At 29.5% G+C, this 96,246-nt stretch carries 95 protein-coding genes and 2 pseudogenes; 70 read left to right on the top strand and 27 right to left on the bottom strand.

The window, feature by feature from the left end:
- The 4 genes from ABI549_RS02055 to ABI549_RS02040 form a co-directional block, all read left to right on the top strand.
- Window positions 1–907, top strand: a 907-nt coding sequence (locus tag ABI549_RS02055; RefSeq protein ID WP_348074782.1) for a T9SS type B sorting domain-containing protein, incomplete at its 5' end; no start/stop codon positions are given.
- 111 nt (window positions 908–1,018) lie between these two features.
- The gene (locus ABI549_RS02050) at window positions 1,019–5,164 is read left to right on the top strand and encodes a T9SS type A sorting domain-containing protein (RefSeq protein WP_348074781.1); all 4,146 of its coding nucleotides are present in this window, start codon (window positions 1,019–1,021) and stop codon (window positions 5,162–5,164) included.
- Window positions 5,165–5,348: 184 nt separating this feature from the next.
- Window positions 5,349–6,419 carry a transporter gene (locus ABI549_RS02045; RefSeq protein WP_348074780.1) on the top strand — a complete coding sequence of 357 codons (1,071 nt, stop codon included), beginning with the start codon at window positions 5,349–5,351 and terminating at the stop codon, window positions 6,417–6,419.
- A complete protein-coding gene (locus ABI549_RS02040; protein WP_348074779.1) occupies window positions 6,419–7,537 on the top strand; it encodes a GTP cyclohydrolase in 1,119 nt (372 codons plus the stop codon). The genes ABI549_RS02045 and ABI549_RS02040 overlap by 1 nt, the downstream gene beginning before the upstream one ends.
- Window positions 7,538–7,870: 333 nt before the next feature.
- On the opposite strand, the gene ABI549_RS02035 is transcribed toward ABI549_RS02040, so the two are convergent.
- The gene (locus tag ABI549_RS02035; protein WP_348074778.1) at window positions 7,871–9,049 is read right to left on the bottom strand and encodes a cation:proton antiporter; all 1,179 of its coding nucleotides are present in this window, start codon (window positions 9,047–9,049) and stop codon (window positions 7,871–7,873) included.
- A 225-nt stretch (window positions 9,050–9,274) separates the two neighbouring features.
- Window positions 9,275–10,213, bottom strand: coding sequence for a universal stress protein (locus ABI549_RS02030; protein ID WP_348074777.1), 939 nt, complete (start codon window positions 10,211–10,213; stop codon window positions 9,275–9,277).
- Window positions 10,214–10,325: 112 nt separating this feature from the next.
- On the opposite strand from ABI549_RS02030, the gene ABI549_RS02025 reads away from it, so the two are divergent.
- The gene (locus ABI549_RS02025) at window positions 10,326–11,012 is read left to right on the top strand and encodes a Crp/Fnr family transcriptional regulator (protein ID WP_348074776.1); all 687 of its coding nucleotides are present in this window, start codon (window positions 10,326–10,328) and stop codon (window positions 11,010–11,012) included.
- A 22-nt stretch (window positions 11,013–11,034) separates the two neighbouring features.
- On the opposite strand, the gene ABI549_RS02020 is transcribed toward ABI549_RS02025, so the two are convergent.
- Window positions 11,035–11,472 (bottom strand): hypothetical protein, encoded by a 438-nt coding sequence (locus tag ABI549_RS02020; RefSeq protein ID WP_348074775.1) that lies wholly within the window; start codon window positions 11,470–11,472, stop codon window positions 11,035–11,037.
- A gap of 615 nt (window positions 11,473–12,087) precedes the next feature.
- On the opposite strand from ABI549_RS02020, the gene ABI549_RS02015 reads away from it, so the two are divergent.
- From ABI549_RS02015 to ABI549_RS01830, 38 genes are all read left to right on the top strand, one after another.
- Entirely contained in the window at window positions 12,088–12,429 is a 342-nt protein-coding gene (locus tag ABI549_RS02015; RefSeq protein WP_348074774.1) for a cupin domain-containing protein, read from the top strand.
- A 65-nt stretch (window positions 12,430–12,494) separates the two neighbouring features.
- Complete coding sequence (locus ABI549_RS02010) at window positions 12,495–13,034, top strand: AraC family transcriptional regulator (protein ID WP_348074773.1); 540 nt, start codon at window positions 12,495–12,497, stop codon at window positions 13,032–13,034.
- Between the two features lie 104 nt (window positions 13,035–13,138).
- Window positions 13,139–13,684, top strand: coding sequence for an AraC family transcriptional regulator (locus tag ABI549_RS02005; RefSeq protein WP_348074785.1), 546 nt, complete (start codon window positions 13,139–13,141; stop codon window positions 13,682–13,684).
- Between the two features lie 14 nt (window positions 13,685–13,698).
- The gene (locus ABI549_RS02000; RefSeq protein WP_348074772.1) at window positions 13,699–16,377 is read left to right on the top strand and encodes a PAS domain S-box protein; all 2,679 of its coding nucleotides are present in this window, start codon (window positions 13,699–13,701) and stop codon (window positions 16,375–16,377) included.
- The gene (locus ABI549_RS01995; protein WP_348074771.1) at window positions 16,364–16,798 is read left to right on the top strand and encodes a response regulator; all 435 of its coding nucleotides are present in this window, start codon (window positions 16,364–16,366) and stop codon (window positions 16,796–16,798) included. The genes ABI549_RS02000 and ABI549_RS01995 overlap by 14 nt, the downstream gene beginning before the upstream one ends.
- A 104-nt stretch (window positions 16,799–16,902) precedes the next feature.
- Window positions 16,903–19,407, top strand: a complete 2,505-nt coding sequence (locus tag ABI549_RS01990) for a cation-translocating P-type ATPase (protein WP_348074770.1) — start codon at window positions 16,903–16,905, stop codon at window positions 19,405–19,407.
- Between the two features lie 3 nt (window positions 19,408–19,410).
- Window positions 19,411–20,466: an AI-2E family transporter gene (locus ABI549_RS01985; protein WP_348074769.1), complete on the top strand. Its 1,056-nt coding sequence runs from the start codon at window positions 19,411–19,413 to the stop codon at window positions 20,464–20,466.
- A gap of 337 nt (window positions 20,467–20,803) precedes the next feature.
- On the top strand, window positions 20,804–22,309 hold the full coding sequence (locus tag ABI549_RS01980; RefSeq protein ID WP_348074768.1) for a thrombospondin type 3 repeat-containing protein: 1,506 nt from the start codon (window positions 20,804–20,806) through the stop codon (window positions 22,307–22,309).
- Between the two features lie 184 nt (window positions 22,310–22,493).
- The gene (locus ABI549_RS01975; RefSeq protein WP_348074767.1) at window positions 22,494–23,168 is read left to right on the top strand and encodes a hypothetical protein; all 675 of its coding nucleotides are present in this window, start codon (window positions 22,494–22,496) and stop codon (window positions 23,166–23,168) included.
- A 189-nt stretch (window positions 23,169–23,357) separates the two neighbouring features.
- The gene (locus ABI549_RS01970; RefSeq protein ID WP_348074766.1) at window positions 23,358–24,392 is read left to right on the top strand and encodes a pesticidal protein Cry7Aa; all 1,035 of its coding nucleotides are present in this window, start codon (window positions 23,358–23,360) and stop codon (window positions 24,390–24,392) included.
- A 1-nt stretch (window position 24,393) separates the two neighbouring features.
- On the top strand, window positions 24,394–26,775 hold the full coding sequence (locus ABI549_RS01965) for a glycosyltransferase (protein WP_348074765.1): 2,382 nt from the start codon (window positions 24,394–24,396) through the stop codon (window positions 26,773–26,775).
- Between the two features lie 3 nt (window positions 26,776–26,778).
- Entirely contained in the window at window positions 26,779–26,928 is a 150-nt protein-coding gene (locus ABI549_RS01960; protein ID WP_348074764.1) for a hypothetical protein, read from the top strand.
- A gap of 13 nt (window positions 26,929–26,941) precedes the next feature.
- The gene (locus ABI549_RS01955) at window positions 26,942–27,430 is read left to right on the top strand and encodes a response regulator (protein ID WP_348074763.1); all 489 of its coding nucleotides are present in this window, start codon (window positions 26,942–26,944) and stop codon (window positions 27,428–27,430) included.
- Window positions 27,431–27,589: 159 nt separating this feature from the next.
- Window positions 27,590–27,844, top strand: coding sequence for a DUF892 family protein (locus tag ABI549_RS01950; RefSeq protein WP_348074762.1), 255 nt, complete (start codon window positions 27,590–27,592; stop codon window positions 27,842–27,844).
- A 4-nt stretch (window positions 27,845–27,848) separates the two neighbouring features.
- Window positions 27,849–28,322: a DNA starvation/stationary phase protection protein gene (locus ABI549_RS01945; RefSeq protein WP_348074761.1), complete on the top strand. Its 474-nt coding sequence runs from the start codon at window positions 27,849–27,851 to the stop codon at window positions 28,320–28,322.
- Window positions 28,323–28,333: 11 nt separating this feature from the next.
- Window positions 28,334–28,558, top strand: a complete 225-nt coding sequence (locus ABI549_RS01940; RefSeq protein ID WP_348074760.1) for an SHOCT domain-containing protein — start codon at window positions 28,334–28,336, stop codon at window positions 28,556–28,558.
- Window positions 28,559–28,570: 12 nt separating this feature from the next.
- On the top strand, window positions 28,571–28,915 hold the full coding sequence (locus ABI549_RS01935; protein ID WP_348074759.1) for a hypothetical protein: 345 nt from the start codon (window positions 28,571–28,573) through the stop codon (window positions 28,913–28,915).
- A 14-nt stretch (window positions 28,916–28,929) separates the two neighbouring features.
- Window positions 28,930–29,346: an OsmC family protein gene (locus ABI549_RS01930; protein ID WP_348074758.1), complete on the top strand. Its 417-nt coding sequence runs from the start codon at window positions 28,930–28,932 to the stop codon at window positions 29,344–29,346.
- A gap of 11 nt (window positions 29,347–29,357) precedes the next feature.
- Window positions 29,358–29,909 (top strand): NAD(P)H-dependent oxidoreductase, encoded by a 552-nt coding sequence (locus ABI549_RS01925; RefSeq protein WP_348074757.1) that lies wholly within the window; start codon window positions 29,358–29,360, stop codon window positions 29,907–29,909.
- Between the two features lie 5 nt (window positions 29,910–29,914).
- Entirely contained in the window at window positions 29,915–31,534 is a 1,620-nt protein-coding gene (locus ABI549_RS01920) for a L,D-transpeptidase family protein (protein ID WP_348074756.1), read from the top strand.
- Between the two features lie 37 nt (window positions 31,535–31,571).
- On the top strand, window positions 31,572–32,411 hold the full coding sequence (locus tag ABI549_RS01915; protein ID WP_348074755.1) for a universal stress protein: 840 nt from the start codon (window positions 31,572–31,574) through the stop codon (window positions 32,409–32,411).
- Window positions 32,412–32,516: 105 nt separating this feature from the next.
- Window positions 32,517–32,990 carry a PA2169 family four-helix-bundle protein gene (locus tag ABI549_RS01910; RefSeq protein WP_348074754.1) on the top strand — a complete coding sequence of 158 codons (474 nt, stop codon included), beginning with the start codon at window positions 32,517–32,519 and terminating at the stop codon, window positions 32,988–32,990.
- 128 nt (window positions 32,991–33,118) lie between these two features.
- The gene (locus ABI549_RS01905) at window positions 33,119–33,610 is read left to right on the top strand and encodes a TspO/MBR family protein (RefSeq protein ID WP_348074753.1); all 492 of its coding nucleotides are present in this window, start codon (window positions 33,119–33,121) and stop codon (window positions 33,608–33,610) included.
- 3 nt (window positions 33,611–33,613) lie between these two features.
- Complete coding sequence (locus ABI549_RS01900; protein ID WP_348074752.1) at window positions 33,614–34,372, top strand: ABC transporter permease; 759 nt, start codon at window positions 33,614–33,616, stop codon at window positions 34,370–34,372.
- Between the two features lie 91 nt (window positions 34,373–34,463).
- A complete protein-coding gene (locus tag ABI549_RS01895; RefSeq protein ID WP_348074751.1) occupies window positions 34,464–35,198 on the top strand; it encodes an ATP-binding cassette domain-containing protein in 735 nt (244 codons plus the stop codon).
- Between the two features lie 16 nt (window positions 35,199–35,214).
- Window positions 35,215–36,174, top strand: a complete 960-nt coding sequence (locus ABI549_RS01890; protein ID WP_348074750.1) for an MlaD family protein — start codon at window positions 35,215–35,217, stop codon at window positions 36,172–36,174.
- Between the two features lie 121 nt (window positions 36,175–36,295).
- Complete coding sequence (locus ABI549_RS01885) at window positions 36,296–36,733, top strand: hypothetical protein (protein WP_348074749.1); 438 nt, start codon at window positions 36,296–36,298, stop codon at window positions 36,731–36,733.
- A 125-nt stretch (window positions 36,734–36,858) separates the two neighbouring features.
- A complete protein-coding gene (locus tag ABI549_RS01880; protein ID WP_348074748.1) occupies window positions 36,859–37,110 on the top strand; it encodes a hypothetical protein in 252 nt (83 codons plus the stop codon).
- A gap of 85 nt (window positions 37,111–37,195) precedes the next feature.
- Window positions 37,196–37,420 carry a hypothetical protein gene (locus tag ABI549_RS01875; protein ID WP_348074747.1) on the top strand — a complete coding sequence of 75 codons (225 nt, stop codon included), beginning with the start codon at window positions 37,196–37,198 and terminating at the stop codon, window positions 37,418–37,420.
- A 10-nt stretch (window positions 37,421–37,430) separates the two neighbouring features.
- On the top strand, window positions 37,431–37,814 hold the full coding sequence (locus ABI549_RS01870) for a hypothetical protein (protein WP_348074746.1): 384 nt from the start codon (window positions 37,431–37,433) through the stop codon (window positions 37,812–37,814).
- Window position 37,815: 1 nt separating this feature from the next.
- Entirely contained in the window at window positions 37,816–38,238 is a 423-nt protein-coding gene (locus ABI549_RS01865) for a low affinity iron permease family protein (RefSeq protein WP_348074745.1), read from the top strand.
- Window positions 38,239–38,348: 110 nt separating this feature from the next.
- On the top strand, window positions 38,349–38,534 hold the full coding sequence (locus tag ABI549_RS01860) for a CsbD family protein (protein ID WP_348074744.1): 186 nt from the start codon (window positions 38,349–38,351) through the stop codon (window positions 38,532–38,534).
- 32 nt (window positions 38,535–38,566) lie between these two features.
- A complete protein-coding gene (locus ABI549_RS01855; RefSeq protein WP_348074743.1) occupies window positions 38,567–39,079 on the top strand; it encodes a hypothetical protein in 513 nt (170 codons plus the stop codon).
- Window positions 39,080–39,228: 149 nt separating this feature from the next.
- Window positions 39,229–39,870, top strand: a complete 642-nt coding sequence (locus ABI549_RS01850; RefSeq protein ID WP_348074742.1) for a porin family protein — start codon at window positions 39,229–39,231, stop codon at window positions 39,868–39,870.
- Window positions 39,871–39,887: 17 nt separating this feature from the next.
- Window positions 39,888–40,040, top strand: coding sequence for a lmo0937 family membrane protein (locus tag ABI549_RS01845; protein ID WP_348074741.1), 153 nt, complete (start codon window positions 39,888–39,890; stop codon window positions 40,038–40,040).
- A 24-nt stretch (window positions 40,041–40,064) separates the two neighbouring features.
- Window positions 40,065–40,295, top strand: a complete 231-nt coding sequence (locus ABI549_RS01840; RefSeq protein ID WP_348074740.1) for a YtxH domain-containing protein — start codon at window positions 40,065–40,067, stop codon at window positions 40,293–40,295.
- Window positions 40,296–40,312: 17 nt separating this feature from the next.
- Window positions 40,313–40,654: a hypothetical protein gene (locus ABI549_RS01835; RefSeq protein ID WP_348074739.1), complete on the top strand. Its 342-nt coding sequence runs from the start codon at window positions 40,313–40,315 to the stop codon at window positions 40,652–40,654.
- 1 nt (window position 40,655) lies between these two features.
- Window positions 40,656–41,000, top strand: coding sequence for a hypothetical protein (locus tag ABI549_RS01830; RefSeq protein ID WP_348074738.1), 345 nt, complete (start codon window positions 40,656–40,658; stop codon window positions 40,998–41,000).
- 67 nt (window positions 41,001–41,067) lie between these two features.
- On the opposite strand, the gene ABI549_RS01825 is transcribed toward ABI549_RS01830, so the two are convergent.
- Window positions 41,068–42,795, bottom strand: coding sequence for a hypothetical protein (locus ABI549_RS01825; RefSeq protein WP_348074737.1), 1,728 nt, complete (start codon window positions 42,793–42,795; stop codon window positions 41,068–41,070).
- Window positions 42,796–43,042: 247 nt separating this feature from the next.
- On the opposite strand from ABI549_RS01825, the gene ABI549_RS01820 reads away from it, so the two are divergent.
- The 3 genes from ABI549_RS01820 to ABI549_RS01810 all read left to right on the top strand — a co-directional run bounded on the left by ABI549_RS01820 (window position 43,043) and on the right by ABI549_RS01810 (window position 45,091).
- Window positions 43,043–43,615 (top strand): hypothetical protein, encoded by a 573-nt coding sequence (locus ABI549_RS01820; protein WP_348074736.1) that lies wholly within the window; start codon window positions 43,043–43,045, stop codon window positions 43,613–43,615.
- Between the two features lie 447 nt (window positions 43,616–44,062).
- Window positions 44,063–44,644: a dual specificity protein phosphatase family protein gene (locus ABI549_RS01815; RefSeq protein ID WP_348074735.1), complete on the top strand. Its 582-nt coding sequence runs from the start codon at window positions 44,063–44,065 to the stop codon at window positions 44,642–44,644.
- Between the two features lie 36 nt (window positions 44,645–44,680).
- Window positions 44,681–45,091, top strand: coding sequence for a hypothetical protein (locus tag ABI549_RS01810; RefSeq protein WP_348074734.1), 411 nt, complete (start codon window positions 44,681–44,683; stop codon window positions 45,089–45,091).
- A 172-nt stretch (window positions 45,092–45,263) separates the two neighbouring features.
- Here ABI549_RS01810 and ABI549_RS01805 read toward each other — a convergent pair whose 3' ends face one another.
- Together ABI549_RS01805 and ABI549_RS01800 are read right to left on the bottom strand one after the other, a co-directional pair.
- Window positions 45,264–46,559, bottom strand: coding sequence for an inorganic phosphate transporter (locus ABI549_RS01805; protein ID WP_348074733.1), 1,296 nt, complete (start codon window positions 46,557–46,559; stop codon window positions 45,264–45,266).
- A gap of 26 nt (window positions 46,560–46,585) precedes the next feature.
- Window positions 46,586–47,239, bottom strand: coding sequence for a DUF47 family protein (locus ABI549_RS01800; RefSeq protein ID WP_348074732.1), 654 nt, complete (start codon window positions 47,237–47,239; stop codon window positions 46,586–46,588).
- Window positions 47,240–47,408: 169 nt separating this feature from the next.
- Between ABI549_RS01800 and ABI549_RS01795 the strand changes: the two genes are divergently transcribed.
- The 4 genes from ABI549_RS01795 (at window position 47,409) to ABI549_RS01780 (ending at window position 52,768) form a co-directional block, all read left to right on the top strand.
- Entirely contained in the window at window positions 47,409–49,037 is a 1,629-nt protein-coding gene (locus tag ABI549_RS01795) for a carboxyl transferase domain-containing protein (RefSeq protein WP_348074731.1), read from the top strand.
- A gap of 58 nt (window positions 49,038–49,095) precedes the next feature.
- A complete protein-coding gene (locus ABI549_RS01790) occupies window positions 49,096–50,658 on the top strand; it encodes a S41 family peptidase (protein WP_348074730.1) in 1,563 nt (520 codons plus the stop codon).
- A 6-nt stretch (window positions 50,659–50,664) separates the two neighbouring features.
- The gene (locus ABI549_RS01785; RefSeq protein WP_348074729.1) at window positions 50,665–52,278 is read left to right on the top strand and encodes a M1 family metallopeptidase; all 1,614 of its coding nucleotides are present in this window, start codon (window positions 50,665–50,667) and stop codon (window positions 52,276–52,278) included.
- A 67-nt stretch (window positions 52,279–52,345) separates the two neighbouring features.
- Window positions 52,346–52,768, top strand: coding sequence for a DoxX family protein (locus ABI549_RS01780; RefSeq protein ID WP_348074728.1), 423 nt, complete (start codon window positions 52,346–52,348; stop codon window positions 52,766–52,768).
- Window positions 52,769–52,813: 45 nt separating this feature from the next.
- On the opposite strand, the gene ABI549_RS01775 is transcribed toward ABI549_RS01780, so the two are convergent.
- Together ABI549_RS01775 and prfB are read right to left on the bottom strand one after the other, a co-directional pair.
- Window positions 52,814–53,617 carry an HNH endonuclease gene (locus ABI549_RS01775; RefSeq protein ID WP_348074727.1) on the bottom strand — a complete coding sequence of 268 codons (804 nt, stop codon included), beginning with the start codon at window positions 53,615–53,617 and terminating at the stop codon, window positions 52,814–52,816.
- Window positions 53,618–53,629: 12 nt separating this feature from the next.
- Window positions 53,630–54,728 (bottom strand): peptide chain release factor 2 gene (gene prfB, locus ABI549_RS01770; protein ID WP_348074726.1). Its coding sequence is split into 2 segments (ribosomal slippage): window positions 53,630–54,664 and window positions 54,666–54,728, totalling 1,098 coding nucleotides; the frame shifts between segments, so codons are not numbered across the junction.
- A 165-nt stretch (window positions 54,729–54,893) separates the two neighbouring features.
- On the opposite strand from prfB, the pseudogene ABI549_RS01765 reads away from it, so the two are divergent.
- Window positions 54,894–55,836, top strand: a pseudogene (locus ABI549_RS01765) (GntG family PLP-dependent aldolase).
- 44 nt (window positions 55,837–55,880) lie between these two features.
- On the opposite strand, the gene ABI549_RS01760 reads toward ABI549_RS01765, so the two are convergent.
- Window positions 55,881–58,349 (bottom strand): outer membrane beta-barrel family protein, encoded by a 2,469-nt coding sequence (locus ABI549_RS01760; RefSeq protein ID WP_348074725.1) that lies wholly within the window; start codon window positions 58,347–58,349, stop codon window positions 55,881–55,883.
- 132 nt (window positions 58,350–58,481) lie between these two features.
- A pseudogene (gene arsC, locus ABI549_RS01755) lies at window positions 58,482–58,822 on the bottom strand (arsenate reductase (glutaredoxin)).
- 76 nt (window positions 58,823–58,898) lie between these two features.
- On the opposite strand from arsC, the gene ABI549_RS01750 reads away from it, so the two are divergent.
- The 3 genes from ABI549_RS01750 to ABI549_RS01740 all read left to right on the top strand — a co-directional run bounded on the left by ABI549_RS01750 (window position 58,899) and on the right by ABI549_RS01740 (window position 62,133).
- On the top strand, window positions 58,899–59,813 hold the full coding sequence (locus ABI549_RS01750; protein ID WP_348074724.1) for a CPBP family intramembrane glutamic endopeptidase: 915 nt from the start codon (window positions 58,899–58,901) through the stop codon (window positions 59,811–59,813).
- Between the two features lie 47 nt (window positions 59,814–59,860).
- The gene (locus ABI549_RS01745) at window positions 59,861–60,946 is read left to right on the top strand and encodes a S41 family peptidase (RefSeq protein WP_348074723.1); all 1,086 of its coding nucleotides are present in this window, start codon (window positions 59,861–59,863) and stop codon (window positions 60,944–60,946) included.
- Window positions 60,947–61,086: 140 nt separating this feature from the next.
- Entirely contained in the window at window positions 61,087–62,133 is a 1,047-nt protein-coding gene (locus tag ABI549_RS01740) for an AMP-binding protein (RefSeq protein WP_348074722.1), read from the top strand.
- Between the two features lie 16 nt (window positions 62,134–62,149).
- On the opposite strand, the gene ABI549_RS01735 is transcribed toward ABI549_RS01740, so the two are convergent.
- The 3 genes from ABI549_RS01735 to ABI549_RS01725 are packed head-to-tail and all read right to left on the bottom strand — an operon-like array spanning window position 62,150 to window position 63,566.
- Window positions 62,150–62,602 carry a sensor of ECF-type sigma factor gene (locus tag ABI549_RS01735; RefSeq protein ID WP_348074721.1) on the bottom strand — a complete coding sequence of 151 codons (453 nt, stop codon included), beginning with the start codon at window positions 62,600–62,602 and terminating at the stop codon, window positions 62,150–62,152.
- A gap of 10 nt (window positions 62,603–62,612) precedes the next feature.
- Window positions 62,613–62,993: a hypothetical protein gene (locus ABI549_RS01730; protein WP_348074720.1), complete on the bottom strand. Its 381-nt coding sequence runs from the start codon at window positions 62,991–62,993 to the stop codon at window positions 62,613–62,615.
- A gap of 30 nt (window positions 62,994–63,023) precedes the next feature.
- Entirely contained in the window at window positions 63,024–63,566 is a 543-nt protein-coding gene (locus tag ABI549_RS01725) for an RNA polymerase sigma factor (protein WP_348074784.1), read from the bottom strand.
- A 306-nt stretch (window positions 63,567–63,872) separates the two neighbouring features.
- Between ABI549_RS01725 and ABI549_RS01720 the strand changes: the two genes are divergently transcribed.
- The gene (locus ABI549_RS01720) at window positions 63,873–64,520 is read left to right on the top strand and encodes an HAD family hydrolase (protein ID WP_348074719.1); all 648 of its coding nucleotides are present in this window, start codon (window positions 63,873–63,875) and stop codon (window positions 64,518–64,520) included.
- On the opposite strand, the gene ABI549_RS01715 is transcribed toward ABI549_RS01720, so the two are convergent.
- From ABI549_RS01715 to ABI549_RS01705, 3 genes are all read right to left on the bottom strand, one after another.
- A complete protein-coding gene (locus ABI549_RS01715; protein ID WP_348074718.1) occupies window positions 64,517–65,803 on the bottom strand; it encodes a deoxyribodipyrimidine photo-lyase in 1,287 nt (428 codons plus the stop codon). The two genes, ABI549_RS01720 and ABI549_RS01715, sit on opposite strands and share 4 nt — an antisense overlap.
- A 154-nt stretch (window positions 65,804–65,957) precedes the next feature.
- Window positions 65,958–66,656 carry an SDR family oxidoreductase gene (locus ABI549_RS01710; RefSeq protein WP_348074717.1) on the bottom strand — a complete coding sequence of 233 codons (699 nt, stop codon included), beginning with the start codon at window positions 66,654–66,656 and terminating at the stop codon, window positions 65,958–65,960.
- Window positions 66,657–66,658: 2 nt separating this feature from the next.
- Window positions 66,659–67,129: an SRPBCC family protein gene (locus tag ABI549_RS01705; protein WP_348074716.1), complete on the bottom strand. Its 471-nt coding sequence runs from the start codon at window positions 67,127–67,129 to the stop codon at window positions 66,659–66,661.
- A gap of 137 nt (window positions 67,130–67,266) precedes the next feature.
- Here ABI549_RS01705 and ABI549_RS01700 point away from each other — a divergent pair, with 137 nt between their 5' ends.
- Window positions 67,267–68,112 carry a DUF2911 domain-containing protein gene (locus tag ABI549_RS01700; protein ID WP_348074715.1) on the top strand — a complete coding sequence of 282 codons (846 nt, stop codon included), beginning with the start codon at window positions 67,267–67,269 and terminating at the stop codon, window positions 68,110–68,112.
- Window positions 68,113–68,164: 52 nt separating this feature from the next.
- Here ABI549_RS01700 and recG read toward each other — a convergent pair whose 3' ends face one another.
- Window positions 68,165–70,273, bottom strand: coding sequence for an ATP-dependent DNA helicase RecG (recG, locus tag ABI549_RS01695; protein ID WP_348074714.1), 2,109 nt, complete (start codon window positions 70,271–70,273; stop codon window positions 68,165–68,167).
- A 122-nt stretch (window positions 70,274–70,395) separates the two neighbouring features.
- Here recG and ABI549_RS01690 point away from each other — a divergent pair, with 122 nt between their 5' ends.
- Entirely contained in the window at window positions 70,396–72,096 is a 1,701-nt protein-coding gene (locus ABI549_RS01690) for a carbamoyltransferase C-terminal domain-containing protein (RefSeq protein ID WP_348074713.1), read from the top strand.
- Between the two features lie 9 nt (window positions 72,097–72,105).
- Here the strand turns inward: ABI549_RS01690 and ABI549_RS01685 are convergent, their stop codons facing one another.
- Genes ABI549_RS01685 through ABI549_RS01675 form a run of 3 tightly spaced genes read right to left on the bottom strand, consistent with a single transcriptional unit; the run spans window position 72,106 to window position 74,081 of the window.
- A complete protein-coding gene (locus ABI549_RS01685) occupies window positions 72,106–72,804 on the bottom strand; it encodes an aspartyl/asparaginyl beta-hydroxylase domain-containing protein (RefSeq protein ID WP_348074712.1) in 699 nt (232 codons plus the stop codon).
- A gap of 3 nt (window positions 72,805–72,807) precedes the next feature.
- Window positions 72,808–73,317, bottom strand: coding sequence for a hypothetical protein (locus ABI549_RS01680; RefSeq protein ID WP_348074711.1), 510 nt, complete (start codon window positions 73,315–73,317; stop codon window positions 72,808–72,810).
- A 23-nt stretch (window positions 73,318–73,340) separates the two neighbouring features.
- Window positions 73,341–74,081, bottom strand: a complete 741-nt coding sequence (locus ABI549_RS01675) for a diphthine--ammonia ligase (protein WP_348074710.1) — start codon at window positions 74,079–74,081, stop codon at window positions 73,341–73,343.
- Window positions 74,082–74,156: 75 nt separating this feature from the next.
- Here ABI549_RS01675 and ABI549_RS01670 point away from each other — a divergent pair, with 75 nt between their 5' ends.
- Window positions 74,157–76,217: a M1 family metallopeptidase gene (locus tag ABI549_RS01670; RefSeq protein WP_348074709.1), complete on the top strand. Its 2,061-nt coding sequence runs from the start codon at window positions 74,157–74,159 to the stop codon at window positions 76,215–76,217.
- Between the two features lie 54 nt (window positions 76,218–76,271).
- Here ABI549_RS01670 and ABI549_RS01665 read toward each other — a convergent pair whose 3' ends face one another.
- Together ABI549_RS01665 and ABI549_RS01660 are read right to left on the bottom strand one after the other, a co-directional pair.
- The gene (locus ABI549_RS01665; RefSeq protein ID WP_348074708.1) at window positions 76,272–76,862 is read right to left on the bottom strand and encodes a hypothetical protein; all 591 of its coding nucleotides are present in this window, start codon (window positions 76,860–76,862) and stop codon (window positions 76,272–76,274) included.
- Window positions 76,863–76,909: 47 nt separating this feature from the next.
- On the bottom strand, window positions 76,910–77,431 hold the full coding sequence (locus tag ABI549_RS01660; RefSeq protein ID WP_348074707.1) for a hypothetical protein: 522 nt from the start codon (window positions 77,429–77,431) through the stop codon (window positions 76,910–76,912).
- A 121-nt stretch (window positions 77,432–77,552) separates the two neighbouring features.
- Between ABI549_RS01660 and ABI549_RS01655 the strand changes: the two genes are divergently transcribed.
- From ABI549_RS01655 to ABI549_RS01645, 3 genes are all read left to right on the top strand, one after another.
- Window positions 77,553–78,749, top strand: a complete 1,197-nt coding sequence (locus tag ABI549_RS01655; RefSeq protein ID WP_348074706.1) for a carboxypeptidase-like regulatory domain-containing protein — start codon at window positions 77,553–77,555, stop codon at window positions 78,747–78,749.
- Window positions 78,750–78,831: 82 nt separating this feature from the next.
- On the top strand, window positions 78,832–81,165 hold the full coding sequence (locus ABI549_RS01650; RefSeq protein WP_348074705.1) for a UvrD-helicase domain-containing protein: 2,334 nt from the start codon (window positions 78,832–78,834) through the stop codon (window positions 81,163–81,165).
- A 65-nt stretch (window positions 81,166–81,230) separates the two neighbouring features.
- Window positions 81,231–81,851 (top strand): L-threonylcarbamoyladenylate synthase, encoded by a 621-nt coding sequence (locus ABI549_RS01645; RefSeq protein WP_348074704.1) that lies wholly within the window; start codon window positions 81,231–81,233, stop codon window positions 81,849–81,851.
- A 79-nt stretch (window positions 81,852–81,930) separates the two neighbouring features.
- On the opposite strand, the gene ABI549_RS01640 is transcribed toward ABI549_RS01645, so the two are convergent.
- Genes ABI549_RS01640 through ABI549_RS01630 form a run of 3 tightly spaced genes read right to left on the bottom strand, consistent with a single transcriptional unit; the run spans window position 81,931 to window position 84,253 of the window.
- Entirely contained in the window at window positions 81,931–82,794 is an 864-nt protein-coding gene (locus ABI549_RS01640) for an OmpA family protein (RefSeq protein ID WP_348074703.1), read from the bottom strand.
- A gap of 13 nt (window positions 82,795–82,807) precedes the next feature.
- Window positions 82,808–83,806, bottom strand: coding sequence for a glycosyltransferase family 2 protein (locus ABI549_RS01635; protein WP_348074702.1), 999 nt, complete (start codon window positions 83,804–83,806; stop codon window positions 82,808–82,810).
- 3 nt (window positions 83,807–83,809) lie between these two features.
- Window positions 83,810–84,253: a type I restriction enzyme HsdR N-terminal domain-containing protein gene (locus ABI549_RS01630; RefSeq protein WP_348074701.1), complete on the bottom strand. Its 444-nt coding sequence runs from the start codon at window positions 84,251–84,253 to the stop codon at window positions 83,810–83,812.
- 54 nt (window positions 84,254–84,307) lie between these two features.
- Here ABI549_RS01630 and holA point away from each other — a divergent pair, with 54 nt between their 5' ends.
- The 8 genes from holA to ABI549_RS01590 all read left to right on the top strand — a co-directional run bounded on the left by holA (window position 84,308) and on the right by ABI549_RS01590 (window position 93,349).
- Complete coding sequence (gene holA, locus ABI549_RS01625; RefSeq protein ID WP_348074700.1) at window positions 84,308–85,312, top strand: DNA polymerase III subunit delta; 1,005 nt, start codon at window positions 84,308–84,310, stop codon at window positions 85,310–85,312.
- A 64-nt stretch (window positions 85,313–85,376) separates the two neighbouring features.
- Window positions 85,377–85,559, top strand: coding sequence for a CAL67264 family membrane protein (locus tag ABI549_RS01620; RefSeq protein WP_348074699.1), 183 nt, complete (start codon window positions 85,377–85,379; stop codon window positions 85,557–85,559).
- 90 nt (window positions 85,560–85,649) lie between these two features.
- Window positions 85,650–87,341 carry an energy-dependent translational throttle protein EttA gene (gene ettA, locus ABI549_RS01615; protein WP_348074698.1) on the top strand — a complete coding sequence of 564 codons (1,692 nt, stop codon included), beginning with the start codon at window positions 85,650–85,652 and terminating at the stop codon, window positions 87,339–87,341.
- A gap of 64 nt (window positions 87,342–87,405) precedes the next feature.
- On the top strand, window positions 87,406–89,592 hold the full coding sequence (locus tag ABI549_RS01610; protein ID WP_348074697.1) for a response regulator: 2,187 nt from the start codon (window positions 87,406–87,408) through the stop codon (window positions 89,590–89,592).
- A gap of 37 nt (window positions 89,593–89,629) precedes the next feature.
- Window positions 89,630–90,112 carry a histidine phosphatase family protein gene (locus tag ABI549_RS01605; protein WP_348074696.1) on the top strand — a complete coding sequence of 161 codons (483 nt, stop codon included), beginning with the start codon at window positions 89,630–89,632 and terminating at the stop codon, window positions 90,110–90,112.
- 2 nt (window positions 90,113–90,114) lie between these two features.
- Window positions 90,115–92,229: a polyphosphate kinase 1 gene (ppk1, locus tag ABI549_RS01600; RefSeq protein WP_348074783.1), complete on the top strand. Its 2,115-nt coding sequence runs from the start codon at window positions 90,115–90,117 to the stop codon at window positions 92,227–92,229.
- A gap of 30 nt (window positions 92,230–92,259) precedes the next feature.
- Window positions 92,260–93,150, top strand: coding sequence for an exopolyphosphatase (locus ABI549_RS01595; RefSeq protein ID WP_348074695.1), 891 nt, complete (start codon window positions 92,260–92,262; stop codon window positions 93,148–93,150).
- On the top strand, window positions 93,137–93,349 hold the full coding sequence (locus ABI549_RS01590) for a hypothetical protein (RefSeq protein ID WP_348074694.1): 213 nt from the start codon (window positions 93,137–93,139) through the stop codon (window positions 93,347–93,349). The genes ABI549_RS01595 and ABI549_RS01590 overlap by 14 nt, the downstream gene beginning before the upstream one ends.
- An 11-nt stretch (window positions 93,350–93,360) precedes the next feature.
- Here the strand turns inward: ABI549_RS01590 and ABI549_RS01585 are convergent, their stop codons facing one another.
- Window positions 93,361–93,831 (bottom strand): DNA polymerase III subunit gamma/tau, encoded by a 471-nt coding sequence (locus ABI549_RS01585; protein WP_348074693.1) that lies wholly within the window; start codon window positions 93,829–93,831, stop codon window positions 93,361–93,363.
- Window positions 93,832–94,025: 194 nt separating this feature from the next.
- A complete protein-coding gene (gene dnaX, locus ABI549_RS01580; RefSeq protein ID WP_348074692.1) occupies window positions 94,026–95,111 on the bottom strand; it encodes a DNA polymerase III subunit gamma/tau in 1,086 nt (361 codons plus the stop codon).
- A gap of 165 nt (window positions 95,112–95,276) precedes the next feature.
- Between dnaX and dcm the strand changes: the two genes are divergently transcribed.
- The coding region (gene dcm, locus ABI549_RS01575; RefSeq protein ID WP_348074691.1) for a DNA (cytosine-5-)-methyltransferase at window positions 95,277–96,246 on the top strand (970 nt) is incomplete at its 3' end.

Here is a 96,246-nt window from a genome sequence, read left to right as displayed (position 1 = left end):
TGCAATCGAATATTTTGCGAGTTTAGCAGATTTTAATTCAAACAATCCAATTGTTAATCCGTCAAATTTCACAAATACACTAACCACACAAACTATTTATGCGAAAGTAACAAATCTAGCTACCGTAAATAAATGTGCTGCAGATACTCATTTTAGTTTGGTAATAAATCTTCTTCCTGAACCAACTCCAAATGGAGGAACGTCATGTTATGATCAAACAACAGGAAATCTAATTAGTAGTCATATAATTAATTCTGGATTAAGTGACACAACTTACATTTTCGAGTGGTATAATAATACAACACTAATCCCAAATCAAAATGGAAGCACATTAGAAGTTACAGAAGCAGGAACCTATTTTGTGATTGCAACTAATATTCAGACAAGATGCGAATCTGAACCTAAAGAAGCAATTGTTATTCGTTCTGAGCCAGCGATAGTATCTGCCTTAGTCGAATATTCATTCCAAGACAATATAAAAATAATTGTGACATCAGTTGGAAAAGGAAATTACATATATCAATTAGATGATGAAACAATACAAACTTCAAATGTTTTTGAAAATGTTGAACCTGGAACTCATGTAATAACTGTTTACGACACCTTCGGATGTAACCCAGCAAAAACTGAAGTTGTTGTGTTGGATTATGATAAGTTTTTTACTCCAAACGGAGATGGCTATAATGATACTTGGCACATTGCAGGTATAAAAGGACAGCCTAACGCAAAAGTTTATGTTTTTGATAGATTTGGTAAACTTCTAAAAGAGTTATCACCAGAACAAGACGGATGGAATGGTACATACAACGGAGAAAAACTACCTGCAACTGATTACTGGTTTACAGTAAACTATATTGAAAACGGACAAGATAAAATATTTAAAACGCATTTTGCACTAAAAAGATAACCTTCAAATTTATAAAAAATGAAATAAAAAAATATTAAACAAACTCTTTCCTAGAAGTCTTATGATAGTAGGAAATTAAACAAACTTAGATTAATTATTAAAACCTCATTTATGAAAAAAAATATATTTTTCAGCAAAATTGGCATAATAGGATTATTTATATTCTTATTATCTTCAGCAGTTGCTACTGCTCAAGTACCAACGCCAGAACCACGCTTTAGGACTTATCACACAGGTCAAGCATTTACAGCTATAACAGTTGATTTAAACAAAAATGTTTGGGCAGGAACAAACAGACAAGGGATTTATTTTTTGAGTCAAGCTGTTTCTACGCCACAACCTACATTTAGTGCGCAAACAATAGGAACAGCTCCTGTTGTGGGTACTTTAAAAATTAATTCATTGGCTACTGACAAAACAGGTAGCATTTGGGTAGCACATTCAGGAAGTAGTGGCACATTTAATGGCGGTGGTATTGAGAAAATAAATGTTGGTTCATTAGCATCACAACATTTTATTACAGCCAGAGACGCTAGAGGATTCTCTGCTCAAGGACTTCCTTATTTAGAAAGAGATGGTATTGCCACTCTAAACCCACAGCAAGTTATAGTTGATAAAAATAATACGGTTTGGATTGCACAAAGATATCATGACTTGTTATCTTCTCCTGATTATTTTGTAACTCCTGGAACTTTTTCTTTTAGAAATGCAGAAGCTACAACACCTTTTAACTCGGTAAGTACATGGAAAGATCATCAAGATGGAACCATGGATTCTAATATTCCATACCCTGCCTACACTTATAATCCAACGCCAAGTCAAACAGCGCAAACCAGAATCTTCTCTATTATTTCAGCAGATAAAGAGTTTATGTGGACAGCTCATTATGGCTACGAAGTACATCAAGAAACTCCACAAGTTCCTGCAGTTGCTGGAGTATATATACCAGCTAGATTAATGAAATGCACATTAGCAGGACAATCTACTAATGAGTTTTATACTACAAAAGAAGCAAAATTGGGAGTAGGAGGAGTTTTTAATGGAGTTTATGCCAATAATAAAAAAGGAGTTTGGGCAACTAAATCTATAGCAGGAGTTGGTTTCTCAGTACTTAAAGATAGTAGATGGTACAACGTAAACGATCCACAAATTGTACCTGTGGGAACAAAATTTAATGATAGAGCTATTTGGGGAGATGTTTTTGGAAAAGTATACTTAGGAACTGATAAAGGACTTATTGTTTATGATGGTGTAGGACCTGTAAATCTAGCAGATTCTTATACACTATATACAAATATACCTTATATTTCTAATAGATGTGTAACTGATCCAGATATGCTATCCAATAATATTACTGCGGGAGCAATAGAAGGAGATTTAAGCCCATATTTTTCTTGGATTGCTACACCCTCAGGAATTATGAGATTGTTTCTTCCTCCAGGAGATGTTAAAGTGATGCATGTTGAATATAAAAATTTTCCATTTAATCAAATTGAACCATTAAATGGAAAAGAAAATTATATTCCTTTTGCAGATTTAAAAAGAGAGACTGCAACCTATGTTCCATCAGAAAATGAAGCTCCAACTTTTGCAGCTGACGGAACTCAGTCGAGTGTTTTTAGAATAAAAACATCTGATGCTGTAGGTTATTATGCAAATTCAAATAATTACAAATACGAAGTTGTATATGATAATTTTTTCACTGTTCCTGGAACACCTGGTACTGAAATTTATAAAGCTAAATACGGAGAATTTACATTAAAACCTATATCAGATTATGGCAACGGAGCAACTCCTGAAACACTAACAGAGGTAGATGTAATTTTTAGACATCCTGAGTTTATTGATGCAAATGAATTTGTGGCAAATAAAAATTATGCAAAATTTAGATTAATAATTTGGGACAAAAGAGATCCCTTAAATCCTGTAATAATTTTTCATCATCCTATCAAGTTCTCGTTACCTCCAGTATTATTAGTTCATGGTGTATGGACTGAAATGAGTTCTTTAAAAGGAATAGAAGAATCATTAAAGGAGAAAGGTTATACAGATAGTGAAATATTAAAAGCATGGAGAACAGATGTTACAGAGGCAGAAAGTCCGTTTGAAGGTTCTGCATTAGTTATTCCTAATGCAATAAATACATTACGAGCTAATGCTCTTGGATCAAAAATTTCTGCGGGTAAAGTAAATTTAGTTGTGCATAGTAGAGGGGGCTTATATGCCAGAGCATATATTGAAGATATTTCATATCAGACCTATTATAAAGACGATATTAATTCGTTAATTACTCTTAATACTCCCCACTTTGGTTCTCAAGCAGCAAATGCAGTATTAGATAAAAGAATTGCAGTTAATGGATTCAGAATAATTAGTGGTATTGCTACATATGTTCCTCTTACTTTTACATATTCACAGATTATTCCACAAATGACTGTAGGTGGTTTAGTTAAAAAAACAGGAATAGTACCAGAAAAAGATCAAATTCTAGATTGGGGTGCAAAGGTTCTAACTGTAGAAAATGATAACTTATCTCATAAAGATGAAGCTGAAACCAAGTTTATTGCAAATTTAAATAGTCCTAGTAATGTACAAAAACTTCGTGGAGTTCCTATACATGCAGTAGCAACTAATTTTTCAATATGCGAAATTCATCCTATTCTTTGTAACCCATTAGGAACAATACCATTGCTTTCAATATCTTCACCTTGGATTAAATCTATGTATTTACTTTGGGACTCATTAGTAAATCAATTGCCCTCAAGTTTAGATCAATTTATAACACATTTATATAATGGAGAAACAAGTGATGCAGTAGTGCCTAACAGTAGTATGGAAGCTGGGTTAAGTTCACAATTTATAGATAAATTTCCTGGAGAAAATATACTACATATATCTGGAATAGATGGCGTAGGTACAGCTTCAGGAGTAACAACAACTCCTAGTGTTCATAATAGAATTTTTGAATTACTAAAACAAGATTTTAAATCTACTAGCAGTAATTTTACTAGAGATGGTATAAATCCTAGGGCTTTAACATATAATTTTCTACCAAGTTTAAATAACGGATACTCAAACAAATCGGCAGCAACATTTAATGGAGGATTTGCTATAGATCCCAATTCTTTTACTGGCGATATGTTATCTGGAAGTACAATTAGTTATAATGTACTGCAAGTAAATGTAAACAAGCTTAATGTAGTTTATGATTGTCTTGGAACAAACATGACATTTTTAGCCAATAGAATTGGACCATTACCAGAATCTAATAATTTTGTATTTACAATTCCTCAAAATTTTGTAGGAAGCTTAAAAATAACAGTTTACGGGTATGATATTTCTGGAGCAATTATAGGAGAAAACACATATACAGCTACCATATTATCTCCAGCAGGTGCAACTTTACAAAGTATTCGTTATGAGAATCCAGATATAACAATTCCTGAACAAACAGTATCTGAGTTTAAACTTTTGGGTATGTATAGTGATGGAATTGAAAGAAGAATAAATGATATCTCAGGTATTACTTATGTAATAGATAATCCAGCTATTATTCAGAGAACAGATAGTAAAACAGTAAAAGGTTTGGCTTTAGGAGAAACAACATTAGTTGCAACTGTTGCTGGCCTTAATGCTACATTAACTGTTTTTGTACAAGCAAATCCTGCTTTACTCCAATCACTAATAACCAGCTATTATTCTGAATATACGGGTCTTGGTCCAGTTAGTGTAAAATGGGACGTATATCAGCAATATAGAACACAAAAATTTACATTAGAAAGAAGTTCAGATAATGTAACATTTGTACCTCTAGATGAGCAATTAGCTGCGGGTACAAATTATACTCCTATGAATTATTCTTATGTAGATAATACTACTGATGAGCTTATTTATTATAGGCTAAAACTAATTGATTTGGACAATGTTGTTACATATAGTAACGTAATCGAGGTAAGAAGAGGAACACTTTCTAATACTAATTTTGCAATTAATGATAACAAAATTGTCTTAACACCAAATCCTTTGTTAGATGGCATGGGAGGATTATTAATTAATTCTTCAATTCTAGATTCTAATGCAGATTTAAACATCTATAATATTAATGGAAGATTAATATTTAGTAAAAAATGTGAACTAAAAGGAGGTATACAAACAATTTCTTTTAATATGCCTGTTGGTTCAAGTAAAGGATTATATTTAGTACAACTTAAAACTAAAGAATTTACTAAAACTTTAAAGCTTTTATATCAAAAATAGTTAAATAAGGAAACACTATATAAGTGTATTAATAAATTTGGGTTTGGCTTTAATATATGCCAAACCCTTTTTTATTAAATATTTTGAGGTTATTCAATTTTAAAAGAGATTAGATGAAATTTATATTTTAGTCTGTGCATAATTATAAAATTACTACATTTGGTTTGTTGAAAATAAAATTTTTATGAAATTATTCAAATCGATACTTATAACTGGAGTTTTATTAACTTCAATTGCAAATTATGGTCAGTTTACCGATCAGATAAACTCTAATAGACCTGGGAAATCTATGGGAGCATTTGCCGTTGGAAAAAATATATATCAGGTAGAAAGCGGATTGTATTATATTAATGAATCTCATGATTTACTAGATTATAAAGCAAGAGGATTTGGTTTAGATTTTGCGGCTCGTGGCGGATTTATAAAAGAGCAATTGGAGTTTATTTTAGAAGCTCAATTTCAATTAGATAAATATTCGGTAGCAGATTCTATAAATACAAGTAGAAGTGGTTTAAAACAAACAACTTTTGGAGCAAAATATTTGTTTTATGATCCATTCAAGAAAGGACCTGCAAAGCCAAACATATACAGTTGGAAAGCAAATCACAAAATGAGTTGGAAACAATTTATTCCTGCAATATCAGGTTATGTAGGCGTAAATTATGTGATGAAAAATGATTACAGTATTCCTGATGAATCAGTAATTAGTCCTAAAATTATGCTTATAACGCAACATCATTTTGGTGTAAAATGGGTTTTAGTGAGTAATATTATAGCAGATAAAATAACCTCTAATAATTCAAATTTCGGTTCGGTTTTTACTTTAACTAGAGCCATTAATGAAAAATGGGCTGCTTTTGTAGAAAATAAAGCAATAAAAGGAAATTATTATTCTGATGGAATTTTTACAATAGGTGCCACTCATTTATTAAAAAACAACATTCAAGTTGATGCTTCCATTAGTAAAAATATAAAATCAACACCATCTTTATTGTATGGAGGGATTGGTTTTTCTTGGCGTTTTGATAAAAAACACAAAGACATTCAGATTAAAGACGGAAAAGAAGTAAAAGAAAATAAAGAGGATAAGGATAAAAATTCGAAAGGCTCTAAATCTCAAGAAGAATTAGATAAAGCAAAAGCAAAAGCAGAGAAAAAAGCTAGAAAAAATAATCCTGATGGAAACCAGCAACCCGTTCCAGAAACAAAGAAAAAACGTTTAGACGATATCGAAGAAGAAAAGCCAACTCCGTAATGATTACTATAAAAGAAGCCAAAACTAAAAGTGAACTTACCGATTATATTAAGTTTCCTTTTTCACTATATAAAGATAATAAATACTGGGTTCCGCCAATTATTGCTGATGAACTTGAAACTTTCGATAAAACAAAAAATCCTGCTTTCGAAAACGCAGAAGCTTATTTTTATCTAGCTTATCGCGATAATAAAATTGTAGGTAGAATTGCTGCGATTATTAATTGGAGCGAAGTAAATGACCAACAAAAAAGGAAAGTACGTTTTGGCTGGTTTGATGTTATAGATGATATTGAAGTTACAAAAGCATTACTTGAAAAAGTAAAAGAATTAGGCAAAAAAAACAATCTTGATCATATAGAAGGACCAATGGGATTTTCTAATCTTGACAAAGTTGGAGTGCTTACTGAAGGATTTGAAGAAATTGGAACCATGATTACTTGGTACAATTTTCCTTATTATGCGACTCATTTTGAACAATTGGGTTTTATTGTAGAAAAAGAATATTTAGAAAATAAATTCCCTTTTGAGAATGTTAAATTAGAGTTTTTCGACAAAGCCCAAGAGTTAATAAAGAGACGTTACAACCTAAAAGCTTTAAATTTTAAAAAGACAAAAGATGTTTTGCCTTACGTAGATAAAATGTTCGATTTGTTTAATGCTTCTTATGCAAATTTATCTTCTTTTGTAGCTATTTCGGACGTTCAAAAAGAGTATTTTAAGAAAAAATATATTTCGTTTATCAATCCAGAATATATCAAATTTGTAGAAGATAAAAACAAAAATTTGGTAGCTTTTGCTATTGTTATGCCAAGTTTTTCGAGAGCTCTACAAAAAGCCAAAGGGAAACTTTTTCCTTTTGGATTATTCCATTTATTAAATGCTAGAAAAAATAGCAAAGACGTTACCTTTTATCTAATTGGTGTTCATCCAGAATATCAAAACAAAGGTGTTCATGCTATTATTTTCAAGGAAATGCACACTACATTTACCGAAAAAGGAATACAAAATTGTATTAGAACACCTGAATTAGCAGACAATCACGCCATACATTTACTTTGGAAAAATTTTGATCCTAAAATTATTTGTAGAAGAAAAACGTTTAGAAGGGATTTATAATTTGTTTAGTATCCCATTTCAATAATGGTAGAAAATTCTTGACTTTTTATGTCATCTGGTATATAATTAATAATTACTTTTTTTACTTGAAAATCATTACTTACTTGAAAACTTAAAACTGGGTCAAAATTTCCCTTTTCCTTTACTTTCAGGATGTATTCTTTAGGTGAATATTTAACCGAATATTTATGAAAATTAGAGATTCTAACGCCAAATATGATTGCTTTTAATTTAATTATTCTATGTTCTATTCACTCCACAAGTTACCTTGCCAATTTTATGGTAGGCTTTTTTCATTGTAGACAATAGCAGTTTATAATTTTGATTCCTATATTATAATTCATCTTCGGAGATACTTTTATTAAACATTAAACCTAACATCATTACTATTGCACTTAAGATAATGACTTGAATGATTAGAGAATTATTTATAAAGTTTGTTTTTTTTGATAATGGTATTGATAAAAACAGCATAATTGTTATTAGTCCTCTGGGAGCAATAAAAAGCAAAGGAGAAAGTTTTGTTTTTGCTATCTTTAGTTGTATAAATCTAATAAAGATTATTAAGGCTATTATGGCAATGGCAAAAGGCATTGTTTCTCTATTTAGAAGTGTTTCTGTAGTTATTGTATAACCAAATAGAACAAAAAATATTGTTCGAATTAAAAAGGCAGCTTCTGCTACTAACTTACTAAATCGTTGTACTTCTAAATTTAATCTTTTAGGCTGTAGTTTATTTATAAATGAAAAGTGTTTCAATTCATCTAAATTATTTAGAAATAAGCCAAAAATTATAATAAAAATTAATGCTGGTAAATGGTATATTTTTGAAATATAATAAATCAAAATTATCATTACCATTATCGGAATAAATTTCACATGATGGTCTATTTTTTTTATTAAAAAGGCTAATCCAATACTTGCAACTAAAGAAATTGTCAGCATTAGTATTATTTCTGCAATGAATGTAATAATTGAACTAAATCCTATGGTATCATTAGATAGAAAAAAATTAAACAAAATTACTCCTATGACATCGGACATACTACTCTCATAAACCACAAATTCTTTTTTCTCTGCTGATAAGTTTTGTACACTTGGAATAGCAATAGCACTACTAATTATACAAAAAGGTATTGCATTAAGTAAACTACTCATTGCGTTTTGATTTGTGAAATAATTAATGCAAAAACCGAATACTAATAATAAAAAAAGTAATGGAAAAAAGGCTGACAAAAAGGAATTAGTTATAATATGCTTTTTATCTTTATTTAATTCTAAATCCAGCCCTGCTTCTAAGACAATTAAAATTAAACCTATCGTACCTAAAATAGGTAATAACGGATTTAGATCGGGGATCTCAAATGCAAAAAAATTAAGAGCATACTGAATACTATACCCCATAATTAATAAAATAATAACGGTTGGTATTTTTGTGTGTTTGGAGCTTAAATCGAATGCGTATGCAATTAGTACAAGAATACAGAGGGATATTATTAATGTGATTGTCATAAAGTATTTGTTTATACAAATTTACAACATTAAAATCACTCTATTTTTTTAAAATAAACTTTAATTTCTGGAGCTTTAACCAAATGAAAAGTTGCCTATGTAAATTTTACTTCAGACCTCTTAACTAATTTCAGATATTTTAATTTCAATGGTTTACGCATTAGAGTTTATAAAAATAAATTTCTATACAATGTTTAAAATTTTTGTAAACGTTTTCATAATTTGTTAATTTGTATTCGGTAAATTCAAAGGTTGATAATGTTGTGCTCTTGAATACACAACTTTTAATGCGTTGTCTATCGTTTCTTGAGTTATTCCAGGTTTAATGCTTAAAACTGGTGTTTTTGAATGGGTTACGATATTATGGGTAAAACTATTTCCAGAAAATAAATGATACCATTTTTTATCCAATGTTGCATTGATAATTATTAAATCAAAATTCTTATTATTTGCCGTTTCTAAAATTGTTTTTTCTATATCAGTACTACTCAAGACTTGATATGAAACTACATAACCACTGGAGTCAATTTTTCTTTTAATGTTTTGAAGTTCTTCTGTTATAGGATAAATTTCTTCATTATTTTCAGGTTCAAAAACGCCAAGTAAATGAATACTTGCCTCGTTTTTTTTGATAATAGGTTTTACATAATCATATTTTTCTTCTATACCTTCTACAAAGCGAACGGGAAAAAGTATCGATTTGAAACTTGTTTTACCAAAAAATGGGGGAATGCTCAAAACAGGACAACTCGATTTTTTAATAATGGTCATCGCTGTCGAGCCCAAAATAGCTTCGTCGTAACCCGTAATTCCGTGTGTGCCAATTATTGTAATGTCAATGTTATTCTTTTTCTCATAGTCCTCAATAATACTATCCACTAATCCCACTTCCACATTCGAAACTACTTTAAGAATTGTATTATTAGTTATAGATGTTTCGTGCATTATCATATTGCTTACTGATAATTTCAACATCTCTTTTTGAATATTAATAACTGCTCCACCAACGTGAACAAATTTTCCAAAAACCATTGGCTCAACAATATTTAATAAATGTATTGTTGCACTATGTCGTTTAGCCATTTCTATAGCTACATTAAGGGCAATGTTAGCGCTTGCCGAATAATCTGTGGGTACTAATATGTTGTTTATTTTAAAATCCATAATTATTTTTTTGAAATTATTATTTAATCAACGGTTGATTATTATTTTATAAAGTTAAAGTATCTTTATCAACTAAATATTGATAGTGGTCAACCTATTAAAATAACACATTATGAGTTTAGAACTTTCAAAATATTTATTCAAAAGCAGTATTCTCTTAGAAAAAGTAAAAGATATTTATATTAATGATTTAGAAAATATTAAAACCATAATATCATTTAAAAAAGGAGAAGTTTTATATGAAGAAGGTTCGGTTCCTAAAGCAGTTTTTAGATTGCAAACCGGTAAAGTAAAAATTGAACAATTAAATCCTGATGGAAAAACTAGAATTGTCTATGTTTATACAGTTGGAGAGTTTTTTGGTTTTAGACCATTATTATGTAATGAAAATCATCCTGTAACTGCTATTTTTCTTGAAGATAGTCAAATTGAATTGTACGAAGGAACGAGATTTATTGAAATAACAAAAAAATCGCCCAACTTATCATTCAATTTATTAGAAATTCTGAGTTATGAATTTAATGTTTGGATAAACCTAATTTCGTCATTATCACACAAATCGGCCAAAGAAAAAATAGCATTAATTTTACTTATTTTAAACGAAAAGTACAAAGACAAAGACAACATTTCTGAAATAACTATGACTAAAGCCGACATCGCAAAATACAGTGAAACATCCGAAGAAACAGTTGTAAGAGTTATTGGTTTTTTTGAAAACGAAAATATATTAATTAATAATGGTCGCTCTATTGAGATTACAAACCATAAATTATTATCTATTTTATCAGAGGGTTTTTAATTTTAACTCTAATTTTATTTCATCATTCCCTAATCATTCTCAATTCTTTAAGTATAGTTTCATAAAATAAAATAGCATCAATAATATCTGATTTATCAGCAAATGGGGTAAGATTTTTTTCAAAATCTTCGGTATCTGTTAGGAATGTTTTTATAGTTTGCTTTTGTTTATCTAGTAGTTTGCTGTTCTCAATAGTATCAGGAATTCCAATATCATTTATTGTAACTCCTCTTCGGGTTGTTAATGCAATATATGGTAGCTTTTCAACGATTACTTGAATTCTTTCTAAATACAAATCGATTAATTCCCCTTTTTGAAGCGATTCTAGTTCGCTTTTTTCATAAAACTTTTTAACGGCTGCTGAACTGCTAATTATACTTTTTGATATTGTTTTAGACTGTGAATATGTTTCGGTTGTGACTGTTAAAAGTAAAACTGAAAGGAAAATAATATTTTTCATAATGATATATTTATATATAATAGTCGCAATATTATTATATTAAAAATCAAAAAAAGTTGACCATTGTCAATTAATAAAAGTTTTTTTATTCAAAAAAAAATGAATCTATAGTAAAGATTAGTATAAGTTCAATTATCAGAAATGAATCCCGCACCAAATTAAAGAGCGATATTTATTTTATTTCTAATAAACTGGTTTGATAAATATTTTGTGGCTACTAAACAAAAAAAAGAAGCTTGTCATTTCCTTTTAGTTTTTTAACGTATCTACTCACTAAATATTTATAAAAATTGTTTTAGTTATGGTTTTTCGTTGGTAAAATATGGCAACCATTTTTTCAGATTTATTAATACATTATAAACTTCAATTACTGGAAAACAACAAACGGTTATTACATTTAGCTAACAATACCAAAAACTTAATAATCTATTTTATATGGTTTTATCTAATAATTTATTTTTTAGATTTTTTTTTTAACCTATGAATTATATAACTTTTTTTAACATTATCTAAATGCTTAACCAATATTTATCATCATCTTTGTAAATACTCAGTTCTTTTTCAATGCAATCGCTTATTGTGAAATTTGAAGTTTAAGAAAGAGGCTAAAACAAAATGGAAATTTCAGAAGTTGAAAAAGAAAAATCACATATCATCGTTGAAATCATTCAGTATATACCGAATGCAGTTTTAAGTAAAACTATTTTAAAAAAACTAACGGGCAATATAACCGTTTCTTCCTTTGATGCTGGCGAAGAACTTGCCGAAAAAACTTCTCCATTTGATAATTATATTCAAATTATAGACGGCACTGCCGAAATTATAATTAACGAAATAACCCATAAACTTACTCTAGGTCAAGGAATAATTATTCCCGCACACGCCAAACATTGCTTTAACGCAAATGTTCAGTTCAAAATGTTGTCTACCATTATTAAAAGTGGTTACGAAGATTAAAAGTTCAATAATTAATACTTATTAATCAAAAATAGCTGAAGATAATGAAACTTTATATCAAATATATGGTAAGTATCCGTTGCAAAATGGTAGTGAAAGAAGCTTTAGATAAATTAGGGTTGCATTATGTTATTTTAGAATTAGGAACTGTAGAAATCATGAAAGACTTAACAGTTGTGCAACGCGAAAAATTGCATAAAATGCTTCTGATGTCTGGATTAGAACTCATGGACGATAAAAAAGCCATGCTCATTGAAAAAATTAAAAACGTTGTAATTGAAATGGTTCACTATACAGATGAACTTCCTAAAGTAAATTACTCAGATTATATAAGCGAAAAATTAGGTTTAGATTATACACATATTTCTAAAATATTTTCCGAAGTAAAAGGTATTAACATTGAGCAATTTATTATCGCTCATAAAATTGAACGTGTTAAAGAATTATTACTCTATAACGAACTAAATCTTACCCAAATATCCTACATAATGAATTATAGTAGTGTCTCCCACTTATCTAAGCAATTTAAAAAAGTGACAGGTTTAACTCCTAGCTTCTTTAAACAATTGAAAGATAAAAAAAGAATTGCCCTTGAAAATGTCTGAATTGTACAACTTTTTTTGACTGAAGTATAACCGTATTCAGTATAAATGGTTCACCTTTGAATCAATCGCTAAATTGATTTCATTTGAAACTATATATTAAATACATGGTTAGTAACCGCTGCAAAATGGTGGTAAGAGACGAATTAAAAAAATTGGGTCTGCATTTTATTGTTGTCGATTTAGGTGTTGTCGAAATCATGGAAAATATTTCTATGGAAAAACGATTGCTGCTAAGACAAGGTTTGTTTGCTTCAGGTTTGGAATTAATGGATGATAAAAAAGCCATTCTAATCGAAAAAATTAAAAATATAATTGTCGAAATGATTCATCATTCAGAAGAAGTTATCAAAATAAATTTTTCCGATTATTTAGCTGAAAAATTAGATCACAATTATACTTATTTAGCCAATTTATTTTCAGAAGTTCAAGGTACAACTATTGAACAATTTATTATTTCTCATAAAATTGAACGAATTAAAGAATTGATGATTTATGGAGAACTAAATATTACTGAAATAGCATGGAAAATGGGTTATAGTAGTGTAGCACATTTATCTAGTCAGTTTAAAAAAGTTACCGGACTTTCGCCTTCTCATTTTAAACAAATGAAAGACAAAAGAAGAAATCCAATTGAAGAAATAGGTGAATAATTTATAGATATAAAATGGAAAATATAAAAAAATCAAAAAATAATTTGCACAAATCAGACGACTTGTTTTTTGATGTGTTTGAAAATAGTGCAATAGGAATGGTTGTTTTAGAAGTTGAAACCGAAAAATTTCAATTTGTAAACCAATCTTTTCTTAAATTTTTCGGATATACCAAGCAAGAAATTATAGGTAAAACCTCTTCACAAATAAGTATTATTACAACCGAATTTCGTGAAAAAATACTTTTGCAAATAGGTAAAAAAGAAGGTGTTAATAATATAGAAATTATTTTAAAGAATAAAAATGGAGAACAATTTTGGTTTTTAGTTTCCGTTCAAATGATTCAATATCAAGGAAAAAATTGTTCTTTATCTTCGTTTATTAATATTTCTAAATCTAAAAAAAGTGAGACAGAATTAGTAATTGCAAATAAAAAATTGGCGTTTCAAAATGAAGAAAAAGAGAAAAGAGCTAATGAATTATTAATTGCGAATAAAGAATTAAAACTTAATAATAAAAATAAAGAAAAACGCGCTGCCGAATTAATCATAGCGAATAAAGAATTAAAATTTCAAACCAGCGAAAAGCAAAATCGTGCAAATGAATTAGTCATTGCAGATAAAGAATTAGCATTTCAAAACGATGAAAAAGAAAAAAGAGTTATTGAAAATAAAGAGCTAGAAGATTATAGCAATTCTTTAAAATTGGCTTCACAATATTCTTTGAGCTTGATCGAAGCAAGTCGTGATCCATTATTCACAATAAGTCCTAAAGGCAAAATTACCGATACTAATGAAGCAACTGTTAATGTAACTGGAGTGTCTAAGAAAAATTTAATTGGGTCTAATTTTATCGATTATTTTACGAATCCTTGTAAAGCAAAAGATGGTTATGTAGAAATTTTTTCTAAGGGATTTGTAGCAGATTTTCCGCTTACAATCAAAGACCATAAATTAACAGAGGTATTATTTAACGGATCTGTTTACAAATCTGAAAAAGGAAAAGTAATTGGTGCGGTCGCAGTAGCAAGAGATATTACAGAACAAAAATTACTTGAAACACAATTAACAGAAGCTAAAATATTTGCCGAACTTGCCACAAGTATAGCAGAAGAAGCAAAAATTAGAGCTGAAAAAGCAACTTTTAATGCTGAAGAAGCTGTGAAATCGAAACAGCAGTTTTTGTCAAATATGAGTCATGAAATTCGTACACCAATGAATGCCATTATTGGTTTTACAAAAGTGGTACTAAAGACAGAACTTACAGCTAAACAAAAAGAATATTTAACCGCTATAAAAATGAGTGGTGATGCTTTAATTGTATTGATTAATGATATTTTAGATTTGGCTAAAGTTGATGCAGGAAAAATGACTTTCGAAAAAATACCTTTTAAACTGAATTTATCAATTAAAGCCATGTTGCATCTTTTTGAAACCAAAATTCAAGAGAAAAACTTAAAATTAGTTACACATTATGATAAAAATATTCCCGAAGTTTTAGTTGGAGATCCAGTTCGATTACATCAAATCATTTTAAATTTATTAAGTAATGCTATCAAATTTACCAATAATGGAAAAATTACGGTTAACGTTAGTTTAGTTTCTGAAAATGAAGATAATGTATCCATTAAGTTTTCGGTAGCCGATACTGGAATAGGAATTAAAAACACAAAAATCGAAAAAGTTTTTGAAAATTTTCAACAAGCAACTAGCGGTACATCAAGAATTTTTGGAGGAACAGGTTTAGGTTTAGCAATCGTAAAACAATTAGTAGAAGGGCAAAAAGGGAAAATATATGTTGAAAGTACAATTGATGTTGGTTCCACTTTTAGTTTCATTTTAGACTTTAAAAAAACTAATGCAGAAGCAGTTATAGAACCAGAAATTATAGATTTAAATACAGATGTAAAAGATATAAAAATTTTGGTAGTGGAAGATATGGAACTGAATCAGTTGCTTATGAAAACCTTATTAGATGATTTTGGATTTGAATGTGAAATTGCCTCAAATGGAAAAATTGCCATCGAAAAATTAAAAGAAAAATCATTTGATATTATTCTGATGGATTTACAAATGCCAGAAATGAATGGTTTTGAAGCTACAGAATATATCAGAAAAAAAATGAAATTAACTCTTCCAATAATTGCACTTACTGCCGATGTAACAACTATTGATGTAGCAAAATGTAAAGAAGTAGGAATGGATGATTATGTTTCTAAACCTGTTGATGAACGATTATTATATAGTAAATTGATTAGTATTATAAAAAAACCAGTGCTTATCATTGAGCATGAAGTAGGTAAAGATGCTAAAATGGATAAATTGAAGTATGTCGATATGAGTTATTTAATCAAATTAACGAAATCTAATCCTAAATTAATGGCAGAAATTATTACGGTATATTTAAAACAAACTCCACCACTTATATCAGCTATGAAAAATAGTTTTTCAGATAGAAATTGGGATGTTTTAGAGGCTACAATTCATAAAATGATTCCTTCTTTTGCTATTATGGGAATAAATCCTGAAATTACTGAAATAGCTTTGAAAATTCAAGAATATGCACGTAGATTAGAACTTTCAGCAGATTTAGACAAACTAATTCTAAACGTCGAAAACGTTTGCACCCAAGCTTGCATAGAACTTGAATTAGAATTGATTAACCTTAATAACCCCAATGATGAAAAACGATAACAAAATAAAACTTTTTCTTGTAGATGATGATGCCGTTTTCTTGAAATCATTAGAAATTCAATTTCTAGAACACGCCGATTTTGAAATAGAAACTTTTGCAACAGGTGAACTTTGTTTGGCCGATTTATCGAAAAAACCAGATGTTGTTATTTTAGATTTTCATTTAGATGGAATTGAGAAAACAGCAATTAATGGTTTACAAACTTTAGATGAAATTAAAAAATTGGATGCTGAAATTCCTGTAATTATGCTTTCTAGTCAAGATAAAATCGAAGTAGCTGTCGAATGTATTCATCACAACGCATTTGATTATGTAGTGAAAAGTGAAACCGCATTTTTCCGTTTGCAAAAAATTATTTCTTCCATTTTTGAATTTAAAAAAATGAAAAAAGAATTGAACTGGTATATGGATAGAATGTAACTAACCTCATGAAATAAATTCAAATAATTTTACAACTTTAAATCAGAATTGTGTAATAAATTTTGTGTAATTTTAGTAAAATTTGTTTAAAAAATATTTCAATTATGTTGGTTAAAAATTTCAATATTAAAGGATTATCAACAGCTGAAGTTATTGCCTCTAGAAGTAAATATGGTAGTAACGTAGTTGAAATCAAAAGCGAAAACTCGTTTCTTAAAGCTATTTGGAACTTTATAAAAGATCCAATGGTTATTTTACTTTTGGTAGCTTCGGCTATTTATTTTATCAGTGGAAAAATATCTGATGGTATTTTTTTAGCATCGGCAATAATCCTTATTTCTCTAATTTCTTCTTATCAAAATTCTAGAAGTCGTAATGCTTTAGAGAAACTTAAAAACTTCACAAAACCCACTTCTAAAGTGATAAGAGAAGGAAAAACAATCGATATTAAAACCGAAGAATTAGTTCTAGGCGATAGTTTACTTATTGAAGAAGGTACTTTAATTTCAGCAGATGGAATAATAATACATTCAAATGATTTTTCTGTAAATGAAGCCATACTTACTGGTGAATCACTCTCGGTTTCTAAAGATAAAACCACAAAAGACAACCTCATTTTTCAGGGAACAACTGTTGCCAGTGGACTAGCAGTTGCAACTATTACTGCTATTGGTAGTGAAACAAAATTAAGTAAAATTGGTAAAAGTCTTGAGGAAATCACCGAAGAAAAAACGCCCTTAGAAGTTCAGATTGGTAATTTTGTTAAGAAAATGGCAATTGTGGGCGCTATAGTTTTTGTTATAGTTTGGATTTTAAATTATTTTCATTCATATAATATTTTCGACAGTTTACTTAAAGCATTAACATTAGCAATGAGTATTTTGCCTGAAGAAATTCCTATTGCATTTACCACATTTATGGCTCTTGGCGCCTGGAGAATGATGCAGGAAGGTATTGTTGTAAAACAAATGAAAACTGTCGAAACCCTAGGAAGTGCAACAGTTATTTGTATAGATAAAACAGGTACAATTACAGAAAACACAATGAGTTTAGCAAAAGTTTTTACGCTAAAATTGAATAAGATTACCAGTTTAGATCAGGATTTATCTGAGGATGAAGCAGAATTAATTGCAGTGGGAATGTGGGCAAGCGAACCTGTTCCGTTCGATCCAATGGAAGTAGCTTTACATGAAATATATTCAAAAAAAACAACAAAAGACGAACGTTCTCAATACAAAATGGTTCATGAATATCCGTTGTCGGGTAAGCCACCAATGATGACTCATATTTTCGAAAATAAATCGGGTAAACAAATTATTGCTTCAAAAGGTGGAGCAGAAGCTATTCTAGCAATTGCTAAACTTTCAGAATCGGATAAAAAACAAATTATAGTAGCCATAAAAGATTTATCTAAAGAAGGTTACCGTATTCTGGCGGTTGGAAAAGCTATTTTTGAAGGTAAAAATTATCCTAAAACACAACAAGAATTTCAATTTGATTTCAAGGGATTATTAGCATTTTATGATCCACCAAAAAAGAACATCCATCTCGTTTTACAACATTTTTATAAAGCCGGAATCATAGTAAAAATAATTACAGGAGATAATGCTGAGACTACTTCATCTATTGCCAAGCAAATAGGATTTATAGGATACGATAAGAGTATTTCTGGAGATGAACTGATGAAATTATCAGAAGAGGAATTAAAAAAACGAGTCTTACAGATAAACCTGTTTACTAGAATGTTTCCTGAAGCCAAGCTCAAAATAATTAATGCACTTAAAGATAATAAAGAAATTGTAGCAATGACTGGAGATGGAGTAAATGATGGACCAGCACTCAAATCTGCACATATAGGTATTGCAATGGGTAAAAAAGGCACTGAAATTGCTAAAGAAGCTGCGTCATTAATTTTAATAAATGATGATTTAGCTAATATGGTTAGTGCAATAGCGATGGGTCGTAAAATATATTCTAACCTCAAAAAGGCAATTCAGTTTATTATATCTATTCATATCCCTATAATTCTTACAGTGTTTATTCCGCTAGCTTTGGGCTGGATATATCCTAATATTTTCTCCCCAATACACATCATCTTTTTAGAATTAGTTATGGGACCTACTTGTTCCATTGTTTATGAGAATGAGCCCATGGAAAAGAATACAATGTCTCAAAAACCTAGACCGTTTACAACAACTTTTTTCAATTGGAGAGAATTGTCAACTAGTATTTTTCAGGGATTAATGATTACTATTGGATCTCTATTTATTTATCAGTATGCTGTAATCAATCAGTTTAATGAGGAAACTACTAGAACTATGGTTTTTGTTGTTTTGGTAACGGCTAATATCTTTTTAACCTTGGTTAACAGGTCTTTTTACTATTCAGTTTTTACTACTTTAGGATATAAAAATAATTTGGTTTCTACAATTATAGGAATTACAATTGTTATTACTGGATTACTACTTTATGTAAAACCTTTAAGGGAATTTTTCAATTTCGAATATTTAGATAATAATCAATTATTCATAGCAATTGGAGCAGGAAGTATTTCAGTTTTATGGTATGAATTGGTGAAATTATGGAAACGAAATTTAAAAAATAAATAAATTATGACAATATCATTAACATCAGTTATAAAAAAATTATTAGTTCTTTTTTTAATATTTTCAGGATTATATTTTACTAAAGATTTCTTGATTCCATTATGTATAGGAGGAATTTTAGCTACTTTATTTTTGCCTTTTTGCAATTGGTTAGAAAAAAAGAAATTATCAAAAGGAATAGCTGTCTTTATTTGCTTTTTAGGATTATTGCTTTTAATTTTTGTGTTGATTTCACTTTTAGGATATAAAATTTCGGAGCTTATAAACGACGTTGCTGTTTTAAAACAAAAAAGTATTGAAACTGTAAATCAAATTCAGAAATATATTTTTAATAACCTTAACATATCTATTGATCAACAATATAAAATTTTAAAAAACGAACAACCATCATATGCTAATATGGTACAAATTATGATTGGATCTATAACTAACTTCTTATCTAGTTTTATTTTATTACTAGTATATTTTGTTTTTTTATTATACTATCGAAATCATATTAAGTCTTTTTTAATAAAACTGACCGAGAAATCACAACAAGAAGAAATGCAAAAAATTATTCAAAAAGTAACTTCGGTTTCTCAACAATATCTCTTGGGACTTTCTAAAATGATTTTTCTTTTATGGGTTATGTATGGTATAGGTTTTAGTATTCTAGGAGTACAAAATGCCATTTTTTTTGCTATTCTTTGCGGATTATTAGAAATTGTTCCGTTTATAGGTAATATTACAGGTACAACATTAACGGTTTTAGTAGCGGCTATTCATGGAGCTAATTTTGAATTATTAGGAGGAATTGTAATAGTTTATGGTATTGTACAGCTTATTCAAGGTTGGATTCTTGAACCGTTAATACTAGGGCCTCAAGTTAAAATTAACTCATTATTTACAATCATTGCATTAGTACTTGGGGAATTAATTTGGGGAATTCCGGGGATTATTCTTGCCATACCACTTACGGCAATGTTCAAAATTGTTTGTGATCATATTGAGCCAATGAAGCCTTATGGTTTTTTAATAGGTGAAATTGAAAACAAAAAAACAAAAAAATATTTTAAGAAATAAACCCCTCCACAGGTGTGAAAAGAGGATTGATTGCTAAAGTTATTTAAAAACAAAAGGTAAAAATATTCACTCATTAACTTTTTAAGATTACTATTCCTCATAAAGTCAATCTTCAAAAAAAAGCTTATAATTAAAATTTCCCCTAGAAAGTATATTGATTATTCTCTAAAATTAATATGTATTTTACTGTAAACAGAATTTGTTATATTAAAATTATTTGTTTTATAAAGTACGAATACTATTTGTGTGAATATTACAACTTTTATCAATATTTCTATAACATAAAGTGTTGATGTCTAGTTGAACTTTGTACCGAACAATTATAAATAACAAGATTATGAAATCAACGATTTACGAACATCAAAAAAACAAGACTCATAGTATGAGTAAGAAATTACTATTTCTATGTTTATGTATAGGATTTACATTAGCATCAAGTGCACAAACAGAAGAAAAAAAATGGAATATTGGACTTCATGGAGGAGTAATGCAATACCATGGAGATTTAGGACATGATTATTACAAAACAAATAGTACGATGTATGCACTTGGAGGGTTGTCTATTTCAAGATATTTAGGAAGATATTTAGATGCGAATATATTATTAACACGAGGAACTTTAGGATATCAAAGTGGTACTCCAACAGGTTTCAAAAGCGATTTTAGTTCAGCATCTTTTAATTTAAGGTTTAACTTTACAGCACCTGAATATATTGTAAGACCTTATGTTTTTGGAGGAGTTGGAGCTATACTTTTTGATAATCAACTTAACTTTCACAAAGAAAAAATTGATTATGCTTTACCAACAGCAGGTGGTGGTATCAATTTTAGATTATCTCCGGTAATCATGCTTAACCTTCAAGAAACTTTTATGTTTACAAACAATGATACTCGAGATGGTGTTGTTGCTGGAAAAAATGATGATTTCCTTATGCACACCGTTGGATTAACTTTCAACCTTGGAAGCTCAAAAGATTCTGATAACGATGGTGTTTCTGACAAAAAAGACAATTGTCCAGAAACTCCAGCTGGAGTAGTAGTAGACAAAAAAGGTTGTCCTTTAGATAAAGATAATGATGGCGTTTATGATTATTTAGACAATTGTCCAGACCAAGCAGGATCACAAGCCTTAAACGGTTGCCCAGATGCTGACGGAGATGGTGTTGCAGATGCCAATGATAGATGTCCTAATCAAGCAGGAAAAATTTCTCTAAAAGGTTGTCCAGATGCTGATAATGATGGCGTTGCAGATATTGATGACAAATGTGCCAATACAAAACCTGGAACTAGAGTTGATATAAACGGTTGTGCAATAGATAGCGATAATGATGGTGTTATGGATGATATGGATCGATGTCCAAATGTAGCAGGTGTTATTGCTCTAAAAGGTTGTCCAGATACTGACGGAGATGGAATTGCAGATATGGATGACCGTTGTCCTAATACAAAAGGAACTTCAGAAAACAAAGGTTGTCCCGAAATTGCAAAAGCTGACATTGTTAGAATTACTTATATAGGAAGTAAAATTTTCTTCGAGAATAATTCTGATAAACTAAAAGTTGCTTCATTATCACAATTAGATGAATTAGCAAAAATATTATACAAATATGAGGGAGCTAGTTTAACCATTGAAGGACATACTGATAGTGTTGGTGCAGATGATTTTAATATGACTTTATCTCAAAAACGTTCTGATTCGGTAAAACAATATTTAATTGGAAAAGGAATTGAAGATGCAAGATTAAAAGCTATTGGTTTTGGGGAGACTAAACCTGTTGCTAGTAATAAAACTACATTAGGTAAAGCTAAAAATCGTAGAGTAGAGTTAAAAACAAATTATTAAAAATAAAAGTTAGAATTAGTTTTGTTTTTGGTTAAGATGGCTGTCAATTTTTTGGCAGCCATCTTTGTATTCCATCATAATTATATAACTAAAATAACAAATTATATAACATTTTAAGAGCCCTGACGGGCTAGATTTACATTAAATATTTAAACTTAATTAAATATATTTAAACTTAATTATTATGAAAAAAAATGTATTAAAGCTCGGATTATTTTCAATGATTCTATTAGGAATGGTTTCTTGTAAAAATAAAGAAAAAGAAATGGCTGACAAACGAATTAGCGAATTAGAAAGTTTTGTAGATTCTTTAAAAGTTGTATCTGCAGAAGATAGAGAAGCTAATTGGGGTAAAATTTCTGAAGATTTTGAAACTAAAAATACAAACGCGAAAGATGCCTTGGAAGGGCTTGATCAAGATTCAAAAACAAAATCTCAAGAAAAACTAGATGCTTCTAATGCAAGATATGATGAGTATAAAGTTGCTGCATTAGCTAAACCAGTTGTTGAACCAGTAAAACCAAATTCATCACAAATATTAAGAGATAGATTATTTGGAGCAGGAAAAATAGGTAATGATATGAGTTTTGCTTGGGTAAATAAAGACAATATTCTTAAAGTTTATGATAATTTTTTCCAATCTTATAAAGACAATAAAGCTAACTTTACTAGAGAAGATTACGACGAAATAAAATTAATGTATGAAGCATTAGACAGTAGAAAAAATACTGTTGAAAAAGAAGGTCTATCTTCCGAAGACAACAGAAAAATTGCTGTTATTAAAGTAAAATTAGCACCAATGTTTAAGTTAAACAGAATAGGAGCAAAAAGTAGAGAAAACCAAGAAGCTAAAGAATAAATAGTAATTATTAGTTCAAAGGAAAATGGCAATTAGAAATGATTGCCATTTTTTTGTTTTTAATTCAGTAAAATTTTCAGCAAAATCTAGCAATATTATAAACTATTGAAATAGTTCTATAACTTTTTTAACCTTATTAAATGGATCTTTATAATTATTTACAAGTAATTAATTTTTAAATGATTAGCGATGTTAAATGTTAAAAAAGAAGGAATTATTTTAGAAAAAACAGAATTAAATTTTGAAAATGAAGGTGTTTTAAATCCTGCGGCTATTAGAGAAGGTGATTTTGTTCATCTATTTTATCGAGCGGTACATAAAGGAAATCATTCTAGTATAGGTTATTGTAAATTAAAAGGACCATTACAAATAGATAATCGATACTATAAACCAATTTTAGTCCCCGAATTTGATTATGAATCTCAAGGTATTGAAGATCCAAGATTAGTAAAAATTGATAATTTATACTATTTAACATATACAGCTTATGATGGTGTAAATGCACTAGGATGTTTAGCAACTTCGATTGATTTAATTCATTTTCAAAAAAAAGGAATTTTGGTTCCGCAGATAACATATGAAGAATTTAATAAATTATCTCAAACAAACACAGCTATTAATTCTAAATATTTTCGTTACAACCAGCATGAAGGAATTGTTGAAAAAGATGGTATAAAAATGCTCGTTTGGGATAAGAATATAATTTTATTTCCAAGGAAGATAAATGATAAATTCTTTTTTATGCATCGCATACGTCCAGAAATTCAGATTGTTGTTGGTATAGATTCTTTAGAAGATTTAACAATCTCTTTTTGGAAAAACTACTTTCTTCATTTTGATGAGTTTGTATTGCTTTCGCCAAAATATGACCATGAGATAAGTTACTTAGGTGGAGGTTGTCCCCCAATTGAAACAGAGTTAGGATGGTTGTTAATATATCACGGCGTAAAAGATAGCTTAAACGGTTATGTTTATTCTGCTTGTGCAGCACTTTTAGATTTAGAAAACCCTCAAAAAGAAATTGCACGATTGCCGTATCCATTGTTCAAACCAGAATATGTATGGGAACTAAAAGGGGAAGTAAATAACGTGTGTTTTCCAACAGGTGCAGTAGTCTTTGATGATAAATTATATATTTATTACGGTGCTGCAGACGAAAGAATTGCTTGTGCATCTGTCTCCTTATCAGAATTATTATCAGAGTTAATGCTTAATCTAAAATAAAATGAGAACTAAAGTAAAAAATCCCAATCGAAATGAATTTTCAACAAAGAAACAGTTTAAAAACAGTTCTCATTTTAAATCTAATATTCAGAAAAATGAAAATAGTTTGTCTGAAGTTTTATTTATTACATCATATCCGCCTCGCGAATGTGGCATTGCTACTTATTCCGAAGATTTAATTAAGGCATTAAACAACAAATTTCAACAATCTTTCAAGATCAAAGTTTGTGCTTTAGAATCTGAATTCGAAAAGCATAATTATTCAAACGAAGTAAATTATGTTTTAGAAACCGATAATCAAAATTCATATCTAGAATTAGCAGAAGATATCAACGAAAATGAAAATATTTCGATGGTTCTAATTCAACATGAATTTGGGTTATTTAGAACAAATGAAGAGGATTTTATTCAATTCTTAAAATCATTAAACAAACCTATTGTTGTTGTTTTTCATACAGTTTTGCCTAATCCTAGTTTAACAGAACAAAAGATGTTGCAAGAGATAGACAATTGCACCAATTCATTTATTGTAATGACAAATGCTTCATCAAAACTATTAGTTGAAGATTATCAGATTAATCAGGATAAAATTTCAGTAATTCCTCATGGAACACATTTAGTAGAACATTCAAATAAAGATGTTTTAAAAGAAAAATATGGTGTTGCTGGAAGAAAAATAATTTCAACTTTTGGATTATTAAGTTCTGGAAAATGTATCGAAACTTCTATAAATGCTTTACGAACAATTGTAAAGAAACATCCAGAGGTATTGTTTTTAGTAATTGGAAAAACACATCCTACTGTCGTAAAAAAGGAAGGAGAAAAATATCGTGAAAACCTTGAAGCAAGAATCACGGCTTTACAACTGAATAGAAATGTAAAGTTTATCAATAATTATTTGCCATTAAACGAATTACTTGAATACTTGCAACTAACAGATATTTATTTATTCACTTCAAAAGATAGAAACCAAGCGGTTTCCGGAACCTTTTCGTATGCAATTAGTTGCGGTTGCCCAATTATTTCGACACCCATTCCACATGCTGTCGAAGTTTTAGAAAACGGAACAGGTATAATTATCGATTTCGAAAATCCAATACAATTAGCAGAACAAGTCAATCATTTGTTAGATGATGAGCAACTTCGAAAAAATATTTCTGCTAATGGGATTCATAAACTAGCGCCAACTGCTTGGGAAAATTCAGCAATTGCTCATGCGCTTTTATTTAAAAAAGTAAGTAATGAAGAAATTAAATTGCATTATAAAGTTCCAGAAATAAATCTAAATCATTTTAAAGATTTAACAACAAAATTTGGAATGATTCAGTTTTCTGTAATCAATCAGCCTGATATTAATTCTGGCTATACACTAGATGATAATGCCCGTGCGTTAGTCGCTATGTGTCAACATTTTGAACTAGAAAAAAGTGAAAATGATTTAGTCTATATTGATAAGTTTTTCAATTTTATTAAATTTTGCTTACAAGCAGAAGGCTATTTTTTGAATTATGTAGATGAAAACAAAAAATTCACAAAACAAAACTCCGAAAATCTTGCCGATTCTAACGGGAGAGCCATTTGGGCATTAGGATATTTGGTTTCAATAAGTGATTTATTACCAGATGAATTAGCTGAGAATGCTAAAAAAACATTGCAGTTATCATTGGGTAATGTTTGCAAAATTCATTCGCCACGAGCCATGGCATTTATAATAAAAGGAATTTATTACAATAATACTAAAAATTATTCTGAAGATAATGTAAATATTTTGAAGCATTTATCAGATAAACTAGTGCAAATGTATAAGCACGAAAATGATGAAAATTGGCATTGGTTTGAAAGTTATTTGACCTATGGAAACAGCATTTTACCAGAAGCGATGTTGTGTGCTTTTCTAGCTACTGGTAATCAGGTTTATAAAGAAATTGCTAGAGCTTCATTCGATTTTTTATTGTCTAAAATATTCAAAAATAATGTTATAAAGGTGGTTTCTAATAAAGGGTGGTTACACAATAATAACGAACTACATCAGGAAAAAATAGGAGGAGAACAACCCATAGATGTGTCTTATTCGATAATAGCATTAAGTAAATTTTATGATGCTTTTCATGAAGAAGATTATCTGCAAAAAATGGAAATAGCTTTCAACTGGTTTTTAGGTCAAAATCATTTAAACCAAATTATATATAATCCTTGTACGGGTGGTTGTTATGATGGTTTAGAAGACACCTACATCAATTTAAATCAAGGAGCAGAATCGACAGTAAGTTACCTCATGGCAAGATTAACTATTGAAAAATATCTTAAAGATAAAATAAAAATAAAAACTCACAATTATTCGAAATCAAATCTTTTAAATCCACTAATAACCTCAAAAATATAAGTTATGGCAATTAAAAAACAACATATAATAGCGCCTAAAAAAAGTGATATTAAGAAAAAAATAGAGGCTTCAAATTCTAAAACAAAATCTGATAATTCTAAACAAACAATTAAAAAAAAATTGAATGAATTTGGAGATAACGATTCATTTTAAATAATTATATATTATGATAAATCAAACAAAAAACCTATTTATCGTCGAAGATAACCTAGAAAATTCATTGAAATTACATCAATTTCTTGAAAAAAGATTCGGAACTATTTTTAATATTTCCACTTTCACAGATTCTGTTAAAGCATTATCAAAAGTAGATGAAAACACTAGTATAGTCGTATTAGATTATGATTATTTTGGAGATGAGGGTACTAAAATTGTCAATTTTATAAAGAATATCAATCAAAAAACAAAAGTAATAATCCTTTCTAATAATGAGGATATTGGCAATGCGATTGATCTACATAAAAAAGAAGGTGATGGGTACTTGTTGAAAGAGAAAGGAATAAAAAAGAAATTAAGTGCTACAATTTTTGAAGTAATTACTTATCCAGTAAAATATTTAGAACTGAGATATGGTGTAAGTCAGTTTTTTATTTACTTAATTTTCTTGTTTGTGGTTGTAGGAGTTTTGGTTTTTTTAGGAATGCAAACAATCTAATAAAAATCTACGAATATTATAACATTATCAAATAGTTGTATAACAAATTAACTCTTTGATTGTAACAACTTTGTATTAATGTAAATGTTGCTGTAAAAATAAATACCAACAAAATTTAGAAAATAAATAGTCTAATTCTTTAATGAAAAATAAAAAACAATGACAATAAACAATCATATTTTATCGAAAACTAACAATGATGTTTCAAGCGATAATTGCAATGTTTTTGTTGATGAATTAATGACAATTTATAACTCAGAAAAGAGGTTAAATCTATCATTACCTAAAATGATCTTAGATGCGAAGTCACCCGAAATTGTTAAAGCATTAACTATTCATTTAAAATTTACGCAAGAACATTTGTTACGATTAGAAGAACTTTTCACCAGTATAAATCAACCTTTAGAACCTTAAAAATATGATACCAAAAATTGGAATATCCGAAGTGCATTTGCACAAAAACATCAATTTACTATCCGTAATTCTCTCTGATGAGATGACTTTGTATATTAAAACAAGAAAGTTTCATTGGAATGTTGCTGGAGAAAGTTTTATGGAATTACACAAACTATTCGAAAAACAGTATTCAGAATTAGAACAAGTAATAGATGAAGTTGCCGAAAGAATAAACAAATTGGGAGGTAAAACTATTGGGACAATGAATGAGTTTACTTTGCTTTCTCGAATTGTAGAACATCCAAACAAATATCCTGTTCAAGAAGCCATGATTTCGGAGCTTTTATCAGATCATGAAATACTAATTGCCGAATTACGTAAAGACATTGACATTTGTACAGATGAAAGTCACGATGCAGGAACTGCCGATTTACTTACAGGGATTTTGCAACAGCATGAAACTATCGCTTGGATATTAAGACGTTATTTAAATTAAAAAATATAATTATGAATTACGAAAATTATTATTGGGGAATGAATATCATTTGGTGGGTTTTATGGGTAATCTTATTATTTTGGATTTTCGCAATTCCTTACGATATTCCTGGTCAAAGACGTAAAAAAGATACTGCTTTTGATGTTTTGCAAAAAAGATATGCAAATGGACAAATAACAGAATCTGAATATTATGATAAGAAAAAAATTCTAGAAGAAGAATTGAAAAAAACTTAAATTTTTATAAAAATGAAAAAGAAAGAAAAATTTCCGAAAGCAGCAAATGAACAGTTAGAAAATAAAGATGGTTATCCTAAGTATCCTGAAAGTGAAGATATTTATAACAAATTTGATAAAGAATTTGATATAGATCCAGAAAATATTTCTAAAAAGAAAGAAATAATTAAAATTGATAAAATTCCTACTTGGAATGAGAAAAATTTTAATCAAGATAAATCTGGTAGTGATTTAGATATTCCAGGGTCTGAACTCGATGATGATCAAGAAAATATAGGAAGTGAGGACGAAGAAAATAACTCTTATAGTATTGGAGGAGATAATCATAATAACCTAGAAGAAGATAAAGGACAATAAATTAAGAAAAAATCATGATAAGAACTGCAAAAGCACATTGGGAGGGAAACCTCAAAGAAGGAAAGGGAACATTATCTACTCAAAGTGGTGTTCTAGAAAACACGAATTATAGTTTCAAAACACGTTTTGAAGAAGGAGAAAAAGGTACAAATCCTGAAGAATTATTAGCAGCAGCACATGCAGGTTGCTTTACAATGGCAGTTTCCTCAATGCTTAATGCAAAAGGAATTACTGCAAATAAATTAGATACTCAAGCAACTCTAACAATGGAAGGGTTAAGTATTACTGGAATTCATTTAAATATTTCTGGTGTTGTTCTTGGTATTAATGCAGAAGAATTTGCAACAATCACTAAAGATGCCGAGAAGAATTGTTTAATTTCTAAAGTATTGAATATTCCTATAACTTCTGAAGTTCATCTTGAAATTTAAAAAATCCAAAAATGTATCATATTTCAATCATATCATCTAGCGTGAGAATAGGAAGGAAAAGTCATAATGTAGCACTTTTTTTTCAGAAATACCTTGAAAAAAAGGGATTAGCAACTGTTGAGATTTTAGATTTAAAACAATATAATTTTCCAATTTTTGAAGAAAGATTAAAGAATCAAAAATCACCAAGTTTAGAAGCACTTGAATTCAAAAATAAAATAATTGCATCTGATGCAATTATTATTGTTTCCCCAGAATATAATGGAAGTATTCCTGCTAGTTTAAAAAATGTTGTCGATTTATTATATGAGGAATGGCAGAAAAAAACTGTTGCTTTTGCTACAGCTTCATCTGGAGATTTTGGTGGTTTGCAAGCATTAACACACTTAGAATTTATTTTTTGGAAAATAGGAGCAATTTGTATTTCTAAAAACTTTCCAGTATCTAAAGTTCAAGAAAAATTTGATGATTTTGGAAATCCAACAAACAAAAAAGAAATGGATGTATTTGCTAAAATTTTTATAGATGAGATTTTTAAATATATTGATTCAGATAAAAAATAATCTACATGAAATGTATATTAAAAATAATACTTATTTCAGTTCTTCTTTTTAGTTGTAAAAAAGAAACAAAAATTAATATATCAAGACACAATCAAAATTATACCGATTTATTTCTTAAACAATCAACTATCAATTCATTTTTTAAATCCAATCCTGAAAATGAAAATATTGAAAATGAAGTCAATTTATTCTATAAAAATAGAAACTTTCAATATGCTTGGTTCAGTAAAACTGGAATGATACAAGCAGTTTCAAATTTTCAAAATCAATTGCAAAATTACAGCAACGATTTTAATGATAAAACTTTAAATAATACCCAATTAGATTCTTTAATAAAGAACAATAAAGATAAAGTAGAAGTCGACGAAAATGAACGAGAAAAGTTAGAATTAATGCTAACAACTACTTTTTTTAAATATTCTGAAAAAGCTTTTTTAGGTATAAATAAAAACGCACATCAGCTCGACTGGTTTATTCCTAGAAGCAAGAAAAATTTACAAATATTACTGGATTCATTGATTTTAAAGAATGAAAATGACAAAACTTACGAGCCTGTAAATTTATACTATTCTAAATTAAAAGAAAAACTTAGGTTGTATAGAGAAATTCAAAAAAAAGGAGGTTTTCCAATTATTAAAACCGATATAAAAACATTAACATTAACAGTAACCGAATCAGATTCTTGTTTGTTACAAGTAAAACAACGTTTGTTTTTGTCAGGAGATTTAAAAATAAATGATAAAACAATCCTTTTTTCGAGTAGTTTAGAAACAGCAATTTCTAATTTTCAGCAGCGATTAGGTTTAACCGAAAACGGAAAATTAGATACTAAAACTTTAGAAGAATTAAACAAAACTGTCGATTTTCGCATTAAACAAATGCTGGTAAATCTAGAACGGTTGCGATGGATTCCTGTCGAAATTGAAAATGATTATTTATTAGTTAACATCCCTGAATATAAATTACATGTTTTTGAAAACAAAAAACTATTATGGGAAACCAATGTTGTTGTAGGAAAAGATGCAAAGCAAACTAGCATTTTTAAAGGAAATATTTCTAGAATTATACTTAATCCTTATTGGAATATTCCAAATAGTATTATTAACAAAGAAATTTTACCAAAATTAAAACGGAATTCTAATTACTTATCTAGAAATAATATGGAAGTTGTTTCTTATTCTGGTAAAGAAATTAGTGCTTCAACTATTAATTGGAATAAATATTCGAAAAATGTTCCTTTTATTATCAGACAAAAACCAGGTGATGATAATTCTTTGGGGAAAATGAAATTCCTTTTTCCAAATAGTTTTAGTATTTATTTGCATGATACTCCATCAAAAGAATTATTTAATCAAAATAAAAGAGATTTTAGTCACGGTTGTATACGTGTAGAAAATCCTAAAAAATTAGCGTTGTATTTACTAAAAAACAACAAAAGTTGGAATCAAGACAAAGTAAATAAAGTATTAAAAACAAATACAGAAACGGGAATCGCAATAAAACCTAATATGCCTGTTTACATAGCTTATTTTACAGCATGGGTTGATAGTGAAGGAAATCTAAATTTTAGAAATGACATTTATAATTTAGATGATGAGCTAGCAAAAGAAATTTTTGAAGAGTAATTTTTTACAAGAACATTAAATCTTAAAATTAATAATTATGAACAAAATAGTAGTAACCACAGATTTTTCTGTCAATTCCAAAAAGGGAATTCTTTTTGCAATGCAATTAGCAACGCAAATGCAATGTGAACTTATTTTTTATAATGTTGTCACAATCTTTAGACCAACTATTTGGGATAATTTATATTATAATCAATTTGAAGCGAATGAAATAGACAGAAGTCAGAAACTTCTAGAAAAATTGATTAGTGATTTATACCATCAAACTAAAATTAAAAAAGTAGCATATAAATGTGTTTGTGATGTAGGAATAGTAGCTAGTAATCAAATTATCGAATATGCAAAAACTATTAATGCCAAGTATATTTGTGTGAGCACAATTGGAGCTGGAAAATTAAATCAAATGTTTGGAACTACTGCATCAGAATTGATAGCTTTTTCTCCAACTCCAGTAATAATTGTTCCCAAAAATTACCGAGTTAAACATATTGATTCTTTATTTTTTGCATCTGATTTTAAAAATTTTGGTGAAGAATTAAAAAAAATAGAAAACCTCACCAATCCATTAGAGGCTAAGCTAAATGTATATCATTATGATTACAAATCATTTCTTGATATCAATAAGAATAAGTTTAGTAAATTAATAAATAACCATGAATCAAAAAACATTAAGTTTCATTTGCGACCATTAGATTCAGGCACAACACTTTTGTACCATTTAGAAAAAGACATCCTAAAAGTAAAACCTTCTATAGTTGTACTTTTTACAAAACAAAATCGCAATTGGTTTAGTCGTTTATTTTTATCTAGTTTATCTGCCGAATTAGCATTTGATGCAAAAGCACCAATGTTAGTTTTCAAAAAGCATATTGCATAAATATGTGAATATTATAACTTATTTAAAAAGTTATATAACAGGTTTATTATCAATTATTAAGAATTTTACAGTGTAATAAACTAATCACAATTAAAAATTATAAAAATGGATAATGCAAAAACAATTGAAGCATTCAACACACTAATCGTAATTAATAACGATCGGATCGAGGGATACAAAACAGCAGAAGCAGAAGCAAAAGAAACAGATTTAAAAATGCTTTTTTCTGATTTAATGGAAACAAGTGTAGACAACCGAAAAGAACTTGTTGCCGAAGTAAATAGACTTGGTGGGACTCCAGATGAAGGAACAAGAGTTACAGGCAAATTTTTTCGCGTCTGGATGGATGTAAAATCTGCTCTAAGTGGTAACAATAGAAAAATAATTCTAGATTCTTGTGAGTATGGAGAAGATGTTATTCTTAAAGTTTACAAGAAAATTTTAATTGAAGATCATCAAGATACCAGTTCTACAGAACAAGATTTGTTAAACAAACATTATGCGTTATTAAAATCTGACCATGATAGAATTAAAGATTTGCAAAACGCAATTATTAATGAAAAAAATCTAACAGAATAATCAATGTTATTTAGTCAAGAGAAGAAGTTATTCACCAAAACAAGATGTTTAGGTACTAACAAATAACATTGATATTTTATAACCTGTAAGATTTTGAATTCTTACAGGTATTCTTAATGAGAAAAAACATGGGAAAAATAATTACTTTATCTACTATTTGGAAATTAATTATTTCTGTTTTAATATGCCAATTGGTCGGAATTGTTTCTGGATTACTAAGTGTAACACAAAACAATATATGGTATGAATCTATTGCGAAACCATCTTGGAATCCACCAGGTTATATTTTTGGTCCGGTTTGGACAGTTTTATATCTTTTAATGGGAATATCATTATGGATTATTTGGAAAAGTAATGTATACGAACCTATGAAGTATGAAGCTTTATTGTTTTTTGGATCACAATTATTTTTAAACTTTTTGTGGACTATTTTATTTTTCAGATTTCATTCTCTATCAATTGCTTTTATAGATATTGTATTAATGTTCGTTCTTATTTTTCTTACTATTTTTCGATTTGTAGAAATTTCTAAAACAGCAGCTTGGTTACTTGTTCCCTATATTTCTTGGGTATGTTTTGCTGCAATTTTGAATTATAATCTTTGGAAATTAAATAATTAGACTATGCAAACTTATCTCAAAAATATATTCGAAGATACAGGTAATGTTTCCTTATTTACAGGAAGATTTTTTAAAGAAATTGTAAAACCGCCATTTCAAATTAATGAATTTTTTCGTCAGTGTTATGCTATTGGATATAAATCATTACCATTAGTTAGTATAACAGGTTTTATAATGGGACTGGTTTTAACAATACAATCCAGACCTACAATGACCAAGTTTGGTGCAGAAAGTTGGTTGCCAAGTATGGTCTCATTATCATTAATAAGAGAAATTGCTCCTGTAATCACAGCTTTAATTTGTGCAGGTAAAATAGCTTCAGGAATTGGAGCCGAACTAGGATCAATGAAAGTTACAGAGCAAATAGATGCTATGGAAGTTTCAGCAGTAAATCCATATAAATATTTAGTAGTAACTAGAATTTTAGCCACAACACTAATGGTACCTATATTGGTTATTTATGCTGATTTTATTGGAATTTATGGAGGTTATGTAGGCTACAATGTACGAGGAAGTATGAGTTTGTATCGCTATTTTTCAGACGTTATTGAACATCTTGAATTTTTGGATATAATTCCAGCAGTTATTAAAACTTATTTCTTCGGATTTTTTATAGGATTAATAGGTTGTTATAAAGGTTTTAATGCTTCAAAAGGAACAGCTAGTGTTGGTATTGCTGCAAACGAAGCGGTTGTTGCTGCTTCACTTTCTATTTTTATAATAGATATGTTAGCAGTTCAAGTAACCGATTTATTCTTTTAGAATTATGAGTTTTTATGAGAACTAAATCACAAAAAAATAAAAATTTCCTCATGAATACAATCATATTCCAATAAAAAAATATTATCAAAATATGAAAAATGAACCCATTATATCCATCAAGAATTTATGGAAAGCATTTGGAAAAAATAAAGTTCTAAAAGGTGTAAATCTTGCTGTAAATAAAGGCGAAGGTCTAGTTATTTTAGGACGATCAGGTTCTGGAAAATCGGTTACTATAAAATGTTTAGTAGGTTTAGTCGAAGCAGACAAAGGTGAAATTAAAGTATTTGGGACAGATATTACAAAACTAAAAAATAATGTACTTAACCCAATTCGAATGAGGATTGGATTTATGTTTCAAAATGGAGCATTATATGATTCGATGTCAGTACGACAAAATTTAGCCTTTACATTAAAACATCATACAAGAGATTTATCTGATGAAGAAATTGAAAAGCAAATAATCGAAGCACTAGAAAACGTAGGGCTAAAAGAAGCTATAGATAAAATGCCAGCTGAATTATCAGGAGGAATGCGTAAACGTATTGGTTTAGCAAGAACATTAATTATTAAACCTGAAATTATTTTGTATGACGAACCTACATCAGGATTAGATACGATCACTTCTAGAGAAATAAGTGAATTAATTTTATCAGTTCAAAAAAAATACAAAACAACATCTATAATTATTACACACGATATGGATTGTGCAAAAAAGACTGGAGATAGAATTATGATTCTTAAAGATGGGATAATATATGCAGAAGGAAACTACGACGAATTAGAAAAAAGTACTGACGAATGGGTCCGCTCTTTTTTTATTTAATTTAAAAAATAATATGATGAATAAAAGTTCAAATTATACATGGAAATTAGGAATGTTTGTCATTTTAGGATTAACATTATTTATAATTACAATATACTTTATTGGAAAAAGCCAAAATTTATTTGGTTCAACTTTCCGTTTAAACTCAAATTTTAAAAATGTAAGTGGTCTAAAAGTGGGGAACAATGTACGTTTTTCAGGAATTAATATTGGTACAGTAAAAGAGATTGAATTTATTTCAGATTCTGCTGTTGTTGTCAATTTGATTATTAAAGAAGAAATACAAAAATTTATTAAAACTGACGCTCTTGCTAGTATAGGCTCTGATGGATTAATGGGGGATAAGGTATTAACCATTTCTCCAGGAACATCGTCTAATCAAATTGTAAAAGATAATGCAACAATAGCTTCTACAAAAGCTGTTGAACTAGAAGATTTGATGAAAGGGTTACGAAAAAGTGTAGATAACGCTGAAATTGTAACGGCACAACTTTCTGAGTTTAGTCTAAAAATTAATAAAGGAAAAGGTGCATTAAATAAGGTTTTAACTGATGAAGAATTTGCAAAAGGTATTCAAAATACACTAACTAATTTACAATTAAGTTCTAATGAATTTCTTGTTTTTACAAAAAACTTGAATGATAAAAACGGAACATTATCTAAACTAATGACAAACCCATATTACGCAAATTCTATTGAAAAAACATTATCTAACTTAGAGAAGAGTTCTAACGAATTTAATGCTTTTACTAAAAAATTAAATAATGATAAAGGAATTTTATCAAAATTAGTAAGCAATGAACGATTGGCAACATCACTAGATACATCACTTACAAATATCGAAAAAGGCTCAAAAAGTTTATTAGAAATTGAAGCAGCAGCCAAACACAATTTTCTTTTAAGAGGATTTTTTAAGAAAAAAGAAAAAGCTGAAGCCAAAAAGAAATTATTACTAGATAAAGAAAAAAATAATTAATTAAAAAATGTTTTGTTTTTTTGCTAATAATTTTACAACTTTTAATAATAATTTTATAACTTTTAGAAGTTTTAAAAAATCAAATTTGTAGACGTAATAATCATTAATAAATTTTCAAAAAATGAAAACATTCAAATTATTTATATTAGGAGCATTTCTTTTAGTATTTAGTTTCTCTAAAGCACAAGTTTCTGTAAATGTAAATATAGGTGCGCCTCCAGTTTGGGGTCCAACGGTTACAACTGAAGAATATTATTATTTACCAGATATCGACTCTTACTATGATATTCATCAATCTCAATTCATTTATCTTAACAATGGTAGCTGGATTCGTTCTAGGTCATTACCAAGACGCTACAGAAGCTACAATTTGAACACAGGTTATGTAGTTGTTTTAAATGATTATCATGGTCATAATCCTTATACTCATTATAAAAATCATAAAGTAAAGTATTATAAGAGTAATAATAATTGGGAAAAATCTAGACGAAATGATGAGCATCATGATAATGGTAATCACCATGGGAATGAAAAAGGAAATAAAAAAGGAAAACATTAATTGATTTTTAATATAAACCTAGGAATATTGAAAATTATATAAATATTTGTATAACAAGTAATTAATCTAAATGTTAGAACTTCGTACAGTTATGAAAATTCATTCACAACGTTAAATTAAATATTATGTCAAACGAAGTAAAACCAGCAAAAAAGGTCAAAGATCCAAAAATTGAAAGTCAAAAAATAGTTGACAATCACAAAAAAGCAGCAATGCATCATGAGGCAGCCGCATTACACCATCATGAAGCTGCAAAACACCAATTAGCAGGTAATAGCATAATGGCTTGTGGATGCAATACCAAAGCGAAAGACCAAACAAATTTAGCTAAAAAAGCCCAAAAGAAAAATGCAAAGAAACAATCAGTAATAGCATAAGAATTTGATTTTTTTTGGTTAATTTTTAATTCTTAAAAAGCACCAAATTACATTTGGTGCTTTTTTAATTTCTAATAAATAGTAAATGAAAACAGAAGCAGAACTTAACGATAATATTTTAAAAATAACTATGACAATTCGCAATGAATTTCCAGAGTTAATTAAATATTTAAATGAGATGCAAGTTACAATTCCTAATGTATCAGCTCCAGAAATTAACAGTAAAATTCTACAAGATTATTATGAATCTTTAGAAAATTTATTACGGAAGTACGCTCCAAATCACACTAGTTTTATTAATAAATTTTAAATTTTACACAATGGAAGCAATAAAAAAAGCAGCAGTTTATATGGATCACTTTAAGGCAAATATTATTGAATATACTAATATTGCTACAGTAATAAAAGTCATAAAATCAGAATTTAATCATTTTGAGAAAGAGAAAATTTTGCAAAAAGGAGAAAGTCATCTACATAATAAAGAACAGGATATGCAAGACATATTTTATAAAAATATAAGAGAAGAACTTCAAGATTATGATGAGGTTTTATTATTTGGTGCGACTACTGCAAAGACTGAATTATGTAATATTTTAAAAAATGATAATAATTTTACAAATGTAGAAATAATTGTTAAAAATACAGATAAGCTTTCTGATGAAGAACAAATTGTATTTGTAAATGACTGTTTTTATATAAACTAACATGAGGAAAACTTATCTTAATGGCGAAAGACAATTTGAACGATTAGTGTCAATAGTAACTAAAATTCTAGGAAACTCTATTACATTTATATTAGCATTTATGTTGGTTATATTTTGGTGGGTTAGTTATTTGCCTACATCAAATGACTTACATCAAAACATTGGTGATATTATTTTTGGTACTACTTTTTTGAGTTTATTTATTATTCAAAAATCATTCAATAAATTTTCAGCATTTACCCATTTAAAAATAAATGAACTTATTTCTTCTCATGAACCAGCTAATAATTTGGTGATGAATATGGATAAAAAAACCGAAAAAGAAATTGTAGAGCTTTATAAGGAATATATTGAAACCGAAGATTCTGTTGATAAAGAATTAAATGAAGCATTGAAAGATATAAATATCGAAAATCAAATATAAAGCTGTGAATATTACAACTTTTGTCTAAAATTGTATAAAGTATAATCTAGCAATCGTTCTCACCTTTGTAATGTTAAGAAAATGTATTCTTAATTCTAATATTTATCGATATGAACACAACAGAATTAAAAGGAGATTGGGAAGTACAAAAAGGTAAACTGAAACAAAAATTCGCAAAATTAACAGATAATGACTTATTATTTATTGATGGTAAAAAAGAAGAGATGTTAGGTAAACTTCAAGTAACATTAGGAAAAACCAAAGAAGAGTTACACAAAATTATAGAAGCTCTTTAATCAAAAAAATAATAATATTAAATTTTAAAATCATGAAATCAACGATTCACGAATTCAAAAAAAATAATTTACTCAGCATGAGTAAAAAGTCAATTTTTATTTTAGCAATAGCAACATTTATAACTGGATTTATATTCACAGGATGTAAATCAAATTCGGACAAAGAAGCAGATGCAATAGAAAAAGTGCAAGATGCTGAGGATAATCTAGATGTGGTAAAAGATGATATAAATAAAGATGCCATAACAAAAGCAAATGATGCAGAATGGCAAACTTATAAAGAAGAAGCAAATAAGACAATTTCAGAGAATGAAGCTCGTATTTCAGAATTAAAAAATGCTATAAAAAAACCAGGAAAAACATTTGATGCAGCATACGCGAAAAGCATTGATGTACTCGAAGAAAAAAACACTTCTTTGAAAATAAAAATTTCAGAGTATGAAAATAACCAGACAGATTGGGAATCATTCAAACGAGAATTAAACTCGGATATGAAAGGACTCGGACAGGCTCTTAAAGATTTAACAGTTAATAATAAAAAGTAAGTATACTAGCGAGATTTATTTCTCGCTTTTTTATTAAATATAGTTAAAGTGTGAATATTATAACTTTTATCAAAAGTTATATAACATATTCGTTCCTAAATACTACAATCTTTGTAATATAATAATCTTACAAACTAAAAAGACATAATATGAAAAATTCAAAAATTATGATTGCTATAGTACTCTTAGTAAGTATTTCGCAAATCGCATTAGCACAGGATAATAGTAAATTAAAATTCGGATTTAAAGGGGGTGTAAATTTCTCAAATCTTTACACAGAAGACGTAGATGATAATAATGTTTTAACAGGTTTTAATTTTGGAGTATTTGCAAAATTACCCATTACTCAATCATTTGCTATTCAACCAGAGTTTTTATACACTACTAAAGGGGCTAAACTAACTTACAATAATTCTCTTGCAAACGGAACTGCAAAGTTTAGATTAAATTATATAGAACTTCCAGTTTTTTTGGTCGTAAATTTAACCAAAAATTTTAATATTCATGCAGGACCATATGTAGCTTATTTAGTCGATGGGAAAGCAACAAACGATTCGCAAGGAACTTTGTTCGACTATCAAAATAATTTGAGCAATGATGATTATAATAAGTTTGATTCTGGACTTGCCGTTGGTTTAGGCTTCGATTCAGATAATATTGGATTTGGAGTTCGTTATAATTATGGTTTGCAAAAAGTAGGAAAAGAAAGAAATTTTGGAGGAACAAACTACACTTTTCCTGATGGGAAAAATAGTGTAATTAACTTATATTTATCATTTTCAATTTTATAAACTAAGAAACAAATATTATGGGCAATTTACTTTATACAATAGCAGTTATTTTAATCATTTTTTGGGCTATCGGATTTTTTGCATATAGTGCAGGAGCAATCATTCATATCTTATTAGTTATTGCAGTTATTGCAGTATTATTAAGATTAATTCAAGGAAAAAAAATATAAACAATCATTAAAAAAACAGAAATTATGGAATCAGGAAAAACAGCAGCGGGAGTATTATTAGGAATTGGAGTAGGAGCATTGTTAGGAATTTTATTTGCACCTCATAAGGGTACTAAAACTAGAAAAAAAATTATGCGAAAAGGTCAGGATTATGCCGACGAGCTAAAAGGAAAATTTGATGGTTTGTACCAAGAGGTTTCAGATAAATATGAAGATATTTTAGAAGAAACTAAAACATTGGTAAATCAAAAATAAATTAAACTTAAAAAGCAATGGAAAATTCGACAACAACAATAGAAAAACTAATTGAAAAAGCAGAAATTTACAGTAAAACAACGCTCGAATTATTTAAGTACGAAGCTGTATATAAATCAGCAGATATATTTTCAAATTTGGCTGTAAAGTTAGCTATATCTATTGTTGTTGTTCTTTTTTTGTTGTTAGTTAATATTGGATTAGCACTTTGGGTGGGAGAATATTTAGGAGAAACATATTTAGGCTTTTTTGTTATAGCATTTGGTTATTTGTGTTTAGCAATTTTACTTTATATTTTTAGAGAAAAATGGGTTAAAAATCCAGTGAGTAACTTCATTATTAATAAAATGAAAAACTAGTATGAAACCAATTAATGAAAAAATTGCTCTTAAAGAAAAAATTGATTTTTTGAAGAAAAAACAATCAGAAGATTTTTTGGTACTTAAAGATCAATATCATACTACTATTGATAGTTTTAAACCTGTAAATCTGATAAAAAATTCCATTCAAGAAGTGATAACATCACCAGATTTAAAAGCAAATTTAATAAATGGAGCCATTGGTTTAGGAACAACCTATTTAACTAAAAATTTATTTAACGATAATTCAGTAAATCCTATAAAACGAGTTTTGGGGAAAGTTTTAAAGTTTACACTGAAGAATTTTATTGGAAAAAAATCAAAAAAATCTAATAATATAGATTAAAGCTATTTTTTTAATAAGTTTAAAAACCGATTCGGAAGTTTCGGTTTTTTTATGCGTTCAAAATAGATTATTGATAATCAATTAGAACAGGTTTAGAAATATCAAAATTTTGTAATCCAAAATCAGAAGTCGAAATAGAATTGGTTTTAAATACTGAATTGCCATCTGGAATATTAGGAAAGAAAGAAAAAGAAAACTGAAACGTATTAAAAACTAAATAATCATTACTTATAATAATTCCCAACCCAATTTGAGAATATAATTTACTTCGATTAAATCCATTCTCTTTATTCCCTAGCATTCCAGCAGAGTAACTAAGATAAGGATTCAATCTAAACCCTATAATACGCCAAGGAGAATAACCTTGTAGTTGAACAGTTGTTATTAGTTTTTTAGTTCCAAATAAAATATCACTACTAAAACCGTTAATTCCTGTTGATCCATTTAGTGTAAGCCTATCTGCATTAGAGTCTAATCGATTATTGCCTATTATAGCTTGTGGTTTTATAAATCCACGAAATTTCCAGTTTCCAATCTCTTGTAAATTTGTAAAATAAACTAGTTTCAAACTACTGGTACTTTGATTTGTTTTTCCATTATTTACAAAAGTTCCATATTCTAAATTACCACTCAAATAACCAAATTCAAAATAATCACCTATTGCTATTCTAGCTCCAGCATAAAACTGGTAGTTATTATATTTTTTCTGATAACCAGTGGTTAAATTATAAACAAATCCAGAAGCAACATCTTCAACAGTATTAAAATTAAAAATGTATTTGTCTTGCGTAAATTTTCTAGACGAAATACCCAAACCTATTAAGTACAATTTCTCTTCCGCATATATATTTAAACTATCTTGGTTAATAAATGTTTTTTCTACATAGTTTTTCTTAAAATATCTTGCGCTGGTTATAAAGTTAGTGGCTCGATTATACTCTGAATTTCCCTTAAAAATTTGGGATGAATGTCCAGCCCAATAATCATGAAAATTATATTTTACATTTTGTATTTCGGGTATTTGATCTTCATTTAGAGACAATATTTTATTTAAATTTTGACCAATAGATATTCCTGCTCCCCAACGTGCATAAGGAGAGTAAAACGGACGTTCTAGACTTATTAATTTACCATAATTACCATCTAAATCAATAGTGTAATTTAATCTTGCAGTTATAAAAGTGTTTAGTAATGTAGGAATAAAATAATTACTACTATATCCATTTTTATTACTAGTCAGACTATTTGTATAGGAATTTGTAAATTCGTGACCTATACCAAGGAAGTTTTTTTCGGTGAGATAAAATTTAGATTTTGAAGACGATAAATTAAGATCAGGAACGGAACTCCAAGAATCTAAGACTCTAATATAAACATCTACAGAATCTTGTGAAACCAATTTAATATGAGAAGTGATACTTCTTATATATCGCTGACTACGAATTAACCTTTCAGATTCCCTAATTAACAACGAATCTAAAGGTTTATTTTTTTTGATTAAGAGTAAATTTCTAATCGCTATTTTTTTAGTTTTTAGATGTAATGAATTTCCAGTTCGATCCATAAAATTCTTGGGAACCTGAGTAGAATCAATATCAGAAAACCCAAAAGGATCTAATGTTGTAATCTCTATATTCCGAATTATTTTCCCCTCATATTCTGTATAGTTTGGTTTTTTTATTTTCTGAAAACTACTTTTTCTAATTTTTTGTTTAGCAACAGGTTCGAATATTAATTTGTAAACAAATTGTGTAAATTTTCTTTTTTTAGAATATTTTTCAATTTTGCGATACATTTTTGAGGAATCAATTTTTTTTTCATTTTCTTGCGCAAAGGAAAGTTGATAACTAAACATTATCAAAACGAAAAATATCAATTTTAGTTTTACAATCATTTCCTTATTTAATTACCATCAAAATTACTACTAAAATAGTTTAAATTTTATTTACCTGTGAATTATGAAACTATTAGTAAAAATACTGTAACATACAACAAGTTATTTATAATGAAATTTGTAAAGTAATAATCTAAAACAAAACATTATGAAAACACAGATTCAGAATTTTAAAATGATAAGCAAAACTATCTTTTTTAGCGCTATAGGACTTTTATTTTCTATGAGTATTGAAGCACAAAATGCAAATACTCAAACGGAAACAAAAACAACCACTTTAACAAAAAAAGACTCAGATGGAGAACATAAAACTGTAAAAAAAGAAGTTACAAAAAAAGTTCAAAAAATAGAGTTGGGTGAAGAGAAATCAAATACAATAAATATTCCAACAATTGAATCACCAGTTATGGTAACTACCACAACAAAAATTACAAATCCTGATGGAAGTACTAGAACGGTAGATATTGATAGGAGTTCTTATTATGAATCAAATGGAAATAAGTATAAATTAGCATTAGATGCTTCAGGATATACAATGACTTATGGAGATTCTAAACCAGCTTTATTAAGAAAAACTTCAACTAACAGTTATATATTTAGATCAGAAAACAAAACTGCAATAGGATATTTCGATACAAATGGTGATTTAGTAGTAGAAATATATGATGATAAGTCAGATAAAGTTACAGTAGAAAAATATAGAGTTCTAAAAGATAAATAGATTTAGACTTATCTAAGTTCAAAACAAAAAAATCGGTTCATTTATTTGAATCGATTTTTTGCTTATTAAATTTTAAAAGAATAATTTTTTTCCACAAGTAGGTTCATTAAAATTGCATCCAAAGGATATAGAACTTTTAAAAGTAATGTTATAAATGTTACTTAAAATAAATAATATTTACGAAATATTTTTTGTAATTATGGAATGTGTAGGTTATTTTATTTCTGTTCTAATTGATATGATACTTGGTTTATTAATAATTTCAACATTATTTTTCTTTTCAAATTTACCTATTAAACAAGCAGTTGTAACTTCATTGTAGGTCATTTTTAATATATCAATTTTTGCAATAATTGGAATTTCTATGGAACTAGATTGTCTAAAATGAAAGATTTGGATATAAGTTTAAGTTAAGTGATTAAATTTGAATATTTTTGTAGAAAAAAAATGAAAAAGAATAAAAAAATAATTGGCTTCACGATTCTTACAATAGTGCTCTTATTCGTGGGAAAATACGTATATGACATGAATATCAATCATAATTTTGAAACGATAACCGAAGGAAAAGTATTTAAATCGGGTGTGATTCCGCCAGATGAAATAGAAAATTACGTTAAGAAATATAAAATAAAATCGATTGTCGATTTGCGTTTTCCAGGAACTGCTGATTTAGTTAATAATCCAGAAATTCCTGCCGAATTAACTGCCGAAAAAGAAGCGATTGCTAAAATAAAAGGTGTAAATTATTTTAATAATGGTTCAGACCAAGTTCCTACACAAGAAAATGTAAACACATTTCTAAAAATCATGGATAATAAAGCGAATTATCCGGTACTAATTCACTGCTATCACGGAGTAGGTCGTGCTGAAATGTATTCTGCAATATACAGAATAGAGTACGAAAATTTCACTAACAAAGAAGCCAGAGATGGCGTAAGAACACTAATAAAATTTAGTTCTTTTGATGATGGAAAACCAAAAGGAGAATACTTGATGCATTATAAAGCTAGAAAAGATTCGTTGAAGTAGTAATAAGTCTTAAAAATAAAAACAGAAAATTTAGAAATGGAGAAACAAAATACTGACGTAATAATTGAAAGTTCAAAAATATATTCCTCTAAGGCAATTTTAGGATTTTCAGTTTTTTTCACTACAATTTTTGGCGCGTTTTTATTAATGCAAAACCTTAAAGATGCAGGAAAAAAGAAAGAAGGAAATTTAGTTTTGTTGTTTTCTGTAGTGTTTACGATAGTATCAATTATAATTGTAAATATTCCAGACGAGCCTAAATCTTCACTCACTTATTTGATTAATATGGCAGGTGGAGGAATTCTTGTAGGATACTTTCAAAAAAAATATTTTCCTAATGAGGATAATTATGAAAAAAAGAAAATTTGGAAGCCATTAATAGTTTCCATAATTATAAGTATTCCTTTTGTTTGGGCTTTAATTTATACAATCAATAATCAAGGTTAACCTTAGTAATTTCAAAACTGGTCAAGCTTTGGAATGTTCGAAAGAATTATGATTTATGTATTATTTTTTTCTCACATTAAAACTTTAATCTTCACAAATAATCCCTTCAAATTCAAACATAAAAAAAGGGCGAAATCTAAATTTCGCCCTTTTACTTTTATTATAAAATCTATTAAATAAATATTGCAGTTATATAATATACAATAGCTGCAATTACAGCCGTAACAGGTATGGTTAGTACCCAAGCCCACAATAAGTTTATGGTAATTCCCCAACGTACAGCAGAAATCCTTTTTGTAATTCCTACCCCAATTATAGATCCCGCTATAGTATGCGTTGAAGATACAGGTACTTTAAAATGTTCTGTCATAAATAAAGTTAATGCTCCAGCAGATTCTGCAACAACACCTTCAAAAGAAGTTACTTTGGTGATTTTAGATCCCATTGTTTTTACAATTTTCCATCCACCACTTAAAGTTCCTAGCGCAATTACGCTATAACAAGCAATTGGAATCCAATCTGGCATTTGACCTTCTATTTTTACACCATCTTTGTCAGATGGTAATATAACGTGTAACCAACTTGGCAACGAATCTATACTAGCGCCACTGGTGTGAATGTAAACAGCAACTGCCGCCGCAATAATACCCATTACTTTTTGTGAATCATTACCACCATGACCTAAACTAAAGGAAGCAGATGATAACAATTGCATTTTTCTAAGAATTGCTTGCGATGTTGCGGTAGAAAAACTACTAAACAATAAATTAAAAATAGCAATACTAAAGAAGATGATAGCAACTAACAACCATTTAATGTTAGATGGTTCTGTAATAGTTGCTAGGAAATGGTTTTCAAATCGTGGTTTTTTTATACTATCATATCCTATTAGAACAGTACTTAAAAACCAAATAACTAATATCATTAAACCAATGGTCAATAATTTTGGATAAATATTCTTCTTAGAAGAATAAATTAACCAAACAGATATAAAATAGGAAATTAACATTCCTAATAAAGGAGCTAATACAATAAAAATTATAATGACCAATACACCTGTAGGTAAATGCCCTTCTTCTCCTGGTTTGTACCAGTTTACAACATTAAAACCTGCATGAGCAATTGCAGCTCCAGCAAATCCGCCTATTAAGGTATGTGATGATGATGAGGGAATTCCTTTCCACCAAGTAATTAAATTCCAGATAATTGCGGCAATAACTCCAGAGAGTATAACAGCCAAATTTATATTTTCAGTTTTTGCTGTTTTTGCTACCGTATCGGCAACACCAAATCCAAATACCCAAAATGCCAAAAAGTTAAAAAATGCCGCCCAAACCACAGCTTGAAATGGAGTTAAAACTTTAGTTGCCACAATAGTTGCAATTGAATTTGCCGCATCGTGAAAACCATTTATATAATCAAATATTAAGGCAAGTACTATAACAACTATAAGTAAAGTAAAATCCATAAAAGTTATTTTTTTTGTTTAAACTATTATGAATGTTTTACAGAAATAGCTTCAAGTGTTCTTGCAACACTTCTACATTTATCAGTAGCGTAATGAAGTGCAGATAAAACTTCTTTATATTTAATTATATTAATTGCATCATTCTCATTTTCAAATAAATCTGAAACAGCTTTGTCAAAAATGATATCTGCTTTACTTTCTAATTTGTATATTTTTTTTACAGCATCATTTATTTTAGGAAGATTTTTTAAATCTTTTAACTCAATTACTGCATTGTTTATATGGTTACAAGCTTCAACATTAATCTCTGTTAATTTTCTTATAGATTTATTAATCTTACCTACATTATACAATCTCATTCTGTTTGAAGCAGTATAAATATTATTAGCTACTTCATTTATTGAAGTGATTAATGAATGTATATCTTCTCTATCAAAAGGAGTAATAAAGTTTTTACTCAATTCAAGATTCATTTTATGAGTAGTTTCTTCAATATTAATAACTAATGATTCTACTTGTTTGTAATAATCAATACGATTTCCTTTTTCATCTTTACTAATGTTTACTGCCTCATGCAGATTCTCAGATAAAGAGAATAAATCATTAGAAGCTTTTATAAATAAAGGAAAAAAAATCGTGTCTTTAGGTACTAAAAATTGAAAGATATCTTTTAAAGCCATTTTAATTGTTATTAATTTTGGTACAAATGTAATAATGTAATGTTAAGTTAACATTAAATATTCAAAAATAATCTTTTATCATAAAACAAATTGAATGATTAAAATCATAATTGATTTTGTAATTTAGCCACATAAAAATATTATTATTTTTCAATTTATATATTACAAAATGGACATTAATTTCAACAAAAACGAAGACCACAATAAATTATTATTATCAGATTTAAGGCAACGTTTTGCCAAAGTAAAATTAGGCGGAGGCGAAAAACGCATCGAAAAACTACATTCAGAAGGCAAAATGACTGCTCGTGAACGTATAGATTATTTGCTTGATAATAATGAAAATAATATCGAAATTGGTGCTTTTGTAGGGGAAGGAATGTACAAAGAACACGGTGGTTGCCCGTCTGGTGGAGTAGTTGTAAAAATGGGATATGTTTCAGGAAAACAATGTATTGTTGTAGCTAATGATGCAACTGTCAAAGCTGGCGCTTGGTTTCCAATTACTGCAAAAAAGAACCTTCGTGCTCAAGAAATCGCTATGGAAAACCGTTTACCCATTATATATTTGGTCGATTCAGCAGGAGTTTATTTGCCATTACAAGACGAAATTTTTCCAGACAAAGAGCATTTTGGACGTATTTTTAGAAATAATGCCATTATGAGCAGCATGGGAATTACCCAAATTGCAGCGGTTATGGGAAGTTGTGTTGCTGGTGGTGCATATTTACCAATTATGAGCGACGAAGCCATGATTGTAGATAAAACGGGAAGTATTTTCCTTGCAGGAAGTTATTTAGTAAAAGCAGCTATTGGCGAAACGATTGATAATGAAACGCTAGGTGGAGCAACCACACATTGCGAAATTTCTGGTGTTACGGATTATAAAGCTAAAGATGATAAAGATGCTTTAGACAGAATAAAAAGCATTGTTGGTAAAATTGGCGATTTTGACAAAGCAGGTTATAATCGAGTTAAATCAGAAAAACCAGCTCTAGACCCAAATGATATATACGGAATTATACCAAAATCACGTGCAGATCAATATGATATGTATGAGATTATAAAACGCATGGTCGATAATTCTGAATTTGATGAATACAAAGGCGATTACGGAAAAACACTCATCACAGCTTATGCTCGCATAGATGGTTGGGCTGTGGGAATTGTTGCTAACCAACGTAAGGTAGTTAAAAATGCCAAAGGAGAAATGCAATTTGGTGGTGCGATTTATTCAGATTCTGCTGATAAAGCCACTCGTTTTATTGCCAATTGTAATCAAAAGAAAATTCCACTAGTTTTTGTACAAGATGTTACAGGATTTATGGTTGGAAGTAAATCAGAACATGACGGAATCATAAAAGATGGTGCAAAAATGGTAAATGCCGTTTCTAATTCGGTAGTGCCAAAGTTTACTGTAATTGTAGGTAATTCTTACGGTGCAGGAAATTATGCCATGTGTGGAAAAGCGTATGATCCAAGATTAATTTTTGCTTGGCCAAGTGCCGAATTGGCTGTGATGGGAGGAACTCAAGCCGCAAAAGTATTGGCACAAATCGAAGCATCATCACTAAAAGCTAAAGGAGAAGTGATTGATGAAGACAAAGAAAAAGAATTATTTGACAAAATAAAAGCACGTTACGACGAACAAGTTTCTCCATATTATGCAGCTTCACGTTTGTGGACAGATGCAATTATAGATCCATTAGAAACTAGAACTTGGATTTCGATGGGAATCGAAGCAGCAAATCATGCACCAATCGAGAAACAATTTAATTTGGGAGTAATTCAGGTTTAGATTTTTAATCATACAATAGTTTAAAAATTTTATTTCGTCTATAATGAAAATAAGAATTATGAATAGAATATTTTGCTCAATAATAATTGTATTATCAATTGTGAGTTGCTCGTCAATCAAAAAACATAATGAGCATTTAGATGATTTAATTTCTGAAAAAAAATTAAAATCTGATACCGATTTTATTTATAAAAAATTACAAGATTTACACCCGAAATTGTATTGGTATATTACTAAAGAAAAGCTAGATTTTAAATTTGATAGTTTAAAGTCTACAATTAATAAACCAATGACTAGTTTCGATTTTTATAAAAAAATCACACCAGTTATTTGTGAAGTTAGACAAGGGCATATGTTTGTGGTTCCTTCGATAAAGCAGTATTCTAAAAAAGAAACGGCAAGTATAATAAAACGTGGAGACGGGCCATTGTCACAATTTGATTTTGAAGTTTTTAATAACAAATTATATGTTGTAAAGAATAAATCAAATAATAAAACAATTCAAGTTGGAAGTGAAGTTGTTTCTATCGATGGACAAAATGTTTCTATTTTAATTAACGATTATAAAAAGAACTTTACTTCTGATGGATTTAATCAATCGTTTAAAAATAATTTTTTAGGACAACGTTTTTCAACCCTATATTCTTTAAATAATGATATTAAAGATTCTTTAAAATATGATTTTAGTTTTAAAAATGAATTGAAATCTATTGTAATAAAAAGACAAATTATAGATTCTACAGGTATTAAAAAATCAAAAATAGTTTTTACTAGAGAACAAAAAAAAGCAATAGCAAAAAAGAAAGACATTTTTGGTTACGAAGCCAAAAACAAAAAATATATGCGCAATCTTAAATTTATCGAAAAAGATAGCAGCATTGCAATTATGAAAATTCAAGGATTTAAAGAAGGTGATTCAAAAGAATTTTACAAGCAAAGTTTCCAGAAAATTAAAAAATACAATACTCAAACTTTAATAATCGATTTAAGAAATAATGGAGGTGGAAGACTAAATGAAATTTCAAACCTATATACTTATTTATCTGATAAGGATTTTAAGTTTATAGAAAAATCACAAGTTACTAGAAAAGCAAGCTTATTATATGCTGATTATTACAAAGGAGGAGGAGTTGGAGGTAAAATACTGAAAACAATATTTGCACCATTTTATTACCCAATAATGTATTTTTCAGTACATAAAATAGGTGATAATTATTATAGTTACACAAATTCTAAAGTTAAAAAAGTAAATGCAGACAGTTTTAGTGGTAAAGTGTATGTATTAATAAACGGAGGTAGTTTTTCTGCATCAAGTATCATTTCATCTAATTTGAAAGGCTCAAAAAGAGCATTATTTGTGGGAGAAGAAACAGGCGGAGCATATAACGGAACAGTTGCAGGAAGAATGCCATTGATCGAAATGCCACACTCTAAAATAAATGTAAGAATGGGGTTAATGGCTTGTATTCCAACTTATAAAACAGATGTTGAAGGTCACGGAATTATGCCCGACAAAGAAATAATACCAACTTTAGAAGACAGAATTAAAGATAATGACCCCGAATTAAACTGGGTTTTACAAGATTTAAAAGCCAATAACACTGACGTTTCTAAAAATTAATTTAAAATGAAAAAATTAAGTTTAATATTTACGATAATAATTACATTACAAAACCTTTCTGCACAGGAAACAACTCGTCGCGATTCGCTTCAAGGCGGATTAAGATTAGAAAGAACTTGTTTCGATGTGCAACGATATGACTTGAATATTAAAGTTAATATTGACGAAAAATCAATAATTGGTTATAATGATATTACTTTCAAGGTTGTTGAAAAAACATCTAAAATTCAAATCGATTTATTCGAAAACATGCAAATTGACAGTATAGTTTATAATTCAAAAAAATTGAACTATAAAAGAGATAATCTTGCAGTTTTTATTTCTTTTAATGAAGATTTAAAGATTGGAAATCAAGAAAAAATCAGATTTTATTATTCAGGTAATCCAATTATTGCTAAAAGAGCACCTTGGGACGGCGGTTTTGTATTTACAAAAGACAAACAAGGAAAAAATTGGGTTGGAGTAGCTTGTCAAGGAACTGGAGCAAGTTTGTGGTATCCTTGTAAAGATTCTCAAAGCGACGAACCAGATTTAGGTGCAACTATAAAAGTAGCTGTTCCTAATGGTTTGATGGATGTCTCTAACGGACGTTTTCTAGGAAGTGAAGATTTAAAAAATGGCTACACTCGTTATGATTGGGAAGTAAAAAATCCTATAAATACGTATGACATTACCTTAAATATTGGTGATTACGTACATTTTGGAGAAAACTATAAAGGTTTAGATTTAGATTATTATGTTTTGCGAGAAAACGAAGAAAAAGCGCGCAGACAGTTTGAGGAAGTAAAACCTATGATGGATTGTTTTCAGTCTAAATTTGGAACTTATCCTTTTGCTTCCGACGGTTATAAATTGGTTGAAACACCTTATTTAGGTATGGAACATCAAAGTGCCGTGGCATACGGAAATCATTATGATAAAGGTTATTTAGGAAGAGATTTGTCTGGAACAGGAATGGGAATGCTCTTCGATTTTATTATCATTCACGAATCAGGTCACGAATGGTTTGGTAACAGCATAACTTCTAGAGATATTGCAGATATGTGGATTCATGAAGGATTTACTTGTTATACAGAAACTGTATTTTTAGAATGCCAATATGGTTACGAAAAATCACAAACATATATTAATGGACTCCAAAAAAACATACAAAATGACGAGCCAATTATTGGTCCTTTTGGTGTAAACAAAGAAGGATCTGGAGACATGTATTACAAAGGAGCATTAATGTTAAATACAATAAGAAGTATTATAAATGATGATGTAAAATGGTGGGCTATTTTATTAAAGTATTCCCAAACCTATCGTCACCAGATTATTGATACTAAAAACGTAATAGATTTTTTTAATACAGAATCAGAAATCAATTTAACACCAGTTTTTAATCAGTATTTAAGATACAACACAATTCCTACTTTAGAATTGAAAAAAGAAAAAGGAAAACTGTCTTACCGATGGAAAACACAAGAAACAAATTTTAGTATGCCAATTGATATTAATGTAAAAAATAAAATAATTCGTTTGTCACCAAACAATAATTGGAACTTATCTAATATTAAAATTAAAAAATTGAGTGATGTTGAAGTTTTAAAAAATAAATTCTTTATTGATATTAAATAAAATAATTATATTGTTATTTTATTTGCTAAATTTTTGTAATTTAGTAATATAATTTAACTTAATTATTATGGATACGGTAAAAAAACTAAACAAATGGGCAAACGCTCACACTTATAAGTGGCTTGATATATTAAGGATTTTTTTAGGTGTTTTTTTATTTACAAAAGGAATTTCATTTTTAACAAATACCCAGTATTATATTCATTTAATAGAGCCAATTAGAAATTTAGGAGGAGGAATGTTGTTTGTGCATTATATTGTTGCCGCACATTTAGTTGGTGGTATAATGATAGTTTTCGGATTACTTACAAGATGGGCAATTATGTCGCAACTCCCCATTTTATTAGTTGCTTTTTTAATTAATTTTATTGGAGAAATGAATGTTGCAAATTTAGTTTTATCGCTCTCTATTTTTCTTATTTGTATTTTCTTCCTCTTTTATGGAAGCGGAAAACACTCAGCTGATTATTACTTTAAGATGCAACAATAATTATAATAAAAAAGATCTTTAAATATCAGCCTTTTTTTGTGCTTGCTATAAAGCGGCTGGTACTTTACTCCAATTTATACCTCTTTTTATTCGTAAAAGTTGTGTTTCTGTAACTTTAGTTCGTTTGGCTAATTCTCTAAGAGAAACACCTTCGTTTATACGTTTCTTAATAATCATAACCTGATTAACAGTTAGTTTCGTATTGGATCTATGTCCACCATTTATAAGAATTTTTGCTTTTGCTTTTATAACACTTGGACTATTTTTTTGATGCAAAGCATTTTCTTCACGAGTCATCCATTTTAGATTAGAATGATGATTGTTTAGTTTATCATAATCAATATGAGCTACTAAATTATGCTCTTCCGAAGGTTTATCTGAAAAATAAATAGCTACATATCTGTGTACAAGATTTCCAAGAGTTTTTTTTCGTTTTCTTTCTGCTAACAGGTATTTCTTTTTATGAATTAATCTTGCTTTATCGAGTAACAACTCTGTTTTTACAATTTTGTTTAAAATTGATTTATATTTTTTATGTTTATCACCTATATTATCTAATTCCTTTTTATAGGACTTAATTTCTAATTTTAGCGTTGCAATTTCTTGTTGCGCAGGTAAGAATTTTTCACTTTCTTCTTTTGTAATAGGTGTTAAAATCGTAATATTAATAGCTGGATAACCTTCCGTTAGTATTTGACTTAATATTTTCTCTAACCCAGTTGCAAGCGTAATTCGTTTTATGTTTCCATAATTTGATACGTATAATTCATATTTTTCAGCAAATGGAGATTTTAGTTTAATCTGTTTCCAAATTTCTTCGTCATAAAACCTTTTAATATAATTACCCATAATTAAAATATTTTAATTTAGTTCTTTCTGTCCCATTTTCATTAAATAAGCCTTCAGAAATGCATCAATATTACCATTCATTACACCATCTACATCACTAGTTTCGTGACCAGTTCTTACATCTTTTACTAATTTGTATGGTTGCATAACATAGTTTCTAATTTGTGAACCCCATTCTATTTTCATTTTTCCAGCTTCAATATCGTTGCGCTGTTCTTGTTGCTTTTTCAGTTCAATTTCATACAATTGAGAACGCAACATTTGCATGGCTCGATTCCTATTATCATGTTGCGAACGTGTTTCTGAACACTGAATCTGAATTCCTGTTGGTTTGTGGGTTAGCTGTACCTTGGTTTCCACTTTATTCACATTCTGACCACCAGCACCACTAGAACGAGCTGTAATTATCTCAATATCAGCAGGATTTATCTCGATTTCTATTGTATCATCAACCAACGGATATACATAAACCGAAGCAAAGGATGTATGACGCTTGGCATTACTATCAAAAGGGGAAATTCGTACCAATCTGTGCACGCCATTTTCACCTTTCAAATAACCAAAAGAATAATCACCTTCAATTTCTAATGTAACTGTTTTTATACCAGCTGCATCACCTTTCTGAAAATTCAATTCTTTAATCTTGTAACCTTGATTTTCAGCCCACATCATATACATACGCATAAGCATTTCTGCCCAGTCGCAACTTTCTGTTCCACCAGCACCAGCGGTAATTTGCAATACAGCACTCAAAGAATCTCCTTCGTCCGAAAGCATATTTTTAAATTCGATTCCTTCAATATGCGTATTTGTTACCTCATATTGCGCATCTAATTCTTGTTCAGAAAGTTCACCTTCTTTATAAAAATCGTAGGCTAATTGTAATTCGTCAGCCATTTCGACTGCTTTATTGTAATCCTCAACCCATTTTTTCTTCGACCGAAGGTTTTTTACAATTATTTCTGCCGCTTTTGCGTTGTTCCAAAAATCGGGAGCAAAGGTTTTCTCTTCCTCGTTTGTAATTTCTATTAGTTTAGCATCAACGTCAAAGATACCTCCTCAACGCACCAAGACGCTCCACAATACCTTTTATTTGTTCGGTATTTGTCATAAAATTGTTTAGTTTTGTAATAAGTTATTTGAAGCCATTCCCGCTATCCGTTGCAATCTTTTGCTTTCTAAAGAAAAAAGCAAAAGGATTTCCACTACTATCGGGGCTAGAAAAGCATGATTAATTTAAATAATAATAATCAAATTTAAGAATTCTATTCGATATATGGAAATAAATTTAGTTAGTGATACCGTAACCAAACCTACACAAGAAATGTTAAACGTTATGTTTGGAAAGCGCCTTATTTTTTCCATCTGGGACTATGGCAAATCAAACAGCAATCAAGCTACATACAAATCCTGGAGAGCAAGTCATTTGTGATAAATATTCACATATTTACCACTACGAAGGTGGTGGAGCCTCTTTTAATAGTGGTGTTTCCTGTAATCTTGTAGATGGAAATCGTGGCATGATTACCGCCGATTTAGTAAAAAATGCCATAAACGATCCAGAATTTTACCACGCACCACTCACGAGTTTGGTAAGTATCGAAAACACTACAAATAAAGGTGGCGGTGCTTGTTATGACCTGCAACCACTTAGGGAAATAAAACAAGTTTGTTTAGAAAATAATTTGAAATACCATCTTGACGGTGCTAGATTGTGGAATGCTTTGGTCGCAAAAAAGCAATCGCCAACACAATTCGGAGAATTATTTGACACCATTTCGGTTTGTTTGTCTAAAGGATTGGGTGCTCCAATTGGTTCGGTTTTAGTTTCCGACGCAAAAACGATTCATAGAGCACTTAGAATTCGTAAAATTTTTGGAGGGGGAATGAGACAAGCTGGTTATTTAGCTGCTGCTGGAATTTATGCTTTAGATAATCACATAGATCGTTTGTCAGAAGACCATCGTCGAGCAAGGGAAATAGCACAAGTTTTGCAAAATTTACCTTGGATAGCATCAGTAGAACCTGTAGAGACTAATATTCTTATTTTTTCAGTACAATCTTATCTTGACGAAAAAATAATTACTGAGAAATTGAGAGAAAAAGGAATTTCTATTAGTTCTATGGGGCACGGAAAATTACGTATTGTAACACACTTAGATTATCGTGAAGTAATGCATAGTTATGTATTAGAGGCTTTACAAAGATTATCTATTTAAAAAATATGGGATAAAAAAAAACGAGCTTTTTAGCTCGTTTTTTTTTATCCCATATTTTCATCATTATTTTCATTTTGTTTTGGCTTTGTGTCTTTATCAGTTTTCTTTTTGTTAAAACGATAAGTAAATGATAGTGTAAACTGTCTTCTTCTCCACTGCATTTCACTATTTGAAATAAGAGTTGCGGATTGTGTTTGCTGAATTCTTTTTCTTGAATTGAAAACATCATTCACATTGAAAGAAATAGTTCCCATATCTTTTAAGATGTCTTTGCTAAAAGCTAAGTTTGCCGCTGCAGTTCCTTTTGTTACTCCTTGTCCATTTTTTTGAGGCGCATTATAATTGGCACTAGTTTGCCAATCAATTTTGTATGGCAAGTTAATTTTTGAACTTAATCTAGCAGACCAAGCTGTTGCTTTTTTGTTAAAATCAATATTTATTAATTGGTTATTAACATCAGTATAAGTATAATTTCCACTAGTTTTAACATCAAATAAATTAAAGTTACTGTTTAGTTTCCACCATTTTTTGAAGTTATAATTTAAAGTGAATTCAAATCCTGTTCTGTCTTCAGTAGCAAGGTTAAATGGAGTGTTGATAACCACAGGGACTCCATCAATAAAGTCACCACGTTCTTTTCTTACAAATTGAAATGAATCTGTGGTATGATTGATATAAAATGAAGTATTAAAAGTTATTTTATCCCATTTTTTCAAATAACCAATATCATAGGCATCACTCATTGCTGGATTGATATTAGGATTTCCTTGAAATAAATTGACATTACTCGTATAAGAAGCAAAAGGGTTGATAAAACGATCTCTTGGTCTTGAAATACGTCTGCTATAATTTAATGAAATACTACTGTTATCTGATATTTCATAAGTTAAGAAAGCACTTGGGAAGAAATTCTCGTAATTTTTATTATTGAAAGTATTTGATTGTGGTAAGTTCACTTCTATATGAGAGTTTTCGTATCTAAGACCAGCTAAATAAGAGAATTTATTAATTTTTGATCCAAATTGTACATACAAAGCATTTACGTTTTCAACATAATCTAAAGTACCAGTCAGAAATGGATTTTCTGTTAAAGGGTCATTAAAATTGAATTTTTCAGAAACTAGGTAATCTGCTAATAATTTTACATAATTCCCTCTAAATCCTGCTTCAATTCGTGCTATTTTTTTAATTGGAAGGACATAATCAGCTTGAATTAAGTTTCTGCCTTGCTTGTTGTTTTTTGCACTTGCGGCCGAAGATACAAAACCTCCTGTTTCTATTACTGTTCCTTCAATTTCAGAGTTTTCTTTATCTATTTCTTGTGAAAAAGCACCATCAATACTTAATTGGTGTCCGTCTTTTTTAAATTTTTTGATAAAATTAGTCGTATATTCTACCGTTTCATTTTTAGAAAGAGCATCATTGTCTCGTTGGCGTGTTTCTATGTAGTTATTGTTTCCGTCAAAATTATGGTATAATACGTTTTCATTATTTTCACCATTATTGTTTCTGTAGTTGAAAGCGTTTGTCCATGAAGTATTTTTATCCAATAGTAATTCGATTCCGAAATTCACGTTTGCGCCTTCTCCATTTTTTTTACTATCTCTTCTTTCTTGTGTAAAAGATCTTTGGCTACCGTTATTATTAAAACTTTGGGTGTCAATATTAGTATAACCTGGATTTTTCCTTTTGTTATAACCTATAGTTGTAAAAAAATTAAACAACTCACTTTTTAGGTTAATATTTGCCGAAGCACTTGAGTTTTCTGGTTCTCCAGCCGAAACAATAAACGTTCCGTTAAGACCTTGGTTCTTGCCTTTTTTTAGAATAATATTTATAATTCCACCACCACCTTCAGCATCATAACGAGCAGATGGGTTGGTTACAACTTCTACTTTATCAATCGCATCTGCAGAAATTAAACGCAAAGCATCATTCACATTGGCGGCATTTGAAGGTTTTCCATCAATTAGAATTCTAACATTTTCGTTACCACGAAGACTTACTGTACCTTCGGTACTCACTGAAACAGATGGAACATTGTCTAAAACATCACTTACTGTTCCTCCTCTTACTAGTATATCTTTACCAACATTATATACTTTTTTATCTAATTTTATATCGACAGTAGTTTTTTCTATACGAACTTCTATGGCATCTAATTTCTGAGCTTCATCTTCAAGAAAAACGGTACCTAAATTTTTACTTAAAGTAAGTACTTGGTTTTTAACTTCAATATTTTTGAAGGAAATGAACTCATATTTTATATCATAAGTTCCAGGATTTATTTCGATAGAAAAATTTCCTTTACTATCTGTAATTCCTCCAGATACTGCTTGTGCAGCATTTGGTTTCCTAAATGTAATTGTAGCGTATTCTAAAGGTAATGAAGTCGATTTTTCAATAATTTTTCCAGTAAGAATAATTTTTTTACTGTCTGTTTTTTCTTGTGCAAAAAGTGTTGAAATACCTAATAAAAAAAATAAAGCAAAAGCTTTTGTAGTAGAATTCATAATTTTATACTTATATGTTGCAAAAATAATATTTGCTTTTATTTTTTTCTGCCAAATTGTTGTTAAAAGGCTTTAGATTTAGACTACTAACATATTGAGATTATGTTTTACGTAATTTAAGACATTAAAATTTTAAATTATTTCGTTAATTCTTTCCGTTGGTCTTGCAATTACAGCTTTATCTCCGTTCATAATAATAGGCCTTTCAATAAGTTTCGGATTATCAATCATTGCTTGAATGATTTCGTCATCAGACAGATTTTTATTTTATAATTTGATATCCAAATAGTTTCTTTTTTTCGAACCAATTCTATTGGAGATATGTTTAATTTTCTGAGTAATTCTTTTAACTCTTCTTTAGTGGGAATATTTTCCAAATAATTAATTATATGAAAAGGTTGTTTTGTATTTTCTAAAAAACAAATACCTTCTCTAGATTTAGAACAACGTGAATTATGATAAATAGTAATCATATTTTAGATATATTTGGAATATTAATAAATTGTGCTACAAATTTAATAAAATAGAACCAACTTAAATAAATTATACATGTTTATAGAACAAGCTTACAAAGGAAACAATACTTGGTGGAGAGTACTAATAACTGCAGCTATTACAATGGGTGTGTTTATTATGAATTTGATTATGTTCTTAATTTTATCGAAAGAAGATATGGCAAATGCTTATGATTTGATGAAACAGATACCAAATAATATAGCACTTGTTATGAATTTATTACCTTTTGCATTTTTGCTAGGGATTTTATTTTTGTTAGTATATTTTCTTCATCAAAGAAGTATTCTGTCTTTAACAACATCTAGAAAAAAAATTGATTATAGAAGAATTTTATTTTCTTTTGGATTAATTATTTTTATTTCGTTAGTTGGTTTTGCTATTTCTTATTCGATAGATAATTCTAATATAAAATGGAATTTTAACCCAATAAATTTCTCGATATTATTTATTCTAAGTATGATATTATTGCCTTTCCAAATTGGTTTAGAAGAATACTTATTTAGAGGTTTTTTGATGCAACAAATAGGGATAGTTGTTAAGAATAGATGGTTTCCATTAGTTATTACGTCGGTTTTATTTGGATTATTTCATAGTGCAAATCCTGAAGTTGCTGAAATGGGATTTGGTGTAATGGTATTTTATATAGGAACAGGATTATTATTAGGAATAATGACACTTATGGACGAAGGTTTAGAGCTATCTTTAGGATTCCACTTAGGAAATAATTTAATCGCAGCCACATTAATAACTTCCGATTTTTCAGCATTACAAACTGATGCAGTTTTTAAATATGTTGGTGTTCAAAATCCAAACGAGATGCTAAATGAAATGATAGTTTCTATAGTTATTACTTATCCTATAATCTTATTTATTTTGGCAAAAAAATACAATTGGACGAATTGGAAACAAAAATTAACGGGTAAGTTAAATTTAAAACCATCAATTTGATGACTATTCTCAAGAGCAGAATACTAAATTAATAATAATAAACTGAAATGAGAATAGACAAGATAATTTTAATCTTCATTTTGACTTTTTGTATATCGTCACAAAGTCAAACAAATAAAAAATTAAGTAAGCCAGAAAAAGATTTTGAAAAATTTTGGATGACTTTTAAAGATAATTATGCGTTTTTTCAATTAAAACAAGTTGATTGGGACAAAACTTATGCAAAGTATAAACCTTTAATAAACAGTAAAACTAAAGAATCTGAATTAGTAAAAATATTTAGCGAAATGGTTGAACCTTTGAAAGATGGACATATTACAATCTCAAAGGGGGAAGAAATTTTATATAAAGTTAAAAAGCCATCTTTATTCAAACAAGAGTTTAAAGGACTTGAAAAAGAGTTATGGAAAACGAGTTTTGAGACATTACAAAGAAATGGTTTTTCAGAAATTAAAGGAATTGGACCAACAGTAAAAGAAGAAAATTTATATTATGTTTCACAGAATTCCGAAATTGGATTTATTAGAATATCTCGTTGTTTTGGAAATTTAGAAAGCATTTTTGACGATAAAAAAGAAATTGAAGACACAAAATTAATGCTAACTTTATTTGATAGCATTATAAATTCATTCTCTAAAACTAAAGGAATAATAATCGATATTCGAGCAAATGGAGGAGGTCATGGTGGTGAAGATTTAGCAAGTAGATTTGCAGTTGAGAAAATTATCACACATTATAAAGCAACAAGATTAAAAGGAGGTTATGAAAATACTACTGAATTGGAACCAATTTATATAACGCCAAATAATGGGGTTAAATACTCAAATCCAATTGTAATTTTAACTAATGATAAAACCGCAAGTTCAGCCGAGGACTTTACAATTTCACTTTATAAACAGAAAAATGTAACAACCATTGGAACAAACACTTCGGGAATGTTGTCTGATATGTTTGGCACAGATTTATCGAACAAAATTTCTTTTACACTTTCCAACCAAAGATATTATTCAATTGAAAAAATACAACTTGAAGATATTGGGGTACCTGTCAAATTTGAGATTATAAACACAAAAAAAGATATTGAAAATAAAACTGATCCAGTGATTTTAAAGGCAATTGAAGTTTTAAAATAAGAAAAACACCAATAAATCTTATTTACGAGATTCCTAGAAAAGAGGAAAATCATTATTTATCTTTTCAAAAAATTTATAAATTAGAAAAAAAACATGGTTTTCCGAACCTTGCAAAGCTCCAAACTATATAAACTTAGACAATGAATAAATTAACTTACAAAAATGTTCATAATAGATTTAAGCTAAATGGTTTTCATTTTAGCAACGAAGATCTTTGTCGTGTGGCTTATAGTTATATAAAAGAAGGAAACGAAAACGAAAAGCCAGTTGGTGATTTTATTCTCGACTGGTTTGATGAGAAACCTTATCTAGAAATTATGACTTCTGGAACAACAGGCAAACCAAAGATTATTAGAGTGCAAAAACAAGCTATGGTTAATTCTGCATTAGCAACAGGAGATTTTTTTGAATTGCAACCCGGAAACAGTGCTTTAAACTGTTTGCCTGTAAAATACATTGCAGGAAAAATGATGTTTGTTCGTGCTTTTATTCTAGGGTTGGATATGGATTTTGTAGAGCCTAGTTCTTCTCCGATGAATCGAAATGAAAATAATTACGATTTTGTAGCCATGGTTCCATTACAAGTCGAAAATTCATTAAACCAATTAAATCAAATTAAAACATTAATTATTGGCGGTGCAAAAATAAATAATGATTTAGAAAAAAAACTAGTTAAATCTAAATGTAACATTTTTGAAACCTACAGCATGACAGAAACAGTTACACATATTGCGGCTAAAAGAGTAGGAGAGAAGTCATTTACAATTTTACCTAATATTTCTATTTCTCAAGATGATAGAAATTGTTTAGTAATATCTGCTCCAAATTTGAATCCAGAAAATATAGTTACTAATGATGTTGTCGAATTAGTTTCGGACAATCAATTTATATGGTTAGGACGTCAAGACAATGTAATAAATAGTGGAGGAGTTAAATTATTTCCTGAGCAAATTGAAGCAAAACTTTTAGCAAAAATTCCCAATAGATTTTTTGTTGCAGGAATTCCAGATGAAAAATTAGGAAAAAAATTAATACTTTTTATCGAAGGAAATGAATACCAAACCAAGTCTTCTCTTTATGATGATTTAAATAAATTTGAGAAACCAAAAGAAATAAAATTTATTCCGCATTTTGCCGAAACAGAAACAGGAAAAATTAAAAGAAATGAGATTGTAGTTTTATATTAGTTACAACCTGTTTTTATTAATCATTATTTTTTCTATTTCTTTTATTTTTGAATTGTTTCAAAAGTGTACTTTTAAAATCCTCTTCTGCTTTTTTGAGCAATAATATTTTCTGAGGGCTAATTACGCCTTGTAAATCTTTTACAAACTGACGTTTTTTGTCTTCTAAATCTGCATCAATATTTTCGGATTCATTTAGTAATTTTAGAGTCGATGCATCAGACATTCCAGCTGTATTTTCGGGTTTAAGCTTAAGCATAAGTTGTCTTTTTTGCTTATGTAAATCCAGTTGGTTGTCGCTAAATTTATTAAAAATAGGCCAGAATTTTTCAGCTTCTTGAGACGTTAAATCTAATTTATTTGAAATAAATGCTACTCGAAGCGCTTTAACTCGTTCTGCTTTTCTTTCAAAGTCTTGACCAAAACTTATGGTACAAACAAATAGCAATATTAATGTAATTATTTTTTTCATTATATATGTTTTAGTATAAATATTCTTTAGCATAATTTTTTGTGTCTTGATCATATAAATCCAATGATTCTTCGATTGCAGTAATGTCATCATCAGATAAATTTTCTATAATATCTTCAGTACTTATTGTTGTTGCGCAAGCTAAATAATCCTCGGTAGTTATATTATCAACTTTTGTAGTATTCAAATACATAGTTGTAAACAAACCAACTACAAAAACAGCTGCCACTGCCGAAAACCAAAAATTTCTAGTCTCAAAAAGCGAAATCACTTTAACTTCTTTTTCAGAAAGTTGATTCATCATTTTAGCTTCAAACTGTTCAAAATAGTTCTCTGGGATTCTAAATCCGCTGTCTATTTTTGGGTCGTTATCTAAATCAAATTGTTTCATGTTATTAAGACTATTATTGTGTAAAAAGGTTTAATCTATTTTTAAAAATTCTTCTATTTTCTTCACTGCATGAAAATAGGAAGCTTTCAAAGCACCAACCGAAGTTCCTGTAATTTCAGCAATTTGTTCGTATTTTAGCTCTTCAAAATATTTCATTTTAAAAACCAATTGTTGTTTTTCTGGCAAATTAGCAATCGCTTTTTGTAATTTGAGTTGAATCTCATTTCCATCAAAATACACATCACTTTCCAGTTTATTTATCGCTTTTTGTTGTACTTCCTCACTCGAAATGCCACTTTTTTTAGCTCGTTGTTGCATAAAAGTAATGGCTTCATTTGTTGCGATACGATACATCCAAGAAAAAAGTTTACTATCGCCTTTAAAATTCTTCAAATTCTGAAAAATTTTTACAAACGTATTTTGCAGCACATCATCGGTATCATCATGACTCAAAACCATATTTCTTACATGATTATACAACGGTTTCTGATACAATTGCAAGAGTTTCCTAAACGCATCATTTTGCGTTTTAGGATTCAATAATTCAGCGATAAAAGCTTTTTCGTCTTGCAAAAGTAGGTTTGTTTTATAAGTAAGACTAAAGATATTCAAAAAGGTTTAATCTATTTTTTTTTGAAGCAAATATTTCCGACTTCTTACAACCATATTCCTGCTATTCGTTGCAATCTTTTTTTCTTGTTCTCGATACTCCTCGCTATAAAAGCGAGGAACTCGAACTGACAAATAAAAGGATTTCCACTGCTATCAGGGCTAGTTTATTAACTAAATCGTATTCTTGTAGTTTTTTCAAAAAAAGTAAACAACCAAAAACTACAAACAAACTTTTCTTCTCATCTTTGCAATTCTAAAACAAAAAAAATGATTCAAACCGTAATTTTCGATATGGACGGCGTAATTGTCGATACAGAACCTGTTCACCATTATGCATTTCACCAACATTTTAAGGTTTTAGACATCCTTGTTTCACCAGAAATGTATGCTTCCTTTACAGGAAATTCGACCAGAAATGTGTATCAAAAATTGAAAGAAACTTTTAATATCCCACAAGATGTAGAAGATTTAATCAATGCAAAGCGAGATTTATTTAATGAAGCATTCGATAAAAAGGAAGATTTATTTTTGCTTGATGGTGTAGAAGATTTAATAAAAGACTTACATAAAAATGGAATTCAGCTTATTTTAGCTTCCTCTTCCTCAAAAGTTACAATCGAAAGAATTTTTAAACGATTCAATTTGCATAAATATTTCACGCACATTGTTTCAGGCGAAGATTTTCCAAAATCGAAACCACATCCCGCTATTTTCTTGCACGCCGCTTCATTATCTATAGCTCCAAAAGAAAATTGTATCGTTATCGAGGACAGTACAAACGGAATAAAAGCAGCAAAAGCAGCAGAAATTTATTGTATAGGTTATGATAGTCCTAATTCTAAATTGCAAGATTATTCTCTAGCAGATAGAGTAATAAGTCATTTTAATGAATTAAGTTTCGACAAACTTACTTAACCAACCGCTTCTTTATAAACTCTCAAGCAACGTTCTCTTGCAAATTTGTGATCTACGATAGGTTCTGGATAGTACGAAGTTTCTAATTCTGGAATCCATTTTTTGATGTATTTTAAGTCTTTATCGAACTTTTTTATTTGTTCTGTTGGATTAAAAATCCTGAAATACGGCGCTGCATCTACTCCAGAGCCCGCAGCCCATTGCCAGTTGCCCACATTACTTGATTGTTCGTAATCTAATAGTTTTGTAGCAAAATAAGTTTCTCCCCAGCGCCAATCGATTAGTAAATGTTTGCACAAAAAACTGGCTACTATCATTCGCACCCTGTTGTGCATGTGTCCAGTTGTATTAAGTTCTCTCATTCCTGCATCTACAAAAGGATAACCTGTTTTTCCTTTGCACCATTTTTGGAATAAATCTTCGTTGTTTTCCCAAATAATAGCATCGTATTTTTCTCTAAAACTTTTATTTATAGTATGTGGAAAATGCCACAATATTTGCATAAAAAATTCTCTCCAAATGAGTTCTTTAAAAAAGGTTTCATTGTTACTTTTTATAGCTTCCTTCATCATTTTTCTGATAGAAACTGCTCCGAAACGAAGGTAAATTCCCAAAAAAGAAGTTTTGTTTTGAGAAGGAAAATTTCTTGTTGCTTCGTAATTGTCTATTAAATTATCAGAAATATCATAAGGAGAAATTTTTATTTTTGAAATTTTAAATCCTATATCATCTAAACTCAAAAAAGGGTAGGAGTGAGCCACAATTTTATCTAAATAATCCTCTGAATTGTAATTTTGTAAAGTGGTTTGCTTAAATTTTTCTTTCCATTTATTAGAATATGGTGTATAAACAACATAAGGTTTTCCGTCATCTTTTGTGACTTCACTTTTTTCGAAAATAACTTGGTCTTTGCTAGTTAGAAATTCGATATTGTGGCTCAAAAAAAGCTGATTGAGTTCTTTATCTCGTTTGCGAGCATAAGGTTCGTAATCGTGGTTTGTATAAATCGTTTTTACTTTATTTTCTGAAATAAGTGTTTCGAAAATATTGAAAGGTTTTCCGTGAAAAATCGCTAATGATTTTCCAATAGATTTCAGTTGGTTTTGAATCTTTTCTAATTGTTGGTGAATAAAAGTAACACGCGCATCGTCTTTGGGTAATTGAGAAAGAATACTATCATCGAAAATGAAAATAGGCATGACTGTTTCATCGCTATTTAAAGCATGAAAAAGTCCTACATTATCGTCTAATCGCAAATCACGTCGGAACCAGAATATGTTCATTTGTAAAGTTTTATTCTAAAAAATGTTATAAAAAAACGTAAAGTTACGATTTAGCCCCGATAGTAGTGAAAATCCTCGCCATTTTTCTTGGCGAGATTGCAACGATAACGGGATTATGGTTGTAAAGAAACGTAATGTTGCGCTCCTTAAAATTTTATCCATTAACTAAAAGCGTCGACATTCCGCCATCGACATGGAAAATTTGCCCAGAAATCCAACTGCTATTATCACTAATTAAGAAGTTTGCCATTTGTGCAATATCATTTGTAGTTCCGAAACGTTTTAGTGGATGGCGCAATGCCGATTTTTCCTTTTTTTCTTCGTTATTTAAAAACTTATCCGCCAGTGGTGTGTCTGTTAATGATGGCGCAATCACATTTACTCTAATCTTTGGTGCGTACTCGGCAGCTAATGCTTTTGCAAAACCTTCTATCGCACCTTTTGCTGCTGCAACACTCGTATGAAAAGGCATTCCCATACTTGCCGCAACGCTACTAAATAGTACAATGCTTGATTGTTGTGAAGCAGTTAGGTTGGGTAAAATAGATTGAATTACTTTGACAGCTCCAATGAAATTGATTTGTAAATCATTTTCGAAAGCTTCTATTTTTAGTGCTTTGAATGGTCGCAGGTTAATGCTTCCGGGGCAATATATTAATCCGTCGATAACAGCGGGTAATTTTGTGGTGTCAAGAGTGTCAGTAATAACATCGAAAGGAATGTGTGTAACATTCAAATTGGTTAAACCTTCATTTGTTCTAGAAGCTACAAATATTTTATTTCCAGACTCTAATTCTTTGGCAATAGCCAAACCAATTCCGTACGAACCACCTATTAATAATATGTTTTTCATGATTATTGTTCTTTAAATTCTCCAAAAAGTTCAATTAATTTTTTCTCTCTATATTCGAATATTTCTTTCAATTTTGGTTTTACTAAAAAAGGATGAACTAATTGTCCTAATATTCCCATAGGAATTTTATAATCTATAATATCTTCCATTTCGACACCACCTGGAATTTCTCTTAAAAAATGTTTGTGATGCCAAAGTGAGTAAGGACCAAAACGCTGTTCGTCGACAAAATATTTTTTGTCTTCAACATGTGTGATTTCAGTAACCCATTTGGTTTTTATTCCTAAAACGGGTGTCACAATATATTGAATAATTTGTCCAGCAAACATGGGCTTGTCTGCACCAGATTTTATTATAAAACCCATATAATCGGGTGTTATCGCTTTTAGATTTTTTGGATCTGAAAGGAAATCCCAAGCTTGTTGTAAGGTTATTGGTAAATTTTGTTTTGAATGCAAAGTATAAATTTTCATTTTATATTTTTTGTGTAAATGTACAAAATGTTTAATGTTTTTAAAATATAGTTAAACAAAATATATTCATTTTATCTTTTATTTAACAATTGATTCCATTTTGAAATTTTATCTTTGAAAAAATAAATTTAAAAAAAATGTATAAAATAATTGTTGCCATAGCCCTTATGATTGCTTCTTACACGATTGAAGCTCAAGTAAAATTGCCTCAAGCAAGTCCGAAATCGACACTGATACAAACTGTTGGATTAACAGATATTGATATCGAATACCACAGACCAAGTGCAAAAGGAAGGGTTGTTTTTGGCGAATTAGTTCCTTTTGATAAAGTTTGGAGAACAGGTGCAAACGAAAATACAACAATTACTTTTACTGATGATGTTATTATAAATGGCTCTCCTCTTAAACAAGGAAAATATGCTATTTATACCATTCCAAAACCAGATAATTGGGAAGTTATTTTTTATTCAGATTCAAATAATTGGGGAAATCCTGAAGTTTGGGACGAATCTAAAATTGTACTGAAAGTAAATGCAAAACCAGAAACTTTAGATAAAAATGTAGAAACATTTACAATTGGAATAAATAATACAGATAGTAATTTTGCCAACCTTGAGTTTTCTTGGGAAAAAACAATTGTTGCCGTCAAAATAGAAGTGCCTACACAAAAACTAACGATGTCTAGTATAGATAAAACGCTTTCTGGTCCTTCGGCGGCAGATTATTACTCTTCTGCACAATACTTTTTTCAATCTAATGGAGATTTGAATAAAGCTTTGAGTTATGTAAATAAAGCATACGAATTGAATGACAAAAAACCATATTGGTACACACGTTTAAAATCACAAATTCAAGCTAAATTAGGAGATAAAAAAGGAGCGATTGAAACTGCAAAATTGTCATTAGCAGCAGCGCAAGCAGCAAAAAATGAGGATTATGTAAAGATGAATCAAGATAGTATTGCTGATTGGTCTAAAAAATAAATTATCATAATATAGAATTAGAAAAGCCTGAATTTTGTTCAGGCTTTTTAGTTTAACTTATATAATTCCAAATATTCTTCTTCTTAGAGATTTCTATAAAAACTTTTCTTAAGGTTTGATGTTCTGGTTTTTCCATGGGAGCATCATCTTTTAGTAGTTTTAGGGCATAATTTCGAGCTAGCAATAAAATATCTTTGTCTCGAACTAAATCGGCAATTTGCAAATTAAGAACGCCACTTTGTTGCTTGCCCATAATATCGCCAGGACCACGGAGTTTGAGATCTACTTCGGCAATTTCAAATCCATCATTGGTAGCAACCATCGTTTCCATTCTGGTTTTAGAATCTTCACCTATTTTGTGTGACGTCATCAAAATACAATAACTTTGGTCAGCGCCACGACCTACACGACCACGCAATTGATGCAGTTGTGACAAACCGAAACGTTCGGCGCTTTCTACAATCATCACACTGGCGTTGGGAATATTTACGCCTACTTCAATTACGGTTGTGGCGACCATTACATTTGTTTTTCCTTCGGCAAAGCGTTTCATTTCGGCATCTTTATCGGCTGGTTTCATTTTTCCGTGAAGGATAGAAATCGCATATTTTGGTAACGGAAAATCACGAGAAATACTTTCGTAACCGTCCATCAAATCTTTGAAATCCATTTTTTCGGATTCTTGAATTAATGGATAAACAATATATATCTGGCGGCCTTTTGCAATTTCCTCCCGAATAAAATGCCAAACTTTCAATCGATTGGAATCGTATCGATGCACGGTTTGAATGGGTTTTCGACCTGGTGGCAATTCGTCAATTACAGAAATATCTAAATCGCCATACAAACTCATGGCTAATGTTCTAGGAATTGGCGTAGCGGTCATGACCAAAACATGTGGCGGAATGGTATTTTTCTTCCATAATTTAGAGCGTTGTTCTACACCAAAACGATGTTGCTCATCGATAATCGCCAAGCCTAAATTTTTAAATTGTACTTTGTCTTCTAATAAAGCGTGTGTGCCAATTAAAATGTTCAAACTACCATTTTCTAGTTCCTCATGAATTATTTTTCTAGCTTTCGTATTACTTGAGCCAGTTAGGATTTTTATATTAATATTTAAATCTTTAGCTAATTCTGAAAGTCCTATAAAATGCTGGTTGGCTAGTATTTCTGTTGGCGCCATCAAACACGCCTGAAAACCATTATCTAATGCCAAAAGCATACTCATAAAGGCTACAATAGTTTTTCCAGAACCCACATCGCCTTGTAATAATCGGTTCATTTGAGCTGGATTTCCCATGTCATTTCGAATTTCTTTGAGTACTCTTTTTTGAGCATTGGTCAAATCGAATGGCAAATGATTGTTGAAAAATTCAGTAAAATAAGTTCCTACTTTATCAAAAGCGAAACCTTTTATTTTGTGTTTTCTAATTAAGTTTTTAGTGATTAATTGCAATTGAATAAAAAATAATTCTTCAAATTTTAATCGAAATTGTGCTTTTGCCAAAGCTTCCGAACTTTTAGGAAAATGAATGTTTATTAAAGCGTCTTTTTTAGAAATTAGCTTTAATTCTTCTATTAAATAAGTTGGTAATGTTTCCGAAAATAGAGTATGTGTTTCCGAAAATAATTGAAGCATCATTTTGTTTACTACTTTGTTCGAAATTCCTCTACTGGTTAGTTTTTCGGTACTTGGATAGACAGGTTGCATGGCCGAACGTATGCTTTGTTCGTGTTCTGTTAGCAATTCCATTTCTGGATGCGCCATATTGAAGGTATTGTTGAACGAAGTTGTTTTTCCGAAAATCACATAAATCACATTAAGTTTCAAACTTTCTTTAACCCATTTTTGTCCTTGAAACCAAACCAATTCCATTTGACCTGTATCGTCAATAAAAGTAGCTACCAATCGGCTTTTTCCTTTGGCAAATTCGACCGATTTTATATTAATTACTTTACCAATTATTTGAACTTCGGCAGTAGAATTTTGTAATTCATTAATCTTATAATATTTGGTTCGGTCTAAGTATCTGTTGGGATAAAAATTAATTAAATCACCGTATTTGTAAATCCCTAATTCCTTGCGCAACAAATCCCCACGTTGCGGACCAACGCCTTTCAAGTATTCTATGGGAGTTTCGAAGAGATTATTTTGCATCTTGCGAAGATAGTTTTTTGTTGGTAAATTTAAAAAGGTATAATTTGAAAATAGCTTGAAATTTCTATATTTGAACTCCGTCATTTTATGAAGATAAAAAATGACTCAATAAAAAATATAAAATGACTAAACCAATATATATTCTAGGTACTGGACTTTCTCATAATGGTTCGGCAGTATTATTAAAAGACGGGCGTGTTTGTGTTGGAATAGAAAAAGAACGCATTAGCCGTCGTAAACATGATGGTGGTAATGATACTTTAGCGATTCAATATTGTTTAGACGCTGAAGGAATTGAATTAAAGGATGTTGCTCTAGTTGTACAATGTGCAAATTTTGATATACCTGATCGAAATCAATTTAACGGGAAAAGAATTTTTGCTGATACAACAACTCCAAAAATTGTCGACATATCTCATCATCTAGCACACGCTTATAGTGCGGTGGGAACTTCCCCTTTTTCGGAATGTGCAGTAATGGTTATAGATGGCTGTGGTAGCCCATTGCATCAATTTATCGAATTGCATCCCAACCAAAAATCATTTATTGATCCAATATTTCTTGAAGAAAGTCAAATGTTGTGTGAGAAAGATAGTTTTTATCATTTTGACGGACAAAAATTATCTCCTTTACTAAAAGATTTTAGTAAAATGGCGGAACATAAAACCAGTTCATTTTCGTTACCAACTACACAACATTCTATAGGTGGTTTTTATGCGACTTTGAGCAAATATGTTTTTGGTGATATGGATGATGTGGGAAAACTGATGGGGTTGGCACCATTTGGAGAAACCGGAATCTATAATTTTGAAGCTTTCGAATTTAATTCTGGTTGTTTATATCTTAATGAGACTTGGCAAACTAATTTTACCAATCCATCAACAGGGTATGAATATTTTAAAGAAAATTTCGATTATTATGCCAATGTAGCCAAGTGGGCACAAGAACAAGTAGAAAAAGCGGTCATGAAATGTATAAGCAACCGAATTGAAGCATTTCCGCACAATAACTTATGTTATACAGGTGGAGTGGCTTTAAACGCTGTTGCTAATGCCAAATTGCAAGACTTAAAAATTGTAGATAGTATTTATTTTGAACCTGCTGCAGGAGATAATGGGTTGGCGCTTGGTTGTGCTTTTTATGGATGGCTAGAGTACTTAAATATGCCAAAAGTTGCACATAATGGAAGTACTTGTTTTGGTAAAAAACACAATGAAACAGAAATAGAAAAGGAATTAGATAAAGATGAATACAAAACGTATTCAAAAAATAAATTTACTAATGAAGAGGATTTACTATGCTATTGTGCTGATAAATTAAATAACGGAAAAACCATAGCTTGGTTTCAATCTGAGTCCGAATTTGGACCTCGTTCTCTTGGTCGAAGGAGCATTTTAGCACATCCTGGAATAGATAATTTGAAAGACCATATTAATAGAAATATTAAGTTTAGAGAAGATTTTCGTCCATTTGCTCCAGCAGTTTTAAAAGAAATGGTTGATGAATATTTTGAGAATGGAAGGAACAGTCCATACATGATTTTGGTAGATAAAACGCGACCTGAATTTCTTGATAAACTAAAAAATGTAACCCATAGTGATGGTTCTGCTCGAGTACAAACGGTAGATGAAAAATGGAATAACCGATTTCATAAACTCATCAAAGAATTTCATAAAGTAAGTGGTATTGCAGTATTACTAAACACTAGTTTAAATCGTAAAGGAATGCCAATGGTTGAAACTCCTAAAGAAGCACTTCAATTGTTTGGTGAAACTGCCTTAGATGTTTTAGTTTTAGAAAATATTGTATTAGAAAAAATTTAAAAGTTATTATTATTGTTCATTTAATAAATCATAAATAATTTGATTGGCTGCGGGCGTATTTATTTTTTTTAGTTCTTGAATCATTAACTCTTTTTGCTCGGAACTAATTTGAGGTATTGGTTTTACAAATTCTTTTGGTGTTGCTTGTTCAAAAAATAAAGAATCAGTCCATTCGTTTCTTATCCCATCAATAACCAAATGTATTCTGTCTTCTTTTCCATGATTTGAAACTGAATGGGTAAAATTTGCATCAATATACCAGCATTCACCTTCATTCATAATTAAACGTTTATTATCTAAAATAAACATCACTTCACTATTTGTAATTATGGGAATGTGTATTCGGAAACAACCATCTTCATAGCCTAAACAATGGTCTTTGTGTGGTTTAATTTCGGCACCAACAGATAAACGCAACAATCTAACAGCTGTTTTTTTAAATTGAAATTGTTCTAATATTTCTTTAAAATAATTACAAGAAAGTAATATATCAGTATAAATTACTTCGTCATTTCCAGTATTTAGAGCATAAATATTATCCCATTTTCCACCTTGAGACATTAATGCAATGGAAGACCAATCACCCTCATAATCATTAGTATTATAATGATTTATCCATTTTTTTGACATGACGTTCTCAACATCTTTTTTTAGACGTATTATGTCAAATTTAAAAGGAAATTTTATAGATCTAATTAATTCACTCATCACTTAATCTCTTAACCATTTTATCATTGTAGGAAAAGGTTTTTTTCCTTCTTGCGAAGCACGATCCTTACTTATTGTTAGTCCCATCCATTCTAAAAGAGGCAATCCAATATAGTTTTTATTAGTATAATTCTCAATCAACCAAGGAGATTCATTTTTATATCCATTTGGGTGAAAAACAAACTCGATAGGTAATTCTAAATAACATGAAGCAGCATAAGACCAGAGCATCGAAACAATTTCGTCTCCTTGTGTTGGCCAATCTTTAGGCATAGAATGGGTACCAATTAATTTTCTTTCTTCCGAAGTTGTAACTGCTAAGTGTCCTGCTTCATGCAAAATATCGCCAGGATATAATAATTTATCAAAATCTATTTCGATGCAATTTGAGGCTATTGCTAAACCTGGTAAAAAAGTATTATCCTCTAATTCTTTTTCAACTACATTAATATCTATTTCTTTTAAAAAATGTAAAATCTTAATTACTTCTGGCGTTTCTTTCACGGCTATCATTTGTATAAAAATAACAAAAAAAATTAAATAGTGGTTGGGATCAAATCACAATACCAAAATCCGAAATCGAAAGCATCGGAACTGCTCGTATCACAAGCGGTATTAGAAGATTCTTGTTTGGGTTTTTCGTATTTTTTATATACAATTTCTCCAATTTCAAATTCGATAGGTTTTTTAAAAATTGGCCCATCGAAAGTAAAAGTATGAAACTCTCCATTTTCACCACAAACATCAACATCATCAGGCAAATCGGCAATAAACTGGGCATCTATAATTCTTCCAACGAAACTTTTGTCAAGATTTCTCTCATTAACACAAACTACAATAGTTTTGAAACCTAAATCTAGAAATTCTTTGATTAAATCTTTGGTAGGAATTTTCCATAATGGAAAAATACCTTCAAACTCCATTTTAGCTAATTTATCTTCTCGATATTTTCGTAAATCTTCTAGAAAAATATCCCCAAAAATAGAATGGGTAACATCTTTTTCTTTAAATTTATTTAAGGTTTCTCGCATCACTTCTTCATAATCTTCCATGCTAGGCATTTCGGGAATTTCCATGATATGAAGAGGCAAATTAATACTTTCAGCTTGTTGTTCTAACAATTCAGTACGAACGCCATGCATAGAAATTCGATTGTATTTTTTATTGACACTCGTAAGTAAAGAAACAATCTCTATTTCCGAATTTTGCAAAGTTTTATATAATGCCAAGGCAGAATCTTTTCCGCTACTCCAATTAAAAACGGCTTTTTTTCTCACAATTTTTTATTTGAGTGTAAACTTACTAAAAAGTCAGAAATTCCTTTGTATTTTTGAACTTTAGATTATAACAATATGAAATATATTTTTCTTTTATTTTCCATGTTTTCTTTTGCGCAACAAACGAAAAAAGTTGATTTCACAAAATGTTCAGCTAATATAAATCTGAATAGTGAAGCAAAGTCTGTAAATGGTAGTGTTGGCTATGATTTTAGTGTGAAATCTACAATCGATACAATCAGAATTGATTGCAAAAATATGACTTTTTATAATGTTTTAATTAATGGAAAACCAGTTAAATATAAAAATAATGATAAAGAGTTATTGCTTTTTGAAGGTTTTAAAAAAGGGAAAAACAGATTAAATTTTAACTATTATGCAACACCAAAACAAACGTTATATTTTATAGGACAAGACGAAAATTTACAAATCTGGACGCAAGGACAAGGAAAATATACGAGTCATTGGTTACCTAGTTTTGATGATGTAAATGAGAAAGTAATCTTTAATTTAACTATAGCTTTCGATTCTGATTATCAAGTAATTTCTAATGGAAAATTAGTTAAAAATACTGAAAATAAGGCTTTCAAATCTTGGTATTACCAAATGCAAAAACCAATGTCTTCTTATCTTGTTATGATGGCAATAGGAAAATTCGAAAAGCAAGCTTTAAATTCGAAATCAGGAATTGTTTTAGAACAATATTTAAAATTAGAAGACAAAAATAAATTTGCATCAACCTATAAATATTCAAAGGAAATATTCGATTTTTTTGAAACAGAAATAGGAGTGAAGTATCCTTGGGAAATATACAAACAAGTTGCGGTAAACGATTTTTTATATGCAGGAATGGAAAACACATCGGCAACTATTTTTGCACAAGATTTTGTTGTAGATGAGATAGGTTTTAATGATAGAAATTATATTAATGTGAATGCACATGAGTTGGCACACCAATGGTTTGGTGATATGATTACTGCAAAATCTGGTAAAGATCATTGGTTGCAAGAAGGTTTTGCGAGTTATTATGCGCTTTTGGCAGAAAAGAAAATTTTTGGAGAAGATCATTTTAATTATCAATTGCTAAAAATAGCTGAGGAACTAAAAATTGCTAGTAAAACGGATACGATTCCAATTCTAAATGAAAAAGCCAGTTCGCTTTCTTTTTACAAAAAAGGAGCTTGGGCTTTGCATATTTTAAGAGAAGGAATTGGAGAGAAAAACTTTCAAAAAGCAGTAAAAAACTATCTAAACAAATACAAGTTTAAAAATGTAGTTACAGATGATTTTTTGGCTGAAATAAAGAAAGTCTCTAATTATGATGTAGCTAATTTTAAGAAAAATTGGCTGGAAAAATCAGGTTTTAATGTTGGTGAAGCCATTACTATTTTAAGCAATAATAAATTTATAAATGAATATTTAGATTTACAAAAAAACGAAAGTATTCCATTTGCAGATAAAAAAAATCAGTTAGAAACTATTTTGAAATCAGATGCTTTTTATCCAATTAAACAAGAAATAATAGTTCAATTGGAAGCTATTTCTTTCGATGAGAAAAAGGAATTAATACAACTAGCCATGCAAAGTAACGATGTGAATATTCGCCAAGCTGTTGCAGAAACAATGACCAATATTCCTTTAGAATTCAAAGAGCAATATGAAAGTTTTTTAGATGATAAATCTTACGCAACAAGAGAAATAGCCTTGCAAAATTTGTGGGCACAATTTCCTAAAAACAGAATACAATTACTAGAAAAATCGAAAGATTGGCAAGGAAATAATGATAAAAATCTTCGTATTATTTGGCTTACATTGGCTTTAGGAACAAAGGAATATGAGCCAACAAAAAAAGCCGAATTATATAACGAAATTGTAAATTATGCTTCTACAAGTTTCGATAGTTCTATTAGGCAAAATGCATTAGAGATTTTAATTAAAATAAAACCATCAGATGAAAGATTTTTGCAATCTTTAGTCAATGCGACAACACATCACAAATGGCAGTTTGTAAAATTTGCTAAAGAAACCATTCGTGGAATGATTAAAAAAGAAGAATTTAGAAAATTGTTTGAAGACTTATTACCTAAACTTGTCGATAAGGAAAAAGTGAGCTTAGAAAATTTGTTAAACAAATAACCGAATCAACGAATAACCAAATCTCGTGTAACGGCTGTTGGCAGTAGTCTTTTTTTATTCTAATTTTAGGTTTATGTTATTCCGTTTTTGTTCATTTTCAAACTCAATTTTCGTAAACGGTCCTAATCGAGTATTTTCTAACTTATTTATAATCCAGTAATTTATTTTGTTTTTGAATATTTTTTTGTAAAAAGAATTATTTTGTAAAATACTATCAACAACGTTTTTTATTTTCAAAGATTTATCAAAGTAGTTCTCCTTTAATCCACGTTTTTTGATTTGATAATAAATTAAACTATCAGATTTTATTGCCTTAATGATTTCCGGAGTTGTTATTTTTTCATAATCTTTATCATTTCGTTCTTTTAAAAATCCATCATAAATCATTAATCTAGTTATTAAATCTTCTTTCAATAATTTTTTGTGTTTTGTGATTTTAGGTTTCTGTTTCGCAATTATAAATTTCTCATTGAATTTATATTCTATAACTTTTGAATAAATTTCTGTACCTGTAAATAGATTATTTGGTACGATAGTATTATTCATCATTACATAATCATTTCCCAAATCTATAGATTTACTTCCAGGAAATAAACTTCCGATAAAAATTAAAAAGGTAAATAATTGTCGCTGAATCCAATTCATAATCTATTTTCTGCGGTTTTTTGGTCGTATTACTGCCAACAAATAATCTAAATAATTCTTCCCACTTCATCTTTCAAAAAAGATAAAGCAATCGTGCTCGGAGATTGGTTGTCAAGTAAGTCTCTCAAAATTGCTTCACGAAGTTTATTTGCAGAATCTACTTTTTCATTTATGTTCGTTTTGCGAATATTTTGAATAGTCGTATTTTTTGCTGTTTGTATTAGAGTCCAACACTCGTCAGTTACATAAATTTGTTGTGTAATATTATGTTCGTATTCTTGGTTTATATGCTCGATAATTAGGTTTTCGTATTGGTTTTTATCCGAAGAAAAAGGAGTAACTCTAATTAGTAAATTGGAAGGATTAATGCGTTCTAAAAACAAAGCCATACGCTCATACGCCTGCAAACGCAGAGGCAATGAACCTTTCTGGTTTTCTTTTTGCAATAACCAACGACGCGTATTTTGCTGGTCTTTAAAATAAGAATTAAACAAATAATAAGCTACACCACCAGTAATTAAAGAAGGTAAAGTATATGCTAGTATTTCTATTATTTTTGAGTTATCCATTTTATTAAAATTGATTTGTTGAAATTATAATTGATTTTTTATTTTGCAAATAAACTCAAAAAAATAATTGTAATACAACTTTTCTAAACGTATTTTTGAATTTTAAAACCATATAAATTTTATGAAAAAAAATATTTGCCTTCTATTATTAGTTATATTTTCATTTAAAGGTTTTTCTCAGGAAAAACAAACAATTTACTATTTACAAGACATTATATCTAAGAAACCTATAGAAAATGCTACCATTAGTATTAAAAATTCGAATTTTGGAACGATTTCAAATGAGGAAGGAGCTTTCCAAATTGCAGTAAAAAGTGATTCTGAGATTTCGATTTCACATTTAGAATACAAAAAACATAGTCTTAAACTCTCAGACCTAGATAATGATTCTAAAATAATTTATTTAGAGCAAAATATATTAGAATTAGAAGATGTAATAGTGACAAAAGAACCTATTGAACAATTGTTATTAAAGGCAATAAATATTTCAAAATCTAAGTTTAACAAACCTATAGTCTTAAACACATACTACCGTGAATTTCTTAAAGTAAATGATAAATACACCAGATTTACAGATGGTTTAATAGATTTCCACATGAATGGAAATACGAAAAAAACAGATTCAGATTTGATTGTGAATCAAAGTAGAGCGGCAAAATTAATTAGTGATGATGATGAGACTTTAGATTTAGCTTCAGGTTTGGATGTTCGTAAAGCAACTACAAAACAATATAATTTTTATACAATAGAAAAAATATTATACGATAGTAAAAATTATCAAGATTATGATTTTGAACTAAAATCTAAAATTGAAAAATCTGGAAATGAAGTTTATATTATAAATTTTCAACCAAAAGCAGATCTTAAAAAATATCTTTACAAAGGAACAGTAGTTTTTGACCCAAATACCTATTTAATTTCTGATCTTGAAATCGCTTCCGATCAAGCAAATATTCAATACACAAAAGTAATTAATATTCTTATTATTAAAGCATCTGTCTTAGATTTAAAGCTAAAATCATCATTTAAAGTTAGTAACGGAAATTATCTTTTGTCTTTTACGACAAGAAAAGGGAAAATTAAAATTTGGAACAAAAAGAAATATAATGAAGTTATAGAATATAAAAGTGATTTGGTTGTAACCGATTACAAAAAAGATGATCTTACGTATAGCAAAAAGTCAGTATATAATGATAAATCTTTGTACGAAAGAGGAAATCATTATACAGATAAATTTTGGCTAAAGAATAATTCAATGGTTTTAACAGACGAAGAGCAACAAGTTATTACAAAGTTAGAACAGGAAATAACAAAGTAAATTAAGTTTTAAAGACATTCTTTTGAATGTCTTTTTTTTACTACTTAATATAACTATTTTTGTAGAAATTAGGAAAGTAAAAATGCAAAAATACATCAGCCAACTTAACGAAGCACAACAAGCACCTGTCTTGCAAAAAGATGGGCCAATGATTGTTATTGCTGGAGCAGGCTCAGGAAAAACACGTGTACTTACAGTAAGAATTGCCAATTTGATGAGTCAAAATGTGGATGCTTTTAATATTCTTGCACTCACATTTACCAACAAAGCAGCACGTGAAATGAAAAAACGTATTGCCGATATCGTAGGAAATGCCGAAGCCAAAAACCTTTGGATGGGAACTTTTCACTCCGTTTTTGCTAGAATTCTTCGATCGGAAGCAGATAAATTGGGTTATCCTTCTAATTTCACGATTTATGATGCACAAGATTCGGTACGATTGATAGGTGCCATTATCAAAGAAATGCAATTGGACAAAGATATTTACAAACCCAAGCAAGTTTTTAGTAAAATATCGTCTTATAAAAATAGTTTAATTACTGTAAAAGCCTACTTCAATAATCCAGAATTGCAAGAATCTGATGCGATGGCAAAGAAGCCTCGTTTGGGCGAAATTTACCAGAATTATGTCGAAAGATGTTTCAAAGCTGGTGCCATGGATTTTGATGATTTATTACTAAAAACCAACGAATTACTAACCCGTTTTCCTGAAGTTCTCATGAAATATCAGGATCGTTTCCGATATATTCTCGTCGATGAGTACCAAGATACAAATCATTCGCAATATCTAATTGTTCGAGCGCTGTCTGATAGATTTCAAAATATCTGTGTGGTTGGTGACGATGCACAAAGTATTTACGGTTTTCGTGGTGCCAACATTAATAATATTTTAAATTTTCAGAAAGATTACGAAAATGTGAAAATGTTTCGACTGGAACAAAATTATCGTTCCTCAAAAAATATAGTTGAAGCAGCAAATTCTGTCATCGATAAAAATAAAACAAAACTCGATAAAGTAGTTTGGACGGCCAATGATTTTGGTCAAAAAATAAAAGTAAACCGAAGCGTAACCGACAATGATGAAGGTCGTTTTGTAGCTGGAGAAATCTGGACGCAAAAGATGACAAATCAGATGACCAATGGTCAGTTTGCCATTTTGTATCGCACCAACGCACAATCTCGTGCTATGGAGGATGCTTTGAGAAAACGTGATATTCCGTACCGAATTTATGGCGGATTATCTTTCTATCAAAGGAAAGAAATAAAAGACGTGTTGTGTTATTTGCGTTTGGTAATTAATCCAAAAGACGAAGAAGCACTCATTCGTGTTATTAATTATCCAGCACGTGGAATAGGAGATACGACTGTCGAAAAATTAACTATTGCTGCCAATCATTACAAGCGTTCCATTTTTGAAGTGATGGAGGTCATTGATAAAATTGATTTAAAATTAAATTCTGGAACCAAAACAAAGTTGCAAGATTTTGTAACTATGATTAAAAGTTTTCAGGTTATTAATGAAACCCAAGATGCCTTTTTTCTTGCCGATCATGTAGCAAAAAAAACAGGATATATTCAGGAACTCAAAAAAGACGGAACACCAGAAGGAATCGCTCGAATTGAAAATATAGAAGAATTACTAAACGGTATTAAGGATTTTACCGATGGCCAAGTAGAAGTAGACGGTGCTCGTGGTGCTTTATCAGAGTTTTTAGAAGATGTTGCCCTTGCCACCGATTTAGACAAAGATACTTCCGATGAAGATCGAGTAGCACTAATGACCATTCACCTAGCAAAAGGATTAGAATTTCCCACCGTTTTTGTGGTAGGAATGGAAGAAGATTTGTTTCCAAGTGCCATGAGTATGAGTACCCGAAGTGAACTCGAGGAAGAACGCCGATTGTTTTATGTAGCGCTCACTCGTGCCGAACATCAGGCATATTTGACCTATGCGCAATCGCGTTATCGTTGGGGAAAACTCACAGATAGTGAACCTTCGCGATTTATCGAGGAAATAGATGGCGAATATTTAGAATATCTCACGCCACCAGAAACAAATTATAGATACAAACCTCAAATAGATCATGATATTTTTGGTGATGTAGACAAATCTAAACTAAGATTGGCAAAACCCATTACAGGAACGCCACCCAAATATATTACAGATAACGAACCCAAATCGGACATTACTATTCGCAAACTAAAACCAGTTTCTAGTAATTCTGGATCTAGTAATGCTAATTTATTTGATAATAAATTGGTTGCAGGAAATATTGTCATGCACGAACGCTTCGGAAAAGGAGAAATCTTAAATCTAGAAGGTGCTGGTGCCGACAAAAAAGCGGAGATTAAATTTGAAGTGGGCGGAATTAAGAAATTGTTATTGCGTTTTGCGAAGTTAGATGTGATTGGGTAAAAAATGTTTCAAGTTATTCTAAGAACTTTAAACCTTAAACTATTTAAACTTTAAACTAAAAAAAAATGAGTCAATTCATCAAAATATATCCAGAAAATCCTAGCGAAAAGGAAATTGCTAGAGTTGTAAAAATCCTTAAAGAAGGCGGACTTATCATTTATCCAACAGATACCGTTTACGGTTTGGGTTGCGATATTACAAACACAAAGGCTTTAGAGCGAATTGCAAAAATAAAAGGAATTAAGCTCGAAAAAGCAAATTTCTCTTTTATTTGTCATGATTTGAGCAATATTTCCGATTATGTCAAACAAATAGATACTTCGACTTTTAAAATATTAAAACGAGCTTTACCAGGACCATATACTTTTATTCTACCAGGAAATAATAATTTACCAAAGGAATTCAAAAAGAAAACTACAGTAGGAATTCGTGTTCCAGACAATAATATTGCGCTAGAAATCGTAAAAATGTTAGGAAATCCAATCGTTTCAACTTCTATTCACGATGAAGATGAAGTTTTAGAATATTCTACAGATCCTGAACTTATTTTCGAAAAATGGCAAAACCTTGTCGATTTGGTTATTGATGGTGGTTATGGAGATAATCACGCTTCGACAATAATTGATCTTTCTGATGGTGAACCAGTTGTGATAAGAGAAGGAAAAGGAAGTTTAGATATTTTATAACTTCTAGAAATACTTATTTTTATAAACAGTAAACCCTTCTCAACTAAAAAGGGTTTGCTGTTTATAAAATGTTATATGATTATTGTTTTGCCGGTTTTTTCATTTCTTTTTCAATCATATCATAAAATTCATCAATTTTAGGTAGAACAACAATACGAGTTCTTCTATTTATAGATCTATTTTCAACAGAATTATTTTCTACAAGTGGAATGTATTCTCCTCTACCAGCAGCGATTAATTGTTTTGGATTTACATTATGTTCTTTAGTTAAAACACGAATTATTGCAGTAGATCTTTTTACACTCAAATCCCAATTATCTAACAAAATAGCATTTCCAGTAAACGGAACATTGTCCGTATGACCTTCAACCATACATTCAAAAGTAGGTTTATCATTGACTACTTTTGCTACTTTACCTAGAATTTCCTTTGCTCTATCACTTACAATATAACTACCGCTTTTAAACATTAGTTTATCAGCAATTGAAATAAATACAACCCCTTTTTCAACATTAATTTCTATATCTGGATCTGAAATCCCAACAGAACTTTTTAGACTAGTAACTAATGCTAAAGTAACAGAATCTTTTTTAGTTAATGCATCTTGCATTCTACTAATTTTTAGATCTTTTTCTTTTATAGTTTCTAAAGCCTTTTCAATATTTTGTGCTCCTTTAGTAGATAGGGTAGTCATATTCCCCATATTATTAATTAAATCAGAATTGTTCTTTTTTAAGTTGTCATTCTGATCTTTTAACCCAAGATAAGAAGCATTAATTCCTGATTTTTCTTCAAGACAAGCGTTTAACTTAACTGTTGCAGAATTTAATAAATCTTGTATTTCTTTATTTCTAGCTTCAGATTCAAGAAACTTTTTCTTAGAAACACAGGAAGAAGTTGTTAGTAATGAGATAATTGATAGTGATAAAAGAATTTTTTTCATAATTAATTTATTATTATAGATGTTTAAAATATTTGTTCTTCTTTATAAAATAACGGTAAACTATAGATTTTATTTTATAATAATTTTCAGATTGAATCTCGCTGCGCTTACAAATAAATTTGAAAAGGTATATGTAAAAATAAAAATGAGATTCTAAAACAGCCCAAAGATGTTTGTATTTTCCTTGTGTTAAAAAACGAATAGCAGCAATTCCGTCTAAACTTAATCGAATAAAAAGTACTGGAAATAATTTGTTGGTAGGAAGATTTTTAGTCATCATCCATAAAGAGTTTCTAAAATTTAGAAAAGTTTTTTTAGGATTTTCGGTATTTAGAGTAGCTCCTCCTACATGATAAACAGTTGATTGTCCACAATATTTAGCAATATATCGTTTATTAAATGCTCTCCAACACAAATCGATTTCTTCTTGGTGTGCAAAGAAATCGGCATCGAAACCATTTAACTCCCGAAAAACATCTTTTCTAATAAAAAAACAAGCGCCAGAAGCCCAAAATATTTCGGTAGTGTCGTTATATTGTCCGTTGTCTTTTTCGATAGTATCAAAAATGCGTCCACGACAAAAAGGAAAACCAAATTTATCTATAAAACCACCACCAGCACCAGCATATTCAAAATATTCCTTATTCTTGTAATCAAGAATTTTAGGCTGAATGATACTTGTCTTGGCTTCGTTTTCAAACAAAGAAAGAATAGGTTGTAACCAGTTTTCAGTTACTTCAATATCAGAATTTACTAAAGCATAAATTTCTTCTTCTACTTCTTGCAAAGCTTCGTTATATCCTTTAGCAAAACCAAAATTGCCTTTGTTTTGAATGATTTTTACAGTTGGGAAATTAGTTTTTACAAACAAAATCGAATCATCGGTAGAAGAGTTATCAGCTACATAAATAGAAGCTTCTTGGGAATATTGAATTATCGATGGTAAAAACTGTTCTAACAATTTTTGCCCATTCCAGTTTAATATAACTACAGCAATTTTTAGGTCTTTCATCGATTATTTAAACTCAGGAAGTTCTTTTAAAAATAAATATTTCTCGTTTTCGAAATCCATTTTACAAAAGTAATGATTTAGACCATTAGTAACCATTAAATATTCTGCTTCTAAAACCATATTATATCTTGCAATCTGATCGAAAGTGTTTTGAGAAATAGGAACTTCTGGTGCTTTACATTCTATCAATAAAAATATTTTTCCATTTGGCTGAAAAATAACAATATCATAGCGTTTAGTTAAACTATTTATTTTAATAATTTTCTCGACATTAATATATGATTTTGCGTATTTTTTTTCTTCTAACAAAAACCGAACTACGTTTTGACGTACCCATTCTTCAGGCGTGAGAATCACAAATTTTTTACGTATTTCATCAAAAATAGAAACTTTATTTTCACTATTTTTGAACCGAAATGTATAAGTTGGAAAATTCAGTTTTTGCATCTTACAAATCTATTATCAAATAAACGAATTACCAAATAACCAAATCAACTTTTTGTGGACGAAGTACTAAAAATAATTAATGATATAAAAGCTGGAAATATAAAACCTATTTATTTTTTAATGGGAGAAGAACCTTATTATATTGATAAATTGTCGGAATATATCGAGCATAATATATTACAAGAACACGAAAGAGATTTTAATCAAACGGTTTTATATGGTCGTGATGTTACTATTGAAGACGTAGTTTCGAATGCAAAACGTTATCCTATGATGGCGGATCGCCAAGTGGTAATTGTAAAAGAAGCGCAGGATTTAGTAAAAACAATAGATAAGTTAGAATCTTATGCCGAAAATCCTCAACCAACAACAGTTTTAGTCATTTGTTATAAATATAAAACTTTAGACAAACGAAAAAAAATTACCAAAATTTTAGCTCAAAAAGGAGTGGTTTACGAAAGCAAAAAGTTATATGAAAACCAAGTAGGAGAGTGGCTAAAGCGTGTTCTGTCAGGTAAAAAATTAAATATAGAACCTAAAGCCTCGACCATGTTAGTCGATTTTCTAGGACTCGATTTAAGTAAAATAGCTAACGAATTAGATAAACTGGCCATTATTTTGCCGCAAGGAAGTACAATTACACCTGCAATTATTGAAGAGAATATAGGATTTAGTAAAGATTTTAATGTTTTTGAATTCAGAAAAGCTATTGGAGAACGCAATCAATTAAAATCATACCAAATTGCAGATCACTTTGCTCAAAACCCAAAGGATAATCCTATGGTTGTCACCACAAGTTTGATTTTTAGCTTTTTTATTCAATTATTAAAATACCATGGATTAAAAGACAGAAATCCTAAAACAGTTGCGCCAATATTAGGAGTAAGTCCATTTTTCTTGAAAGATTATGATGTGGCCTTACGAAATTATCCTATGAAAAAAGTAAGTCAAATAGTAGCGTCTTTAAGAGATATTGATGTAAAAAGTAAAGGTGTTGGTGCAAATGCTTTGCCACAGTCAGATTTATTGAAAGAAATGTTAGTTAAGATTTTTAATTAACATTGAAAAATATTTAAAAAAGAACGATATTTGTACCCCTCAAATTAAATAAAAAAAGAAAGTTATGGGAATGAATAAAAATACAATTTTAGGATGGGCAACTTTAATGATGATAATTATGGGATTAATACTAATTGGTCTTGGAGCATACAGATACGCTGATATAGCTGGTTGGGGTTTTGCTACAGTAGGCTTCGGTTTTTTACTAAATGCTTGGGTTTTTAGTTCTCTAAAAGGACGTTTATAAAATATAATTTTAATAAAAAATAAGTTAGTCTAACAAGTCTAACAATCTAACTAATCTAACTAATCTAATTAATCTAATTAATCTAAATAAATGTCAGACGATAAGAAAGTAATATTCTCAATGTCAAAATTGAGTAAAACCTATCAAGGAGCGGATAAACCAGTACTAAAAAATATTTACCTAAGTTTCTTCTACGGAGCAAAAATTGGTATTCTAGGACTAAACGGTTCAGGTAAATCTTCACTTTTGAAGATTATTGCCGGAGTCGATAAAAATTACCAAGGCGATGTAGTTTTTTCACCAGGTTACACTGTTGGGTATTTAGAACAAGAACCAATTCTTGACGATTCTAAAACAGTTATCGAAATTGTTCGTGAAGGCGTTGCCGAAACAATGGCTGTTCTAGATGAGTTCAACAAGATAAACGATATGTTTGGTCTTGAAGAAAACTATTCTGATCCAGACAAGATGGACAAACTAATGGATCGACAAGCAGCTTTACAGGACAAAATAGATTCATTAGGCGCCTGGGAAATAGATACCAAACTAGAAATCGCTATGGATGCTTTGCGCACACCAGAAGCAGATACTCCAATTAAGAATTTATCTGGAGGAGAGCGTCGTCGTGTAGCATTATGTCGTTTGTTATTACAACAACCAGATGTCTTGTTATTAGATGAGCCTACGAATCACTTGGATGCAGAATCGGTGCTTTGGTTAGAGCAACATTTAGCGCAATATGCAGGAACGGTAATCGCTGTAACGCACGATAGGTATTTCTTAGATAATGTTGCAGGTTGGATTCTTGAATTAGATAGAGGAGAAGGTATTCCGTGGAAAGGGAATTATTCTTCTTGGTTAGACCAAAAATCTAGTAGAATGGCACTCGAAGAAAAAGTAGCTTCAAAACGTCGTAAAAACTTAGAGCGTGAGTTGGACTGGGTTCGTCAGGGAGCAAAAGGTCGTCAAACGAAACAAAAAGCACGTTTACAGAATTACGATAAATTATTAAATGAAGATCAAAAACAACTAGACGAAAACTTAGAAATTTATATTCCAAACGGTCCGCGTTTAGGAACAAATGTTATTGAAGCAAAAAACGTTGCCAAAGCATTTGGAGATAAATTATTATATGATAACTTAAATTTTACTTTGCCACAAGCTGGAATTGTAGGAGTTATTGGGCCAAACGGTGCTGGTAAATCAACTATTTTCAGAATGATAATGGGCGAGCAAGAAACAGACAGCGGAGAATTCTCAGTTGGAGAAACGGTAAAAATTGCTTACGTAGATCAATCGCATTCTAATATAGATCCTAACAAATCTATTTGGGAAAACTTCGCAGACGGTCAGGAACTAATTATGATGGGAGGACGACAAGTCAATTCTCGTGCCTATTTATCACGTTTTAATTTTGGTGGTGGAGAGCAAAATAAGAAAGTTTCAGCTCTTTCAGGTGGAGAACGTAACCGTTTGCACCTTGCAATGACACTAAAAGAAGAAGGAAACGTATTGTTATTAGATGAGCCAACGAATGATTTGGATGTTAATACACTTCGTGCATTAGAGGAAGGTTTAGAAAATTTCGCAGGTTGTGCTGTTGTAATTTCTCACGACAGATGGTTTTTAGATAGAATTTGCACACATATTCTAGCTTTTGAAGGAGATTCGGAAGTATATTATTTTGAAGGAGGATTTTCTGAGTATGAAGAAAATAAGAAAAAACGACTAGGTGGAGACTTAACACCGAAAAGACTGAAATATAGAAAGTTAATAAGATAATTTTTATAAAAAAATCCTGATTTATTTCAGGATTTTTTTATTTTTACCTTTCATCTCTTTTTACATGAAAATAAAATTGCTTTTTTATTTCTTCTTATTTATTTTAACTCAAAGTAATTTTGCACAAGATGTTGTACGTAATAATAAAGATGCATCTAAAATATTAAAAAAAGCAGTTGAAAGTTTTGATAGATTAGATTGTAAGGAATCTCTAAAATTTGCTCAAATTGTTTTAAAATATTCCTTAGCTAATGACGACTATCTTAATTCAGCCAAAGCATATAATATCATTGGACTTAATTATGAAGAATTTTCAGATCTTAATAGAGCAATAGATTTTTATAAAAAAGGAATAGAGTTTGCTCATAAGTCAGACAACACAAAGCTTTTAGATTATTTATATAATAATATTGGAAATTTATATAACTTTCAGTTAAATGATCCTAAAAAAGGATTGGAATACTATTTTAAATGTTACAAATACTCAAAAAAAAGTAAAAATAAAATAGAAATAGCATTTACAGAACTGAATATTGCCGATGTCTACATCAATTTGTCAAATTTTAAAACAGGAAAAAAGTATTTAGATAATATATTACCTGTTGTAAAATCATCTAACGATTATGAGATGTATATAACTTATTATACACTGTTAGCTAATTACTATGCAAATACAAATGAAGTTAAAAAAGCAGAATTTACTTATAATCTTGTAATAAATAAATTTAAAGAAAATAAAATTGAGCTATTAAAATCTAATCAACTTGACATTTATGAAGTAATATATAAGTTTTATAAAAAAAATAATGATAATATAAAAGCTTTATCTTTTTTAGAAAAACATGATAGTTTACAAAGTGCATTATATGTAAAAGAAAGAAATCAGGAAATTAAATTTGCTGGAACTACAATAGAAGTTTTGGAAATGAATAGTAAAATTCAAAAAATAGAATCTGAAAAAAAAATACAAGAACAAATAATTAATGAAGCAAACAAAACCAGTTTAATAATTATTGTTTCATTATTCTTTCTTATACTTTTAATGGGTTTTCTTTACAGAAGTTACTTAATACACAAACAAATTAATAAAAAACTTTTTGAGACTAATAATCAGCTAATAGTTGCTAACGAAAAATCTGAAGAAGCATCAATACTAAAATCTCAATTTCTTTCTAATGTAAGCCATGAACTACGAACACCCTTGTATGGAGTGATAGGAATGGCTGAAATTATAGAATCTGAGTATGTTGATATAAAAAACAATCAACATTTTAAAGCTTTAAAATTCTCATCAAATTATCTCTTAGCATTAATTAATGATGTATTAAATGTATATAAAATAGAAGATACAAAGTTTGAATTTAATTTTGATAATTTTAATATTAGAAAAGAGATATTTACTTTAAGAGAATCGTTAAACGTAATTGCAAAATCAAATAATAACGTTCTAAATATAGAAATCTCAGAAAATGTTCCTAAAACTATAAAAACTGATATAACTAGATTTTCACAAATCGTAATTAATTTAATTAGTAATTCTTTAAAATTTACTAAAAATGGAACAGTTACAATAAGAATTAATTTAATATCTGAAAATGATAAACAATTTCTGATAATTAATATTATTGATACAGGTATTGGAATCCCAAATGAATATTTAGATAAAATTTTTGAAAAATTTGTTCAAGTTGAAATTAATTTACATGAGCAATATAAAGGAACAGGATTAGGATTGTCGATAGTTAAAAAATTAGTAGAACTTTTTAAGGGGGAAATATTAGTAAAAAGTGTAGTCAATAAAGGAACTGAATTTACAGTAAAGCTGCCCTATATCGAGGCAAATCAAAAACCACATACAAGAGAGAAAGATGCAGAGAAAGTAGCTTGTAATAAGCAACTTAAAATTTTAATTGTCGAAGATAATGCCATAAATCAATTAGTCACCAAAAGATTAATAGAAAAAAACAAACATACTTGGCAAATTGCCAATAACGGATTCGAAGCATTAGCTATTATTGAAAATAATAATTTTGATTTAATTTTAATGGATATTAATATGCCAATAATGAATGGTTTTGAAGCATCTAAAGAATTAAGAAAAAGAGGTAAAACAATCCCAATTATAGCATTAACAGCATCAGATAAACAGGAAATAAATATTGAAGCCAAGGAATGTGGTATAAATGATATACTTGTAAAACCATTTAAAGAATATGAATTAGCCAATATGTTAATTAAATATATTGATTAATAAATTCTAACCATTTGCATAAATTTTTTATAAAAAGATGAAATCAATTATTTTAATACGTCATGCAAAATCTGATTGGAATTCCCCAGTTATAGATAAAAATCGAATATTAACAGATAATGGTATAAGAAATATTAAAAAAATAGCGATTGAAGCTAAAAAATATCTTCCTGAAAATTTTACAATCATATCAAGTACGGCTAATAGAGCGTCAGAAACTGCATTATTGTTTTGTAATCAGATACTTATAAATGAAAATAAAATACAGTTTAATGATGAACTTTATACTTTCGATGAAAATCAGCTTGAGAAAGAAATAAAAAAATGTGATAATAATATAGAAAACCTAATTCTTTTCGGACATAATGAGGCAATTACAAATTTTGTTAATAAATTTGGAGATAAATACATAGCAAACGTTCCAACAGCAGGATTTGTACAATTAAAATTTGAGCAAAATAGCTGGAAAGATATTAATAAAGGAAAAATGATTCGAACCATTTTTCCTAAAGAAATTTGATGATGGTAATTAATAATAATAGATATATAGACAAAGAAAAAAGCTGGTTGGCTTTTAATTTTAGAGTTTTACAAGAAGCTGCAGATGAAAGAGTTCCGTTATTAGACAGAATGCGATTTTTAGGGATTTTTTCAAATAATTTAGATGAATTTTTTAGAGTTCGTTATGCAGCGATCCGAAGATTAAGTTTAGCTGGAGAAACTGCTGAGAAAATTTTAGGAGGAATCACTTCTCAGAAATTGCTAAAGGAAATTACCGAAATTGTAATCGGTCAGCAATCAGAAAGCTTAAGAATTTTAAGTATTATCGAGAAAGAACTCGAAAATCAGAACGTATATATCATCAATGAAACCGAAATTTCTAAAGAACAAGAAAGTTTTGTAAAAGATTTTTTTATTCAGAAAGTAAGCCCAGCATTGGTAACGATTATATTGAATGATTTAGCAGAATTTCCTTTGCTCAAGGATACTTCAGGTTATTTAGCCATAAAATTGGTTATGAAACCAAAAGGAACTTTCTCTATTCTCGAAAAAATTAAAATTAAAAAAGAAATACGTTATGCAGTTATCGAAATTCCAAAAACGATAAACCGTTTTGTAGTTTTACCTTCGGTAAATGAAAAACAACACATTATACTTTTAGATGACTTAATTCGTTATAATTTGCATAATATTTTTAATATTTTCGATTATGAAAGTATTTCAGCTCACATGATAAAAATCACGCGTGACGCACAATTAGAACTTGATAGCGACTTGAATAAAAGTTTTTTAGAAAAAATATCTTCAAGTGTAAAAGACAGACGAATAGGGGAACCTGTACGTTTTATATATGATCAAACAATTGAAAAAGACACGTTAAAATTCTTTCTTCGCAATATGGAAATTGATGCAAAAGAAAGTATTATTCCAGGCGGAAGATACCATAATCGCCGAGATTATATGGATTTTCCAAACCTAGGAAGATATGATTTGTTATATAAAACAAATTTGCCACTTCCCGTTGAAGGCTTAAGCCTTGAAGGAAGTATTCTAAAAAAAATAGAAGAAAAAGATTATTTAGTAAACGCACCATATCAATCATTTTCATATATAATCAAATTTTTGCGAGAAGCTGCTTTAGATCCAAAAGTATCTGCCATAAAAATCACATTATATCGTTTGGCTAAAAACTCCCAAATCGTAAGTTCGCTTATAAATGCTGCTAAAAACGGAAAAAAAGTAACCGTTCAAATCGAATTACAAGCCCGTTTTGATGAAGCCAGTAATATTTCCTATGCAGAGCAAATGCAAACAGAAGGAATTGAACTTATTTTTGGAGTAAAAGGACTAAAAGTGCACAGCAAAGTTTGCCTAGTAGAACGTATTGATGATGAAGGAAAACTAAAACGTTATGGTATTATTTCGACAGGAAATTTTAATGAATCAACAGCCCAAGTTTATACAGATGTGACATTGCTTACAGCACATCAGCAAATTTTAAAAGATGTATCTAAAGTTTTCGAGTTCTTTCAAATAAATTATAGAGTGCATAGATACAAGCATTTAATAGTTTCTCCACATTATACAAGGACTCGTTTTAACAAATTAATAGATAAGGAAATTCTAAATTCAAGTTTAGGAAAACCAGCATTTTTAAAACTAAAAATGAATAGCTTGTCAGATAATAAAATGATTGACAAACTATATGAAGCCAGTAGAGCAGGTGTTAAAATTCAATTAATAATAAGAGGAATTTGTTCATTAATACCTGGAATAAAAGGAATGAGCGAAAACATTGAAGCCATTTCAATAGTAGATAATTATTTAGAACATTCACGAGTTTACATTTTTTGTAACAACAATGAACCAGAAGTTTACATTTCTTCTGCCGATTTTATGACTAGGAATTTAGATAGTAGAGTAGAAATTACTTGTCCTATTTATGATCAAAGTATAAAAAAAGAATTGATAGATACTTTTGATATTGGTTGGAGAGGAAATGTAAAAATCCGTTATCATTCAGAAAAATTAGATAATAAATATCGCATGAGAGGAGAAAGTTCAATTTTTAGAGCACAACTAGAAACGTATAATTATTATCGTGATAAAATTGAAGTAGTTGCTGAAAAAGTTTAGATTCTAATATTAAAAATTTTAAAATTAAGAATGATATCAATAAAAAAATATGCCGCTATCGATATAGGATCAAACGCCATGCGACTTTTGATAACTAATATTGTAGAGCAAGTTGGTAAAGAAACACAGTTTAACAAAAGTGCTTTAATTCGTGTTCCCATTCGTTTAGGACAAGACGCTTTTACTGTTGGAGAAATTACCGAAGAAAATATAGACCGTATGGTCGATGCGATGAAAGCTTTCAAATTATTAATGAAAGTATATAAAGTAGAACAATATATGGCTTGTGCTACATCGGCTATGCGTGAAGCATATAACGGAAAAGAAGTAGCTGAAATTATTAAGAAAAAAGCAGATATAAAAATTGAAATTATCGACGGAAAAAAAGAAGCTGCTATTATCGCTTCTTCAGATTTACATCAATTTATAAGAACCGAACAAACCTATCTTTATGTAGATGTTGGTGGTGGTAGTACCGAATTTTCTTTATTTTCTGACGGAAAAATGATTGCTTCAAAATCATTCAAAAACGGAACAGTTCGTTTGCTAAATAATATGGTAAATGATATTGTTTGGGAAGAAATCGAAAAATGGATTAAAATCAATACTCAGGAATATGATAATATTACATTAATTGGTTCTGGCGGAAACATAAATAAGATTTTTAAATTGTCAGGAAAGTTGCAGGAAAAACCTCTGTCTTATATGTACTTGAACACACAATATCAATATTTAAATTCATTAACCTACGAACAACGTATTGCCGAATTAGCACTAAATACAGACCGTGCCGACGTAATCATACCTGCATTAAGTATTTATCTAAAAGCGATGAAATGGAGCGGAGCTACTAAAATTTATGTTCCAAAAATTGGATTGTCTGATGGTATTGTAAAAGCAATGTATTATGGGAAAATTTAAAAAAATAATCATTATAATAGGTGTTCTATTTTTAATTGGAGGAATTCTATTTGATACTTTTTTTGCTGGAATTCCAATTCAAGATGCAACGCAAGAAATGCTAGATACTTATGATAAAAACTCATTAATTTCTAATTTTCTAATGATTTCAGGGATTTTTATTGTTTTATTAGGTTTAATTTTGAAAAAAGAAGAATAGATTTTTTATACTTATAAATCTAAATCAAATGTTTTTCTTAGCAATTCCAACGCTGGATTCATTTCTTTCAAACGATCGTATTTTTCTTGAACGGTAAAAGCTTTCTTAGTTTCGATAGATTCGTTTATTTTTATCTCAATCGTAATGTTATGATTGTGTAGTTTTCCTCGAATATAACCTAACAAGTCGTGTTTTTCGCCATCAAAATCTATTTTAGAACTTTCGTTTGGCAATTCGTGAATAATAGTTGTACCTTCTAGTTTTGGATCATCAAGTAATAATAATGATTCAAGAATTTTGTATCCTTTATCTCCTAATCTATTGGCATATTTTACCCATTGCTCGAGCATTTGTGTTTCTGTAAACGGCTCAGTAGGTAACTCATCGTGGTGTTTCTCTATAGGTTTTAGCTGCGCTTCCAATTCTCGTTTGGCCTGAATACTTTTCATAGACAAAGCAGAAACTTTTGGAGCATTTGTCATTGCATTAGACGAAGCAATCTCATCTACCTTAGGTTTTTGAACTACTTCTATAGGTTTCTGAATTTCTTCAACAATAGGATTTGCTGTTACAGGTTCCTTGATAGTTGCAACTTCTGAAACATTTTCGGAGATTTGATTAACGGTTTTAACTTCAGTAATTGAAAATCCTGAATTCCGATAATAGGTAGGTGGAATTATATATTGTTTAACTTTTTTTTTTCTCCATCAAAAGTGATAGAGGCTAGTTGCATCAAACAAAGTTCTACCAGCAATCGCTGGTTTTGAGAAACCTTAAATTTTAAATCACAATCATTAGCTAAATCTATTCCTTGCAAAAGAAAATCTTGTGAAGCTTTTTGAGATTGTGCATAATACATCTTCTGAGCTTGTTCGCCAACTTCTAGCAAAGCAATTGTTGAAGGCGTTTTGCTTACCAATAAATCTCTAAAATGAGAAGCTAGTCCAGCTACAAAATGATGTCCATCGAAACCTTTTGCTAAAATATCGTTGTAAGCCAATAGTAACTCTGGAATTTTACTTTCTAAAATTAAATTCGTTACGTTAATATACGTTTCGTAGTCCAGCACGTTCAAATTTTCAGTTACGGCTTGGCGTGTTAGATTGTTTCCACAAAACGACACAACTCTATCAAAAATTGATAAAGCATCACGCATGGCACCATCTGCTTTTTGAGCAATAATATGCAAAGCATCATCTTCGCAAATGACACCTTGACTGGCAGCAACTTCGGCTAAATGTTCTTTTGCATCTTTGACAGTAATTCGTTTAAAATCGAATATCTGACAACGAGACAATATCGTGGGGATAATTTTATGTTTTTCGGTCGTTGCCAAAATAAAAATGGCATGCTTTGGCGGTTCTTCTAATGTCTTCAAAAAAGCATTAAATGCTGCTGAAGATAACATGTGAACCTCGTCGATAATATAAACCTTGTATTGTCCTGTTTGTGGCGGGATACGAACTTGATCGATCAAATTACGAATATCATCGACCGAGTTGTTGGAAGCCGCATCTAGTTCGAAAACATTGAAAGCAAAATCTTCGTTCGGATCATCGTAACCAGGTTGGTTTATTTTTCGAGCTAAAATTCTGGCGCAAGTTGTTTTTCCTACACCACGAGGTCCAGTAAACAATAGGGCAGAAGCCAGATGATTGGTTTCTATAGCATTTAGTAAAGTATTGGTAATCGCTTGCTGTCCCACAACGTCTTTAAACGTTTGAGGTCTGTATTTACGAGCCGATACTACAAATTGTTCCATAGAAATTTATTCGAAAGCAAATATAGATTGAATAAATACGAATTCCAAATTACAATTTATTATGTATGAATAAATATTGTTAAAAATAAAAAAGAGTAATGTTTATTCGTTTGGTTATTCCAATTTTTCTTTTAAATTTGTAACCCTTGTGTAAGGTTAAACAATTTGGTTATGAATGATTATTTGACACTTTCGGAAGCTTCCGAATATATTGGTAAAAGTAAAGAAACTTTAAGACGTTGGGACAAAGAAGGTAAACTTTCTGCTGTTCGTGAACCAATGAGTAATTATCGTGTGTATAGAAAATCTGATGTAGACACCTTGTTTGCTGACTTTTTGGATACTAATATTCAAGAAACTGTTTCAAATTATGTAGAACCTCATAATAATTATACTGTTTTAGAATTGTTTGCTGGTGCTGGCGGTTTGGCAGTTGGAATGGAAAAAGCAGGTTTAAAATGCGTTGCGTTAAACGAAATTGACAAATGGGCTTGTCAAACTTTGAGAAATAATCGACCAAATTGGAATGTTTTAGAAGGTGATATTAAATCGTTTGATTTCTCCGAATATCATAATAAAGTTGATGTTGTTACTGGTGGTTTTCCTTGTCAAGCGTTTAGTTATGCAGGAAAAAAACTTGGTTTAGCTGATGCTCGTGGAACTTTATTTTATGAGTTTGCAAGAGCTGTAAAAGAGGTAAACCCTCCGATTTGTATTGGCGAAAATGTGCGTGGCTTGTTAAGTCACGAAAACGGAAAAACCTTGCAAGGGATGATTTCGATTCTTGACGAAATTGGCTATAATGTTGTTCCGGTTGAAGTTTTAAAAGCAATAAATTTTAATGTTCCACAAAAACGAGAACGTTTAATTGTTGTTGGAATTAGAAAAGATATTGATTTGAAATACGAATATCCAAAACCATATAAAAAAATCTATAATTTAAAAGATGCCTTAAAAAAAGGCGAATTATTTGATTGCAATGTTCCAAAATCAGAAGGTTCAAAATATCCAAAAAGTAAAATTGATGTTTTAGATTTGGTACCGCAAAAAGGATATTGGCGAGATTTGCCTCTTGAAATTCAAAAAGAATTTATGGGAGGAAGTTTTCATCTTGGCGGCGGAAAAACTGGAATTG

Origin of the sequence: Flavobacterium sp., assembly GCF_039932285.1 — a bacterium.
Lineage (GTDB): Bacteria > Bacteroidota > Bacteroidia > Flavobacteriales > Flavobacteriaceae > Flavobacterium.
Note: the sequence above shows the minus strand (reverse complement) of the source record. Positions and strands in the feature narration are given on the sequence as shown.

What these genes read in the sequence shown, in the direction of transcription:
- ABI549_RS02050 (WP_348074781.1), top strand. Translation starts at nt 1,019, where the DNA reads ATGAAAAAAAATATATTTTTCAGCAAAATTGGCATAATAGGATTATTT.
- ABI549_RS02045 (WP_348074780.1), top strand. Translation starts at nt 5,349, where the DNA reads ATGAAATTATTCAAATCGATACTTATAACTGGAGTTTTATTAACTTCA.
- ABI549_RS02040 (WP_348074779.1), top strand. Translation starts at nt 6,419, where the DNA reads ATGATTACTATAAAAGAAGCCAAAACTAAAAGTGAACTTACCGATTAT.
- ABI549_RS02035 (WP_348074778.1), bottom strand. Translation starts at nt 9,049, where the DNA reads ATGACAATCACATTAATAATATCCCTCTGTATTCTTGTACTAATTGCA.
- ABI549_RS02030 (WP_348074777.1), bottom strand. Translation starts at nt 10,213, where the DNA reads ATGGATTTTAAAATAAACAACATATTAGTACCCACAGATTATTCGGCA.
- ABI549_RS02025 (WP_348074776.1), top strand. Translation starts at nt 10,326, where the DNA reads ATGAGTTTAGAACTTTCAAAATATTTATTCAAAAGCAGTATTCTCTTA.
- ABI549_RS02020 (WP_348074775.1), bottom strand. Translation starts at nt 11,472, where the DNA reads ATGAAAAATATTATTTTCCTTTCAGTTTTACTTTTAACAGTCACAACC.
- ABI549_RS02015 (WP_348074774.1), top strand. Translation starts at nt 12,088, where the DNA reads ATGGAAATTTCAGAAGTTGAAAAAGAAAAATCACATATCATCGTTGAA.
- ABI549_RS02010 (WP_348074773.1), top strand. Translation starts at nt 12,495, where the DNA reads ATGGTAAGTATCCGTTGCAAAATGGTAGTGAAAGAAGCTTTAGATAAA.
- ABI549_RS02005 (WP_348074785.1), top strand. Translation starts at nt 13,139, where the DNA reads ATGGTTAGTAACCGCTGCAAAATGGTGGTAAGAGACGAATTAAAAAAA.
- ABI549_RS02000 (WP_348074772.1), top strand. Translation starts at nt 13,699, where the DNA reads ATGGAAAATATAAAAAAATCAAAAAATAATTTGCACAAATCAGACGAC.
- ABI549_RS01995 (WP_348074771.1), top strand. Translation starts at nt 16,364, where the DNA reads ATGAAAAACGATAACAAAATAAAACTTTTTCTTGTAGATGATGATGCC.
- ABI549_RS01990 (WP_348074770.1), top strand. Translation starts at nt 16,903, where the DNA reads ATGTTGGTTAAAAATTTCAATATTAAAGGATTATCAACAGCTGAAGTT.
- ABI549_RS01985 (WP_348074769.1), top strand. Translation starts at nt 19,411, where the DNA reads ATGACAATATCATTAACATCAGTTATAAAAAAATTATTAGTTCTTTTT.
- ABI549_RS01980 (WP_348074768.1), top strand. Translation starts at nt 20,804, where the DNA reads ATGAAATCAACGATTTACGAACATCAAAAAAACAAGACTCATAGTATG.
- ABI549_RS01975 (WP_348074767.1), top strand. Translation starts at nt 22,494, where the DNA reads ATGAAAAAAAATGTATTAAAGCTCGGATTATTTTCAATGATTCTATTA.
- ABI549_RS01970 (WP_348074766.1), top strand. Translation starts at nt 23,358, where the DNA reads ATGTTAAATGTTAAAAAAGAAGGAATTATTTTAGAAAAAACAGAATTA.
- ABI549_RS01965 (WP_348074765.1), top strand. Translation starts at nt 24,394, where the DNA reads ATGAGAACTAAAGTAAAAAATCCCAATCGAAATGAATTTTCAACAAAG.
- ABI549_RS01960 (WP_348074764.1), top strand. Translation starts at nt 26,779, where the DNA reads ATGGCAATTAAAAAACAACATATAATAGCGCCTAAAAAAAGTGATATT.
- ABI549_RS01955 (WP_348074763.1), top strand. Translation starts at nt 26,942, where the DNA reads ATGATAAATCAAACAAAAAACCTATTTATCGTCGAAGATAACCTAGAA.
- ABI549_RS01950 (WP_348074762.1), top strand. Translation starts at nt 27,590, where the DNA reads ATGACAATAAACAATCATATTTTATCGAAAACTAACAATGATGTTTCA.
- ABI549_RS01945 (WP_348074761.1), top strand. Translation starts at nt 27,849, where the DNA reads ATGATACCAAAAATTGGAATATCCGAAGTGCATTTGCACAAAAACATC.
- ABI549_RS01940 (WP_348074760.1), top strand. Translation starts at nt 28,334, where the DNA reads ATGAATTACGAAAATTATTATTGGGGAATGAATATCATTTGGTGGGTT.
- ABI549_RS01935 (WP_348074759.1), top strand. Translation starts at nt 28,571, where the DNA reads ATGAAAAAGAAAGAAAAATTTCCGAAAGCAGCAAATGAACAGTTAGAA.
- ABI549_RS01930 (WP_348074758.1), top strand. Translation starts at nt 28,930, where the DNA reads ATGATAAGAACTGCAAAAGCACATTGGGAGGGAAACCTCAAAGAAGGA.
- ABI549_RS01925 (WP_348074757.1), top strand. Translation starts at nt 29,358, where the DNA reads ATGTATCATATTTCAATCATATCATCTAGCGTGAGAATAGGAAGGAAA.
- ABI549_RS01920 (WP_348074756.1), top strand. Translation starts at nt 29,915, where the DNA reads ATGAAATGTATATTAAAAATAATACTTATTTCAGTTCTTCTTTTTAGT.
- ABI549_RS01915 (WP_348074755.1), top strand. Translation starts at nt 31,572, where the DNA reads ATGAACAAAATAGTAGTAACCACAGATTTTTCTGTCAATTCCAAAAAG.
- ABI549_RS01910 (WP_348074754.1), top strand. Translation starts at nt 32,517, where the DNA reads ATGGATAATGCAAAAACAATTGAAGCATTCAACACACTAATCGTAATT.
- ABI549_RS01905 (WP_348074753.1), top strand. Translation starts at nt 33,119, where the DNA reads ATGGGAAAAATAATTACTTTATCTACTATTTGGAAATTAATTATTTCT.
- ABI549_RS01900 (WP_348074752.1), top strand. Translation starts at nt 33,614, where the DNA reads ATGCAAACTTATCTCAAAAATATATTCGAAGATACAGGTAATGTTTCC.
- ABI549_RS01895 (WP_348074751.1), top strand. Translation starts at nt 34,464, where the DNA reads ATGAAAAATGAACCCATTATATCCATCAAGAATTTATGGAAAGCATTT.
- ABI549_RS01890 (WP_348074750.1), top strand. Translation starts at nt 35,215, where the DNA reads ATGAATAAAAGTTCAAATTATACATGGAAATTAGGAATGTTTGTCATT.
- ABI549_RS01885 (WP_348074749.1), top strand. Translation starts at nt 36,296, where the DNA reads ATGAAAACATTCAAATTATTTATATTAGGAGCATTTCTTTTAGTATTT.
- ABI549_RS01880 (WP_348074748.1), top strand. Translation starts at nt 36,859, where the DNA reads ATGTCAAACGAAGTAAAACCAGCAAAAAAGGTCAAAGATCCAAAAATT.
- ABI549_RS01875 (WP_348074747.1), top strand. Translation starts at nt 37,196, where the DNA reads ATGAAAACAGAAGCAGAACTTAACGATAATATTTTAAAAATAACTATG.
- ABI549_RS01870 (WP_348074746.1), top strand. Translation starts at nt 37,431, where the DNA reads ATGGAAGCAATAAAAAAAGCAGCAGTTTATATGGATCACTTTAAGGCA.
- ABI549_RS01865 (WP_348074745.1), top strand. Translation starts at nt 37,816, where the DNA reads ATGAGGAAAACTTATCTTAATGGCGAAAGACAATTTGAACGATTAGTG.
- ABI549_RS01860 (WP_348074744.1), top strand. Translation starts at nt 38,349, where the DNA reads ATGAACACAACAGAATTAAAAGGAGATTGGGAAGTACAAAAAGGTAAA.
- ABI549_RS01855 (WP_348074743.1), top strand. Translation starts at nt 38,567, where the DNA reads ATGAAATCAACGATTCACGAATTCAAAAAAAATAATTTACTCAGCATG.
- ABI549_RS01850 (WP_348074742.1), top strand. Translation starts at nt 39,229, where the DNA reads ATGAAAAATTCAAAAATTATGATTGCTATAGTACTCTTAGTAAGTATT.
- ABI549_RS01845 (WP_348074741.1), top strand. Translation starts at nt 39,888, where the DNA reads ATGGGCAATTTACTTTATACAATAGCAGTTATTTTAATCATTTTTTGG.
- ABI549_RS01840 (WP_348074740.1), top strand. Translation starts at nt 40,065, where the DNA reads ATGGAATCAGGAAAAACAGCAGCGGGAGTATTATTAGGAATTGGAGTA.
- ABI549_RS01835 (WP_348074739.1), top strand. Translation starts at nt 40,313, where the DNA reads ATGGAAAATTCGACAACAACAATAGAAAAACTAATTGAAAAAGCAGAA.
- ABI549_RS01830 (WP_348074738.1), top strand. Translation starts at nt 40,656, where the DNA reads ATGAAACCAATTAATGAAAAAATTGCTCTTAAAGAAAAAATTGATTTT.
- ABI549_RS01825 (WP_348074737.1), bottom strand. Translation starts at nt 42,795, where the DNA reads ATGTATCGCAAAATTGAAAAATATTCTAAAAAAAGAAAATTTACACAA.
- ABI549_RS01820 (WP_348074736.1), top strand. Translation starts at nt 43,043, where the DNA reads ATGAAAACACAGATTCAGAATTTTAAAATGATAAGCAAAACTATCTTT.
- ABI549_RS01815 (WP_348074735.1), top strand. Translation starts at nt 44,063, where the DNA reads ATGAAAAAGAATAAAAAAATAATTGGCTTCACGATTCTTACAATAGTG.
- ABI549_RS01810 (WP_348074734.1), top strand. Translation starts at nt 44,681, where the DNA reads ATGGAGAAACAAAATACTGACGTAATAATTGAAAGTTCAAAAATATAT.
- ABI549_RS01805 (WP_348074733.1), bottom strand. Translation starts at nt 46,559, where the DNA reads ATGGATTTTACTTTACTTATAGTTGTTATAGTACTTGCCTTAATATTT.
- ABI549_RS01800 (WP_348074732.1), bottom strand. Translation starts at nt 47,239, where the DNA reads ATGGCTTTAAAAGATATCTTTCAATTTTTAGTACCTAAAGACACGATT.
- ABI549_RS01795 (WP_348074731.1), top strand. Translation starts at nt 47,409, where the DNA reads ATGGACATTAATTTCAACAAAAACGAAGACCACAATAAATTATTATTA.
- ABI549_RS01790 (WP_348074730.1), top strand. Translation starts at nt 49,096, where the DNA reads ATGAATAGAATATTTTGCTCAATAATAATTGTATTATCAATTGTGAGT.
- ABI549_RS01785 (WP_348074729.1), top strand. Translation starts at nt 50,665, where the DNA reads ATGAAAAAATTAAGTTTAATATTTACGATAATAATTACATTACAAAAC.
- ABI549_RS01780 (WP_348074728.1), top strand. Translation starts at nt 52,346, where the DNA reads ATGGATACGGTAAAAAAACTAAACAAATGGGCAAACGCTCACACTTAT.
- ABI549_RS01775 (WP_348074727.1), bottom strand. Translation starts at nt 53,617, where the DNA reads ATGGGTAATTATATTAAAAGGTTTTATGACGAAGAAATTTGGAAACAG.
- ABI549_RS01760 (WP_348074725.1), bottom strand. Translation starts at nt 58,349, where the DNA reads ATGAATTCTACTACAAAAGCTTTTGCTTTATTTTTTTTATTAGGTATT.
- ABI549_RS01750 (WP_348074724.1), top strand. Translation starts at nt 58,899, where the DNA reads ATGTTTATAGAACAAGCTTACAAAGGAAACAATACTTGGTGGAGAGTA.
- ABI549_RS01745 (WP_348074723.1), top strand. Translation starts at nt 59,861, where the DNA reads ATGAGAATAGACAAGATAATTTTAATCTTCATTTTGACTTTTTGTATA.
- ABI549_RS01740 (WP_348074722.1), top strand. Translation starts at nt 61,087, where the DNA reads ATGAATAAATTAACTTACAAAAATGTTCATAATAGATTTAAGCTAAAT.
- ABI549_RS01735 (WP_348074721.1), bottom strand. Translation starts at nt 62,602, where the DNA reads ATGAAAAAAATAATTACATTAATATTGCTATTTGTTTGTACCATAAGT.
- ABI549_RS01730 (WP_348074720.1), bottom strand. Translation starts at nt 62,993, where the DNA reads ATGAAACAATTTGATTTAGATAACGACCCAAAAATAGACAGCGGATTT.
- ABI549_RS01720 (WP_348074719.1), top strand. Translation starts at nt 63,873, where the DNA reads ATGATTCAAACCGTAATTTTCGATATGGACGGCGTAATTGTCGATACA.
- ABI549_RS01715 (WP_348074718.1), bottom strand. Translation starts at nt 65,803, where the DNA reads ATGAACATATTCTGGTTCCGACGTGATTTGCGATTAGACGATAATGTA.
- ABI549_RS01710 (WP_348074717.1), bottom strand. Translation starts at nt 66,656, where the DNA reads ATGAAAAACATATTATTAATAGGTGGTTCGTACGGAATTGGTTTGGCT.
- ABI549_RS01705 (WP_348074716.1), bottom strand. Translation starts at nt 67,129, where the DNA reads ATGAAAATTTATACTTTGCATTCAAAACAAAATTTACCAATAACCTTA.
- ABI549_RS01700 (WP_348074715.1), top strand. Translation starts at nt 67,267, where the DNA reads ATGTATAAAATAATTGTTGCCATAGCCCTTATGATTGCTTCTTACACG.
- recG (WP_348074714.1), bottom strand. Translation starts at nt 70,273, where the DNA reads ATGCAAAATAATCTCTTCGAAACTCCCATAGAATACTTGAAAGGCGTT.
- ABI549_RS01690 (WP_348074713.1), top strand. Translation starts at nt 70,396, where the DNA reads ATGACTAAACCAATATATATTCTAGGTACTGGACTTTCTCATAATGGT.
- ABI549_RS01685 (WP_348074712.1), bottom strand. Translation starts at nt 72,804, where the DNA reads ATGAGTGAATTAATTAGATCTATAAAATTTCCTTTTAAATTTGACATA.
- ABI549_RS01680 (WP_348074711.1), bottom strand. Translation starts at nt 73,317, where the DNA reads ATGATAGCCGTGAAAGAAACGCCAGAAGTAATTAAGATTTTACATTTT.
- ABI549_RS01670 (WP_348074709.1), top strand. Translation starts at nt 74,157, where the DNA reads ATGAAATATATTTTTCTTTTATTTTCCATGTTTTCTTTTGCGCAACAA.
- ABI549_RS01665 (WP_348074708.1), bottom strand. Translation starts at nt 76,862, where the DNA reads ATGAATTGGATTCAGCGACAATTATTTACCTTTTTAATTTTTATCGGA.
- ABI549_RS01660 (WP_348074707.1), bottom strand. Translation starts at nt 77,431, where the DNA reads ATGGATAACTCAAAAATAATAGAAATACTAGCATATACTTTACCTTCT.
- ABI549_RS01655 (WP_348074706.1), top strand. Translation starts at nt 77,553, where the DNA reads ATGAAAAAAAATATTTGCCTTCTATTATTAGTTATATTTTCATTTAAA.
- ABI549_RS01650 (WP_348074705.1), top strand. Translation starts at nt 78,832, where the DNA reads ATGCAAAAATACATCAGCCAACTTAACGAAGCACAACAAGCACCTGTC.
- ABI549_RS01645 (WP_348074704.1), top strand. Translation starts at nt 81,231, where the DNA reads ATGAGTCAATTCATCAAAATATATCCAGAAAATCCTAGCGAAAAGGAA.
- ABI549_RS01640 (WP_348074703.1), bottom strand. Translation starts at nt 82,794, where the DNA reads ATGAAAAAAATTCTTTTATCACTATCAATTATCTCATTACTAACAACT.
- ABI549_RS01635 (WP_348074702.1), bottom strand. Translation starts at nt 83,806, where the DNA reads ATGAAAGACCTAAAAATTGCTGTAGTTATATTAAACTGGAATGGGCAA.
- ABI549_RS01630 (WP_348074701.1), bottom strand. Translation starts at nt 84,253, where the DNA reads ATGCAAAAACTGAATTTTCCAACTTATACATTTCGGTTCAAAAATAGT.
- ABI549_RS01620 (WP_348074699.1), top strand. Translation starts at nt 85,377, where the DNA reads ATGGGAATGAATAAAAATACAATTTTAGGATGGGCAACTTTAATGATG.
- ettA (WP_348074698.1), top strand. Translation starts at nt 85,650, where the DNA reads ATGTCAGACGATAAGAAAGTAATATTCTCAATGTCAAAATTGAGTAAA.
- ABI549_RS01610 (WP_348074697.1), top strand. Translation starts at nt 87,406, where the DNA reads ATGAAAATAAAATTGCTTTTTTATTTCTTCTTATTTATTTTAACTCAA.
- ABI549_RS01605 (WP_348074696.1), top strand. Translation starts at nt 89,630, where the DNA reads ATGAAATCAATTATTTTAATACGTCATGCAAAATCTGATTGGAATTCC.
- ppk1 (WP_348074783.1), top strand. Translation starts at nt 90,115, where the DNA reads ATGGTAATTAATAATAATAGATATATAGACAAAGAAAAAAGCTGGTTG.
- ABI549_RS01595 (WP_348074695.1), top strand. Translation starts at nt 92,260, where the DNA reads ATGATATCAATAAAAAAATATGCCGCTATCGATATAGGATCAAACGCC.
- ABI549_RS01590 (WP_348074694.1), top strand. Translation starts at nt 93,137, where the DNA reads ATGGGAAAATTTAAAAAAATAATCATTATAATAGGTGTTCTATTTTTA.
- ABI549_RS01585 (WP_348074693.1), bottom strand. Translation starts at nt 93,831, where the DNA reads ATGACAAATGCTCCAAAAGTTTCTGCTTTGTCTATGAAAAGTATTCAG.
- dnaX (WP_348074692.1), bottom strand. Translation starts at nt 95,111, where the DNA reads ATGGAACAATTTGTAGTATCGGCTCGTAAATACAGACCTCAAACGTTT.